The sequence below is a fragment of the Lysinibacillus sp. FSL M8-0216 genome, assembly GCF_038595555.1.
Lineage (GTDB): Bacteria > Bacillota > Bacilli > Bacillales_A > Planococcaceae > Lysinibacillus > Lysinibacillus fusiformis.
Genome location: NZ_CP152007.1, coordinates 1,441,271 through 1,556,613 on the forward strand (window position 1 = coordinate 1,441,271; position 115,343 = coordinate 1,556,613).

At 37.2% G+C, this 115,343-nt stretch carries 113 protein-coding genes (2 of these 113 running past the window's edge); 76 read left to right on the top strand and 37 right to left on the bottom strand.

All coding sequences use genetic code 11. From position 1 onward, the window contains the following. The 22 genes from MKX57_RS06770 to MKX57_RS06875 all read right to left on the bottom strand — a co-directional run. Window positions 1–306 carry the 5' end (the start) of a LamG domain-containing protein gene (locus tag MKX57_RS06770; RefSeq protein WP_342550862.1) on the bottom strand. It extends 2,040 nt beyond the left edge of the window, so 306 of the gene's 2,346 nt are visible here — the first part of the coding sequence; it begins with the start codon at window positions 304–306; its stop codon lies beyond the left edge, outside the window. A 44-nt stretch (window positions 307–350) separates the two neighbouring features. After that, window positions 351–1,277: a LamG-like jellyroll fold domain-containing protein gene (locus MKX57_RS06775; RefSeq protein ID WP_342550863.1), complete on the bottom strand. Its 927-nt coding sequence runs from the start codon at window positions 1,275–1,277 to the stop codon at window positions 351–353. Window position 1,278: 1 nt separating this feature from the next. Then, on the bottom strand, window positions 1,279–2,502 hold the full coding sequence (locus MKX57_RS06780) for a discoidin domain-containing protein (RefSeq protein ID WP_342551114.1): 1,224 nt from the start codon (window positions 2,500–2,502) through the stop codon (window positions 1,279–1,281). 32 nt (window positions 2,503–2,534) lie between these two features. Next, window positions 2,535–3,998, bottom strand: coding sequence for a discoidin domain-containing protein (locus tag MKX57_RS06785; protein ID WP_342550864.1), 1,464 nt, complete (start codon window positions 3,996–3,998; stop codon window positions 2,535–2,537). After that, the gene (locus tag MKX57_RS06790) at window positions 3,999–5,153 is read right to left on the bottom strand and encodes a discoidin domain-containing protein (protein WP_342550865.1); all 1,155 of its coding nucleotides are present in this window, start codon (window positions 5,151–5,153) and stop codon (window positions 3,999–4,001) included. It abuts the gene before it with no gap. Beyond that, window positions 5,154–6,221 carry a hypothetical protein gene (locus tag MKX57_RS06795; protein WP_342550866.1) on the bottom strand — a complete coding sequence of 356 codons (1,068 nt, stop codon included), beginning with the start codon at window positions 6,219–6,221 and terminating at the stop codon, window positions 5,154–5,156. It abuts the gene before it with no gap. Window positions 6,222–6,238: 17 nt separating this feature from the next. Then, window positions 6,239–6,574, bottom strand: coding sequence for a hypothetical protein (locus tag MKX57_RS06800; protein WP_342550867.1), 336 nt, complete (start codon window positions 6,572–6,574; stop codon window positions 6,239–6,241). A gap of 21 nt (window positions 6,575–6,595) precedes the next feature. After that, window positions 6,596–7,195, bottom strand: a complete 600-nt coding sequence (locus tag MKX57_RS06805; RefSeq protein WP_342550868.1) for a hypothetical protein — start codon at window positions 7,193–7,195, stop codon at window positions 6,596–6,598. A gap of 126 nt (window positions 7,196–7,321) precedes the next feature. Then, window positions 7,322–8,065 carry a hypothetical protein gene (locus MKX57_RS06810; RefSeq protein ID WP_342550869.1) on the bottom strand — a complete coding sequence of 248 codons (744 nt, stop codon included), beginning with the start codon at window positions 8,063–8,065 and terminating at the stop codon, window positions 7,322–7,324. A gap of 65 nt (window positions 8,066–8,130) precedes the next feature. Further along, window positions 8,131–9,279 carry a hypothetical protein gene (locus MKX57_RS06815; RefSeq protein ID WP_171365205.1) on the bottom strand — a complete coding sequence of 383 codons (1,149 nt, stop codon included), beginning with the start codon at window positions 9,277–9,279 and terminating at the stop codon, window positions 8,131–8,133. A 27-nt stretch (window positions 9,280–9,306) separates the two neighbouring features. After that, window positions 9,307–9,792: a PAAR domain-containing protein gene (locus tag MKX57_RS06820; protein ID WP_216604595.1), complete on the bottom strand. Its 486-nt coding sequence runs from the start codon at window positions 9,790–9,792 to the stop codon at window positions 9,307–9,309. An 11-nt stretch (window positions 9,793–9,803) separates the two neighbouring features. After that, window positions 9,804–13,616: a phage tail spike protein gene (locus tag MKX57_RS06825; protein ID WP_342532381.1), complete on the bottom strand. Its 3,813-nt coding sequence runs from the start codon at window positions 13,614–13,616 to the stop codon at window positions 9,804–9,806. A gap of 11 nt (window positions 13,617–13,627) precedes the next feature. Continuing rightward, window positions 13,628–14,266: a hypothetical protein gene (locus tag MKX57_RS06830; protein ID WP_171365203.1), complete on the bottom strand. Its 639-nt coding sequence runs from the start codon at window positions 14,264–14,266 to the stop codon at window positions 13,628–13,630. A gap of 11 nt (window positions 14,267–14,277) precedes the next feature. Next, entirely contained in the window at window positions 14,278–14,934 is a 657-nt protein-coding gene (locus MKX57_RS06835; protein WP_171365202.1) for a hypothetical protein, read from the bottom strand. Then, window positions 14,935–15,531 carry a distal tail protein Dit gene (locus MKX57_RS06840; protein WP_036147638.1) on the bottom strand — a complete coding sequence of 199 codons (597 nt, stop codon included), beginning with the start codon at window positions 15,529–15,531 and terminating at the stop codon, window positions 14,935–14,937. After that, window positions 15,531–21,827, bottom strand: a complete 6,297-nt coding sequence (locus MKX57_RS06845; protein ID WP_342550870.1) for a peptidoglycan DD-metalloendopeptidase family protein — start codon at window positions 21,825–21,827, stop codon at window positions 15,531–15,533. Before MKX57_RS06845 ends, MKX57_RS06840 begins: the two co-directional genes overlap by 1 nt. Before the next feature lie 154 nt (window positions 21,828–21,981). Next, complete coding sequence (locus MKX57_RS06850; protein WP_089986619.1) at window positions 21,982–22,488, bottom strand: hypothetical protein; 507 nt, start codon at window positions 22,486–22,488, stop codon at window positions 21,982–21,984. Window positions 22,489–22,556: 68 nt separating this feature from the next. Then, on the bottom strand, window positions 22,557–23,555 hold the full coding sequence (locus tag MKX57_RS06855; protein WP_089986618.1) for a hypothetical protein: 999 nt from the start codon (window positions 23,553–23,555) through the stop codon (window positions 22,557–22,559). Window positions 23,556–23,589: 34 nt separating this feature from the next. Then, complete coding sequence (locus tag MKX57_RS06860; protein WP_342532383.1) at window positions 23,590–24,345, bottom strand: hypothetical protein; 756 nt, start codon at window positions 24,343–24,345, stop codon at window positions 23,590–23,592. Further along, complete coding sequence (locus MKX57_RS06865) at window positions 24,342–24,884, bottom strand: hypothetical protein (RefSeq protein WP_089986616.1); 543 nt, start codon at window positions 24,882–24,884, stop codon at window positions 24,342–24,344. Before MKX57_RS06865 ends, MKX57_RS06860 begins: the two co-directional genes overlap by 4 nt. 263 nt (window positions 24,885–25,147) lie before the next feature. After that, window positions 25,148–25,627: a hypothetical protein gene (locus MKX57_RS06870; protein WP_089986615.1), complete on the bottom strand. Its 480-nt coding sequence runs from the start codon at window positions 25,625–25,627 to the stop codon at window positions 25,148–25,150. A gap of 76 nt (window positions 25,628–25,703) precedes the next feature. Beyond that, window positions 25,704–26,207 (bottom strand): sigma-70 family RNA polymerase sigma factor, encoded by a 504-nt coding sequence (locus tag MKX57_RS06875; protein ID WP_089986614.1) that lies wholly within the window; start codon window positions 26,205–26,207, stop codon window positions 25,704–25,706. Window positions 26,208–26,434: 227 nt separating this feature from the next. Between MKX57_RS06875 and MKX57_RS06880 the strand changes: the two genes are divergently transcribed. From MKX57_RS06880 to MKX57_RS06915, 8 genes are all read left to right on the top strand, one after another. Beyond that, on the top strand, window positions 26,435–27,751 hold the full coding sequence (locus MKX57_RS06880; protein ID WP_342532384.1) for a hypothetical protein: 1,317 nt from the start codon (window positions 26,435–26,437) through the stop codon (window positions 27,749–27,751). A 10-nt stretch (window positions 27,752–27,761) separates the two neighbouring features. Then, window positions 27,762–28,748, top strand: a complete 987-nt coding sequence (locus tag MKX57_RS06885) for a hypothetical protein (protein ID WP_089986612.1) — start codon at window positions 27,762–27,764, stop codon at window positions 28,746–28,748. A 149-nt stretch (window positions 28,749–28,897) separates the two neighbouring features. Then, a complete protein-coding gene (locus MKX57_RS06890) occupies window positions 28,898–29,362 on the top strand; it encodes a hypothetical protein (RefSeq protein ID WP_089986611.1) in 465 nt (154 codons plus the stop codon). Window positions 29,363–29,423: 61 nt separating this feature from the next. After that, on the top strand, window positions 29,424–29,597 hold the full coding sequence (locus MKX57_RS06895) for a hypothetical protein (protein WP_170844153.1): 174 nt from the start codon (window positions 29,424–29,426) through the stop codon (window positions 29,595–29,597). Between the two features lie 34 nt (window positions 29,598–29,631). Then, window positions 29,632–29,877: a hypothetical protein gene (locus MKX57_RS06900; protein ID WP_089986610.1), complete on the top strand. Its 246-nt coding sequence runs from the start codon at window positions 29,632–29,634 to the stop codon at window positions 29,875–29,877. Window positions 29,878–29,928: 51 nt separating this feature from the next. Then, entirely contained in the window at window positions 29,929–30,108 is a 180-nt protein-coding gene (locus MKX57_RS06905) for a hypothetical protein (RefSeq protein WP_089986609.1), read from the top strand. A gap of 206 nt (window positions 30,109–30,314) precedes the next feature. Beyond that, entirely contained in the window at window positions 30,315–30,845 is a 531-nt protein-coding gene (locus tag MKX57_RS06910) for a hypothetical protein (protein ID WP_089986608.1), read from the top strand. 15 nt (window positions 30,846–30,860) lie between these two features. Further along, window positions 30,861–32,420, top strand: coding sequence for a flotillin family protein (locus MKX57_RS06915; protein WP_008174299.1), 1,560 nt, complete (start codon window positions 30,861–30,863; stop codon window positions 32,418–32,420). 39 nt (window positions 32,421–32,459) lie between these two features. On the opposite strand, the gene MKX57_RS06920 is transcribed toward MKX57_RS06915, so the two are convergent. Both MKX57_RS06920 and MKX57_RS06925 read right to left on the bottom strand, forming a co-directional pair. Next, window positions 32,460–33,005: a GNAT family protein gene (locus tag MKX57_RS06920; protein ID WP_090001278.1), complete on the bottom strand. Its 546-nt coding sequence runs from the start codon at window positions 33,003–33,005 to the stop codon at window positions 32,460–32,462. 15 nt (window positions 33,006–33,020) lie between these two features. Continuing rightward, window positions 33,021–33,845: a methyl-accepting chemotaxis protein gene (locus tag MKX57_RS06925; RefSeq protein ID WP_342550871.1), complete on the bottom strand. Its 825-nt coding sequence runs from the start codon at window positions 33,843–33,845 to the stop codon at window positions 33,021–33,023. A 293-nt stretch (window positions 33,846–34,138) separates the two neighbouring features. Between MKX57_RS06925 and MKX57_RS06930 the strand changes: the two genes are divergently transcribed. From MKX57_RS06930 to MKX57_RS06940, 3 genes are all read left to right on the top strand, one after another. Then, a complete protein-coding gene (locus tag MKX57_RS06930) occupies window positions 34,139–35,341 on the top strand; it encodes an MFS transporter (RefSeq protein ID WP_043989735.1) in 1,203 nt (400 codons plus the stop codon). Between the two features lie 20 nt (window positions 35,342–35,361). Next, complete coding sequence (locus MKX57_RS06935; RefSeq protein ID WP_175445515.1) at window positions 35,362–36,087, top strand: sulfite exporter TauE/SafE family protein; 726 nt, start codon at window positions 35,362–35,364, stop codon at window positions 36,085–36,087. A 303-nt stretch (window positions 36,088–36,390) separates the two neighbouring features. Continuing rightward, window positions 36,391–36,555, top strand: coding sequence for a hypothetical protein (locus MKX57_RS06940; RefSeq protein WP_164908686.1), 165 nt, complete (start codon window positions 36,391–36,393; stop codon window positions 36,553–36,555). Window positions 36,556–36,717: 162 nt separating this feature from the next. Here MKX57_RS06940 and MKX57_RS06945 read toward each other — a convergent pair whose 3' ends face one another. The 3 genes from MKX57_RS06945 to MKX57_RS06955 all read right to left on the bottom strand — a co-directional run bounded on the left by MKX57_RS06945 (window position 36,718) and on the right by MKX57_RS06955 (window position 38,635). Continuing rightward, window positions 36,718–37,500: an SDR family oxidoreductase gene (locus tag MKX57_RS06945; RefSeq protein WP_008174288.1), complete on the bottom strand. Its 783-nt coding sequence runs from the start codon at window positions 37,498–37,500 to the stop codon at window positions 36,718–36,720. A gap of 147 nt (window positions 37,501–37,647) precedes the next feature. Next, window positions 37,648–38,250 carry a hypothetical protein gene (locus tag MKX57_RS06950; RefSeq protein WP_342550872.1) on the bottom strand — a complete coding sequence of 201 codons (603 nt, stop codon included), beginning with the start codon at window positions 38,248–38,250 and terminating at the stop codon, window positions 37,648–37,650. 136 nt (window positions 38,251–38,386) lie between these two features. Then, on the bottom strand, window positions 38,387–38,635 hold the full coding sequence (locus MKX57_RS06955; RefSeq protein ID WP_004232564.1) for a ferredoxin: 249 nt from the start codon (window positions 38,633–38,635) through the stop codon (window positions 38,387–38,389). 106 nt (window positions 38,636–38,741) lie between these two features. On the opposite strand from MKX57_RS06955, the gene MKX57_RS06960 reads away from it, so the two are divergent. The 7 genes from MKX57_RS06960 to MKX57_RS06990 all read left to right on the top strand — a co-directional run bounded on the left by MKX57_RS06960 (window position 38,742) and on the right by MKX57_RS06990 (window position 46,155). Next, window positions 38,742–39,770 (top strand): helix-turn-helix domain-containing protein, encoded by a 1,029-nt coding sequence (locus MKX57_RS06960; protein WP_342550873.1) that lies wholly within the window; start codon window positions 38,742–38,744, stop codon window positions 39,768–39,770. Continuing rightward, window positions 39,771–41,213, top strand: a complete 1,443-nt coding sequence (locus MKX57_RS06965) for an ATP-dependent DNA helicase RecQ (RefSeq protein ID WP_342532386.1) — start codon at window positions 39,771–39,773, stop codon at window positions 41,211–41,213. An 86-nt stretch (window positions 41,214–41,299) separates the two neighbouring features. Next, on the top strand, window positions 41,300–42,010 hold the full coding sequence (locus MKX57_RS06970) for a LysM peptidoglycan-binding domain-containing protein (RefSeq protein WP_008180442.1): 711 nt from the start codon (window positions 41,300–41,302) through the stop codon (window positions 42,008–42,010). 146 nt (window positions 42,011–42,156) lie between these two features. Continuing rightward, the gene (locus MKX57_RS06975; RefSeq protein WP_342532387.1) at window positions 42,157–42,912 is read left to right on the top strand and encodes a metallophosphoesterase; all 756 of its coding nucleotides are present in this window, start codon (window positions 42,157–42,159) and stop codon (window positions 42,910–42,912) included. Between the two features lie 113 nt (window positions 42,913–43,025). Further along, window positions 43,026–43,991 carry a YpdA family putative bacillithiol disulfide reductase gene (locus MKX57_RS06980; RefSeq protein ID WP_036124550.1) on the top strand — a complete coding sequence of 322 codons (966 nt, stop codon included), beginning with the start codon at window positions 43,026–43,028 and terminating at the stop codon, window positions 43,989–43,991. A 57-nt stretch (window positions 43,992–44,048) separates the two neighbouring features. Further along, window positions 44,049–44,609 (top strand): glycerol-3-phosphate acyltransferase, encoded by a 561-nt coding sequence (locus tag MKX57_RS06985; protein ID WP_090001282.1) that lies wholly within the window; start codon window positions 44,049–44,051, stop codon window positions 44,607–44,609. Window positions 44,610–44,613: 4 nt separating this feature from the next. Further along, window positions 44,614–46,155, top strand: coding sequence for an aminotransferase class V-fold PLP-dependent enzyme (locus MKX57_RS06990; RefSeq protein ID WP_090001284.1), 1,542 nt, complete (start codon window positions 44,614–44,616; stop codon window positions 46,153–46,155). Between the two features lie 28 nt (window positions 46,156–46,183). On the opposite strand, the gene MKX57_RS06995 is transcribed toward MKX57_RS06990, so the two are convergent. Next, a complete protein-coding gene (locus MKX57_RS06995; RefSeq protein ID WP_089986600.1) occupies window positions 46,184–47,152 on the bottom strand; it encodes an asparaginase in 969 nt (322 codons plus the stop codon). A gap of 84 nt (window positions 47,153–47,236) precedes the next feature. Between MKX57_RS06995 and prsW the strand changes: the two genes are divergently transcribed. The 38 genes from prsW to MKX57_RS07185 all read left to right on the top strand — a co-directional run bounded on the left by prsW (window position 47,237) and on the right by MKX57_RS07185 (window position 83,027). Then, the gene (prsW, locus tag MKX57_RS07000) at window positions 47,237–47,911 is read left to right on the top strand and encodes a glutamic-type intramembrane protease PrsW (RefSeq protein ID WP_043990729.1); all 675 of its coding nucleotides are present in this window, start codon (window positions 47,237–47,239) and stop codon (window positions 47,909–47,911) included. 96 nt (window positions 47,912–48,007) lie between these two features. After that, window positions 48,008–48,841: a spore cortex-lytic enzyme gene (sleB, locus tag MKX57_RS07005; protein ID WP_008180429.1), complete on the top strand. Its 834-nt coding sequence runs from the start codon at window positions 48,008–48,010 to the stop codon at window positions 48,839–48,841. 15 nt (window positions 48,842–48,856) lie between these two features. Beyond that, window positions 48,857–50,140 carry a PepSY1/2 domain-containing protein gene (locus MKX57_RS07010; RefSeq protein WP_008180427.1) on the top strand — a complete coding sequence of 428 codons (1,284 nt, stop codon included), beginning with the start codon at window positions 48,857–48,859 and terminating at the stop codon, window positions 50,138–50,140. Window positions 50,141–50,226: 86 nt separating this feature from the next. Beyond that, window positions 50,227–50,886, top strand: a complete 660-nt coding sequence (locus tag MKX57_RS07015; protein WP_008180425.1) for a flagellar brake domain-containing protein — start codon at window positions 50,227–50,229, stop codon at window positions 50,884–50,886. Between the two features lie 96 nt (window positions 50,887–50,982). Then, the gene (cmk, locus tag MKX57_RS07020) at window positions 50,983–51,657 is read left to right on the top strand and encodes a (d)CMP kinase (protein WP_008180423.1); all 675 of its coding nucleotides are present in this window, start codon (window positions 50,983–50,985) and stop codon (window positions 51,655–51,657) included. 102 nt (window positions 51,658–51,759) lie between these two features. Beyond that, complete coding sequence (gene rpsA, locus MKX57_RS07025) at window positions 51,760–52,896, top strand: 30S ribosomal protein S1 (RefSeq protein WP_008180421.1); 1,137 nt, start codon at window positions 51,760–51,762, stop codon at window positions 52,894–52,896. A 586-nt stretch (window positions 52,897–53,482) separates the two neighbouring features. Further along, window positions 53,483–54,793: a ribosome biogenesis GTPase Der gene (gene der / locus MKX57_RS07030; RefSeq protein ID WP_008180419.1), complete on the top strand. Its 1,311-nt coding sequence runs from the start codon at window positions 53,483–53,485 to the stop codon at window positions 54,791–54,793. A 111-nt stretch (window positions 54,794–54,904) separates the two neighbouring features. Continuing rightward, window positions 54,905–55,921, top strand: a complete 1,017-nt coding sequence (locus MKX57_RS07035) for an NAD(P)H-dependent glycerol-3-phosphate dehydrogenase (RefSeq protein ID WP_089986599.1) — start codon at window positions 54,905–54,907, stop codon at window positions 55,919–55,921. Between the two features lie 223 nt (window positions 55,922–56,144). After that, window positions 56,145–56,357, top strand: coding sequence for a DUF2768 domain-containing protein (locus MKX57_RS07040; protein ID WP_008180416.1), 213 nt, complete (start codon window positions 56,145–56,147; stop codon window positions 56,355–56,357). A 22-nt stretch (window positions 56,358–56,379) separates the two neighbouring features. Next, window positions 56,380–57,162, top strand: a complete 783-nt coding sequence (locus MKX57_RS07045; protein ID WP_008180415.1) for a hypothetical protein — start codon at window positions 56,380–56,382, stop codon at window positions 57,160–57,162. Between the two features lie 92 nt (window positions 57,163–57,254). Beyond that, window positions 57,255–58,733 (top strand): stage IV sporulation protein A, encoded by a 1,479-nt coding sequence (gene spoIVA, locus MKX57_RS07050; RefSeq protein WP_008180413.1) that lies wholly within the window; start codon window positions 57,255–57,257, stop codon window positions 58,731–58,733. 198 nt (window positions 58,734–58,931) lie between these two features. Next, on the top strand, window positions 58,932–59,204 hold the full coding sequence (locus MKX57_RS07055) for an HU family DNA-binding protein (RefSeq protein ID WP_004232618.1): 273 nt from the start codon (window positions 58,932–58,934) through the stop codon (window positions 59,202–59,204). 220 nt (window positions 59,205–59,424) lie between these two features. After that, on the top strand, window positions 59,425–59,994 hold the full coding sequence (gene folE, locus MKX57_RS07060) for a GTP cyclohydrolase I FolE (RefSeq protein ID WP_008180410.1): 570 nt from the start codon (window positions 59,425–59,427) through the stop codon (window positions 59,992–59,994). Between the two features lie 62 nt (window positions 59,995–60,056). Continuing rightward, on the top strand, window positions 60,057–60,275 hold the full coding sequence (gene mtrB, locus MKX57_RS07065) for a trp RNA-binding attenuation protein MtrB (RefSeq protein ID WP_008180408.1): 219 nt from the start codon (window positions 60,057–60,059) through the stop codon (window positions 60,273–60,275). 253 nt (window positions 60,276–60,528) lie between these two features. Beyond that, complete coding sequence (locus tag MKX57_RS07070) at window positions 60,529–61,296, top strand: heptaprenyl diphosphate synthase component 1 (protein WP_008180406.1); 768 nt, start codon at window positions 60,529–60,531, stop codon at window positions 61,294–61,296. Between the two features lie 15 nt (window positions 61,297–61,311). Next, entirely contained in the window at window positions 61,312–62,016 is a 705-nt protein-coding gene (locus tag MKX57_RS07075) for a demethylmenaquinone methyltransferase (RefSeq protein ID WP_008180404.1), read from the top strand. Window positions 62,017–62,035: 19 nt separating this feature from the next. Then, on the top strand, window positions 62,036–63,010 hold the full coding sequence (gene hepT / locus MKX57_RS07080; RefSeq protein ID WP_089986596.1) for a heptaprenyl diphosphate synthase component II: 975 nt from the start codon (window positions 62,036–62,038) through the stop codon (window positions 63,008–63,010). 86 nt (window positions 63,011–63,096) lie between these two features. Further along, complete coding sequence (gene ndk / locus MKX57_RS07085; protein ID WP_089986595.1) at window positions 63,097–63,513, top strand: nucleoside-diphosphate kinase; 417 nt, start codon at window positions 63,097–63,099, stop codon at window positions 63,511–63,513. A 668-nt stretch (window positions 63,514–64,181) separates the two neighbouring features. Next, complete coding sequence (locus MKX57_RS07090; RefSeq protein WP_089986594.1) at window positions 64,182–64,910, top strand: zinc ribbon domain-containing protein; 729 nt, start codon at window positions 64,182–64,184, stop codon at window positions 64,908–64,910. 502 nt (window positions 64,911–65,412) lie between these two features. Beyond that, on the top strand, window positions 65,413–66,561 hold the full coding sequence (locus tag MKX57_RS07095) for a thiolase family protein (protein WP_089986593.1): 1,149 nt from the start codon (window positions 65,413–65,415) through the stop codon (window positions 66,559–66,561). A gap of 15 nt (window positions 66,562–66,576) precedes the next feature. Beyond that, on the top strand, window positions 66,577–67,344 hold the full coding sequence (locus MKX57_RS07100) for a 3-hydroxyacyl-CoA dehydrogenase (RefSeq protein WP_089986592.1): 768 nt from the start codon (window positions 66,577–66,579) through the stop codon (window positions 67,342–67,344). 69 nt (window positions 67,345–67,413) lie between these two features. Continuing rightward, the gene (locus MKX57_RS07105) at window positions 67,414–69,039 is read left to right on the top strand and encodes a long-chain fatty acid--CoA ligase (protein WP_008180399.1); all 1,626 of its coding nucleotides are present in this window, start codon (window positions 67,414–67,416) and stop codon (window positions 69,037–69,039) included. 125 nt (window positions 69,040–69,164) lie between these two features. Next, window positions 69,165–69,395 (top strand): hypothetical protein, encoded by a 231-nt coding sequence (locus MKX57_RS07110; protein WP_008180398.1) that lies wholly within the window; start codon window positions 69,165–69,167, stop codon window positions 69,393–69,395. Window positions 69,396–69,479: 84 nt separating this feature from the next. Continuing rightward, a complete protein-coding gene (locus MKX57_RS07115; protein WP_008180397.1) occupies window positions 69,480–70,253 on the top strand; it encodes a protein-glutamate O-methyltransferase CheR in 774 nt (257 codons plus the stop codon). 304 nt (window positions 70,254–70,557) lie between these two features. Further along, the gene (aroC, locus tag MKX57_RS07120) at window positions 70,558–71,739 is read left to right on the top strand and encodes a chorismate synthase (RefSeq protein ID WP_342532391.1); all 1,182 of its coding nucleotides are present in this window, start codon (window positions 70,558–70,560) and stop codon (window positions 71,737–71,739) included. Between the two features lie 3 nt (window positions 71,740–71,742). Further along, window positions 71,743–72,834, top strand: a complete 1,092-nt coding sequence (gene aroB, locus MKX57_RS07125; protein ID WP_090001296.1) for a 3-dehydroquinate synthase — start codon at window positions 71,743–71,745, stop codon at window positions 72,832–72,834. Then, window positions 72,831–73,199 carry a chorismate mutase gene (aroH, locus tag MKX57_RS07130; RefSeq protein ID WP_008180391.1) on the top strand — a complete coding sequence of 123 codons (369 nt, stop codon included), beginning with the start codon at window positions 72,831–72,833 and terminating at the stop codon, window positions 73,197–73,199. The genes aroB and aroH overlap by 4 nt, the downstream gene beginning before the upstream one ends. Window positions 73,200–73,217: 18 nt before the next feature. After that, window positions 73,218–74,318 carry a histidinol-phosphate transaminase gene (gene hisC / locus MKX57_RS07135; RefSeq protein ID WP_089986590.1) on the top strand — a complete coding sequence of 367 codons (1,101 nt, stop codon included), beginning with the start codon at window positions 73,218–73,220 and terminating at the stop codon, window positions 74,316–74,318. Next, entirely contained in the window at window positions 74,315–75,412 is a 1,098-nt protein-coding gene (locus tag MKX57_RS07140) for a prephenate dehydrogenase (protein WP_089986589.1), read from the top strand. The genes hisC and MKX57_RS07140 overlap by 4 nt, the downstream gene beginning before the upstream one ends. Window positions 75,413–75,469: 57 nt before the next feature. Then, entirely contained in the window at window positions 75,470–76,756 is a 1,287-nt protein-coding gene (gene aroA, locus MKX57_RS07145) for a 3-phosphoshikimate 1-carboxyvinyltransferase (protein ID WP_008180386.1), read from the top strand. Between the two features lie 96 nt (window positions 76,757–76,852). After that, complete coding sequence (locus MKX57_RS07150) at window positions 76,853–78,121, top strand: tetratricopeptide repeat protein (protein ID WP_107921770.1); 1,269 nt, start codon at window positions 76,853–76,855, stop codon at window positions 78,119–78,121. Window positions 78,122–78,135: 14 nt separating this feature from the next. Continuing rightward, window positions 78,136–78,693: a ReoY family proteolytic degradation factor gene (locus MKX57_RS07155; protein ID WP_008181956.1), complete on the top strand. Its 558-nt coding sequence runs from the start codon at window positions 78,136–78,138 to the stop codon at window positions 78,691–78,693. Window positions 78,694–78,839: 146 nt separating this feature from the next. Beyond that, entirely contained in the window at window positions 78,840–79,289 is a 450-nt protein-coding gene (locus MKX57_RS07160) for a DUF2487 family protein (protein ID WP_008181955.1), read from the top strand. Between the two features lie 154 nt (window positions 79,290–79,443). Then, window positions 79,444–79,950, top strand: coding sequence for a ubiquinol-cytochrome c reductase iron-sulfur subunit (locus tag MKX57_RS07165; RefSeq protein WP_025114703.1), 507 nt, complete (start codon window positions 79,444–79,446; stop codon window positions 79,948–79,950). A 19-nt stretch (window positions 79,951–79,969) separates the two neighbouring features. Beyond that, a complete protein-coding gene (locus MKX57_RS07170) occupies window positions 79,970–80,644 on the top strand; it encodes a cytochrome b6 (protein WP_008181573.1) in 675 nt (224 codons plus the stop codon). A 41-nt stretch (window positions 80,645–80,685) separates the two neighbouring features. Then, window positions 80,686–81,453, top strand: a complete 768-nt coding sequence (locus tag MKX57_RS07175) for a menaquinol-cytochrome c reductase cytochrome b/c subunit (protein ID WP_004232669.1) — start codon at window positions 80,686–80,688, stop codon at window positions 81,451–81,453. 242 nt (window positions 81,454–81,695) lie between these two features. Further along, window positions 81,696–82,292 carry a DUF1405 domain-containing protein gene (locus MKX57_RS07180; protein ID WP_008181568.1) on the top strand — a complete coding sequence of 199 codons (597 nt, stop codon included), beginning with the start codon at window positions 81,696–81,698 and terminating at the stop codon, window positions 82,290–82,292. Window positions 82,293–82,352: 60 nt separating this feature from the next. Next, the gene (locus MKX57_RS07185) at window positions 82,353–83,027 is read left to right on the top strand and encodes a zinc metallopeptidase (RefSeq protein WP_008181566.1); all 675 of its coding nucleotides are present in this window, start codon (window positions 82,353–82,355) and stop codon (window positions 83,025–83,027) included. A gap of 56 nt (window positions 83,028–83,083) precedes the next feature. Here the strand turns inward: MKX57_RS07185 and MKX57_RS07190 are convergent, their stop codons facing one another. Continuing rightward, complete coding sequence (locus MKX57_RS07190; protein ID WP_008181565.1) at window positions 83,084–83,953, bottom strand: YitT family protein; 870 nt, start codon at window positions 83,951–83,953, stop codon at window positions 83,084–83,086. Window positions 83,954–84,068: 115 nt separating this feature from the next. On the opposite strand from MKX57_RS07190, the gene MKX57_RS07195 reads away from it, so the two are divergent. The 6 genes from MKX57_RS07195 to MKX57_RS07220 all read left to right on the top strand — a co-directional run bounded on the left by MKX57_RS07195 (window position 84,069) and on the right by MKX57_RS07220 (window position 89,096). After that, window positions 84,069–84,404, top strand: coding sequence for a nucleotide pyrophosphohydrolase (locus MKX57_RS07195; protein ID WP_008181563.1), 336 nt, complete (start codon window positions 84,069–84,071; stop codon window positions 84,402–84,404). After that, a complete protein-coding gene (gene dapB / locus MKX57_RS07200; RefSeq protein WP_043990815.1) occupies window positions 84,404–85,201 on the top strand; it encodes a 4-hydroxy-tetrahydrodipicolinate reductase in 798 nt (265 codons plus the stop codon). Before MKX57_RS07195 ends, dapB begins: the two co-directional genes overlap by 1 nt. Before the next feature lie 19 nt (window positions 85,202–85,220). Then, on the top strand, window positions 85,221–85,625 hold the full coding sequence (mgsA, locus tag MKX57_RS07205) for a methylglyoxal synthase (RefSeq protein ID WP_008181558.1): 405 nt from the start codon (window positions 85,221–85,223) through the stop codon (window positions 85,623–85,625). Window positions 85,626–85,658: 33 nt separating this feature from the next. Further along, window positions 85,659–86,804 (top strand): N-acetyl-alpha-D-glucosaminyl L-malate synthase BshA, encoded by a 1,146-nt coding sequence (gene bshA, locus MKX57_RS07210; protein WP_008181556.1) that lies wholly within the window; start codon window positions 85,659–85,661, stop codon window positions 86,802–86,804. Beyond that, window positions 86,791–87,969 carry a CCA tRNA nucleotidyltransferase gene (locus MKX57_RS07215; protein ID WP_342532393.1) on the top strand — a complete coding sequence of 393 codons (1,179 nt, stop codon included), beginning with the start codon at window positions 86,791–86,793 and terminating at the stop codon, window positions 87,967–87,969. The genes bshA and MKX57_RS07215 overlap by 14 nt, the downstream gene beginning before the upstream one ends. A gap of 143 nt (window positions 87,970–88,112) precedes the next feature. After that, window positions 88,113–89,096: a biotin--[acetyl-CoA-carboxylase] ligase gene (locus tag MKX57_RS07220; RefSeq protein ID WP_008181552.1), complete on the top strand. Its 984-nt coding sequence runs from the start codon at window positions 88,113–88,115 to the stop codon at window positions 89,094–89,096. A gap of 56 nt (window positions 89,097–89,152) precedes the next feature. Here MKX57_RS07220 and MKX57_RS07225 read toward each other — a convergent pair whose 3' ends face one another. The 3 genes from MKX57_RS07225 to MKX57_RS07235 are packed head-to-tail and all read right to left on the bottom strand — an operon-like array spanning window position 89,153 to window position 90,905. Beyond that, on the bottom strand, window positions 89,153–89,989 hold the full coding sequence (locus MKX57_RS07225) for a DUF4097 family beta strand repeat-containing protein (RefSeq protein ID WP_089986586.1): 837 nt from the start codon (window positions 89,987–89,989) through the stop codon (window positions 89,153–89,155). Beyond that, the gene (locus MKX57_RS07230) at window positions 89,990–90,592 is read right to left on the bottom strand and encodes a DUF1700 domain-containing protein (protein ID WP_089986585.1); all 603 of its coding nucleotides are present in this window, start codon (window positions 90,590–90,592) and stop codon (window positions 89,990–89,992) included. Beyond that, entirely contained in the window at window positions 90,585–90,905 is a 321-nt protein-coding gene (locus MKX57_RS07235) for a PadR family transcriptional regulator (protein ID WP_008181900.1), read from the bottom strand. The genes MKX57_RS07230 and MKX57_RS07235 overlap by 8 nt, the downstream gene beginning before the upstream one ends. Window positions 90,906–91,324: 419 nt before the next feature. Between MKX57_RS07235 and panB the strand changes: the two genes are divergently transcribed. The 5 genes from panB (at window position 91,325) to dinG (ending at window position 98,783) form a co-directional block, all read left to right on the top strand. Next, window positions 91,325–92,164 carry a 3-methyl-2-oxobutanoate hydroxymethyltransferase gene (panB, locus tag MKX57_RS07240; protein ID WP_008181899.1) on the top strand — a complete coding sequence of 280 codons (840 nt, stop codon included), beginning with the start codon at window positions 91,325–91,327 and terminating at the stop codon, window positions 92,162–92,164. Next, entirely contained in the window at window positions 92,161–93,015 is an 855-nt protein-coding gene (gene panC / locus MKX57_RS07245; RefSeq protein WP_342532394.1) for a pantoate--beta-alanine ligase, read from the top strand. Before panB ends, panC begins: the two co-directional genes overlap by 4 nt. Window positions 93,016–93,017: 2 nt before the next feature. Then, complete coding sequence (panD, locus tag MKX57_RS07250; RefSeq protein ID WP_090001314.1) at window positions 93,018–93,401, top strand: aspartate 1-decarboxylase; 384 nt, start codon at window positions 93,018–93,020, stop codon at window positions 93,399–93,401. Between the two features lie 272 nt (window positions 93,402–93,673). Beyond that, a complete protein-coding gene (locus MKX57_RS07255; RefSeq protein ID WP_096363960.1) occupies window positions 93,674–95,797 on the top strand; it encodes a 5'-nucleotidase C-terminal domain-containing protein in 2,124 nt (707 codons plus the stop codon). 214 nt (window positions 95,798–96,011) lie between these two features. Further along, window positions 96,012–98,783: an ATP-dependent DNA helicase DinG gene (gene dinG / locus MKX57_RS07260; protein ID WP_096363962.1), complete on the top strand. Its 2,772-nt coding sequence runs from the start codon at window positions 96,012–96,014 to the stop codon at window positions 98,781–98,783. Window positions 98,784–98,858: 75 nt separating this feature from the next. Here the strand turns inward: dinG and MKX57_RS07265 are convergent, their stop codons facing one another. Further along, a complete protein-coding gene (locus MKX57_RS07265; protein ID WP_342532395.1) occupies window positions 98,859–99,566 on the bottom strand; it encodes a TetR/AcrR family transcriptional regulator in 708 nt (235 codons plus the stop codon). A 255-nt stretch (window positions 99,567–99,821) separates the two neighbouring features. On the opposite strand from MKX57_RS07265, the gene MKX57_RS07270 reads away from it, so the two are divergent. Both MKX57_RS07270 and MKX57_RS07275 read left to right on the top strand, forming a co-directional pair. Next, complete coding sequence (locus MKX57_RS07270; protein WP_342532396.1) at window positions 99,822–101,855, top strand: CocE/NonD family hydrolase; 2,034 nt, start codon at window positions 99,822–99,824, stop codon at window positions 101,853–101,855. Window positions 101,856–101,877: 22 nt separating this feature from the next. Beyond that, window positions 101,878–103,176, top strand: a complete 1,299-nt coding sequence (locus MKX57_RS07275) for an MFS transporter (RefSeq protein ID WP_008176621.1) — start codon at window positions 101,878–101,880, stop codon at window positions 103,174–103,176. Between the two features lie 91 nt (window positions 103,177–103,267). Here the strand turns inward: MKX57_RS07275 and MKX57_RS07280 are convergent, their stop codons facing one another. After that, the gene (locus tag MKX57_RS07280) at window positions 103,268–105,088 is read right to left on the bottom strand and encodes a diguanylate cyclase (RefSeq protein WP_342551115.1); all 1,821 of its coding nucleotides are present in this window, start codon (window positions 105,086–105,088) and stop codon (window positions 103,268–103,270) included. A gap of 195 nt (window positions 105,089–105,283) precedes the next feature. On the opposite strand from MKX57_RS07280, the gene MKX57_RS07285 reads away from it, so the two are divergent. From MKX57_RS07285 to MKX57_RS07305, 5 genes are all read left to right on the top strand, one after another. Beyond that, window positions 105,284–106,051, top strand: coding sequence for an isocitrate lyase/phosphoenolpyruvate mutase family protein (locus MKX57_RS07285; RefSeq protein ID WP_089986578.1), 768 nt, complete (start codon window positions 105,284–105,286; stop codon window positions 106,049–106,051). A 25-nt stretch (window positions 106,052–106,076) separates the two neighbouring features. After that, complete coding sequence (locus MKX57_RS07290; protein WP_089986577.1) at window positions 106,077–106,634, top strand: Ada metal-binding domain-containing protein; 558 nt, start codon at window positions 106,077–106,079, stop codon at window positions 106,632–106,634. A gap of 13 nt (window positions 106,635–106,647) precedes the next feature. Then, window positions 106,648–107,562 (top strand): DNA-3-methyladenine glycosylase, encoded by a 915-nt coding sequence (locus MKX57_RS07295; protein ID WP_089986576.1) that lies wholly within the window; start codon window positions 106,648–106,650, stop codon window positions 107,560–107,562. Beyond that, entirely contained in the window at window positions 107,549–108,046 is a 498-nt protein-coding gene (locus MKX57_RS07300; protein ID WP_089986575.1) for a methylated-DNA--[protein]-cysteine S-methyltransferase, read from the top strand. Before MKX57_RS07295 ends, MKX57_RS07300 begins: the two co-directional genes overlap by 14 nt. Before the next feature lie 172 nt (window positions 108,047–108,218). Further along, window positions 108,219–108,551 (top strand): DUF378 domain-containing protein, encoded by a 333-nt coding sequence (locus tag MKX57_RS07305; RefSeq protein WP_008176610.1) that lies wholly within the window; start codon window positions 108,219–108,221, stop codon window positions 108,549–108,551. Window positions 108,552–108,648: 97 nt separating this feature from the next. Here the strand turns inward: MKX57_RS07305 and MKX57_RS07310 are convergent, their stop codons facing one another. The 3 genes from MKX57_RS07310 to MKX57_RS07320 form a co-directional block, all read right to left on the bottom strand. Then, window positions 108,649–110,169 carry a CoA-acylating methylmalonate-semialdehyde dehydrogenase gene (locus MKX57_RS07310; RefSeq protein ID WP_342550874.1) on the bottom strand — a complete coding sequence of 507 codons (1,521 nt, stop codon included), beginning with the start codon at window positions 110,167–110,169 and terminating at the stop codon, window positions 108,649–108,651. A 12-nt stretch (window positions 110,170–110,181) separates the two neighbouring features. Further along, on the bottom strand, window positions 110,182–111,543 hold the full coding sequence (locus tag MKX57_RS07315; RefSeq protein WP_089986573.1) for an aspartate aminotransferase family protein: 1,362 nt from the start codon (window positions 111,541–111,543) through the stop codon (window positions 110,182–110,184). A 173-nt stretch (window positions 111,544–111,716) separates the two neighbouring features. Then, the gene (locus MKX57_RS07320) at window positions 111,717–112,883 is read right to left on the bottom strand and encodes a PucR family transcriptional regulator (protein WP_089986572.1); all 1,167 of its coding nucleotides are present in this window, start codon (window positions 112,881–112,883) and stop codon (window positions 111,717–111,719) included. 140 nt (window positions 112,884–113,023) lie between these two features. Here MKX57_RS07320 and MKX57_RS07325 point away from each other — a divergent pair, with 140 nt between their 5' ends. Both MKX57_RS07325 and hydA read left to right on the top strand, forming a co-directional pair. Beyond that, window positions 113,024–114,268 carry a Zn-dependent hydrolase gene (locus MKX57_RS07325; RefSeq protein WP_089986571.1) on the top strand — a complete coding sequence of 415 codons (1,245 nt, stop codon included), beginning with the start codon at window positions 113,024–113,026 and terminating at the stop codon, window positions 114,266–114,268. 44 nt (window positions 114,269–114,312) lie between these two features. Further along, window positions 114,313–115,343, top strand: the 5' portion of a protein-coding gene (gene hydA, locus MKX57_RS07330) for a dihydropyrimidinase (protein WP_043990169.1). The gene runs 373 nt beyond the window's last position; only the first 1,031 of its 1,404 coding nucleotides appear in the window; it begins with the start codon at window positions 114,313–114,315; the stop codon falls past the right edge of the window.

The window sequence follows — 115,343 nt, forward strand, 5'->3', positions numbered from 1 at the left end:
AGGTTCTCCTAATGTATTTATTATGTTTTGCGACACTCCACTTGCAGGATAGCCACCTGTTATTTTTAGTTTTAGCCTTATACTTTTAGCTCCAATAGGAATAACTTTGCTATTAAACTGTACATATTGATTAGTGCCATTAAAGCTCATAGCAGAACCTTTTCCATTCCAACCTGTTACTCTAGGTGGTGTGTTGGTTAAAGTACCTGTATAGCCACCGATAGAATCCATAGCATTACCACTAGGATCATCAAAGCTAATAAAGGCTTTACCATATTTACTTAAATTATCTTTTGTATTAGCCATTGTATTGACCTCCAATATTTTTCCATATTAAAAGGACAACCAAATTAATAGTTGTCCTCAATCATTGCTGTTTTAAAATCAGTACCAATAGGAATTGTAAACATTCCACCTTTTCCTAATGGTGTTCTGTTATTAGTTACAAGCTCATATTCAGTTGTAGGCTTAGTAAAATCAATTGGTGGTCTATCGACTGCTGAGTCAATCTCTCTAACTACACCACCTTGAGCTAACATCATATATTCTGCTGTGTTGGGAATCTCTTTTACACGAGCTGAGGTAGGAGATAAAACAAGGTTTTTATTGTCTGTTGTTTTAACGACTAAGCGTTTTTGTTCAAAATCAGAAGGAGAGAGAGCTTTGTTGTAGATTTGTAAATCGTCTACATTTCCCTTTAAAAATCTATTGGCAGTAGAAATGTACATAGTGGGAGATAGTAATTGCAAGGTAGACGAATGTTGAAAGTTTCCGATGCTATTAACTTTTTTAACTATTAGTTTACCATCTATATATAAAGAAAAGAACGATGCATCTTTAGCTACTAGAATATCGTGCCATTTCCCATCTGTATAACCACTGGTTTCAAGAGGTAGCTGTGATGCATTGTATGCATAGTATGCTATGCCGAACTCTCCTGTTGGTCTAATATACATATTTAACCCTGTTTGACCTGTAGTAAAGCTTGCTAAAGTACACAGGGGATGGCTGTTTTCTGTATTAACTTGCATTAACATTTTTAATTTAATGGTAAAGTCACCTGTAGGAATGATAGTACTAGAGAATAAAACTCTATGCCCCATAGCACTTGATGTTATAGCATTACCTTCACCATTCCAACCACCAACTCTTGTTGCACCTGTAACTGTGCCAACATAATTATTTAATCCTAGCTTATCATGAATATTTCCGCTAGCTTCATCAAAATCAAACCATGCGACACCATATTGTGCCATTAATTGCTGTGTTGTTGCCATATTAGTTCACCTCTCTTTTATATCCATACTTTACTTCAGTCCAAGAAATATATTGTCCACCATTATTAGATTTATGAGTTATTCTGAAATATCTACCTTCACTCAAAGATAAGTCTAGTTTTTTTGACGTTAATGGTTGCCAATCTGTTATATCGAAGTTACCTACAACATTCCATACAGCACCATCTGTTGAACTTTCTATCTTAAATTCCTTTGCCGCCTGTGTAATCCATGTTTCGTTTCTAGGTGTCAACTGCACAGTGTTGACCTTTCTTAATTCGCCAAAGTCTAGCATTAACCAAGAGTCTACAAAAGCATCTCTGTCTGTAGCCCAACAAGAGGTGTTTGTTGTCGATATATCAGAAATATTTCCGTCAAATGCTCTAAAAGGGAAGTAGGTGTATGGAGCTGTGGAAACATAAAAGCTACTGGCTGTAGCTTTTAGTGGACTAGGAAGCACATCAGAGATCATTTTAGTCTCATACCAAGTAAAGATAGGCTCAAAAATCTTGTTCTTTGCAAACTCTTTGATACTCAAAGTTTTAATTACCCCTACATCATGTGTAAACACTCCCACTGTACCAGCAACAGGTGTGTCATTAAAGTATCTGTGCTTAGTGAAAGGTACATCTAATTGAATAAACTTGCCTTGTTCAATACCATACTCAACAATGCTTTCATTTGTGCTGTCAGGAAGGTGAATGAGGGTTCTGTCTGATAGAGAGTATTGTTGATTTGTTGTTGGGTCTTGTAGTACAACTCCCTTCTCTGGTAAAGGTTCAAACATTTCCATTTTAGAAATATAGGTATATTCTGTGTTGCTACCCTTAGAGATATTTATTCTATATTTCTTATAAAAGTTCTCATTATTAAAATCGTATAGTTGCTTTACATTAATAACAAAAGATACTTGTGTTCTAGTGTCAAGAACAATCCACGCTCCCGATGCTTCATCGTACCCTTCAAAAGTCCAATTTAATGGAGCATATGCTACACCACTTTCCATCAATATAGAATACCTAATAATGCGTTTTGCTTGAGGGAATTCATATGACAACCAACTAGGACTCTCTTTATATTTACTACTCCAATATGCATTTTTAGCTGTTTGACCAAATACAATCCATGCTTGATAAGATGTGCTAAATTCACTGCTTGCAGAAACTACCCCAAAAGGAGCGGTATTGGAAGTCATTATAGGAATTGCACTAACATCTTTTATCACTACCAATTAAATCATTCCTTTCTCACTCAGCACTAATTAAAACTAATGCTGAGTGGTTTTTTGTTTACTTGTTTTGTCCAAAGACCTTGTTCATTTTTGGAAACACTATCATCTTGTAAGATGTAAAGTTCAGTAGGAATTGGTCTAGTTAAATTTGTTAAATTAACTTTTCCATAATTAATAATATTATCTGTTGATAATACAGGAACTTCAAAAAGAGTTAGTTTTTCATAGGAGAACAGAATTTCTCCTATTGCTACATAAGAATAACCATTATTATCTAATACTTGTATTCTATAATATCTGTATGGTTTATCGTTTTCAAAATCGAATCTTCTAGTTTCTACTTGCGCCCAATCAATTTGATTTCTAATTTGTGCAAGTGTATCAAAATTAACGCTGTCATTAGAACCAAGAATATTAAAATCTTTAACGTTATCAGTAAGAACACTAGAGTTTCGACCAGTCAACTCTAAAACATTTGCAATCTTTGGAGAAGAAGCACCATAGTCAATTTGAATCCATCCAACAATTGTGTTCCTTGAGCTAATCCAAGTGTCACTTGCATTTATAGCTGTACCATTAAATGCCTTATAAGGCTCATATCCTGAGCCATAGTGACCACTTGCACTAGCAACAAATGGTGTTGGCACAGTAATATTGGTCATTTTAGTTTCGTGGGTTACTTTAATTGATTCTAGCGAAAAAGTCTTACCATTTGCCCTAAGTAGAGTTGAACTTAAACCCCAAGAATAAGCCCAAGAATAAGAGCCTGCATAGACACCAATACCTAAATCTAGTTCACCATAGTTTGTAATGTGGTAACTTGAGTCAAATGTAACCCTGCTATATGTATTTTTTCTAGTTCCTTCATTATAAAATGTGAAATTAGTGACACAGTTTTCGATAGTAAATCCTTGACCTGAGTAACTTCCAACAAAATTCGCCTTAACATCAAATACGCAATTAGTGAACTTTGTAGTAGAAGTTCCATTATTTGAATAGGTAAAGTTTGGAATTAGGCTATCAATTTTAAATAAGCAATTTACAAGTTCTCCTTTTACAGCTCCTCCACCAAAACCACAAATAGAGTTTTGATAGTTGTTACCATTTCTATTACCTATTTTAAAGTCAAAAGTAATATTGTATGCTTTTGTTTCTGAATTTTGAAACATAATGCAATGTGTGTCTCTGCCACTATGTTTTGTGCCATCACATAAAAAGATGGTTTTTTCTTTTTGCCCAAAAAAATAAATCTCTTTATTTCCATCCCAAAGACCACCTGAGTCAAAATCTCCTGCAATTCTAGTAACATCATAAGTGCCTGCTTTTGCAAAAATAGCGTCACCTTTTAATGAACACTTAGATATGGCATGGCTGACTGTTAGAAAAGGAGAGTTATTACTACCATTGTTTGAGTCTGAGCCATTTAAGGAATCTACATAATAGATATTGTTGAATGTAAATTCTGTTTGGTTATTTCTAATAATTGGCATTTATTTCACCTCAGTTCTTATGCTTCTAATATCAAAATATTTCTTTAAATCTATAGTATTGCTGAACACTTTGCCAACTTCTCCAATATCTAATATGTCATTCTTTTGAGTCATTGCAGTAGGTTCTAATGTTGTAACTATTCTGTCAAGTAGGGGAGATAGGTTGTCCATACTTTTATCAAGGAAATCTGAGGAAGAGGGATTGATGTTTGGGAATGATTCCCAATAATAAGGTGCGTCAGGAGTAGCCATTTCATACATTTCAAATGAACTAACTAATGTACTGTAATTATAGTGGCTTAATCCAAATTGAAGCTTATAAAATAAATATTCATTATTATTGTTGAAACGATAAGTTTCTTTAGTGCTTCTGTTTGGGTGGTTGTTAACAGATAGAAGACTATCATAGTTTAAACCATCATTACTACCTAATAAGGTAAATTCTTTTATTCCATATGCACTTCCTGTAATTATAAGAGAATCTAATGCAATCTTATTTATCACTTTTGGAGAGTCAAACTCATATTGAAGCCATGATGGATTACTTGCACTAGAACCGTTATCATACCAATATGTTGAACTATTCCTATCAAATGCTTGCCATGCAGGATTATAAGCACCCCTAGCAGTTACTTTACCTGTTGGAGCAGTATTGCTAGTCATATTAGGTACTGCATTAATAGTTGTGTCTTTACCTAGTATCTTTGGATGGAATTTCTTGTACTCACCATTATGGTAAATCATAGATTTATCAGGAACAAGATATGTTTTTAAATAAACTTCACTTATAATGGTTGGGTAAGTTCCTCCACCTGATTCGTTGTTCTTTCCTTTTATTATTAACCTATCATTTTTTCTTATTGTTAACATTGGTAGTGGGTAGTCTACATTGTCATTAAAAGCTCCTATGAGTTTGTCATTTAGATATATCTCTCTATTAATGAAACCATAGCTACTTCTAACAACTTTTATGCCATCTATGAATAATTTTCCACCCTCTAAACCACTGAAAATAATGTCTATATTAATTTGAGCGTTATTTCCATAGGATAGATAGGTATTTTCATTTCCATCAAACACTTCTGAGTTTCCACTTAGTATGTTTCTTCTGTTACCATTTCCACCCCAATTATCATAGCTTGTAACAATGTCCATTTACAACACCTCTAATCTATCTATTCTTTGCCATTGGCTACGGGTGACTTTCTTTCTGTGTAAACTCCCTGTGTCTGACCAAGTTGAATCTACTTGTTTATCAAAAGTGTAGTCACGTTTAAGGCTTAATGAAGTTGTTTCATCTTCGTAGAAATCTAGTTCTCCAACACCTGCATAATCACCGCCATTTATCTCAGAAAACTTAATTCTGTAGGCAATATAGTTAGCCCTTTTTGAGGTTGGTACTTCATATATTTTATCAGTGTACCCTGTAGTCCAAACCTGATTAGTTTGTTTATCTAAGTCAACCCAAGTTCCATTAGTGCCATTTGTTGTGTCAATTGAGCCTTGAAGAACCCATGATTTAACCATTGTTGACAAAGCATTGCAACTTCTAATTTTGTATTTAGAAACTACTACGCCCCTTTTAATAAAATAAAAACCTAAGAATCCTGTTTTAACTCCTTTAGCAGAACAATATCCTTCACTCCTATCTGCTTTATCAAATGCGTACCATGAGTCATAATTAACGCTATATACGGTTTCAGCAAATGCAAAACCTTCTGTTGATGAAGTGTTTGATGTTAATTTAGGAACAACATTCCCACCTATTTTTACTGTCTTTTTTTCAAGAAACTCGTTGATATTAAAATCATTTTTAGCTACGAGAAAAACATCAGTTACAAACCCTGCAAACAAGTCGATTCGCACCTGAATGTACTGTTTTGTATCAGATTGAATAGTTCCATCTTCCGCAATAGCAACCCAATCTGACCAATCATAATTGTTTGATGAAACTCTAGTTAACACAGCGAATGAGCTTGCACCATTAACTGTGCTGTTTGTAAACACTTTCTCGAAGTCTTGAAATATATCTCCTAAATCAATCACATCAGAAGTCCAAGAGCCTTGCTCAACATAAATAGGATTTCCTTGACCATCTACATCAATATCTACTAATTCTAAATAGCCTGTGTTCTTATTGATTTTCGTTCTATCATGAGTTCCTGAAACACCGATAGATAAACCTATCTCTTTGCGCTCTAAATTTCCACCTATAATAGTCATATGAACATGCTCCTTTTTTAAATATTAATTATGTTACCATCTTGCCTATCTCCTGTATCAATAGATTCAATTCCACCAATAAAAGTAACAAAACTACCATTTACATTTGTAAATGAATTGTCTAATAATAGAACAATCAGCTTTGAGTTTTTGGGAGATTTTTTAATCTCTCCAATTTTGGCGTTTAACCCCTTGTTAACAAGATTTTCTACTAGCTTTTCAAGTGAGTATTTTCCTACTTCTATTGTGTAGGCTTTCTCAGTTGAAGACTCAAATAAAGATAATTTGTTGTTTGAAGTTGTTATTTCTAAGGAATCAGTTTTATCAAGAAGACGCAACCAAAATCTTTTCATTAGGTGTTTCCTCGCTTTCTATTATTTGATAGTCCAATTTAATTGACCTGCTTTATTAACCTCTAATGGGGCAGGGAAACGCTCTATCTCAACACCTCTTGATTTGAATACTAAGTGACCATTCATTGTTTTATTGGAAGTTAGCTTTACCTCAATAAATGGGTTTTCATCTTCTAAAGGAAGTGAAACAATAGGCTGTAAGAAGAACTGGACTCCGTCTTTTTTGAAGATTGTTTTATAGCCAAAATTAATTGACTTAATATTGGATTGCTGAATACCTTGTACATTATTGTAATCAGCGTAAGCTTCTTTATATGTGATAAGGTCTTTGTCTGCAAAGTTTGTTGTTAAATTGTAGGACTCTGATTGTTCATCAATGTACTCAATTTCAATTCTTCTACCATTTAAGTTGAAAGAACCATCGGACATTTCAAAAAAGAGCTTCATTCCTTGACCAAACAAACCAAAACGAATGACCTGATTTTTCTGAATCAAATAAAAATCATTTTTCTTATGCGTAAGTGGGTCATACTCGGCATAGTTTTTACCGTTTGCATAGTCAGCGTTCCAATTGAAAGGAATACCATATGCATGATTATTTCCTGATCTTGCGAATAACATTTTTATCAATCTCCTTCATTGCATTGAAGTATTTTCTTTTATAAGTTACATAAAAAATAGGGTAGGGGAAAAATCCCCTTACCCTGTATAATCACTATTTTATTTATTAAATACCATTTGTTACTTTTACACGTAACGGTAAGAAACACGTTGTACTAATAGGTTTTTGCCTGCTGACGCAGTGATAGGTACATCTGCGTAAACAGAAATCTTAACGAAGTTACCACCTGCTAGGTGAGCGTTAGTTCCGTTAACATCAGTTTTGTTTGCGTAACCTAAGATTTCTTTTGATGCAGGCGTTTGTAAAATTTTGATTGCTACAAACTCTGCTGAACCATCGAATACAGGATTTCCTTCAACTTTCACCCATGTTGGCTCATTTCCATCTGTAGTACCTGCTTTAGTCACTTTGTAAATGAAGCCGTTTGCTGTTGTTGGTTGAACATAAGTATCTAGTGTTAATAGCTTATTACCTGCCCAAACTTGAGCAGTAGAAGCGTTCACATTTGTTGTAGAGCCTGTAGTTCCTAATTCTTTCATACCACTAGGATTTTTTGTACCTACGCCACCTTTACCGACAGGAAGGAATGACTCCTCGTTTAAGCTGTCAACACGAACCCAAAACCAGTTGTCTTTAACAGCTTCTACGACAGGTGAATCACCCAAACCACCGTTACGGTCACGAGTTGTGAATACTACTTCTTCCATTTTAGAGCAATCATCAAGCGTATCTCTGTTATTCCAAATATAGAAAACCTTTGTAGCTGATTGAGAGTCAGCGTCAACAGTACCGTAGTTTACTGTGCTTTTAACCTCTGTTGCTTTTGTGTTTGTACCTTCATACCATGATACTACAGGTGCTTTTGTCATAAATAAATTCCTTCTTTCTAATAAATTGTTAGTGTAAATTGATTGTATTGAAACTTTAAATAGGATCATTTCAATGCTACTTTTACATTGACAGATAAATTTTGTGCATCAACAGAAAAAGAAGGGATGTATAGTCTAAACACATCTCCCTTCCTCACCAAACTGTCTCTTAATGTATATACTTGATTATTTAAATAACGATCTTCATCAATGATTACTGGGTTGACTGTAATATCCAACCAATCAATGAAGTTCGATGATTTTTGTATTTGAATAGGGGTAGGCATTGAACCTAAAATAGAAATCGATGCTTGAATATCAACAATTTCACCGTCCCAATCAAATATGATATGTGGGTCTTGAACGCCTTGCAAAATATCTTTTGGAATAATGAATACAATTGTTTTCTCATTTACAAATTCAGTTATATTTTGAAGCTTTACGAATTGTTCTTTACTCATTAATCCATTTATTACTTCGTTGGCTAAAGGTACATTTCCACCTAAGGCATCGATAGGAATCCAGGCCTTTCCATTCCAACGATAACGTATGCCTGTATCAAAAACCTGTGTTGTCCATCCAACTTCAGGATGGGGGAATTTTTTAGCAATGTCATCATATGTATGAATAAATGGTTGATAAATTAAAACTGTTGTTTCGTATGCATCTCTTACTAGTTCAGTTGCTTCATTAGCATTGTGAGTGGCAATTAAAGCCTGGTCAGTGGCATGATTGGATTCATTAATAGCAATGACCAGTTTTTTTAAGTATTCTTCATAGTTATCTGTTCGATCAATTAGATCTTGAACTTGTATTTTACTTCTTTCAATGATTTCGTGAAGTGTTTCGGTAGAATTGGTACCATCATAATGGACAATTCGTGTAGAGGGGTAAAGGATTAATCCTCTTCCTTTGTACACCATTGACATTGTTTCTGCTTCCTTCACTGCATGGAAATAAACAAAACCATTAGTATAGTCTACATAAAATTCATTTTTTTCTAAGTTGTGCTTGATGAATTTTTCATAATTAATTTCAAACATACCTGAAATTCTAACCTTATACATTTCATCAGGAATTTCTAATAAAAAAACACGTTGATTGACAACACGAGCGATATCTAGTCGATCGATGTAAGGGTCGTTGGGTGTTCCTTTTCGCCAAACGATATGAATAGGATTATTAAATTCTAAATAATTAGTAGGTAGTGACAATTTTCTCACCTCCTTTCCAAGTGAATTTTAATTGGCAAACACATTATTAGATCCTTCTTGTATAGAAGCACTGGAGCTTGCATGTGTTCTTACAGAATCACCTTTTCTAGCAAGCTGTTTACCACTAACAAATACCTTGGAACTACCTGAGCTTACAGAACCATTGGCACTAGAATGTCCACCGCTGACATAAGACCAGCCACTTGGAACAGTATATGAATCTTGTTCCTGTGTTTTGGCACCTGAAAATGCAACTTCCTTACCATTCACAAAAACAGTAGGTGCTCCATCATCAATGGTCCCTTCCACAGTTGCGTCGATATCTAGCTCATCATAGGGCGAGCTAGGTGGGATTTCGATACCAAAACAAACATCTCCCACCCAATAGCCTCCATAATATTGACCATCTATATATTCTGGAACACACTGGGGCTTATTAGGTTTCCTTACTTTAACGTGCTTACTAGCAATAGAGCTACTTATTTTATTACCTCTTACTGATACTTCAGGCATGCTAACACTCCTTAGTTTAGATCAATACGAGTACCATTTAATTTAATGCCTGTTGCAGACATAGTCATCGTATTACTTCCAAATTTTAATTCTAAAAGTGAGTTATTCATTGTGATACTACCGCTCCCACCTTTAATAGATACCGTCCTAGGTGAATTAATCTCTATAGATTTTGTGCTTTCAGTGTTTAAATTAATAGAGTGTTTTTCACCAGTTTCATCTATATACTCAGTAAAGAAACCTTGAGAGGTTTTATATTGCTTAGCTTTATTATTGTTAGTATTATTACCTGAACCACTACCCCAAATAGCAATAGGGTAGGCTTGTGATCCTGAACCCTCAAAATACATTTCATATTTAACATTTTCCGATGAACCATTTTTGGTAATAAATCTTAAAAATTTTTGTTTAATATGGACATAATTATCAGGGTCCTTAGGGTCATAAGTTCTGAGTCTAGTAACCGTCAAATCAGAGATAAAGCTATCATCGTCAGCTAATTCTTCAAGAATCGACTCATCTAGCTCACCATTCATAATGAAAAGCTTTCGTGCATACAAGTGTCCATCTTTACTGACCCAAAATCTAGGCTCATGTTTGACATCAATTGCAATACCCTCATTAGCATTTAGCCGAATTTCCTCACCGCTATTCCCATTAATAGTGATACCATCATTTTGGTCAAAGATGATCTTTTCACCTAAGAAACCATCAACTATTTTAAGGTTGTGCGTAGTTATGTCTTTTGCATAAAGTCTTCCATCTGTCCCTACGTAAAATTTCTTCTGACCATCGACATAAATGGAGATAGCTTCATTAGCATTTAATCTGATTTTTTCACCATTTTTCCCATTAATGGTAATACCTTCGTCCCAATCTAGAGTAATGGCATCACCTAAGTCACCATCTACAATTCGAAGATTTTTTGTTACCAATCCTTCGGCGTATAGTGTTCCGTCTTCCCATTTAGAGTCACCTAAAGTGGCAAATAGTTTACTAACCCATTTCCCATTTTCCCATTTCTGCAGCGCAAGTCCATTAGTGGCATTTAGATAAGCTCGATACTTACCATCATTCCGAACAGCGATAAAGCCAAAATCATTCATCATGAGATTGTTGTGATATCTACCCATTGTGAGACCTGAATAGAATAAGGAATCCTCAATTTCTTGTCTTAATCTAGTCGCTTCATCATAGTAATTTTTAAATTTCTGCACAAAAATACCACGATTCTCAATGGGACTCGTGGATTCTGTCAGTGGATCAGTCATATCAATATTTAAGAAGGATGATTCAAGGTAACCAGTATTTATGATTTTGATATAATTGGACATGTAAGTTGTTAACTCTACATATGCATTTTTTATTGCACTCGTCGAATACCTGTCTGTAGTAGAGTAAACGGTAGGGAAGGTTTGAGTTGCAGTATTAAAAGCACCGTCAATATCTGAAACATTATCTCTCTCACTCCGTATGTATTTTTGTGCCTGTTGAAGAAGCAGCTTGTAGTCTGAATGGATTTTATATAATTCTTTAATGAGCTCTAATTTTTCAAGCGTCGTTAATTTGCCATCAGCTACAATTTTGTCAAATAAACCAATATTAAAATAGTTATTTTCAGCATCTAAGATCACTTCATCAAGATTATTGACAATCTTAATATTCTCAGCAATCATGTTTCTAGAGTAGAGAGTACCATCTGTATTAGCCCATAACACCTTTTTCCATTCTTCATTATCTTTCTGACTCACAGAAAACCCTTCGCAAGTAGTTAATGCAACCCTTGTTACATCATTCCACGATATAAGTCCGAAGCATTCATGGTCCTGTGGAATTAAGTTTCCTTGTTCATCTTTTTTATTATTAGAAACTAACCCTAAATACATGGTTTCTTCACCATGTCGATTATAAATGGTAGTTCTTGAGCCCTGTGTTATCCATATACCAGATTCATCTTCAATCATCAAATTAACACCAGATATGATCTTCCCAAAAATACGCTCACCAAAAATTCCATCCTTTGAAATTGCGTGTTTCCATGACTCGCCATTATCGTTGGTGATAGCAAGAAATCCATTTTGTATAACAAGCCAGCTTAATGGATCTTCTAAATCTTTTACAATAATGCCACGTTCGCTTATTTCTATCTTCTGGTTATAACCAGCCATGACAGCATTTTTTAATGCATCCCATTTATTATTGATGATATCGTTAATGGCCCCGTTGTTCTGCTCGGACAAATTCCACTTCCATTTATCCATCTGAACAATTGTAGATGTATTGCCTGCTTTATTAAGCTGTTCTAACCAATTATTGTCTTCATCAAATTCATTTTCGATAACAAGAGAAATACTTTCATTTTCAAAGTCATGAGTAATTTCCGTAATTTTGGCTTTTATATCCACTTGTAATCTATCATATCTAACCCTAATAATATCTCCTAAACCTAACTTGTCCCAATCATTTTGGCATTCAACGATGGATAGAAAATCAATTAAGTTCATATCTAATCTGATTTTTGGCTCTAAATATTGTCTGAATACTTCCTTACCGTCTTCCATTAAGTCCTCATCATCAACAATTGAATCATTAGTATATTCTTTTTCTATTTCAAAATCGGATAGCTCGGCTAACTGCCCAACTGTAAAGTTATTTTCTCTAGTTAATTTTTCCTGTAACGCAAGTAATTCATTTACGTAATCAGAAAGCTGATAGTTTAAATCTCTAATAAAGGCTTCTTGAGTGGAGATCTCTAATCGTTTGGCCTCTAAACGTTGAATGATGTCTTGATGCTTTGGAGTTGAGGAGTGAAAATTTGCATTTGATAAATCTAATTCATCTTCAATAAGGACTCTTTGGGAATTCAGGGTACTTAGTTTTTGTTCCTCTGTTTGGATAATGGAATTTTGTGTAGTGACCATTGTAGTTAAATTAGTAAACTTCTCTGATAAGGATTCAACCAACGCCTGATAGTCTTCTAATGCAATGCATAAACCATCTGTTAAATATTTAGAATGACTGACAACAATCCCGTTTTCACGTTTGAAAGGGTAGAGGTAGTATCTGTAATCTTCGAGATAGGATTGACCGGTAGGATTTAATCGATGTATAGATAAGCCATCTTGTCCATACACTTTTAAGCGAGTGATTGTATCAATTGTGTTTGTCGCTAAATTGAATGACTCTAAATATTTTCCATCACGGAGGTGGAAGCCTTTATCTTTACCAATATTTTCGGGTTTATAGAAATTGATTTCATATTTTATTGAATCCCATACAATTAAAGCATTCCAAACTTTTGCTAAATCATAAATAATTTCTAAAATATTATTTGATGAAACCTCATAGCTTCGATAAACCTCCTCGAAGGAACTGTCAACATAGCCTAATTTCCATTTTGTATTTACGGAAGATAAAATATCAGTAATAATATGAGACAATGTTTTACTGACTACTTCAAATTGTCGTATATTTTTATCACTTAATTGGACGCCGAGTGACAAAGCAGTATAACTAATATACTCATCATCACTATAGGATTTACTGGATTCGTTCATTAAAAAGTATTCAGTGATTTGCCCATATTTCAATTTGAAAAGATACCTGTTTCTTATTTTATCAATATTTTTATTTTCAAAAGGAATCCCATCTTCCATTAGGACAGTAGGTATTTTAAATGAAATTTCATTTAGGACCGAAACCTTAGTACTATAATTGATATCATATGCCTCACTAATTCTGGCAATTGTTTTTTTATCTGGACTACATAAAAATATTCTTGCATCATCTGGTTTTAAACGGTAATCTATTACACCTAATTTCAATGATTTTCACCTCACTCCTGTAAAAAGACATACTGATGTCTAACATCCATATCGAAATCCCCTTTTCCTTTTAGGAGATTAGTTCCGATTATTAATGCTAGGAATTCATCATTATGATCATCATACCGATAAACACCTAAATGCTGCCTGTCAGAAACAATATCTTCTTTTTGACAATCAATAAATACTTCTTCATTATCGATAAGATTATCTACAACTAATGTTTGATTTGTCATGATATTGGTTAGTTCTATACTGCCTTTTCCATTCTTTTTCTTAATCCATAGTTTTGGCTTAACAATAAAATCGCCCAGATTTTCTAAGGATTCGCAAGGATCGAAGGTGATAGAGAAAGATTGTATATAAGGTTTTTCGTTATCCTTTTTTGCATGAAGAACAATCTTATATCTAAAAATCAAACCATCTAAATTAAAGCCATCTAACAAATTGTTATCACTGAAATTTATTGTTTTCCAATTAGTCCAATTCTTGTAGTCGTAAGAGAGGGAATAGAGAAACTCTATTTGTTGATGATGTATATTTATCATATTAGCGAGGATGGTTGTTAAATATTTTGAAGAAGCATTCGTAATTTCATAATATTTAGATACATAAGAGCCTGTTGAATTTATTAAGGAACCCCATTTCATTCTAAATACTCCTATTCTATTTTTCCAAAAGGTCTAAACTCACTATTTGTGCCAACCTTTTTCCAAATGATATTTTTTGCTTTTCTCCAGACAACTGAACTATCAATAAATGCTGTATCGTTTTGAACAGAAGACCATTCAGGTTCAGTAGGGGAGGAGTAGCCTGCTGTCTCACAAAGATAATAATATGTCTTACTTCCATTAGTAGGGAATACCAAGTCACCTACCTCATAATTGAATTCTTTGCGCCAAATTTTTCCTGATACCTCGGGAAATTCTTGTTGTAAGGAAGTAATAAAAGTTGGAGGGGTAGTGGAACTTTTCCCATCGACCACGCATTCATAAAGGCCACCATTATCTACAGGCGGCTTTACTAAATTGCCAATACTGTAATTTTTATTTGGCAACCATTTTTTTGCTTGAATACCTTCTCTTGTGACAACCCAGCCGATATATGAACCTGAGGCAGGGACCTTATTCCACATAATATGACCAATTGGATAATATTTATTATCACCTAGATCTTCAATAGATTGAGTTGAATCTTTTAAGTATTTTTCTAATTTACTAAAATTATTGCCATATTCAACAATGGTATTTTTTATATCATCATCTTCAAAAGAGGATTCAGTAGTAATATTTAATTTAAGTCCATCTGTTGTTTCCATTTAAAATTCACTCCATTTTTTGATATTGGCATATTGTGCTCCCCAAGAATTATCAACTTTATCAATTGTTAAACCATTAGAGGTAACCTTCGAATTAAAAAAACTCCCTTGTTCAAAGCTTTTCATGTCGTCGATAATTTGATAACCAGTATTAGCATTTCTAAATGCCATATTATTAAAAATAAGTTCATGAGAGTAAGTATAAGGAGAATCACATCTAATAGTTAGTTCTACATAACCTTGCTTTAAACCATTATGTAATAATGCAGAATTTCCTTCTACCAGGGCGTATAATACTCTATTTGGATTATTGTCAAAAATTAAGGGTTTGTAATATGGCTGAAATAACCAACGAGCAATTTTTCTTAGATCGTGGTCATCAAGCCAATCTTCAAGATAAAAGGACAAGTTAAAGGAGAGGGGTTCATGTTCAACCTTTTGAAAATACGGTTTTTCATTATTAGCAATTTTTTTCTCAATAATTCTCCTTCTAGGAAGAAAGTTTTCTTCAAATAAACCTCCTCTTGTTGAAGCAATTTGAATACCCATATCTTTTGATGAAATGTTGTCATACATAAAATGAATAGATTCCAACATTACTTTCTCATTCCTTTCCTACGCAATAAATCATCATCAATCATTTTACTAAATCGATGTAAGTCGTTTTTGTCACCGTTCATTTTATCGATGTGGAAGTTTATCTTAATGTCACCATACGTATCGCCTGTACTAACAGAGGATGATTTTTGGAATGGGGTAAACTTTAGTAAGAAAGGGGATAGATTATTCATGATACTATCCATAATATTGATTGAATTAAACAAACTTTGTGTATCAGCTTTATTCAACATAATTTCTTGAGGGTGAGCAATAATAGCTTTGCCTCCTTTACCATCAATCCCAATTCCAGTCCAGTTCATGAAACCGCCACTGTCAAGTGAGGCAATTTTTTTCTTCATTAATTCACGTGTTGTAAGATTTTCAATCAAATCTAATTTGTAATTAAAGAATGTTTTTAACTGTTGTATTTGTTCAGATGAGTACTTATTTTTTACAGAATCAAATGTTACGTTTTCGGAGATTTGGGAATCTTCATTTCTGCCTTCTGAAGCGAGATTATCAGCTTTGTTTTTTAGAGCCATTTTAGTATTTGCATTTAAAGATGGTTCAGGTACTAGTTTCTCGTAAATAAATTTGCCTAACATTACTTTCATGTCCGCATCAGATAGTTTACTTTCATTTACTTGTGTATTTCCTGAATTCTCATTGAAAAACTGCTCAAAAAAGCTATTATATTTCCCGCCAAGCAAGTTTTTATTACTATTTAAATACTCAGATAATGAATCCATTTCTGCTTGTGTAAGAACCCTTGTGGACTCATTAAAATTAGCACCATTTTCAGTAAATCGGGAATCAGCCTTATCGCGGCCCTTTGCTGCAAAATTTTTTGCCATTTCACTAACGGCACTCTGATCCTGGCCTGAAACATTCGGCAAAACTCGGTCATATAAGAACTTACCTAATAGAACTTGCAAGTCCGCGTTAGATAATTTGCCTTTAGATGTTTGTGGATTGGAAAGATTCGATTCAAATGAACCATTATCCTTTGATTCTTGACTGTCATTAAATTTTTTTATTAAATCTAGAGCTTCTTCTAGTTCGAGAATAACATTGTCTCGGATAGAAAAACCTATAGCTTTCATAGTATCGTCTAATGTACCGCTAATTTCGGGTAGTGAGGCTTTTAATTTATCTCGGTACTGATTGAAGTCTGCCTCCACATTAGTTAAATGACCGTTGATGATATCTTCTCTCATTTTAGCGAATTGGCGTTCATTATTTAGTAAATCGCTATAGTACGACTCCCAATGTTCTTTTTCAAGATTAATTTTATTGACTAAATTTTCATGCTCTGACTCTTGTAGCTCTATTTTTTCATTTATTTCTTCCTCTTTGGATTCTAATGCATCATTTAAAGACTCTTTACGTAAATCAATTTCCCGGTTATGTCGTTTTTCCGCAATTGTTTTATCAATTTCATCTAACTGTTCTTGTAGACTTTTCCTCTTTGCTTTCGCTTCATAAGAATTATCTAACGCTAAAATATTTAGCTTACTCTGTACATCATTCCGTTCACTTTCTAAATCGGAAATCTCCATATCATAGCTTCTTTGAGCTTCTTCTCGGTCAATGAGCCTTAGCTTATCTTCAACACTTTTTCTAAATAAGTCCATTTCTTCTTGCAGATTTTTCATGATTGTTTCATGTTTTTTATTTTCGCGCTCAATTTCTTCATCAAGTTGCTTGATTTGCTCATCTCGAAGTTCTTGATGATAATCTTTATACGCACTAATAACTTTATCTGCAATTTTATCAAGTTGGGCTTTTTTTGCATCGTCCTTTTGCTTTGTATAGTCTTTAATAGCTAACGTGGCATTTAAATAGCCATTATACTCTTCATTTATTAATTTTGTGATTTCTTTGATACGTTCAGCAGTGATATCACGCTGTTTTAATTCCTCTAGCAAATTATCTCTAGTTTCTAAATGCTGTTGAGCAATTCTTTCTTGGGCATTAATCATAATGTTTGTATATTTCTCATAATCTGCCGAACCCTCATCAAACATTTTACGAATCAATTCAGCTCGATTTATTTCGGATTCTATATTATTTATTTTCTCATCCGATTGGGTTTTGATATTGATTAAAATATCATAGTCACTATCTTGAATATCAACCTGTAACTCTTTCATACCGATCGTTAACTCTTCAATGCGTTTTTTCGCAGATTGTAAACCATCGCCATACCCTTTATTTCCATTTACTAGGCTTTTTAATTGAGTTAGTTCATAAAGATTGGCATTCTGCTTTTCCTTCATCGCATTATTAATATTTACAAGTGATTTTACATACCTAGCAGAGGAAGTATCTAATTCTCCAAGTTTTGCTTTTTCATAGGCGAGAACATTATCCTGAATTTGACGTTGTTCTTCATACTTTGACATGTAGGATTCAACTTTTTTTGAGCCTACATCCCAAATGGCAAAATCTATCTCACTATTGACATTGTTCAGTTCATGAAGACGTTGCGTATACTCATCAATGACCTTTTTTGAGGCAGTACCACTCTTAATAACGCCTTCCAGATAAGCAATTTCATTTTGGTTAATTTTCTTTTTATCATTTAAAGCAGCTGTTTGTCTGTCTAGTTCTTTACGATAGGATTCTGATGTGACAGTGAGTTTCCTTAACCTGTTATCACTAGTTTCTAATAAGTTATCAATCGTTGTCTTTTTGTTTTCAAAAGAGGAAAGATAACTATCAATTATGCCGCGCTCAAGGTCTTCTACTAAATCTTTTTGATTTAAAATCTGTTGCTGTAAACTTACTAATTCAGATTTTGTTTGATCAATAGCTTGTTGTGCCGTGTCAACTGCATATGATGGAGAAGATGTGGCTCCATTTTTTGCAGCAGTATAGTAACTTGTTGGATCTAAGCGTTGTCCGTTAGCATTCTTCACTTCGTAATGTAAATGTGGACCTGTCACTCTACCAGAAGCACCAATATTACCTATTTGCGTTCCCACATCAACATAATCACCCATTTTAGCGATAGCTTTATCTAGATGAGCATAAAGATGTTTGAAATTATTTGCATCTTGTACGACAACAATATTTCCATAAGAGCCGTCATAGCCATTTTTAATAGCATCACCGCTAGCTATTATTTTGCCTGCAACATTCGCATCTAAGCGAGTTCCTTTAGACCCGGAAATATCCATGCCTAGATGATTATCCGATTTTCCAGTAATCGGGTCTTTACGGCCTCCGTATGCGCTAGTGATTTTGCCAGACCAACCGTTTAGATTAGTAGTTGTGGAAGAAGTGGGGGACTTACTTGTTATATTACCCGTTTGCTGAATTTTCCCTGAAGCAATTTGATTTTTTAAAGAAGCCTCTTGCTGTTGCATCACTCGAAGTTTTTCTTTTTCAAATTGAATTTGAGTTTCTAAAGCTCTTCGATACTCACTAGAATGTTCAGGTAGCTTAGACAGCAATCTTTGTTGTTTTTCAATTCCGAGATTTAACTCTTCAAGTTTTTGTTTGTATTTATCGGTTATGTATACTGTATTTTTTGTTGCTGATATATTTTGATTAGTCGTTTTTGTGGTCTTACCTAAAGAAGTGTCAAAGCTATCAATAGTACTAATATTGGTGTCTAATGATTTCTGTAATTCATTTAATTCAGAGGTGTAATCATTAATTTGACTTTGAGTTTGACCTAATAATGTACCGGAACGATAGGCACCGTAACCGTAAGTATAACTATTAGGATCTTCGTTCTTCATATTATTAACTTGCTCATTATAAACTTCTTGTAATTTTGCTTGAAGTATATTTAAAGCTTGAATATTTTTCTTTATATTTTCAATAGTGGCTTTTGTGAAACTTGCCTCATCGACAACATTCTGTTGTTGAATGCTTAATTTCCCTTGTCTTGCAAGTTGATAAGCTTTTAATAATGTTTCATTTGCATGATTTTCTGCTTGAATCGCCTTAATTTTATCTGCACTTAATGATATTGCTTTACCATCTTGATCAATAAGAGACGGGTAAAGGGTGTTTAAATTATTCATCACTAGATCACGAGAATTCAATACATCAACAAGCCGTTGTTCCTCGGCAGTTAAACTACTTTTTTGACTAAGATTACGAATCTCTTCTTCGGTATGATCTTTTAATTGGTTAGTTAACAACTGATATTCCAATAATAGGTCAGAGGTATCATTTACTCTTTTTTGTGAGACTCCTGCTAGCTTTTCGTGAGTAGTCGTAAGATTCTTAACTTCAGCTTTATAGCCTTCTACTTTTGCTTTTGCTTCAGCAAATGTTAAATTGTTAACCTTCATTTCAACAGATAATTCTTTTTGTTTTTGAGTAGTATCCTCGAAATGTTGATTTAAAGATCCCATAATGCTACTTACTTCTTTTTTACTTAAACCAAGCTTGGATAAATCGGTAGAAATACTCTCCATATTTTCTTTAGTTTTATTTGCCATGGATTCAAAAGTTTCAGAAGTGGAATTATCCATATTTTGGAATGAACCTACTATTTCATTTATAATCGAACTGGCGTTTTCGTTTGAAAATAGTGAGGTTAAAGAATTTTGTAAAGTATCTAGGTCATCCATATTAGCAGAAGCAATTAGTTGAGCTGCAAAGGCTTCAGAATTGTTTTTAACACTATCGGTCAATTTATTATTTTCATTGATAACATCTGCAATATTAGCTATATAATCATTTTTTTGCGATAATATTTCTTGTTTTAGTTCGTTATCAGATTGAACAATAATATCTTTTTGGCTTTTTGCGATAGTACTTAATTCCTTATAATAATTAGCAAGAACTGTATCACCACTTTTTTCAGCTTTTGATTGCAGATTACCTAATTCTTTTAATTTTTTTTCAAAATCCTCAGCAGTTTTAAGAAGAGGCTTAAAATTATTATCATAAAATTTAACATCACCTACAAAGGAGGAACTATTAGCATGAGTGCTAAGAACTCTAGCTGCTGAATCTATGTTTGAATTGAGTGAGTCCTCTAGGTCAGAGATTGACCTCTTCCGAATATCAATATCATCATTTCGCTTATCTTGGATTGCCTGATTAGCAATTTCTGCTTCTATAGCTTGCTGTTCCTTAAGCAGTCCAATTTTTACTTTCAAAGCTTCTGCTGAGCCAATAATTTTGTTACCAAATTCATCCTCTTGTGTAACAAGGTTAGGTAGAATCTCGCCAAGTCTATTAGAAATTTCTTGATATTCACTAATAACAGAAGGGTCTGTATTTCCCAATTCTATAGCATTTTCTAATTGATAATATTTTTCAAACTGAGTATCTATTTCACTAGCATTCGAAGTATATGCTTTTAATATTTCTTGTTCCTCAGTTTTTAGCTCTTCAATCTGTTTCTTTCTTTCTTCAAGTATTTTACCTATAATCAACCCACCAGCACTTATTGCGATTCCAATTGCATTGAGTCCAAATAATGCTCTACCAGCAAATGCAGTACCTGTGCCTAAAATATCTTCGCCAAGTGTTTTAAATGTAGAGGCGAGGCCAATGCCATCCATAATGGCAGAGGCAAATGCTGTGGAACTTAGACCCGCTTCAGCCGTATTTTTCCCAAATGCCACTATACTCTGACTCATCTTGTCAATTTGGTTTGAAATATCAGAAATGCCTGCTATGTTTAAACCTTCACCAAGCTGGATGTTGGTCAGTTGGGTATTTAAATCGGTGATTTGTGATGCTAATTGGTCAAAATCAGTAGTATTCGCATAGGCTTTTTGGAGTTCGTAGATATTATATAAATTAGATTCTAAAGCCTGCAAATTTTGCTGCGCTTCTTGGATTCCATAGAGTTTAAATTGATTTGTAGAGATTGTTTCCATTTCTACTTTCAATTGTGACGCTAAATTTTGTAGAGATTGAAGATCGCCAGTCGGAATTTTGGCCAGCTGTTTAGAAATTTCTTTCACATTTATATGTACATCATCAAACATTTCATTAAGAGTATCGAGAGATTTTAAAGAATTAGTAATTCCTTGCTTGAAATCTTCGAAAATGGTAAGGGGAGCGGATGATTCAGTTCCCACATTTTGCAGCTTTAAATGAAATGCTTCTAATTGCTGTTCTAAAGCTTTAATTTGCTTTCCATACTCATTAAATATTTGAGTATTTGATCCTGTAACGTCTAAATTGATCGATAGATTGGGGATGTTCTTTAATTTTTTTAAGTATGTAGAAATATTTTGTTTCGAGATCCTGTCGTTAATTTTTAGAGCCACTAGAAACTCTGTGGGTTTTTTTTGTTCACCACCAGTACTCAATCAATATTCCCTCCTCATTAAATCAAATGAAAAATCAGCTACTATGTTATTTAAGATGGTAGCTGTTTTTAATTTGCATATTTTTTTAGATGACAATAATTGCTCTAAAATATTCAAATACCCACCCAATTAGGTAGGGGAGTAGTTCAAAATTCTAATTATCTTTATCATTAAGAATTGAATCAACAGTTTGTCCTTCTCGACTGAGCTCTTCTTCTAGTGCTAAATATTTAAAACTTACATTTAGTCGCTTTTTAATTTCATCTAAAACACTAGAAATTTCTTGCATAGGGAACATTTTCAGCAGGAACATTTCGTACCAACCGATGTCAACTAGTTCATTCATAGTAGCAAAATGAAGTTCAACGGATTTATCTTTTAATTCAGTTTGTAAGTCAGTAAAATGTTTAATAATTAAAAATAGAATATAATTATTTAATTCATCATCATTGTTGAAAAAATCTAGCTTATGCTGCTCTACATAGGCCAACGTATCGGATAAATCTTTGATTAAAATAGTTATTTTACGCTTACTAAATTTAGGGTAGTAATAAATAAATTTTCCTTGATCTTTATCAATGAAAAATTTTTGCTTTTTATTTAATTCTTTTGCATTTTTATGTATATCTGTCAATGTTAATTTCGTCTCACGTTTTGTCATAGTACACTCCTTTACTGATTAAAAAGTAAAAAGGGTAGAATAATTCTACCCTTTTTAAATTAATTCACTTATACGATATCTACAATAATTTTTTCGCTATAAGTACCATCTGTTACCTCAATAATTGTTTGATCATTGACTTTTGAAGAAGATCCTAAAGTAACGACTCCATCTGCATTTACAGTTGCGACAGACGGAGATTTAGATGTCCAAGTTAAATCTTTGTTTTGTAGCAATACATTGCTATAGCCTGCCCCACGAATACCTAACACTGAAATTAGTTGTTTGTCTCCAGCGACTGTAGAATCTAGAACTACATGAGATGGGTTGGCAGCAAGTGCAGTAAACTGTACTTTATTCTCAGATAAATTACGCAATTTAATATAAGCGTAATTTCCTTTTTTATCGGCAAGTGAGCTACCAGCTAGTGAAGAAGAAGCAACACCCTCATGTGTCATTGAAATTTCTACAGCACCATTCGGTTTGAAGTTTGGTACTTCAATAATAACTTCCCCAGTTTTTCCATTGTTAGATCGAATATCTACGTTTAATTCCATACGAACTGCTTTAGGGAATGAGTCAGCTGAAATTTCAATTGTATCCATCATTTCCTGAACAGCGTAGATAACCTGGATTTCTTTACCAGCTAATGTAGGGACACTAATTTCCTTACCAGTTGGCATAAATTGTGTGAATGTACCGTTTAGTTGCTCCACATGTACCTTACCTAGAGGAGTTTCAGCTAATGTACCTTTACCAGTAGCATCAAGTAAAATAATTTCATCTGTATAATATTCAGCTAATCGATGATTGATTTCAGTACCATTTTGTAAAGCAATATAGGCAGTATCAAAAGCAGCATCTTCAATAGAGAACGTTAATTCTTTCTGATAGTTTAATTCGTACACCTTTTTAGAGCCTTTACCAGCATGAATGGCCTGTGTTTGAATAGCTTGAGTCATAGATGAGTTAAGTAATGTTTTACCATTTAAAATTAATTCATCTGTTAAACGATCAAATAAACGAACATTTGCTACTGAAGTTAAAAATTGATTTTGTTGTGACATATAAATTACCATCCTTTTAGTTTTAATTTTTTATTTAACTAGGTTCAAGCCCTAGTTTTTTCATTTGTTGATCAAATGCCGATTTTGTAATAATGACATCTTCGTTTTTCTTCGGTTCTTCAATAAAGCCTAACCAATGGGGGAGATCTTGGTCATTTTTAAATTCAATCATCCCAGAGTAGCGTGCGTTAAGAATGGCATCGCTACTTACCATATAGTCCATGCGTGATAATCCTTTATGGAATTGGTATAAAGTTAACTGTTCAATTTCATGATAGGGTAAACCAGATTTACAATGGTAGGCAATGATTTGTTGCTCTAAATCTGCTTGTCTTGTTTTTCTTTTCGCCATAAATGCACGTGCTTCTTGTATGGCTTTTTTTGTACCAGGATCAATAAAATCATCATCTAAGTCAATAAGATTTTGTTCACTAATAATGGTCTTGATTTTATCGAAATCTCGCTCATACAGAGTAATACCATCGATTTCCATAAAGACCATGCCTTTTTCATTCATCGCAATATGAATATTCTCGGTATTAAAAACTAAACGATATAATGAAATTAATTTCTCTACAATTTCATGCCCACCATCGTTTTGTGACACAGAAATTAAAAAGAGCAAGTAGGACATTCTAATTATTTCTGGTTGCTGAAAATCATTCTTAGGTAAAAGTAAACATTGCACGGCATCATAAAATTCATCTACATCCTTCATTTTTACAGGATAAATATTTAAACCTTTATAATTAAGAGGTTTCCCAAAAGCCCGTTTAGTGGTGATGTTCATGATCTATACCCTGTAGGTTGTTGTCCTGAGGGCATAATGTAACTCCAGCGATAACCAACGAAACCTTTTGGTAAATTGGTGATGGGCAGTCCACTATGGAATCTTAAATCCCCAAATTCTTCAATATCCTCTTGAAACAGCACTTCATTTAGCACTTCACCAAGCCAATCAATACGAAAATCAATATTATTGACAGAATCAGGTGTATAAATATCAAAAATATATTGCTGGGTGCTTGAGTAGGGATTATCCGTAAATTGATTGATGTTTTTTAGATAATTTTTTTGAGGCAACCGAGGTCCTGTATATAAACAAATTCTGCAAAAGTTTGTTTCTAGCGATAAATCATTAGATTTATCACCAATAACGATTAAATTATTAAGTATTTGTTCTTTCTCGGGTAATTGAGAGACATCCAATTTTGATTCGTCAAGTGGATCATCGAATGGATCTTTAGGTATGTAGTACAGCAAACGAAGAAGTTTTTCATTATTGATTAATGAGTGATAAAATTCAGTTATGTTTTTTACAATTTTCATTCTCCTTTATCCTCAGCCTCCTAAAGAAGAGTGTCACTTTGAAGGTTTCTTCATTAAAAATTTGTTAGATCCATTTATACAACCAATAGGCATCACCTTCTTTCATTTAATGATAAGGATTCATACTAATCTAGTGAAACTGCATCTCAAAATTAAAAGTTACACTATTATGAAGATGAAACCTTCATGATAGGTCTGTAAAAGGGAGCCATACAGACCTATTAGAAAATTTCATTTTTAATATGTATTTTAAATTAATTCACTCATTGGGTGGATTCTTCGTCTAATTCCTCAATGCCGAGTGTAAGAGCTTCAAAATAGGAGGTATTTGAAAATGTATTATGTCTGTGAGAGCCTTTTTTTATTTCTTTCTGTTTATAGTGGGAGAGTACATAATTATCTTGTAATTGATGTGGTGTACTTTGATTTTTAAGTAATTTTGCTAATTCTCTCCGTCTTTTATTTCGCCTTTTAGCTTCCTTAATATACTTTAAGCTTTCTTCTTCTAATAATAGCTCTTCCCTAGTAAAATATCCCTTGGTCATATAATACCCAAGCATATCTAATAATACGATTGTATGATGAGCTTGCGAGGTAATATGTAAATAGATCTCTAAAGATATTTCTTCACCACCATAAACAATTCTCTCATTTTCTAAAATGGATTGTATGTATAACACTCGTTCTTCTATCGGAAGCTCTAAATTTAATTCAATTATCGTATGTGGTAATTGTATTTTCATATTAATTCTCCTTCTACTTATTATGGTGACTGGTGTAGGGGATAATCCAATTTTTTCGCCCAAACATCTAATGCCTTTACTTTTTACATTTTTTACATTGGGAATGGAATAAATCTTTACTGCTATTATTCAAACTAAAAAATTCATCTGTAGCAGGAAGAAACTCACGACATTTACTACATATTTTTGTTTTTAATCTTAATTTATTTATATAAGTTACTTTTCGCCATTGTCTATCATTCTCTTGCTTAATTTTTAGACAGATTGTGTTAAATCTACTTCCAATAGTTTTGACAGGAATTCCTAAAATTTTTGCGATAGTATAATTGGAATAATCTTTAGTAATATAGGAAAGTAGTTTAATTTGCTCTTCATTCAATGATTTTTTAATTAATTCATCTAAATCTGCAAATAGACTGATAACATCTGTGTTCATTTTTAAAGAATTTGTTGCACAAGCACCTTGATTAAAATTTGTATCATCAATCGATCCTCTAAAAGTTAATAACTCTTTTATAACTGTTATATCAGATAATACTAACTGATTATATTTCGTATCCTTACTAGTTTGAAAAGCCATGCCAAATCCATCTCCTTTTATTTTTCCATATTTATGCTTTTATATTATAATCTTATTAATAAATAAATCAATATTTTAAATTAATTAATTTATTAAAAGGGGTTTAACAGGTTCTTGGTAATGATAATATAATTGGATTAATTAATTTAAAAATATTATAATTGAAATTATTATGTGTTACTATTAAAGTAAATTTATATAATTGGAAAAAAGAGGAGGAAAGAGGATTGAAGGTTGGGAAAACTAAAGAGTTATTAATAGATGAGATTAAAACTAAAATTCCTTTGTTGGTTCAAAGCAATTTAAAATTAGATGAAATTTCCGCACAACTACATAAACATCAAATAAGTATTGGTAATATTCTTGAATTAATTAATGATGAGAGTAGGCTATATGAAGCAAATTTGCAAGAACTTTTATTACTGGGAGAACAGCTTTATATAAAATTTAATGATGCTGATGATGATTGGATAAAGGAATGGCTTAATGCATCAGAGATTAAAGAGTTGAGGTTGTACATAAAGGAATCACCATATGAAGAAGTAATTACATTGCCATATACTTTTGAGAATGCTGTTAAAACCGGTCACAATGAGTATGTCGCAGTAATTCCTAATGCAATTATTGGTAAGCTTTGGATGAGTGGTATTACGATGTATAATCCAAATATTCAAAGGCAGGCAAAAAAGAAAAAGATAAAAAATGGAATTATAGAGGTTATGAACCTAAATCCAAAGTCTTTGCGAGATATTGAAAAACAAGCATTAGAAGGAGATTTAATAACCTCTACTTTGCGCTATAATGCTAAAGTTGGCTCTGGTGAAAATGGAATTGAATTTATTTATGACGATCGTGAGAAATCCCTTACCTTATTGGAGGGATCGTCATTAGATGTTTTAGATGGAGCACATCGAACATTTTCTATTTATAATGCTTATATGAAGAAAGTCAATTTAGAAGGTGCTATGATTGTTATTTTTTCAAATATGACGGAAGCTCAATGTAAACGAGTTCAGGTAGATATGGCCAAAGCAAATCCTATACCAAAACCACGTCTACAAGAATTAGCTAAAGATAAATTATCCGATGAAGTAGTCATTGAATTAAAAGCTGAGGGAGAGTTAAAGGGGAGAATTACATCGAACTCCAACGTAAAATATTCTTATGGTGAAGTAGTCACTTTTTCTGAATTATCAAATGCGATTGATAATAGTTTTTCGATAGAAAATCGCTTAGAAGTTATTAATATAGCCAAAATCATTAATGAATATATGATGTACCTCTTTGCGCACCATAAGGCAAACTTAATGGATAAACATTCATTAATGTTTAAAAGTAGAATGTTTATAGGACACATTGAATTGGCTGCTAAAATGTATGAGTATAGTATTCCATTTGAAAATTTAAAAATGAACTTAGACAAAATAGATTTCTCCATTACTAATACTTTGTGGGAAGAAGTTGGAATTCTTAAATATGGTAATATCAGCTCTCGTAATAGAATGAAAATCCAAAAAATATTTCAGCAAATAATTTTAGAATGAGGTGTAAAAGGTGCTTAAAGAAAACGTATTAAATAAAGATATTAAGGAATGGTATCTAAAGTCGTTAGATATACAAGATAACAGTCTTACAACTTATTTATCACTATTTAATAAGGCAACAATACTTGAAAATCAAAAAAATAAAGATATCTTTGATATGAATAAAGTAGAGTTGGAAGAGCTGTTTTATAGTTTGAAGTCGCCTAGCCCGCAGTCTATTAGTGCATCTATCGGTTTTCTTGGAAGATATATAGATTGGGCGATCATGAACGGCTATACAAATAACCGATCGCAGAGACTACCAAGTATTATTGATATGGAGTACTGTAGTAGGTTTGTTTATAAAGCATCTATTGTACGTTATACAAGAGAACAATTATTAACATATATGCAGTTATTTGAAGATCAAAGACATGCAGTATTTTTACTATGTTTATTTGAAGGAATAAAAGGTGAAGGCTATAGCGAGATCTTGAATTTAAAGATGGAAGATTTAAAAGATGACAACGGTGTCTTTCTGGCTAAATTGACGAATAGCAAGGGATATAATCGACTTATTGAAATATCCGAGGAATTATATTGGCGGTTAGACAGGTTAGATAAAATATCTTCAACAAGTTTACAGCCAAAGCAAGGCCAAAAATATTTTTCAGATAGTACGTATATTTTTAAAAAGGCGAATGCAAAAGGAGAAGATATTCAGCTTAGGGCATCCTTTGGAAATAGAGCATTAGATTTAGCAAAATCAATCTTTGACAATAGCAATTTAATCGCTAGTACCATTCAAGTATCAGGGATGATGTGGTATATATGGGAATTGCTTAAGCATCAAGAAGAGAAGATACTAAATAAAGAAATTTTAGAGAAAGTTGCAAGTAAATATGATACTGGATATGTAAATAAAGATAGTAATTATGTTAGTTATTCTATCCTACAGCATAAACTGGATTTTGATTTTATTAAAACTAACTATGGTTTGATCAATATAGGATTATAGAACTGGTGTATACCAGTTTTTTTATTTGCCGAAAAATACTAATAGATTTAAATTTGTAAATATTCTCTAGTAAATCGCTTGAAAACGAACGTCTGTTCGTGTTAATATAAAAACAATATAATTGGTTTAATCTATAAGGAGCGATTTACATGAATGATAAGGAGACAACAGCAGTATTGGAGCTTGTTATTTATAAAGATAGTGATATTTCTTTAGAGTTAATGAATAATTTCTATGGCAGTATTTCCAATGTAATTTTAAACGACGAAGGGGGAAATACATTGATTTGTGAATGTATGGATAGCTCGCTTTCTAGTTTAATTCTAATGGATAAATGGAATGATGATGAGGAAGAGCTCATAAAGGCAATGGGTGATACTAAATTTATTTATAAAAAATCCAAGGCTATAGATATCCATTATGATAGTTTAGTCCAGTTGGATGATCATAAAGATAATATTTTTTCTGTTGTTGAGTTCCAAAATATTGTTTATTTATATAATGGGTACCAAAGAAAATCCATTATCGATAACAATATTACATGTCTAAATAGTCTTAAAGAATATTTAAATACTAACTATCCAAAACATAAAATTTTAGAAAGAATGAATTAAGTTGGGTCATTGTTAGTTATTCATAAATAGATTAATTAATGTGAAAAAATGAGGTGTTTTAATGGAGAAGTTTTTAGTTAAAGAGTTCGCATCCGAAATAGTTGAACAATCGAAAGGCAGAATAAGTACGATAGATGCAGAAGCATTGGCGATTGTTTATATAGCAAAAATGAAATCTATCCATCCACCCTATAGCTTAAGAAAAATCCTTCAAAAAGGGGTACACAACCTTTAGTACATATTTATATCTCATAAAAGGAGGCCTACATATGAATGCAATTAATAAAGATGAAACAGAAGGTACACTAGATACTAATTTTATAGAAGTTCTGTATATGCTTAATCAAGGCAGGGGGATTGAAGATGAACAAAATTTTAGGGAATGTTTGAATAAATGTATAAAACTTCAAGTAGGTTTATTAAATTCTATTAAACTTGTTGAACGGACATATTTTGAATTACATAATAAAAATGAGCTTACTCATTTAGCATTAAATGCAGAGTCCAACACTTAATTGCTGTTACAACTAGTGAATTGTATTCATTTAATGAAGGGAATGAGTTAAATGAACATAGTAAAAAACGATAGAACAATTGCTTTAAAGGTTGATAGCTATGCAATGGCATTAGGTTATCAAGAAATGGGCGAACTAAATCTACTTATTTCAATGGAGATGGATCATTTAGAGTGGGAGGCGCATAAAATTATAGAAGGTTTATTAAAAAGGGTAAATGAATACATATAGGAAAGCTAGAGGAATAAAATTGGCGTTTTCAATAACTCTGAAAAACCAATCGTTACTTAACATACAATACAACTTGATTTTTACATAATGTGTTGGAGCATAGTCCATGTATGCTCCTTTTTTAATTGAAAAATTAAGAAAATTTTTGAAACTTTTCCTGAGTGACATCCGTATAGTAGGTAATATGATGAAAAGGGGTGAGCAACTTGACGCTATTTGGCTATTCACTCGAGCAAATCTTTTTGGTGGTTTTGATTTTTGCTGGTCTTGCCACAATACTAGTTATGTTTTTTGGTGATGCAGTCGAAGGTATTGGGGAAGGACTGCCCATTTTTAATCCGAGTGTCATTCTTTCTTTCATTACGTTGATGTCTGCAGCAGGATTTATTTTAGAAAAACTAGCCTGGTTGTCTAGCGTTTGGAACATTATTGCTGCATGTATCATCGGTGCTATTTTAAGTACTTTATTTTATTTATTTATTCTCGTTCCACTACGGTCAGCGGATGTTTCATTGGCTTATACGGAAGAATCACTAGGTGGGCAATTGGGCAAAGTCATTGTACCAATTCCTGTAGATGGGTTTGGAGAAGTTGTTATCGAAACAACAAGTGGTATGATTTCGAAACGGGCAACAGGTTACGATAATGAAGCCATTGACTATGATGAAACAGTCCTTATCGTGGACGTGAAGGAAGGTACACTTTTTGTTAGAGCATATGAGAAAAAATTTGTCTAAAGGAGAGATATGTCTATGTCTTTGTCAATCGATATTCTAATTGTTTTAGGAATTGTAGCATTTGTATTAATTGCACTAGTAGGTTTATATGTAACAAAATATAAAACAGCAGGTCCGGATGAAGCACTGATTGTGACGGGTAGCTATCTCGGCTCTAAAAATGTACATAAAGATGAGTCGGGCAATCGCATAAAAATTATTCGCGGTGGCGGTACATTTGTATTCCCTATTTTCCAGCAAGCAAAGCCATTAAGTTTACTATCTAGCAAATTAGAAGTAACAACGCCTGAAGTGTATACGGAGCAAGGTGTTCCTGTCATGGCTGATGGTACAGCCATTATTAAAATTGGTGGTTCTATTTCAGAAGTTGCGACTGCAGCAGAGCAGTTTTTAGGAAAGCAAAAGGCAGAGCGTGAAGGGGAAGCACGTGAAGTGTTAGAAGGTCATTTACGTTCAATTTTAGGCTCCATGACGGTTGAGGAAATTTATAAAAACCGTGATAAATTCTCACAGGAGGTTCAACGTGTTGCTTCACAGGATTTAGCTAAAATGGGTCTTATCATTGTTTCCTTTACGATCAAGGATGTACGTGATAAAAATGGTTATTTAGATTCACTCGGTAAACCGAGAATTGCACAGGTAAAACGAGATGCTGATATTGCAACAGCGGATGCGGAAAAAGAAACACGTATTAAACGTGCAGAAGCATCGAAGGAAGCGCAAAAGGCAGAGCTAGAGCGTGCGACAGAAATTGCGGAAGCGGAAAAAGAAAATCAATTAAAGGTTGCTGAATTCCGCCGTGAGCAAGATATTGCCAAAGCGCGTGCTGACCAAGCCTATGAGCTCGAAACAGCTCGAGCTAAACAGGAAGTGACGGAGCAAGAAATGCAAATTCGCATTATTGAGCGTCAAAAGCAAATTGAATTAGAAGAGAAAGAGATTTTACGTCGTGAGAAGCAATATGATTCTGAGGTGAAGAAAAAGGCTGACGCTGATCGTTATGCGGTGGAACAAAATGCCGCAGCTGAAAAAATGCGAGAGCTTGCTCAAGCAGATGCAGAAAAATACCGTATCGAATCTTTAGCTAAAGCGGAAGCAGAAAAAATCAGATTAGATGGTCTTGCTAAAGCGGACGCAGAACGAGCACAAGGGGAGACAGAGGCAGATATTATTCGCCTTCGTGGTCTTGCGGAAGCTGAAGCTAAACGTAAAATTGCTGAAGCCTTTGAATATTATGGTCAAGCAGCTGTACTGGATATGGTTGTGCGTATGATGCCAGAATATGCAAAAGAGCTAGCGAGCCCACTTGGTAATATCGATAAGATTACTGTCGTTGATACTGGTGGTGGAGAAGGTAGTGGCGCCAATAAAGTAACGTCTTATGCTACTAATTTAATGTCTACACTACAAGAAACGTTAAAAGAAACTTCTGGTATTGATGTGAAGGAACTGATTGAAAGTTATGCTGGTAAGCATACATTGCGTCCGGAATTAGAGCAAATTGCTCTAGGGCTTGAAAAAAAACAAACAGCGGTTGAAGCTGAGGAAACGAAAGAAACAGTGGAACAACCATAAGTAAAAGCGACCTGATGATTCATGCATCAGGTCGCTTTGTTATTTTTGTTGCTGCCACTCACTTAGAAGCATGCCATATACAACATGATCTACATAATGATCATACAGCCATTCTGCTGCTCGGAGGGTGCCCTCTTTTATGAAGCCGAGGCGCTCAGGGATAGCGTTGCTTTTTTCATTGCCAACAGCCACTCGAATTTCTACTTTGTGAAGGTGTAATGTTTCAAAGGCATATTGTAAAAGAGCTTTTACAGTTTTGGTCATAATGCCATGCCCCTGTGCACCTTCACTAAGCCAGTAGCCAATCGTACCGATTTTATTAGTAGGATGAATAGTATTGAAGCCAGCGATGCCGACAATTTCATTTTTAAAGAGAATGACAAGAGAAAGGCTATTATTAGCTTCATGCCCCTTGATACAGCCTTCAATATAGGCGATTGTATCTGCTACTTCCTTTGTATAATCCAACCATGGTAGCCATTCCTTTAAATGCTTTCTTGAAGCATCGGTTAATGCAAAAACTGCCTCTGCATCCTCTAAGGTAATTGTACGTAAAGATAAATCATCGTTAATGTAAATTTCCATCTCATCACCTCATTATTATTTTAGGGCATCATGCATGAAGCCTTTCATCTCTCGGCTTAGCACTGTCAGCTCTTCGATAATTTCGCTAAAATCCTGTACGAGCTGTGCTTGCTCATTCGTTGCATCATTGATTTGACCCATATTTTGTTTTAAATTTTCAAGATTTCTATTAATATTTCGTAAGGAAGCTTCGATATTTTCGGTTGCGCTAGACGTCTCAAAGGACAATTTTCGAACCTCCTGTGCCACGATATTAAAGCCAGCACCATGTTGCCCAGCTCGAGCCGCCTCAATGGAAGCATTTAATCCAAGTAAATTGGTTTGGCGAGAAATACTTTTAATTAGATCAGTTACGTCATTTGTTTTTTCCGAATCCTCTAATGCATTTTGTGCCTGCTTATTAATTTCCTCACTCGTAGCCGCTAATTCCTCTGAATGTGAAGCGATTGTATGTACTTTATCTTGAAGATTGTTAACGATATTGTCCATTGTACTCATATAATCTTCGAGTTTTAGTTCATTATCAATAGGTAGTCCGAAAGCCAATGCTCCTACGACTTGACCGTTTTCACGAATGGGGAAAGAAAAAGCATTGATGGCTACACCGTATACATCCTTAGGAATGACCACATCTGCATTTTGTCCAGTAAAGGCAATGTAAACATTTTGATCATTGGCATTTACTTTTTGTCCATCCTGGTAGCCTGAATCCACACGTTTACCTGCTAAATATTTGATGACTGTTTCACTTTCCTTTTCAATGACAGCAACAATAGCTTCTTGTTTTAATGCTAGATGAATATAAGGTGCTGAAAGGGCTAAAGCTTCAATAATTTTCATAAAATTTCCTCCAAGTCTAGTCAATGAAAAATGGTTGGCTCATCTGTTTTCAATATGACAATGGTGCTAGATGATTACTTTTAATGTAGCACAATATTTGCCAAGTCAAAATAGCAAATTCTATTTTTATTTTTGTTGAAACTAGAAAATGTCTCTTTTTTTACTGTCAATGTAAATTAGTCATTTAGTGCCAAAAGATAGGGGAAGTTTGTCCATTTTTTGACGAAGAGGTGTGTTTTTTATGGAATATTGTATTAGAATAATAGATGTGTAGTAATGAAGGAGAGATTTTCATGGAATATATACAAAAGGGGACGAAGTCGTTTCATAAAGCTAATTGGGCTTTGTTTTTAGCAGGCTTTATTACGTTTGCAAATTTATATAGTACGCAACCATTATTGCCAACCTTCGCGGAAGTGTTCAAAGTATCACCAGCCGTTGCTAGTTTATCTCTTTCAGTAACGACCTTAGCTTTAGCGGTGAGTTTAGTCATTGTTGGATCATTATCAGAGGCATGGGGAAGGAAATCGTTAATGACCATTTCGATTTTTGCTGCTTCTATCTTTACACTTGCGCTAGCATTTTCTCCTAATTTTGAAACAATAATTGTGCTACGAGTATTGCAGGGTATTGTTTTTGCAGGATTACCTGCCATCGCTATGGCCTATTTGGGAGAGGAAATGGAGCCAGCAAGTTTAGGGGTTGCCATGGGCTTATATATTAGTGGAAATTCAGTAGGCGGTCTTAGTGGCCGAATAATTATCGGCACATTAACGGACCACTATAATTGGCATATCGGGATGTTTATACTAGGGGGAATTAGTTTACTTGTGAGTGTGGTGTTCGTCTGGATATTACCAGGCTCCAAACATTTCAGCCCCCGTCCCTTACAAATAAGGGCATTATCCAAAACTCTTTTTCAGCATTTGAAGGACCCTTCGATGCTTTGTCTATATGGAATTAGCTTTGTTTTAATGGGGAGCTTTGTCACTCTTTATAACTATATAGGCTTTAAATTAATGGCACCCCCCTATAATCTAAGCGCCACAATTGTTGGCTGGATATTTGTTATATACTTAGTCGGCACATTCAGCTCAGCGTGGTTTGGCAGTTTAGCTGACCGTTATGGGCGACAGCGCATGCTATTACTAGCGATTGCCATCATGTTTGCAGGCGCCATCATGACGCTTCATAGTTTTCTATCTTTAAAAATAATCGGGATCACCGTTTTTACCTTTGGCTTTTTTGCAGCTCATTCAATTGCTAGTGGCTGGGTAAGTAAACGGGCATCACATGATAAAGCACAAGCGTCCTCCCTCTATTTATTTTTTTATTACTTTGGCTCTAGTGTTGGAGGAACTGTAGGTGGGCTATTTTGGATGAAATACGGTTGGGTAGGTGTCATAGCAATGATTGCCTTATTTTTAATAATTGCTTGTGGCCTATCATTTTTATTAAAAACTATTATTACTAGACAAAGAATTACAACCACTTAATGATGTGAGGTGTTGTTTTGCTGGAATTAACGTTTTATTTTTTTATTATTTTTACCGCAGCCATTTTGCAAACAAGCACGGGATTCGGCTTCTCTATTATGGCTACACCATTTTTACTGTTGCTTTTCTCACCACCACAGGCGATGCAATTGAATATTATTTTATCCCTTGTTATTTCATTTTCGTTGCTATGGAAGGTTAAAAAAGATATTGAGTTCGCGTTGCTAAAAAAGATTATGATTGGGAGTATTGTAGGCGCACCTGTTGGTAGTCTTTTATTTGCCATCGTGGATGTCACTACATTCAAGCTGCTCATAGCAATTCTTTTAATTGGGTTAACAATTTTGCTGATAAAGAACCTTTCCATTCAACAAACAAATGGAAGAGATTATGGTGTTGGCTTTATATCAGGGATGTTTACAACAAGTATTGGGATGGCTGGACCGCCACTGCTCCTCTATTTTGCAAGCACACATAAAAAGAAAGAAACGATTAGGGCAACGTCATTAGCTTATTATATTTTTATTTATTTGATTAGCTTACTATCACAATTAACAATCGAAGGTACAAGTAAAACCGTTTGGCTCTATAGTTTATATGCCTTGCCGATTGTTTTGATTGGTCTGATAGTAGGACAACTATTATTTCGCAAGCTCAATCAGAAGCTATTTTTAACATTTATTTATGTACTATTAGTTGCCTCTGGTATTATGCTATTTATACAATCCATTTGGGCGATGCTATAAACGATAAAAAGGATGGAGAGGCTTAGTCTTCCATCCTTTCACACTGTAGACAAACTCTCACTGAATTTTGAGATTGCCTACAGTCTTTTTTCTTTTACCATGAAACGAAGTAAAGCTGCTGATTTCCACTACGGGCGGACACTTTCCGCGGGCGGAGTTGAGCTGCTTCCCTCGCTCTGCTCAGTCCAGGATCTCAACTTCCCGCTTTTCCCGCAGGAGTCGCCGCCTTTCGTTCCAATCAATTTTTTACATAAAGAACTCCCTTTCATATGTTATTAAAGTGTACTTTTGAGGTGATCAACCATGACAAAAAATCAAATCCATGAGCGTCAACAATTAGAAATGTTAACGATTGATCAATTTCAAAGTTTATTTAGCGAAAAAGCTAGAGGCTGTTATGTAATATTGGAAAACTATATGTGGAAGAGACCGAACATTAACGCCATTCTTAGCACTCCTATGAAATAAATCAAATCTATGTAAAGCTGAGCTTTTGCAGCCATGAATTTAATGAAATTGCCTTAAGAAAGATACTCCGTTCGAAGAGTGTTTTACACAAAGTTTCAAACATGAAAGTAGGAAGATAAATGAAAAAAGGATGGAAGAGACCTAGTCTTCCATCCTGCTTTATTAACCCATAATATTGTAGCCTGCGTCGATGTAAATAGTTTCTCCAGTGACACCACGTGATAGGTGAGAGAGCATAACAATTGTCATATCGGCTACTTCATCTTGTTGAACATTTCGTTTTAAAGGAGCTGTTTCCTCGATTTTGTGTAAAATTGTATTAAAGGAAGGGACACCTTTTGCAGCAAGCGTACGAATAGCACCGGCTGAAATAGCATTTACGCGAATATTGTTTTGACCAATATCAGCAGCAAGATAGCGCATAGAAGCTTCTAATGCAGCCTTTGCTACACCCATCACATTATAGCCATCAAGCACTCGTTCCGCACCTAAGTAACTCATTGTAACGATAGAGCCACCCTCTGTCATATACGGATGAGCTGCTTTGGCTGTTGAAATTAGAGAGTAGGCACTTGTATCTTGTGCAAAAGCATAGCCTTCACGTGTTGTTTCTAAGAAGCGGTTGTGTAAATCTTCAGCATGAGCAAATGCTACTGAGTGGACAATACCGTGAATAACGCCAACCTTTGAGCCAATTTCATCAAATGCTGCTTTTGTACTTTCATCACTATTAACGTCACATTGAACAACAAGGGAATCAGTTTGACCAATATTGTCTAATTGTTTTTGTAATTTTTTCAATGAGCGTTCTTGACGATAAGTGAAAATAACGTTTGCACCTACATCAAATAAACGTTTTGCAATGCCCCATGCGATACTACGATCATTCGCTACACCCATGACAACAATATTTTTATCTTTTAATTGTAATAAATTATCCATCATTATGAAGAACTCCTTTGTGAGATAATATCTGTTATTAGTACCAACTACTAAAATCTTATCATACATAAAAAACTGTTGCAATAGAGTAGCCGATTATCGGGCAAAAAAATTCATCTCTTCTATGTGAGAGACGAATTAAAAAGCAACCTAAAGAGCTATATAATCTTCATACATATCTACTGCTTGATAAACAGCACTATTGATAGTGATTCTAAAGCAATTTTGGCTACGAATGGTTTGGGCAAGAATTTTGATGGCTCTTGTTTGGTCTCTATGGAAAGGAGTGTTGTCCGTTTGAAACCCATCATCTAAATATGCAAGAAAATAAGGTTTATCTTCCTGCGAATTTAATAAATCTGCCTCAGTACTCTTTCCAACGGTCTTATAAACCCATAAATCAATGGCATTTCCTAATTGGAATGCAGCAAAATATTGTAAATCATCATTATTACAATGAGTTATTTTTTGAATTATTTGAATTTTTTTGAGCTCTTCCAGCAAAAATGTATTGATAGAGTAGTATATGGCCTTAGAGGGATTGAGTATCAGTTCATCGGTATGCTGAGATTTTAAAAATACCCAATTATTTAAAACTATGGCCCATGAATCGAGTGTATTTAAACATTTAGCATAAACCTGTGGAAAAATCATTTGCCATTTTGCCGCAAGATTTTTAAATTGATCAATATGGTCTTGATCGATATGAAATAAACTATGCTCTACTTGTAACTGCTCAAACATCATCATCATTCCTCCAATAGATTGGTCCGTATAGAAAAGAGCTATATGATGGATTATCATGTTGCAAAAGGTAGCAAAATATTTCATTCAAAAGAAAAGGCACCCATTGAAGGATGCCTTTTGGGTATACATACAAATTAAAGGACTATTCGAATTTTAATGAGTCACCATCAAAAGTTTCATCTGCTACTTTGATAGAGTCAGTTGGACACCCTTCAAATGCGTCTTGCATATCCTCTAATAGATCTTCTGGCACTTCAGCAGTTCCCATGTTATCATCTAAAATAACGAAGGCAATACCTTCATCATCATAATCATAAATGTCTGGCGCTGCGGCTCCACATGCGCCACAAGCGATGCATGTATCTTTATCAACTATTGTGTATTTAGCCATTTTTTTCTCTCCTTTAACGATGTTCCTACAAAGCTTCATACTCATTTTAAAGATGTTTATCTTACATTTCAACTTAAATACTATTAAATTGGAGGAATTTGCGTCAATGTTTCATCAAATTCTATTGCAAATCTTTCAAAAACTCAATACGGAACGGACGATTTCGGCTGCCTACCATGTCCTGAGAGGAAAGCGTTCAGGTCAGACCATTCAAGACATTGGCCTTTTTCAATTGCATCAATATTTTGGCTTATTACCTAAACTACCACGGACTACCTTTGATGAGGCTGTAACGTTATTTATGCAATATAGTTGGTTAAAAGTGCAGGATTCTGGTCATTTTCACATGGAAAAGCTAGGTTTACAGAGAGCACAACAAACGCCAACATTTTTCTTTGATGGATGGCATTATCGAGGAAATGAGCATGTGTTTTTTGCACGTCTTTCATTAATTGTGCAAAGTTTGTCACATCAAACTGCAGATGTTCGTTCTTTTTCGCCCATCAGTAGAGATCCTGCGATTCAAACTTGGGTGCGATCCTTTTTGCAGGATCATCATTACCTACAAGGTCATTTACAACAACAATTATTAGACGAATGTACCAGTGCGCTAAAGAATCTTCCAGTTTCAGATGGTAGCAAACAGCTTGTCCTTTACCGTTTAAGTGGATATCGCTTACCTGGATGGACATGGCAACAGCTTGCCGATAAACGGAAGGAAACTGTGCTGGATAGTCAATTAGCTTTTATTGAAACACTACATATATTATTAAACGAAGTGCAACAAAGCAATGATTATCCAATGCTTAAACAAGTGGCACAAGGACTAAGAGTGAAAATATTGCTAACCGATTCTGCACAGCAAACAGCACAATTATATGAACAAGGATATTCAATTGAACAAATAGTGAAAATAAGAAAGCTGAAACAAAGTACTATTGAGGACCATTTTGTGGAATTAGCGATGTATGAACCGAACTTTTCTATTGGTCCATTCGTCTCATATAAGGAAGCTGAAAAAGTTTGGCAGGCATCGAAGCATTTTCAAACGAAAAAATTGAAAATCTTATATGAGGCTTTAAAGGAATTGAGTTATTTTCAATTAAGGCTTGTCCTTGCGAAGGGAGAAGTATAAATGGAACTAGAAGAACTATTGCATAAACATTTTGGTTACTCATCATTTCGACCAGGGCAAAGGGAAGTCATTGAAGCAATACTTCAAGAGAAAGATGTAATGGCCTTATTGCCCACAGGAATGGGAAAATCATTGTGCTATCAGCTCCCGGCCTACATTTTAGATAAACCTGTGCTTATCGTTTCTCCATTGCTTTCTTTAATGCAAGATCAGGTAGAGGAATTGAAACGTTTTGGAGAAAAGAGGGTTGTCGCCTTAAATTCCTTTTTATCTCTCACTGAAAAACGGTATGTATTACATTATTTAGAACAATATCGTTTTATTTTTACCTCTCCAGAGATGCTACTTCAACAGCAGGTGCAAGACAAATTAGCGCAAGTGAAATTAGGTTTAATCGTAGTGGACGAGGCTCATTGTATATCACAATGGGGTTATGATTTTCGACCAGATTATTTACGGATAGGTGAGTGGCTATCAAGGCACAATCGACCTCCACTGCTAGCACTATCCGCGACTGCAACAAGTAAGGTCATGCAAGATATTCGGGAAACATTATCGTTAAAGGAACCATTTGAATTTATGTATAATGTGGATCGGCCAAATATTCATTTAGGACGCATTGTTCTAGAGGATAAGGCAGATAAAGCGAGCTGGCTTATGCGACATGTCAAAGAAACTGCTGGCCCAGGAATACTGTATGTTTCCTCACGCAAACGAGCGCAACAATATAGTGAGGCATTTTTACAAGCGGGTATTCGTACTGCAGCCTATCATGCAGGCTATGGGGCGGAGGATCGCCAATTTATTCAGCAGCAGTTTATTGATGGCGAATTGGACTGGATAGTGGCAACAAACGCTTTTGGTATGGGGATTAATAAACAAGATATTCGTCAGGTCATTCATGAATCAATGCCTGCTAATATTGCAAATTATATGCAGGAAATTGGTCGAGCAGGTCGAGATGGTGAGTCTGCGCTTGCCATTTTACTCTATAGTGATGGTGATGAAGAGCTAGCGAAGTTCGTTGTTACGGGTGATCTTCCGAGTCCACAGTATGTTGATCGCTATGAGGAACTCATTTCCCAGCAGGTACTGCCAGCACAGATGTTAAAAAATGGGGAACTAGGTGAGACGGCATTTCGTGTGTTAGACTATTGGATGCAACAAGAAACGAAGGAGCAAGTAAAGGCTCGACTAAATCATTTAGCCCTAGAAAAATACCATGCAGTCGATGAAATGTTGAAGATTATACAGACAAAAGACTGTATTCGTGAACATCTTGTCGGGTATTTCGGGCAAAAATTGCAAAAAAAACCGGAAAACTGTTGTGAAAACTGTGGAATCCATTATGATGAAATCAAGAAAGAACGCTTAACAGCCGAGAAAAAAATAGAAATGATTTCGTGGGAACGTCGATTGCAGCAACTTTTACTGGGTAATTAGACTAAATCTGACGGTCATTTACTTTTTTCGTAAAATTCGTCATAATAGAATGACAGAAAGCGTAGTAAGGTTTGGGGGAAAGACGAATGAGTAAAGAAGATTATCGCGATAAAATAGAAGAACATCGACAATCATTTGAAGATGAGCAAAACGAACAGCAAACATTGTCGAGAGTTTCCAGAATGAATAAAAATGGAGATAAAAACAAAAAGCCAAAAAATCCGAAACGAAGAACACCGTTAATGACTATACTTTTTGTGATATTTATCCTTATCCCATTAACTATTCTTGTTTATTTTTGGAAGTTCTACGAACCAGGGAAATCAATAGAGCAAGCTGAGAAGGACTCAGCTGAACAGGTCGTCGAAATGGATTCTTCAGAGGCTTCCGCATCTGACAAAGACAAAAATAAAGACAAAGGCGATCAAGCTGATCAAAAATCAAACGAGCCATCTAAAGAAGATGCTGATAAAGTAACGGCAGATCAAAAAGAAGCTGAGGCAGCGAAAAAAGCACAAGAGGCAAAAAATGCTGAAGAAGCACGTAAAGCTGAAGAAGCAAGAATAGCTCAGCAACAGGCAGAGGCAGCGAAAAAGGCTGAAGAGGCTAAAAAGGCAGAAGAAGCGAAACAAAATGCTAAAGCAAGTACACACACTGTCAAAGCAAATGAGAACTTATTCCGTATTGCATTAAATCATTATGGTGATGGTAGTGAAGCGACTTTAGCTAAAATTCGTGCTGCTAATGGTATGTCTTCAAATACCGTTATGGTTGGGCAAGTAATTAAACTTCCTTAAATAAAAGCCATATAATGGTCATATAGTTTAGCAAGTATAAAATAAAGGACAAACGTTCACACCAAAACGTACGTCTGATTTAGCAAAAAGACGATTCTTCATAAGAAACGAATCGTCTTTTTGCTGTCGTAAGGAGAAGTGAGAGAATGCTTTATATAGGGCTATTGCTTATCATAGTGGTCATCTTTTTGCTTTATATGTGGAAGGTGGCGCATGAGAACAATGTTTTACATCACCAGCTATTATTAAAGGGAGAGCCGGAAAAGGTACGTTTATTTTTTATTTCAGATGTTCATTTGCGTAAAATTAATAAAAGAATGATTGCACAGCTAACAGAACACTTTGATGCGGTCATTATTGGTGGAGATTTAGCAGATAATCGCACACCCATTTCACGTATTCATGACAATTTACAATTATTAACCTCCATTGGACCAACTTATTTTGTATGGGGAAATAATGATAGAGAAGTGGGAGAAGATCGGCTGAAGAGTATTTTGCAGAAATATCATATTCAAATTATTGTCAATGATGCGGTGCTGTTACCTATGAAAAACCGCTTCTGGCTTAGTGCAATTGAGGATACAACGATTAAAGAATATAGCTTTGAAAAAGCCTTTAAAAAAGTTGGAGAGCGTGATCTAGTTGTTTTTATTGCGCATAATCCAGAGGTTTTTGCAAAAGTCCGGGCTAAGTACCGTGCTGATTTAATGATGGGAGGACATTTACATGGAGGGCAGATTCGATTTGGTCCATATGGTGTCCATCCTAATGGTTCTTATCGAGAGCGAGATGGTGTCATGACTTTAGTAAGCAATGGTTATGGTACTACATTATTGCCGATGAGACTTGGTGCCAAACCACAATGTCATATAATCGACATCGATATTTCAAGTAAATAAACAAACAAAACTTGCTAGAAGGCGTATAATATAAAGGAATCGTCTATTTTCATAATGGATGTAAGCAAGGAACAGCCACTAAAGCTGTCCAAATTCGATTGGAGTGTCAAGAAATGCAGCAAGCAGATGCCATTATTGTTGGAGGAGGCCCATGTGGTTTAGCAGCAGCAATAGCTTTGCAAAATATTGGATTAAACCCCATTGTCATTGAAAAGGGTAATATCGTCAATGCGATTTATCATTATCCTACACATCAAACTTTTTTTAGTACAAGTGAACGATTAGGAATTGGCGATGTACCATTTATTATTGAAGGACGTAAGCCCAAGCGGAATCAAGCGCTTGTATATTATCGAGAAGTTGTTCGATTAAAAAATATTCAAGTTAACCGCTTTGAAAAAGTGCAAAGTGTCGTGAAAAATAATGGTATGTTTACTGTTACTTCAGACAAGGATAAATATGAAACACCTCATGTCATTATTGCGACAGGCTATTATGATCATCCTAATTTTTTAAATATCACTGGTGAACAATTACCTAAAGTTTTCCATTACTTTAAAGAGGGGCATGAATTTTTTGATACGGATGTTCTTGTTATAGGAGGCAAAAATTCAGCTGTAGATGCAGCATTGGAATTAAATAAGGCAGGTGCTCGCGTAACGGTTGCCTATCGTGGAAGTGAATACTCTCCAAGTATTAAGCCATGGGTATTACCTGAATTTGAGGGGGTAGTCAAAACGGGAGAAGTTGACATGCATTTTAATACGAATGTGTTAGAGATTCGTGAGCATGAAGTGGTTTTAGAAATAGATGGCCAAGAAAAGGTGTTGCACAATGATTTTGTCTTTGCCATGACTGGCTATCATCCTGATCATTCCTTTATTAAAGCCATGGGTGTTGATATTGACGAAGAAACGGGCCGCCCTTATTTTACACCGGAAACGATGGAAACAAATGTCGAAGGTTTGTTTATCGCAGGCGTAATTGCTGCGGGGAATAATGCCAACGAAATTTTTATTGAAAACGGACGTTTCCATGGGGATTGTATCGCTCAAACTATTGCTCAAAGAAAAGGATAATGGTGAGGCTGTATAGGCGTGTAGCTTATACAGCCTTTTTAGTAAGGAGGAATAGGATTGATTGGTTTGTACTGGCTCTTCAGTTATTTAATAGGAAACTTCATGACAGCATTTTTCGTTGGAAAGATATATGGTGTCAATTTGCAGGAAGAACGCAGTAAAAATTTAGGTGCGCGCAATGCAGGAAGCGTCCTTGGCAAGAGGGCCTTTCTTCTGACATTTCTTGGCGATGCCTTGAAGGGTGTGCTCGTGGTAGGCTTAGGCCGTTTATGGTATTTAGAAGAATGGGTTATTGTTAGTGGTGCAGCCTGTGTGATTGCAGGTCATTTATATCCTTTCTGGCTAAAATATAAGGGAGGAAAGGGAGTAGCAACTTTTATTGGAGTTGGTCTCGCTTTATCACCAGGCTTGTTTTTATGGATGATTGCAGGTACTGGGGCCGTACTGATGTTAACAAGGAGCTTAACATTAGGCATGGTTGGTGGTTTTATTTTTTATGTTGGCGCCATCATTCAGGCTGGCCTATTAGTGCCCTACGCACTTTTGATGATGGCAATCGTGTGTATGCTCATAAGACATATGTCTAATATTAAGGAGTCATGGAAAAGAGGGAAGTAAAGAGATGTATTGGTGTAAAATAGCTCAAACAAATGAAGAGTATGAGGCGATTGCGCGATTGAATTATGAGACATTTGTGGAGGAAATACCACAGCATGAACCAAATACGCAAAGACTAAAGGTTGACCGATTCCATGAGCAAAATACATATATAGTGGTGTATAAAAAAACAGAATTAATTGGAATGGTAGCATTTAGAGATCAAAGACCCTTTTCAATTGATGAAAAAATTGGGAAGGTGGAGCAATTTTTACCGCAAGAGGTTTGTGACAAGATTTGTGAAATACGCTTACTTGCTGTGAAAAAAAATTATCGAACTGGGCGAGTCCTATTGAAGCTCACTCAAGCTTTAAATACATTTGCCTATGAAAAGGGCTATACGGCAGCCGTAATTTCGGGAACAACGCGTGAAGAAAAGCTCTATAAGCAAATGGGTTTTCAACAATTTGCTCCAGCTGTTGGAGTAACGGATGCCCAGTTTTTACCTATGGTGCTTACTAGAGATGTATTTGAACATGACCTACAACGTAGGCTTGCAAAAGATAACTATACTTTTTATCCTGGACCAGTTAAGCAATTAGAGACTATAGGATATACCAATTTATCGCATCGTTCGCTAAGTTTTAAGGCAATCTATGAACGAGTACAGCAAAAGTTACTACAATTAGCGAATACCAAGCATGTTGGAATAATCGTTGGAACTGGAACATTGGCCAATGAGGTGATGCTTGCTCAATTACAGGCACAGCAATTAGGGAAAGGTCTTATTCTAACAAATGGGGAATTTGGTGAGCGGTTGAGAAAACAAGCAGTCCGTTGGTCATTAGATTTTGATGTCGTTGAACAAGAATGGGGAACACTATTTGATTGCGAGAAAATAGCGTTATTATTAGAAACTAGAGCATATGAGTGGGTGTTGGTCGTGCATGGGGAAACCTCGACGGGGACTTGTAATAATTTAGATGGTCTTAGTCAATTGGCAAAGTGTTATAATGTGAAGCTATGTGTAGATAGCATCAGTACGTTCGGTGCTATGCCATTTTCGTTACAGGATTGTTATTTGGCTACTGCAGTGAGTGGGAAAGCAATTGGGGCAGTAAGTGGGCTCGCATTTGTATTTTCACAATACTTAGCACAATCCGCCACTACATTGCCTGCATACTTGGACTTAGCAAATTACCAGCAAGGTGCCATACCTTTTACGCTTCCAGCCGTATTGCTTGGTAATTTAGATGAGTCTTTACAAGCCTATCCTGTCCGCTATGAGCAGCTACAGCAACGTTTTGAGGCACTACTGCAGCTGCCCTATATGCACTTTCAATTACCAACAACTCGGTACCCAATGCTTATAACCATTCAACTGCCAAAGACACTTTCAAACCTACACATCGATTTAGCCTTAAATGGACTATTAGTTCATGGTGATAGCCCATATTTACGTCAAAGAGGATTTCTTCAGTTTGCTGTCATTCAGCCAGATTTCGACGATGCTCTTGTACGTCTTAATGAAATGCTGCACTACTATGAACAAATAATCGAGGCATAAGCTAGTGCTCAATATGAATACATTGACTTTACAGGAAAAAATCCTTTAAATTTAAAGGCTCTCCAGTTGTGTTAAGTCCAATTAATAATTTTAATCGTGCCTTTTGACCATTTATTCCCGTGGCAAATATCGCACCTAAGTCTTCCAGCATTTTACCGCCACCAATATATCCATAGACACCTTCTGCTATTCCATTAAAGCAGCGGGAAACGAGGACTACAGGAATATTTCGTTGGATCAGACTCTCAATGCCTTTAACAACAGAAGGTGGGACATTTCCTTGACCTAACCCTTCAAGCACAACCCCCTCATATTTACATGCGAGCACAACATCTAGTAAATCTTCTTCCATACCAGCATAAACTTTTAGCATGGCTACGCGTTTAGATAAATTATTAATGTCTACGTATTGACGACGAATTGGTGCATGATGGAACAAAATACGTGATTTTGTAATCAGCCCAATTGGTCCATATTGTGGGGATTGGAAGGTATTGACCGAACTTGTGCTCGTTTTCGTTGTATTGACGGCAAGATGTACCTCATCGTTCATCACAACGAGAACGCCTTTGTCGCGAGCTTCATCATCGACCGCTACCCGGATTGCCTCCATTAAATTATAAATACCATCTGCTCCAAGCTCATTGGATGAGCGCATCGCCCCTGTCAATACAATGGGAATGGCTAAATTTGTAGTCAGTTCTAAGAAATAGGCAGTTTCTTCTAATGTATCTGTACCATGTGTAATGACAACACCATCGATTTGCGTTGCTGTAGTTTGCTCCATAATCAAGTTGCGTAATTGAAGCATTTCTTTTGGCGTGATATGTGGAGAAGGTAGGTTAAAAGCTTCTATTTCAATAATGGTTGCTAATGAATTAAGTTTATTGCTCTCTTTCATGAGCGGATTTTCTTTATTGGGCATAACTGCTCCTTCAGCACTCATCGCCATGGAGATTGTGCCGCCAGTATGAATTAATAAAATTGTTTTTTTCATAAAAAATAAAATCTCCTTTTAAAAAGTTTTTTTGTCATTACATGGTATAATAATAGCAGTCTATTGTTGAAAGGAGCCGGCATCATGATCATTTTATTATCTGCTGCCATTGCTCCCGGTCTAGCGCTTTTTAGTTATTTCTATTTGCGCAATCAAATGGCTACGGAGCCAAGAAGAACTTTATTACAAACATTTTTATACGGTGCATTTTTAACGTTCCCGATTCTGTTTTTACAATATGTACTAACAGAGGAAGGGGTTTTTCGATATTTTTACCTTCAAGACGTTCTTTTCTCTAGTGTTGTTGAAGAATTTTTTAAATGGTTTGTGCTATTAATTGCCATCTACAATCATGTTGAATTTGATGATCCATATGACGGTATATTGTATGGGGCAAGTATATCACTTGGTTTTGCCACAATCGAGAACGTACTTTATTTATTATCCTTTGGCTTGGATACCGCATTTATGCGCGCCTTATTGCCTGTATCAAGTCATGCATTATTTGGCGTAGTCATGGGCTACTATTATGGACGTGCTAAGTTTTCAAAGTTTGCCAAGACGAAAGAAATGATTGCTATGGCGCTTTGTGCACCAGTGGTACTTCACATTCTATACAATACAATATTATCATTTAAAGGTCACTGGATTTATTTAATGATTCCTTTTATGCTGTTTTTATGGTGGTTTGGCCTACGAAAGGTGAAACTAGCGCATTATCATCTAGTGCAACATTTGCATATGCATAAAAAAATTTAAAGCGTAGAAATCGTCAAGATTTCTACGCTTTATTCTTTTTTATCATGTATAAATTGCCTCTTTTGTTTCAAGCTATAAAAAAAAGGAGTGATAAAAGTGCGTTTAGTAAGCATACTTTTTGCTTTGATATTAGGAATTAGTATAATTGCGATTCCTCAAAATGAAGTGATTGCCTTTAGTGACCAGCAAATTACTCGTGGTGCCTATGGAGATGATGTCATTGAATTGCAAGCAAGGCTACAATACTTAGGTTTTTATAAGAGTAAAATTGATGGGAAATTTGGCTATAACACATACTGGGCATTACGTAATTTCCAAGAGAAATATGGTTTACCAGTAGATGGTATCGCTGGAGCGAAGACCAAAAAAACGATAGCTGGCTATTCTGATTACGATGAAAAATGGGTGAAAGCGCAATTAAATGCCGGTAATCAATTTACCTACTATGGTGGCGTTCCTCTTGATCAGCAAGTGAATAAAGGGACTAGTACAGGTAGTGGTGCCGGTAGTGGTGGAGGAAATAGTAGTGGCACTACTAATAACAATGGAACACAAACTCAAGTTCCTCCTAAATATACAGAGCGTGATTTACAGCTAATGGCGAATGCTGTGTATGGAGAAGCTAGGGGAGAGCCATATGAGGGACAAGTAGCCGTAGCGGCAGTTATTTTAAACCGTTTAGAAAGTCCCGATTTCCCGAATACGATTTCTGGTATTATATTCCAACCTTTAGCGTTTACAGCTGTAGCAGATGGACAAATTTGGTTAGAGCCTAATGATAGAGCAAAAGAAGCTGTTATTGATGCAATGAATGGCTGGGATCCATCTGAAAATGCTTTGTATTACTTCAATCCGAAAACGGCAACAAGTAAATGGATTTGGTCTCGTCCACAAATTAAACAAATTGGAGAGCATATTTTCTGTTCATAGAAAGGAGGAACATAGATGAAAACTTGGCTCGTGGTCTTAACGATAGCTGTTATCGGGTTAGGGGCATATAGTATAGATTTACATGGTGATAAAGAAGATTTACAACGTACTGTTCTAGCGCAGTATACCGATAAGCTAACAGATGCATCTGAAAAACTATCTCATCTACAGCGATCAGTCTCACAATCCCTACTGTTTCAAGATGAGCAAGCCATTCACAGTGAATTAGATTCTGTTTGGCGTTTGAGCTCAGAAGTTCGTTCTTCCATTGCTAATATTCCGATAGGGCAAGAACTATCCAATGAATGGATGAATTATTTAGGACGACTTGGCGATGAAGCGAAGAGAACTGCAAAAACAGGCGATTATGAAGCTTGGCGTGAAAAAATGCCACAGGTCTCTACGAATTTACAAGCTCTTTCTGATGATTGGACAGCTGCAACCGTTGATTTTTATAAACATAATGGAAAAATGGATGTTTGGCTGCAGCAAGTCGATAATAAAAATCCAAACACGAACTTTGATAAAGTGAAAGACACGTTAAAAGGTTATGGAGAAAAAGATTTCCCGCTGACATTATCTGAGTCAGATTGGCAGAAAAAAATTGCATTAAAAGCTTTACAGGATGCTGAAATTACAGAAAAAGAAGCGTTGGAAAAAGTGAAGCATTTATTCCCAGTTATTAAAGATGCAACATTTACAGTCACAAAAAGTAGTGACACCGCACCATATCCTTTCTATCACATACAATTCCATCAAGGGATTCGTTTAGGGTATGCGGATTTAACGGTAAAAGGAGGACATTTACTGTCCTATTTAGTAGAACGCCCTGTTGACGAAGCGAAGCAGTCACAAGAGGAAATTCTCAAAAAAGCCGAAGATTATGTCAAGAAATTAGGCATGAACGATTTAGCTTATGTGGAATCGCGTGAAAACCATCAGGCATGGCATGTAACGTTTGCCCGTGTACATCCAGGGGATAACGCATTAATTTATGCTGATGGTGTTCAACTTAAATTAGCAAAAGATACAGGTGAGTTGTTAGGGGCAAACGCGATGGAATACATTCAAGAAGAAAATATTAAAAAGCAAACAGCAAAACCAATCGATTGGAAAACATTCTTCCAGGATGATATTCAAGTGCAAGAAGTAAAAAATATTTATACAGATAATGGTGAATTTGAACAACGTCTATGCTATGAGGTCATTGCCTTGCGTGATGGTAAAACACAAGAAACATTTAGAATCGTCATTGATGCAGAAAATCATAATGTTTTAAAAGTGGAATATTTAACTTAATAATAAGAAAATACTACCAATTTTTATAGCCAAAATTAATATCTCATGAGATAATTAAACCATATTTATTGTACGGGGAGATGCTCATGGAGATTAAAATTGGCACACAATTACAACTTGAACCGACTTATACAGAGCGTGTGGAGAAATTCCGCTGTAAAGTTGTAGAGCAACAAGACCATATTCTTTATATTGATTATCCAATTAATATGGCGACAAAGAAAACAGCATTTTTGATAGATGGCTCAGAATTTAGAGCAACCTTTCGCACTGAGGACAAACAATCATTTGCCTTTAATACGGAGGTAATAGGCCGTAAAGCGGGCCATATACCTATGATTATGTTGCATTGCCCAAAGCCAGAGGAATTTATTAAAATTCAACGACGAGAATATGTACGAGTTGAAACACCCGTGGATGTGGCCGTTCAGTTCAAGGATCACAAATATCAGTTAGTTGCTTCGGATATTAGTGCAGGAGGCTTGGCCCTCATTTTGAAAGGTGAAGTGGCTTTCAATGATGGGGATGAGGTGAAATTAACGGTTGCCTTACCATTTGCCAATGGGGATGTGAAATACGTGATAACAGAGGCAATTGTCGTGCGTATTTTTGAAAAAGATTCTAAACGAATTGCAACAATCCAGCTAACGGATTCAGATGATGTTGACCAACAACATATCGTGCGCTTTTGCTTTGAGCGTCAATTAGGCAATCGTCGTAAAGAATTGAATCCCTTTAATGCTTAATATTTTGCATAGTAATTTTTTAAAAGCCCTCTCCTAGCAGAGGGCTTTTTATAGGTTATATGATACAATATGAGGTGACAGAAAGTAGGGAAGAATATGAAGAAAAACATTCAAATTGCGATAGACGGGCCTGCTGGTGCCGGTAAAAGTACTATTGCAAAAATTGTTGCTGAGGCACTTGATTTTACTTACATCGATACAGGTGCAATGTATCGAGCAGTTACGTATAAAGCGATGCAACAAAACATACATTTAGATGATGAAGCAAAATTAGCTGAAATGTTAGCAGCAAGTACCATTGATTTAAAGCCATCTCCACAGGGACAGCTTGTCTTTTTAGATGGTCACAATGTATCAGCTGATATTCGATCAAATGAAGTCACTTCATCAGTTTCTCAAGTAGCTGCCCATGCAAAGGTTCGTGAGTTATTAGTAGCTCAACAACAAAAGCTGGCAGCAAACGGTGGCGTCGTTATGGATGGCCGCGATATTGCTACACATGTATTGAAAGATGCAGAACTAAAGATTTTTATGTCTGCAACGGTAGAGGAACGCGCAAGAAGACGATTTATAGATAATCAAAAAAGAGGAATCGACTCTTCACTTGAAAAACTTCAGGAAGAAATTGCATTACGTGATAAAAAAGATAGTGAGCGTGAAGCATCACCACTTATCCAAGCAGAAGATGCCGTATTTTTAGATACGACAGCGTTGTCTATCGAAGATGCAGCACAAGCTATTTTAAAATTAGCAGAAGAAAAAATGCTATAAATCCTAAAATTTCAGACATTTTTCAAATTTAAAGGATTTATTTTTGTCTTTGTCTTCAATATCGAATAAAATAGTAAGGGAAGATGCGAAGGAGGGTTACATATGTCTGAAGAAATGAACTATGCAGAACAAACGTTTAACGAGGGTGATATCGTCAAAGGTATTGCAGAGCAAGTTGATGAAAAAGCAGTATCTGTATCAATTCCAGGTGCACCATTTGATGGTATTGTCCCAATCAGTGAATTATCAAGCTTGCACATTGAGAAAGCTTCTGATGTCATCTCTGTTGGGGATGAGTTAGATTTGATGATTACAAAGGTTGAGGAAGAAAATTTTGTCCTATCAAAACGTAAAGTGGATGCTTTAAAAGCATGGGATACACTTGAGCAACAATTTACCGCAGGAGAAATTTTCGAAGCGGAAGTGAAGGATATTGTTAAAGGTGGTCTTGTCGTAGATTTAGGTGTACGTGGCTTTGTACCAGCATCGCTTGTAGAAGACTACTTTGTCGATGATTTTGAGGGCTATAAAGGCAAAACATTAAGCTTTAAAATTGTTGAACTTGATAAAGAAAAGAATCGCTTAATTTTATCTCATCGCGCAGTAGTGGAATCAGAAAAAGCTTCACAAAAGCAAAATGTTATTAATCAAATTAAGGCTGGCGATGTTTTAGATGGTAAAGTACAGCGTTTAGCATCGTTTGGAGCATTTATTGACCTTGGTGGTATCGATGGGCTTGTCCACATTTCACAAGTGTCTCATGAGCATGTAAGCGATGTGAGTGAGGTTTTATCAGAAGGACAAGGTGTAACTGTAAAAGTTCTATCTGTTGATCCAGCAAATGAACGCATTTCATTATCAATCAAAGAAACGATCCCTGGACCTTGGTCTAATATCGAAGAACGTGCAGCAAAAGGTGCTATTTTAGACGGGAAAGTGAAACGTCTTACATCTTTCGGCGCATTTGTGGAAGTTTTCCCAGGTGTTGAAGGATTAGTGCACATTTCGCAAATCGCTCACAAACATATCAATACACCACATGAAGCATTAAAAGAAGGACAAGAAGTACAAGTAAAAGTCCTTGATGTCAATGCTGAAGACGGCCGATTAGCGCTAAGCATTAAAGAATTACTCGAAAATCCAGAAGCAGAAGAAGTGATTGACTACGAATTACCAGAAGAAAACACAGGCTTCTCATTCGGAGACGTTATTGGCGATCAATTAAAAAACTTTAAATAAGAAGAACGCGAGGATACAAGATTGTATCCTCGCTTTTTGTTGGAGTGATGAGATAGGATTTGCAAAGTGATAGATAGAATCATTGAAATGGGAGAAAACCTATAAAGGATAGGAGTCAAAAAGTGGCGGATAGAACTGGCAAAATGGCGGATACATCTTACAAGATGACGGTGAGGCAGCGAAGTGGGATAAACCTCTAAAAGTGATAGTTAAAAGCATCGAAGACGGAAATCCATAAAGTGACGGATAAACCTTGCAAAATGACGGATAGAATCCCAAAAGTGACGGATAGACCTCACAAAGTGATGGATAGGAAGTTCGAAATGACGGATACAACTCTCGAAGTGACGGATACAGCCCGCAATATAACGAAAAAGCCTTCCAATTAATAGAAACCAAAAAGCGACGGATTTACCCTCAAAAAATCCTCCACCTACGTACTCAAAATACATCATAAAACCGCGAAAATAAATCGTTTGGATTGGTAAAGCCATACATAGCGTTCTACTTTATGGATATGATATGATATAATGGCATTTTTCGTGTATAATAGCGAAAGACAAGAAGTTGGAAGGATGAAGTACAGATGACGAAACCAGTAGTAGCCATCGTAGGTCGTCCGAACGTAGGTAAGTCGACGATTTTTAACCGTATCGTTGGAGAGCGTGTGTCTATTGTGGAAGATATCCCAGGCGTAACACGTGATCGTATTTATAGTTCGGCAGAGTGGTTAACACACGATTTTAATATTATTGATACAGGTGGGATTGAAATTGGGGACGAGCCGTTTTTAGAGCAAATTCGTCAACAAGCTGAAATCGCCATTGAAGAAGCGGACGTTATTATTTTTATGACAAATGGTCGTGAAGGAGTAACGGCAGCCGATGAGCAAGTAGCTAAAATTTTATACAAAACTAAGAAACCCGTTGTACTAGCAGTCAATAAAATCGATAATCCTGATATGCGTGAAATGATTTATGATTTTTATGCATTGGGCTTCGGTGAGCCTTGGCCAATTTCTGGCTCTCACGGCTTAGGTTTAGGGGATTTATTAGACGAATGTGCGAAACATTTCCCGAAAGAAGATGAAGAGCAGTACGGAGATGATGTAATTAAATTCTCATTAATCGGTCGTCCGAATGTGGGGAAATCATCTTTAGTGAATGCTTTCTTAGGTCAAGATCGAGTAATTGTTAGTGATATTGCGGGTACGACACGCGATGCAATTGACACACCTTATGCGTATGATGATCAGGAATATGTCATTATTGATACTGCCGGTATGCGTAAAAAAGGGAAAATTTATGAGACGACCGAGAAATATTCTGTTTTGCGTGCGTTACGTGCGATTGAACGTTCAGACGTTGTGTTAGTGGTTATGAATGCGGAAGAAGGTATTCAGGAGCAAGATAAGAAAATTGCTGGGTATGCACATGAGGCCGGAAAAGCAGTTGTGATCGTTGTAAATAAATGGGATGCTATCGAGAAAGACGAAAAAACGATGAATGTTTTTACGCAGCAAATTCGTGAGCATTTCCTATTTTTAGACTATGCACCGATAATTTTCGTTTCGGCTAATACGAAACAGCGTGTTCATCAAATTTTACCGATTATCCAACGTGTTAGTGAGAATCATGCGATGCGTATTCAATCTTCTATTTTAAATGAAGTCATAGAAGATTCTGTAGCACGTAATCCTGCGCCAACCGATAAAGGTCGCCGTTTACGTATTTACTACGCTACACAGGTTGCAATTAAACCACCAACGTTTGTGGTATTTGTGAATGAACCTGAGCTTATGCACTTCTCTTATGAACGTTTCTTAGAAAATCGTATTCGTGAAACATTCGACTTTGAAGGAACGCCGATTCGTTTAATTACACGTGCTCGTGCTTAAAGTTATCGTCATACACATACAATACGCCAACCCGACACAATTGTTGGGTGGCGTCTTTTTACAAGAAAATAAAGTAGTGTAGACAACCCACAATAAGGGAGGATTTTTTTTATGGAAAAAGTTTGTGTGTTAGGGGCAGGCTCTTGGGGGTCTGCGCTGGCAATGGTACTGGCGGAAAATGGCCATGATACGCTTGTATGGACACATCGAGCTGAACAGGCAGAAGAAATCAACCGTATGCATACCAATAAAAAATATTTACCTGAAACGGTCTTGCCAACAAATTTACATGCTACGAGTGATATTGCAAAGGCAGCAACACATGCTGAAACAATCGTTGTAGCTGTGCCGACAAAAGCAATTCGTGAGGTTTGTGAAAAATTGACGGCTGAATTAACTAAAAAAGTTTTATTTGTACATGTTTCAAAAGGAATTGAGCCTGACTCTTTAAAGCGAATTTCTGAAATATTAGCAGAGAGCTTACCTGCTGAAAAAGTGGATGAAATTGTAGTGCTTTCAGGGCCAAGTCATGCTGAGGAAGTAGTCCTTCATCATCCTACAACGGTTACAGCTGCATGTGCGGACATAGATGCTGCTGAAAAAGTACAGGATTTATTTATGAATCAATTTTTCCGTGTTTATACAAATGACGATGTAATTGGTGTAGAAATTGGTGGGGCACTGAAAAATGTTATCGCTTTAGCTGCAGGCATTACCGATGGCTTGAATTACGGGGATAACGCGAAAGCCGCATTAATTACGCGAGGACTTGCGGAGATTACTCGTTTAGGTGTAAAAATGGGTGGTAACCCATTTACGTTCTCAGGGCTTACAGGCATGGGTGATTTGATTGTAACGTGTACAAGCGTTCACTCAAGAAACTGGCGAGCAGGTAATATGTTAGGGCAGGGCATGAAGTTACAAGAGGTTCTCGATCAAATGGGGATGGTTGTAGAGGGTGTACGTACTACAAAGGCTGCCTTTCAATTAGCAGAAAAGTATGGTGTGGCAATGCCCATTTCTACAGAGCTTTATAGTGTACTCTTTAATGAAGTAGCACCGAAAGTGGCAGTAGACGCACTTATGATGCGCATGAAGAAACGTGAAATTGACGAGATGAAGCATTAATATTATTTTTATGATTAAATTTGTCATGAAACGGACATAAATAAGGTGTCTCGGTGAATCTACTGAGACACCTTATTATGTGCTAGTAATTGAATAGTTAAAGCATTTTAAAAGGTTGTCCATTTCTTGATAGTTATGGGACAACTATTTCTTTTTAACAAAGGCACATAGTATAATATACTTTGATTGTGTCTTGACATAGAAAGAAAGGTGGTTATTTGAAATGGGCCCGTTAGCTCATATGCCTGCTTTGGATGTAATGTGGGTATCGTTTTATTGTATAGGCTTTATGATTATATCAGTCGGCTTAATTTATTTAGCTCGTAACAAGATTTCGAATGTATTTTTACGAACAATCGTAAATTTATGTGCATACATACTGTTTGGACTTGGCACATTTTTAATGGTACTTATAGTTGCCACATGGCCAGCATAATAAATAACGAGGTGTCAGTAACATGAAAAAACTAAGTGCTTTTCTGTTGGTAATTGCAACCGCCATATTGTTAGTAGGGTGTGCGTACCCAGAAGACGAGAAAAGGGCGAAGGTAACGCCTGATGTGGACCAACTTGCAGCTGTACAGCGTGCTGTTAATGAATACCGTGAAGCAACTGGTGGGCTAGTACCCATTAAAAATAGCGAATTAGATACAGATTTATATATCAAGTATTTAATTGATTTTGAAAAGCTTATGCCGAAGTATTTGTCGACGATCCCTGGAAACGCCTATGAAAAAGGCGGTATATATCAGTATATTATTTGGGATCCTGAGCATGAAGCGACCGTTAAACTAGTAGATTTAAATGCTGCAGAGCGCATTCGCGAAATAGGAATTCGGAAACTATCTACACAATATTTACCAATAACAGGTTCATCATCTGATAATGTGTACCAAATTAATTATAAGGATTTGGGCTATAAAACAGAGGTTACTGTGAAAAGCCCCTATTCTGGCGTCGAATTACCGCTCTTTATGACTGGTGACGGTGAATTGCATGTAGATTATTCCATTGATTTAGGACAACTTCTAAAAGAAGACAAGCCGGATGTCAAACCGGGCGATGATATTCGCCAATTACTTGTCGATAAATTTCCTGTAGTACCTGCCTACTCTGTTCCGTATACAGTGGACGAGAAGGGTGAGCCAGTTTATGATATGGACACTTATAAGGCAGATGTCAAGAAGGCTCAAGAACGACAAAAACAAGAGGCAGAAGCCGCCAAGAAAAAAGAAGAATAATCAACAAGCTCCTTACATTTGTGAGGGGCTTTTTCATATTTGTCTACAAGCTCGCATATAGTGAAAAAGCGTAGATAAAGGAGGCAGAAACCTTGAGTGAAGCAGTATTTAGAGAAATTGCAGAGCGAACAAATGGCGATGTTTATATTGGTGTTGTCGGTCCAGTACGTGTAGGTAAATCAACATTTGTAAAAAAGGTAATGGAATCCGTCGTGTTACCAAACATTGTGGATGAAACAGAAAGAATGCGAGCACAGGATGAGTTGCCACAAAGTTCTCCGGGGCCAGTCATTATGACTGCTGAGCCGAAGTTTGTGCCTGCCCAAGCAACCCGTATTGTGGTCGGTGACGATGAAATGCCATTTCAAATTCGATTAGCAGATTGTGTAGGTTACATTATCGAAGGAACAAAAGGCTATGAAGATGAAAATGGTCCAAAATTTGTTCATACTCCTTGGCATACAGAGCCTATTCCGTTCCAAGAAGCAGCGAAAATAGGTACGGATAAAGTAATTCGCGATCATGCGAATATTGGAATTGTAGTGACAACTGATGGAACGGTTAACGGTATTAGTCGTCGAGCTGCTGAGAGGGCAGAAGAAGAGATTGTTGAGCAACTAAAGGAAATTGGCAAGCCTTTTGTCATTCTACTTAATTGCCAAATGCCAGCTAGAGAAGAAACTGTTCAACTGCGCAATGAGTTGTTTGAACGTTATAATGTTCCCGTTATCGCCATTGCAATTGATCAAATGAGAGAAACTGATATTCAGTATATTTTACAAGAGGCATTATTTGAATTCCCAATCCGTACGATAGAGGTGGAGAAGCCAGATTGGTTAGATGTGTTAGATGCCTCACATCCATTAAATGTTGCATTGATTGATTCGATGGAAGAAGTACTTTCTTCTGTTATGAAAATTAGAGATGTGCAACAAGCATCCGATGCTTTTAAAGCTATTGATTTTATTGATCAAAGTGAAGTAGTCCATGTAGATGCTGGTATTGGCACAGCTGTAATTCGTGTGTCCTTACAGGGTGAACTATATAAATCGGTTTGTAATGAGTGGTTAGAAGAACCAATTGAAACGAAAAAAGATTGGCTACTGTTTATTAAAGAAGCAGCAGAGGCAAAAGAAGCTCAAAAGCGCTTTAAAAGTGCCATTCATGATGCGGATACAACAGGCTATGGTGTTACATTACCAATGATGCAGGAATTTGAGCCAACAGCGCCAGAATTAATTAAGCAAAATAATTTCTTTGGTGTACGAATGAAAGCGAAGGCGCCATCTTATCACATTATTCGTGTCGATATGGATTCAGAATTTGCCCCGCTAATCGGCTCTGAGTTCCATAGTCAGCAACTTTTAAAAGATTTGAACCATGCTTATTTACATGATCGTGATGCTCTATGGAATACACAACTTTTTGGAACACCATTACATGAAGTATTAAAAGAAGGTATTCGATATAAAATGGATGCAGTTCCAAATACAGCCAAAAAACGTATGCGTCAAACGATCGAACGTATGGTAAACGAAGGTGATCGTGGGTTAGTCACATTTATTTTATAGTGATAAAAAATAATAAGAAGTGTAAAAAATAGGAAAAGGGCTTTTCGTTTTTATGCGAAAAGTCCTTTTTTTTGATTTTTTGGGTGAAAAACTGATTTTTTGGTTATAATCATGAATGAATACAGTTGCGTAGCGGTTTTCTATGTGTTACTCTTTTTACAGAATTGGTTCATGACCCTTTGAGAGGAGGTGAATGGTGTGAATAAAACAGAATTAGTAAACTCTGTTGCTGAAGCTGCAGGTCTTTCTAAAAAAGACGCTTCTAAAGCAGTTGAAGCTGTATTTGATACAATTCAAGATGCTCTTGCAAAGGGTGACAAAGTACAATTAATTGGTTTTGGTAACTTCGAAGTACGTGAACGTGCGGCTCGTAAAGGTCGTAACCCACAAACTGGTAAAGAAATCGAAATCGCTGCTAGCAAGGTACCTGCTTTCAAACCAGGTAAAGCGCTTAAAGACGCAGTAAAATAATACTCGTCTAGTAGTTACATAGAGCAGTCTTCATGTGAACAACATGAAGACTGCTCTTTTTAACTTCAAGTTGACTATACATAATGATAATAAAAGCTAGATTTGCTAACTTGCAGCAATTTTTTTGTGAAACAAGTAAGTCATTTTGCGCTTACCTTTTGGATGTGCTACGATGCATAGGGAAATGTGTAATGTTTTGATACGCAGGAGGTTTTTTCGAATGTCGAATATAGATTTATTGAAAATAGAAGAAGCAGTAAAAATGATTTTAGAGGCGGTAGGTGAAGACGTAAATCGAGAAGGTTTATTAGATACACCAAAACGTGTCGCAAAAATGTATGCTGAGATGTTTAGTGGCTTACATGAAGATGCCAAAGACTATTTTAGAACAGTGTTCCACGAGGATCATGAAGAATTGGTTCTTGTTAAAGATATTCCTTTTTATTCGATGTGTGAGCATCATCTAGTTCCGTTCTATGGAAAAGCACATGTCGCCTACATACCAAATGACGGCATTGTTGCAGGACTAAGCAAATTAGGGCGTGCAGTAGAAACCATTGCTCGTCGACCACAGTTGCAAGAACGTATTACATCTTCAGTCGCTGATACCATTATGGAAATGCTCGCACCAAAAGGAGTTTATGTGGTGATTGAGGCTGAGCATATGTGTATGACTATGCGAGGGCTGAAAAAACCAGGCTCTAAGACAGTAACATCTGTAGCACGTGGTGTTTATGAGCAAGATGAAGTGAAGCGTAGAGAAGTTCTATCATTTATTCAAATGTCTTAAATTGCTTGTCTAATTATGTTATGATGAACTAAGAATTTGTCGGATTTAAGGAGTGTACAAGAATGTCACAAGATTATATTGTTATTCAAGCTGAAGAAGATGGTGTACATGTCATTGGTTTAACGCGTGGAACAGATACAAAGTTCCATCATTCTGAAAAATTAGATGCCGGCGAAGTTATGATTGCTCAATTTACAGAACACACTTCTGCGATGAAGATTCGAGGGAAAGCACAGATTCATACAGCACATGGTGTGATTCATAGCGAAGCAAAAAAATAATAAATAGACAAGATATGGTTTCATAATAGTTTTTAGCCCGTGCCATTTAGGCACATATAAAAGAGTGAGATGTGAAAAACTAATTATATGGGCAGTAGCAGTCCCTTTTTATGGGATAGCTCTACTGCCTATCCTCTTGAAGAAAGCAAAATTTTTTTATTCCGCATCGTTGCGTATGCTATAATGACTCAGTAAGCAAACGTTAAGCCTTCAATAGGATTAACGTATTTGAAAGTGAAATGGAGTAAGGTCTATGAATGCAACATACATTCAAAATTCAATTGCCCAGTTAAAAACAGAGATTTTCATGGATGTTCGTCATAGAACTTTGCAAAAATACACAGGAATGCCTGTGGTAGATGAAAATCAATTGTTTTATTTGTTAGTCCCGTTTTTGAATGGTGAAGAGTGGCAACAAGAGCAACAAGAGGCTGCCATTACTGTTGGCATTGTGTATGCGGCATTAGCGGCACACGATCACATAAAAGAATTAGATGCTACTTCTAAAGAACAGCAGCTTACAGTATTAGCTGGGGATTTTTATAGTGGTCGTTATTATGAAATATTAGCGATGTCTGGAAATGTCGCATTGATACGAAATTTGTCACAAGGAATTGTGACACGATGTGAAAACCAGATAAAGGTGTATGAGACCGAACAAAGAACAATCGAGCAATGGTATGCTTCGATGTGCAATATTGAATCAGGATTAATTGCTCAGTTTTTCGAGCTTTATTCCTTTAGTGAATATATACCGTTGATGGAAAAAAGTTTATTGATCTTACGTTTAGAAAAAGAAATGGTAGCCTATCAACGTGGACAAACGTCCTTAATAGGTAAGGCACTTGAAGAAAGTGTTCAACGTCATGGTACTACTTTTAATAGCGTCATCAAGGAAAAAATAGTGCATTTAAAAATAGAGCTGTCGAAGATGGTGGAGAGTGCATCATTTTTACAAAGTGATGTGAAACAAGCTTTACATGCACATGTAGAGGCTTCTATTGCTTCTACTAACGGATAAGAGAGGTTTTTCAAAATGGCTAAAACGAAAGCAGAGCACGTTCATGAAGTGTTTGAGAGTATCTCGGATAATTATGACAAAATGAACGGTGTTATTAGTTTCCAAATGCATATTGGTTGGCGTAATGATACGATGAAACACATGGCTGTCAAACCTGGATCAAAGGCATTGGATGTTTGCTGTGGTACGGCAGATTGGACGATCGCATTGGCTGAGGCAGTTGGAGAAAAAGGAGAAGTAAAAGGACTCGACTTTAGTCAAAACATGCTTAAAGTTGGCGAACAAAAAGTGCAATCATATCCACAAATTGAACTGATTCATGGAAATGCTATGGAATTACCTTTCCCAGATGATACGTTTGATTATGTGACAATTGGCTTTGGTCTACGCAATGTACCAGATTATTTGCAAGTCTTAAAGGAAATGCACCGTGTCGTAAAACCAGGTGGTATGGTTGTTTGTTTAGAAACATCTCAATCTGAAATTCCTGGTTACCGTCAATTATTCCGTTTTTATTTTAAATTTATAATGCCGATATTTGGTAAAATATTTGCGAAAAGTTATAAGGAGTATTCTTGGCTTCAAGAATCTGCGAATGATTTCCCAGGTATGAAAAAGTTAGCGGCATTGTTTGAGCAGGCAGGATTAGAAAAAGTATCGTACAAAGCATACAGTGGCGGGGCTGCGGCAATGCATATAGGCTTTAAAAAGATACGTTAATGGGGGAAGGTTTTCACACGTGGAAAAGATGAAGTTAAAACTACTCTATTCCGATTTGAAATCAGATATCGATATCATTGAACGAGAGTTAGAAAATGCGGTGGACTCATCTTCATATTTGATCAACGATGCTTCTCTCCATTTATTACAAGCTGGTGGCAAACGTATACGACCAATTTTTGTATTACTAGGTGCAAAATTTGGTGAATATGACATTGAGAAGATGAAGGATGTTGCAGTCCCTTTAGAGCTCATTCATATGGCATCACTTGTCCATGATGATGTTATTGATGATTCCAATATGCGAAGAGGACGCCCAACTGTCAAAGCGCAATGGAATAACCGAGTAGCAATGTACACGGGCGATTTTATTTTTGCACGTGCTCTCGAATATATTACAAAAATAGAAGACCCACTAGTTCATCAGATTTTAGCACGTACCATGGTTGAGATTTGTAACGGTGAAGTTATTCAAATTGAAGATAAATTTAGACTCGATCAAGGTTTAAAGGATTATTTTAGAAGAATCAAACGCAAAACAGCTCTACTTATTTCCTCTAGTTGTGAGCTAGGGGCTGTTGCGGCAGGCGTCGATGCTAAAACTGTAGGTCATTTAAAACGCTTCGGCTACTTTGTGGGCATGAGCTTCCAAATTATCGACGATGTGTTAGATATTATGGCAACAGATAAGGAGCTAGGAAAGCCAGCAGGTAGTGATTTATTACAAGGCAATATTACCTTACCGATTCTCTTGTTAAAGGATGATCCGGAGATGCAACCATTCTTGGTAAAAGTATTTGCGGGTACATTAACAGAAGCCGAACGTCAAAATATGTTGCAGTATGTGCGTAAATCTCATGCAATTGAGCAAGCTAATCGTATGAGTGATAAATATTTGAAAAAGGCTTTACAAGAAATAGATGCTTTGCCAAAACATCCCGTAAAGAAAAAGCTACGTGATGTCGCATTGTTTATGGGTAAGCGCAAATTCTAGCTTTTTGTTGTACAAAGCCTCATTTTTTGTTAATATTTATCGGTAGGTGTAAAACCTGTTAGAAGAATTTAAGGAGTGTTTTAAACATGGCAATTGAACAAACTTTTTTAATGGTTAAGCCAGATGGCGTTGAGCGTCAAGTAGTTGGAGACATCGTTGATCGTTTCGAGCGTCGCGGTTTTGTAATGAAAGGTGCTAAATTAATGGTAATTTCAAAAGATTTAGCAGAAAAACACTATGCTGAACATGCTGAGCGTCCATTCTTTGGTGAACTAGTTGATTTCATCACTTCTGGTCCTGTATTCGCTATGGTATGGGAAGGCGAAAACGTAATTAAACTTGCACGTACAATGATGGGTGCAACAAAACCTGAGGAATCTAACCCAGGTACAATCCGTGGTGACTATGCAACAACTGTTTCTCACAACATCATCCACGGTTCTGACTCTCTTGCTTCTGCAGAGCGCGAAATCAGCTTATTCTTCGGTGAAGATTTAGTTTAATTTCGAATAGAAGAAGCGTAGCGAAAATAACTACGAATAGAACTTAATAAAAAAATCATCTATTTTTCCGATGTAACTTTTACCTTCTAACAAAAAATGTTAGGGGGTTTTTTATTTGTCAAAATCATTTAATAAAGTTAACACAACCATTGATTTAAGCTTATCGATGGATATAAGTCAAGTCTTAAGACACATAATAGTTTAGTTTTTGTTTTGCGGCAACCACCATTTATGGAGTGTTCCACATCCCAAGTAGCAGTCACAGTGAAAAGAGTCTATGACAGACTATTATGGGATGTAGAGCGAGAAATCCATGGAGGTTGCACAACAAAAATGTAAAGGGGCAAATTATTTCAGGGAATCGACCGCACGGATAATCGGAATTTCTTTATCACGCAGAATGTCTGATAAATGAATACAAGTAAATCATCAAACCGGGCAATATCGAAAACAATTGAACAAATATGCCAAGAGTTTTGAAACAGAGAATATAATGTATTTGCTGTTAGAAGAGCAAGTATTGCAATAATTTCTAAAGCACTAGGACATTTTAACTTGGTCGTAAAAACGTAGTATTTGGCTATGTTGGTAGAAGAATGTAAAAAAATGAACTGTAAGAAAGTCTGCTATGGTATTATATTAGTACTATTATATTATGAGGTGATTAAGTGTTTTGTAATCAATGTGGACGTGATAATCCCGAGGATAGTAAGTTTTGTTCGGGGTGTGGAGGTTCTTTAATTACTGATACTGGAACAAAGGAAGATGAAAGAAATATTTCTGAAAAAAAAGGTTCAAAAAAGAAATTAATTATTAGCATTATTATAGGATTATTATTAGTAATAGGTGGCATAGGAGCCTTTATTGTTTATCAGAAAAAGCAAGAAGAAAAAAAAGTTCAAGAGTATGTTGAAGAAATGGCGATTAACTCTTTTAACATGTATTTAGAAGTCTTAGAGAATGCGATTGTTATCTCTATGTACTCAGAAACATGGAGTGATGCGATTGATGATAGAAAAGATTTTAATGTTGAATTAACCAATTTACAAGATGCGTATAAAGAAAAAGGAATATTGCAAGAATTAACAGATACTCAAACTGAAATCCAACATAGCATGAAGTATTTACAAGACGTTCCAGAAGGTTATGAAGAGGTTTACGGAGTTTTGAAAGAAATGTATGGAGTATATGTTGAATTTGCTGACCAAGCTCAGTCACCAACAGGTTCACTATTATCTTTTAACAACAAAACAAATGATTTATATTCTAAATTTAATAGTCTATTTGAAGAATATTTAATCACTATGCCAGCAGATGTAAAAGAAGAATATGAAACATACGTTGATAAAAATAAGAACAAAGAAGAAACAGAAGTTACAGAAGATACAGAAATCTAGCGCTGACCTGTTGCCTTAAGATGACCATTTAATGGAGTTGCAGAGCGCTTTCTCAATTAAAAGAGGCAGGGATTTTGAAGCAAAAAGAAAAAATATTAAATAAATTGAAGATAAGACGCGATTTATCATTTAAATATTTGCGGAAGTTGTATATATTTTGGACCTAAGAAGGTAAAAAAATAGTACCTCTTGCTTCTGCAGAGCGCGAAATCGCTTTATTCTTCGGTGAAGATTTAGTTTAATTTGCGAATAGATTAGGCAATCTCAATATAATTGAGGTTGCTTTTTTTTTGCTTAAAAATGGAGATGGTTAGTAGGATAGTGGTTATTTAGATGGGCCAGTCATCTTAGTGAATCATCTATTTCTATAACCATATAGAATTGTTAAAAACTTCTTGTTCATGTACAATAAATGCTATAATATTCTGATAATTAAGTGAGGAATATATTAATAGTCTTGTCAATAAACTGTGAAGGATGACGAGGAAAAGGGGCAATGGAGATGAGAGAAGTGGTGATTGTTGCGGCTGTGCGAACGGCTGTTGGGCGAAGTAAGGGAGTATTAAGTCATGTTCGAGCGGATGATATGGCAGCCGATGTGTTGCAGGAGGCTGTACAACGGGCAGGCATAAATAAGGAACAAGTGGATGATGTCATTTTAGGCTGTGTGACGCAGACTGCAGAGCAGGGAGGAAATATTGCGCGGACAGCCCTGTTAATGGCTGGATTTCCTGATAGTGTGCCGGGTGTGACCATTGATCGTCAATGTGGTTCAAGTCAGCAAGCTGTGCATTTCGCTGCACAAGCTATATTAGCGGGGGATATGGATATAGTAATTGCTGGCGGTGTGGAAAGTATGTCTAGGGTGCCTATGGGAACTAACATGAAAAATGCTCATTTAGGTAATCGCTTACAGGAAAATTATAATATTATACATCAAGGACTATCAGCAGAGAAAATAGCCGAAAAATGGTCCTTATCAAAAGAGCAGCTTAATAGTTATGCCTACGAGAGTCATCAACGAGCACTAGCAGCCATTGAAGCAGGGTCTTTCAAAGATGAAATTCTACCTATTGAAGTCATTCAAGAAGATGGCACTGTCGCAACGGTTGCTAAGGATGAGGGACCTCGTGCTGAAACTACGGTTGACATTTTAAATGGTTTAAAAACTGTTTTTCAAGAGGATGGCGTCATTACGGCTGGTAATGCTAGTCAGATGAGTGATGGGGCATCAGCAGTAGTGGTGATGGCATTGGATAAGGCACAGGAACTTGGTATTCAGCCACTCGCTAAAATTATCACAAGAGTTGTTGTAGGTTCTGACCCGACATTGATGTTAACGGGACCAATCGAAGCAACTCGAAAGGCGTTAGAACGATCTGGCTTGAACATAGAGGATATCGATACGTATGAGGTTAATGAAGCCTTTGCACCTGTGCCACTTGTGTGGTTGCAGGAAATTGGTGGGGACCCAAAGAAGCTCAATCCAGATGGCGGAGCAATTGCACTAGGACATCCATTAGGTGCTACCGGAACAAAATTGTTAACGACTTTGCTCTATCGCATGGAACGAGAAAATTACCGGTACGGCTTACTAGCTATTTGTGAAGGTATGGGGATGGCTAATGCTACGATTATTGAAAAAATGTAAAGGGGGGTATGGGCAATGAGGAAGCATGAAGTAGTTGCAGTTGTAACAGGTGGGGCATCCGGTTTAGGAGAGGCGACTGTTCGTCACATCGTCGAACAAGGTGGTAAATCCATCATCTTTGATGTGAATGATGAACGTGGACAAGCTCTAGTAGAGGAATTAGGGGAAAATGTAATCTATGTACGAGTAGATGTTACGAAGGAGGAAGATGTAGCAACAGGTCTTGAGCAAGCCATAGATGCATTTGGCCATATAAATGTAGCGGTGAACTGTGCAGGAATTGCAGATGCGAGCAAAGTAATTTCCAAGCGGGGAATTCATGCACTTAGTTTATTTGAAAAAATAATAACGGTTAATTTAATCGGTACATTCAATGTCATCCGTCTAGTAGCTGAGAAAATGCAGCGTAATGAGCCAAACGAGGATGGACAGCGCGGCGTTATTATTAATACGGCGTCCGTAGCAGCATTTGACGGACAAATTGGACAGGCTGCCTATAGTGCGTCAAAGGGTGGCGTAGCAGCCATGACATTACCAATTGCACGTGAGCTTGCGGAGTTTGGTGTGCGTGTGATGACTATTGCACCCGGTTTAGTTGAAACACCTATGTTTGCATCTTTACCAGAGCCTGCAAAGACGGCTCTTGCACAAATGACGCCATTCCCTAAACGACTTGGCAAGCCATCCGAATATGCACTTCTGGTAGAAAGCATTATCCAAAATGGTTTGTTAAATGGTGAGGTCATTCGTTTGGATGGAGCCATTCGGATGCAGCCGAAGTAAATCTTTTTAATTGTAGCAGCAGTCAGCCTTGGTTGTTTCGAAAATTTGTCAGCAAAGGGGAGCGGTAACATGCATATGATGGATACGCCTTTAATATTAACAAGTTTTTTGAATCGGGCAGAACGATTTTTTCAGTCAAAGAAAATATATTCGCGAACAAGCGCTACAACTATTCATGAATTTACGTATAAAGAGTATGTCAAACGAACTCGTCAATTAGCGGATGCTCTTACAAAATTAGGTATGCAGCAGGGCACGAAGGTTGGGACATTTGCTTGGAATCATCATCGTCATTTGGAGGCCTATTTTGCTGTACCATGTGCAGGAGCAGTCCTGCATATGATTAATATTCGACTTGCACCAGAGCATATTGTCTATGTTATTAATCATGCGGAGGATGAAATATTATTAATTGACGACAATTTAGTGCCCCTTATCGCACCATTTGTTTCACAGTTAAAAACGGTTAAACACATTATTATTATGGGAGATGCTGTGGCACTAGAATCTATACCCATTCCAAATGCTTTGTCCTATGAAGCACTAATTGCAGATGCCAATGAGCATTTCACATTTCCAGATGATTTAGATGAAAATACACCTGCTGGCATGTGTTATACGAGTGCAACGACTGGTATGCCGAAGGGAGTAGTTTATACACATCGCAGTATCGTCCTTCACAGTTTAACTGCTGGGCTTGCAGATAGTATTGCCATTTGTGAGTCGGATGTTGTGCTACCTGTTGTACCCATGTTTCATGCCAATGCGTGGGGCTTCCCCTTTGCTAGTGTAGCCTTTGGTGCCACTCAGGTATTACCAGGGCCTATGTTTACGCCTCAGCTTTTACTTGAGCTTTTTGACGTGTACAAAGTAACCTTGACGGCAGGTGTACCTACTATTTGGCTCGGTGTTTTACAGGAGCAACGTCTACACCCTCGTGACCTATCGTCAATGCGATTAATTGTTTGTGGCGGATCTGCCTCACCTATTGGTCTTGTAAGGGGCTTCGAGGAGGAGCTGAAGATTCCTTATATGACTGGGTATGGGATGACGGAGACCTCTCCACTTGTAAGCTTATCAACGTATTTAACCCATATGCAGGACTACACGGCTGATGAAAAAATGCATGTTCGCATTACCCAAGGGATGACCATGCCCCTTCTTGAAACTCGTGTTGTGAATGAAAATGGCGAGGTCCCATGGGATGGCGAAACAATGGGAGAGCTAACGATACGAGGTCCATGGATCGCAAATGAGTACTATCAAGATGAGCGTACAGATGAAGCCTTTAAGGATGGTTGGCTTTATACAGGGGATATTGCAGTAATGACGCCGGATGGCTATATAAAAATTACCGATCGTACAAAAGATTTAATTAAGAGCGGTGGTGAATGGATTTCGTCAGTTGAGTTAGAAAATGCCTTAATGTCTCATCCAAAAGTCTTTGAAGCTGCTGTGATTGCTATCCCACATGAAAAATGGCTGGAACGTCCTTTGGCATGTGTAGTGCCAAAGCCAGAATATAAGGATTCCATTTCTAAAGAGGAGCTCATCGAAAATTTACAAGCGCAATTCCATAAAACATGGATTCCAGATGATATTGTTTTCATTCAGGAAGTACCAAAAACATCTGTAGGTAAATTTTTGAAGGCGAAATTACGAGAAGATTTAAAAGATTACCGTGTACAAGTTTAGTCAATTAGCTAGAATGAAGGTAGTGAAAAGCTACCTTCTTTTTTTAATTGAAATAAATTCCTGAAAAGTGAAACTATTTTTTTCATTTTGCCGTATAATTTGAATAACGAAAGGAAGTGGTCGTATTGTCAATTGCCATTGTAGCGATTATTGGTGGGGTTATTATTTCTTTAGCTGGGATTTTTACAGATTCCCGTACGAGACAGCAAAAAATTAAATTAAAGGCTATCGAAAAAGAAGTGGAATTAGAAAAACTTCGATTAGAAACCTATACGATTGAAACGGAAAAAATGCGCCTTGAATTAGAACAGTCGAAGGTGCTACTATTAGAGGAAAAACAAAACTCAAGCAAGTAGATGGGTATACATGAGAAAGACTATTTCAGGATTGTCTCTTTTCCGCTATAATGGAACTACGACGCTAGAGGGGAAGATGACCATATGTCTGATTATGAACAGTTTATAGAAGGTATCAAGCGCAAAACAGGAATAGATTTAGCGTTATATAAAGAAGCGCAAATGAAAAGACGATTAACCTCACTTTATGAAAAAAAAGGTTATCGAAATTTTGTTGACTTTCTAAAGGTACTTGAACAAGATCGTGATTTAATGAATGAGTTTTTAGATCGTATGACGATTAATGTTTCTGAATTTTATCGTAATGGAAAGCGTTGGGACGTATTGCAAAAGAAAATATTACCTAAGCTATTACAAACAAATAAGCGTTTAAAAATTTGGAGTGCTGCTTGTTCAACAGGAGAAGAGCCGTATTCATTAGTAATGGTCTTATCTCAATTAGTGCCTTTATCTCAAATTCAAATTATTGCTACTGATTTAGATGAAAATGTCATTCAAAAAGCGAAATTAGGTGTCTATCCAGAACGCTCATTAGCAGAAGTGCCAAATGACATTAAAGCTAAATATTTTGAACAAGAGGGCTCCTTCTACCGCGTGAAGGATGAGATTAAGCGTTGTGTGACCTTTAAAAAACAAAATTTGCTTAATGATACCTATGATAGCAATTATGATTTAATAGTTTGCCGCAATGTAATGATCTATTTCACGGAAGAAGCCAAGGATCAAATTTATAACGATTTTAGTAAAGCCTTACGCAAGGATGGCATACTATTTGTAGGATCGACAGAGCAAATTTTTAATCCATCTCGTTACGAATTTGAAGTAGAGGATACATTCTTCTATCGAAAAAACAGTTAATAATATGAATGAAAAGCTTTGTACAAATGACTGGTTTCATCATGTACATATAGTAACTAAAGCATTAACACATAGATAATTCGTACGCTTTTCGCTTATCCTAAGCAAAGGCGTATTTTTTATAAATTTTAGCACTTCACTTCAGTAGTGTAGTAAGGTTTTATGCAAGTCGTTCAGAATATTCGCATTTAGGTTATGTAAATAGAATGAACTTAAAAGACATTTGCAAAAGGACTGTTTTTTTAAAGAATATATGTTATAGTGAAAAATACATACTTTAGCGAGTTGAAGGGAGAAAGCGTTTATGCGTTACTTAACAGCGGGTGAGTCACACGGCCCCCAACTAACAACTATTATTGAAGGTTTACCGTCACTCTTACCCATTACAGCAGAAAAAATTAATCACGATTTAAAACGACGTCAAGGAGGTCATGGACGTGGACGACGCATGCAAATCGAAACAGATACAGTAGAGATTGTCGCAGGCGTTCGTCATGGACAAACACTTGGATCACCTGTCGCATTAGTTGTAACCAATGATGATTGGAAGCATTGGACAAAAATTATGGGTGCTGAGCCATTAGCAGAAGATGTGAATCCTGAGGATATCAAACGTCAAATTTCACGACCTCGTCCAGGCCATGCGGATTTAGTTGGTGGCATGAAATACGGACATCGTGATTTACGAAATGTATTAGAGCGTTCTTCAGCTCGTGAAACAACTGTACGTGTAGCGGTCGGCTCAGTGGCGAAGGCTTTATTAAATGAATTAGGTATTTCCATTGTCGCACATGTTACGGAGATTGTTGGAATTAAGGCTGATACATCTTTAGTGGAAGGGAAAACAGTCGATGAAATTCGTGCCATCGTAGAAGTGGATCCTTGCTATTGTGTAGATCCTGTCGCTTCTGCCAAGATGGTAGAAGCGATTGACGAAGCAAAAAAAGCTGGCGATTCTATCGGCGGTGTTGTTGAAGTCATTGTGGAAGGTATGCCAGCAGGTGTAGGGTCATATGTACACTATGATCGTAAGCTCGATGCTAAGTTGGCTGCAGCGATGCTATCTATCAATGCATTTAAAGGTGTTGAGTTTGGGCTTGGTTTCGAGATGGCACGTCGTAAAGGCTCAGAAGTTCATGATGAAATTATTTGGACTGAAGAAGAAGGCTATACACGTGCGACTAATCGACTTGGTGGCTTAGAGGGTGGTATGTCTACTGGTATGCCAATTGTTGTACGCGGTGTAATGAAGCCAATCCCTACATTATATAAACCATTACAAAGTGTGGATATCGAAACAAAAGAGCCATTTAAAGCAAGCGTTGAGCGTTCTGACAGCTGTGCGGTACCAGCGGCATCAGTAGTAGCTGAGCATGTTATTGCCTGGGAAATAGCGAATGTTATTTTGGAGCAATTCCATAGTGATCAATTACCACAACTAAAAGCTCAAATTGATGAACATCGTCAATATACGAAGGGGTTCTAATTTATGCGTGTTCCAGTTGCAACAAAATCACATCATTATGAGGTTGTACTTGGCCATCGATTTCTTACTAAAGCTATTCAAACATTTGCGGATCAGCTAAAAAAAGCAGATAAACTGTTTGTCTTTACAGATGCTCATGTATGGGAGGCACAGGGAGACTATTTCAAGGCAAATTTCCCATATGATTTTGAAGTGTTTATTTTGCCTGGTGGCGAAGCATGCAAAACCTTTGAGCAATATTATGCAGCTCAAACTTTTTTACTAGAGCAAAAATGCTCGCGGAAATCATTTATTTTTGCTTTTGGTGGCGGGGCTGTTGGAGATTTAACGGGGTTTGTTGCAGCAACCTATATGCGTGGAGTTCCATTTATTCAAATTCCAACAACTATTTTGGCGCATGATTCAGCAGTAGGCGGGAAGACCGCTATTAACCATCCATTAGGAAAGAATATGATTGGTGCATTTTATCAGCCAGAAGGTGTTATTTACGATACAGTTTTCTCTGAAACCTTACCTGTACGCGAGATCCGTTCAGGAACAGCTGAGTTAATCAAACATGCGATGATTTCTGATCCAGCATGGTTAGAGGAATTAATGGCAGTAGATTCCGTTATACATTTTAATCGGCAGGAATTAGCGAGTCAGTTAAAAAAAGGGATTGAGGTTAAAGCAAAAATTGTAGCCGAGGATGAAACAGAGCAATCTGTTCGAAAGTTTTTAAACTTGGGCCATACATATGGACATGCGATTGAAGCAGCTGCAGGCTACGGAAAAGTAGCTCATGGTGAGGCAGTCATGATTGGTCTTGTGTATTGCTTATTATTGAGTGAACGTTATGGGGAGCTAGATCGTTCGTTTAGCAAAGCGTTTTTACAATTTGCAGTTAAAAATGGCTATCCTTTTGAGGCTGTTAATGACTATACATTTGAACAATTAACAAGCTATTTAATGAAAGATAAAAAAACGGAATATGGCATTTTACAATTTGTTTTATTGGAAAAAATTGGTAAACCATTTGTGCGGGCAATTGATTTAGAAGAATGCCAAGAAGTAGATGCCGAATATAGACAGTTATTAGCGGAGGTGCTTGTATGATTCGTGGACTTAGAGGGGCAATTACAATTGAATCTGACAAGCCAGAGCTTGTATGGGATGAGACAGCAAGATTAGTGCGTGAGGTTGTGGCAGCAAATAATGTAGAAATAGATGATATTGCATCCATTTTAATTTCTACTACGCCGGATATTACCTCAGCATTTCCTGCTCGTGCAGTACGCTTGATGGAAGGGTGGCAATATGTTCCAGTAATGTGTACACATGAAATGGATGTGCCGAATGCACTACCATTATGTATTCGAGTATTAATTCATGCAAATGTAGAGGTAGCACAAAAAGACGTGAAGCACTTGTATCTCAATGATGCAGTGAAATTAAGACCAGATTTAGCACAAGCTAAATAAGTAGAGGAGATGTTTTAGATGAAGTGGAAACAACAATTGGACGGTATGCAAGCGTATAAACCAGGAAAACCAATTGAAGAAGTGCAACGTGAATATGGCTTAAAAGAAGTGATTAAATTGGCATCAAATGAAAATCCATTTGGATGCTCACCTAAGGTGACAGCATATTTACAAAATAATGCAGTGAATCATGCCCTTTATCCAGATGGCTATGCACAAAATTTACGTACAGCTGTTGCAAATCATCTAGGCGTTCAAGAGACACAGCTTCTGTTTGGTAACGGCTCTGACGATATCATTGCTATTATTACTCGTGCATTGTTGTATCCAGGGGTAAATACCATTATGGCTGATCTATCATTCTCCCAATACTGGCATAATGCTGAAATTGAAGGTGCTGAAATACGTAAAATTGCTTGTGTAGAGGGTGCACATGATCTAGATGCAATGGCGGCTGCAATTGATGATCGAACAGCTGTCGTATGGGTATGTAGTCCGAATAATCCTACTGGTGTTGTAATTCCAGATACGGCTTTACGTGCCTTCCTTGCCAAGGTACCAAATGATGTACTTGTCGTATTAGATGAAGCGTACATTGAATACGTGACACATCCTGAACATAAGGATACTCTACCAATCATCGATCAATATCCAAATGTTCTTTTATTACGTACATTCTCTAAAGCATATGGTTTGGCATCGTTCCGAGTTGGCTATGCGATTGGACAGCCAACTGTCATTGAAAAGCTTGATCCGGTCAGAGGTCCGTTTAATAATACGAGTTTAAGCCAAGCTGTAGCTGCTATTGCACTAAGCGATCAGGAATATATAGAAGCATGTCGTGAAGCAAATGAAAATGGTAAAAAGCAATATGTTGAATTCTGTGAAAAACATAATCTAAAATACTTCCCATCTGATACGAACTTTATTTTCTTTGATACAAAGGCTGATAGTGATGTCATTTTCCAAGAGCTTATGAAAAAGGGCTTTATTGTGCGCAGTGGTAATGCTTTAGGATTACCAGGATTTATCCGTGTTACAATCGGTACTGAAGCCCAAAATGCAGCATTGCTAGTTCAACTTGACAATGTATTAAAAGAGCAAGGAGTATTTGCATGACACGCAATGTGCTCGTTATTGGGCTAGGATTAATCGGTGGTTCCATCGCCCTTGCTTTACAGAAGGCACCAGACACAAGGATTATTGGCTATGACATGGATGCTCAAACGCGTGAGCATGCGCAAGCATTAAATATTGTACATGACACTGTAACGGATCCACAGGCAATTGCAGGTGATGTCGATATCATTATTTTCGGTACACCAGTTAATGCAACGCTTGAATGGATGGAGCAATTAAAATCATGGCCATTAAAAAATAAAGTCATCGTAACAGATACAGGAAGTACAAAAAAATTAATTATGCAAAAAGCTGGCGAATTACGTGAACTTGGCATTACGTTTATTGGTGGACATCCAATGGCAGGTTCACATAAAAGTGGCGTATTAGCTGCAAAGGCGCATCTTTTTGAAAATGCATACTATATGCTTACACCGCTTGCTGGTGAAGAAATTGTTCATATGGCACAGCTGGAAAGCCTCTTAAAATTCACGCATGCAAAAGTGGTTAGTGTTTCTGCAAATGAGCATGACCATATGACAGCTGTGGTAAGTCATTTCCCACATATCATTGCAGCTTCCCTTGTGCATCAATTAGGAGAGGAGAATGGGGAATACCCTATGACTCGCTCCCTTGCCGCGGGTGGTTTCCGTGATGTCACGCGTATAGCTTCTTCCAACCCGGTTTTATGGCGAGATATCACTTTACAAAATCGTGATGAGCTACTGACTCAGCTAGAAGGCTGGGAAAAAGAAATGGGCCGTATTAAGGAATTGCTGACGAATGGTACTTCTCGGGATATTGAAGACTATTTTTCTATTGCCAAAGAACTGAGAGATGAATTACCAATTAGCGCAGGAGCTATGTATACAGCGTTCGACTTATACGTAGATGTTCCAGACTATCCAGGTGTCATTTCCGAGGTAACAGGTTTGCTGGCTGATGAGGCAATAAGTATTACGAATTTAAGGATTGTCGAGTCAAGAGAGGATGTTTTCGGTATTTTGGTCATTAGTTTCCAAAGCGAAAATGACCGTGAACGTGCCGCAGCATGTATTCAAAAACGTGCCAATTTTGAAACGTATATTTCATAGAAAAAGAAAGCGTCGGCTTTACGGCGCTTTCTGTCTTCATATTGGAGGGAAAAATTAATGAGTGAAAAAGTTTTACAATACAATAAGCCATCTTTACAGGGATCACTAACTGTTCCAGGCGATAAATCGGTCTCTCACCGTTCTGTGATGTTCGGTTCCATTGCTACTGGGACAACAACAGTAGAAGGTTTTTTACTTGGGGAAGATTGTTTAAGTACCATTGATTGCTTCCAGAAGCTTGGTGTGCATATTGAGGTGGAAGGAACGAATGTAACGATAGAAAGTCCAGGGATGAATAGCTGGCAGGAGCCTACTGACGTGTTATATACAGGTAACTCTGGTACAACTACACGTTTAATGCTTGGAATTTTAGCAGGCTCTACAGTTCATTCAGTCATGACAGGGGATGCATCAATCGGCAAGCGACCAATGCGACGCGTCATTGATCCACTGCGTCAAATGGGAGCCCATATTACGGGACGTGCAGACGGTCAATATACACCATTAGCCATTCAAGGTACAAAACTACAGGCCATTGATTACAAAATGCCAGTAGCAAGTGCTCAAGTTAAATCTGCTATATTACTTGCAGGCTTGCGTGCTGAGGGTACAACGATTGTTAGAGAAACAGAAGTGTCAAGAGATCATACTGAACGAATGCTGCGTCAATTTGGTGCCGATGTCGAAGTGAAGGATGGAGTCGTTTCATTAGAGGGTGGACAAACATTAAGTGGGACCCATGTTTCTGTACCAGGGGACATCTCGTCAGCAGCCTTTTTCTTAGTGGCAGGGGCAATTTGCAATACTAGTCAATTAACTCTTGAAAATGTTGGCGTTAATCCAACGCGTGATGGAATTATCGAGGTTCTTTCAAAAATGGGCGCAACGATGACAGTGATCCCAAATGATGATCGTCAAGCTGAACCGACAGCGACCATTCAAATTCAAACATCTACTTTATCTGGTACAACAATCGAGGGAGAATTGATTCCTCGTTTAATTGATGAAATACCAATCCTTGCTTTACTTGCTACACAGGCACACGGTCAAACGATTATTAAAGATGCCGAAGAGTTAAAAGTAAAGGAAACAGATCGTATTACAGCGGTTGTAACTGAATTAAAAAAGCTGGGTGCTAACATCGAAGCAACAAATGATGGTATGATTATTGAAGGGCCAACACCATTGAAAGGTGCAAGTCTCAAAACATATGGCGATCATCGAATTGGCATGATGGGTGCTGTGGCTGCTTTAATTACCGAAGGCTCAGTCACTTTAGATGATGCACAGTGTATTGCTGTATCGTATCCATCATTCTTTGAACATATTGAGGCAGTAAGGTAACAATTGAAGATTGACTCTCCAAGTTTTTGGGGAGTTTTTTCTTGTTTCGGTGGTAAATGTTTTGTAGCATAAAGGTATCAAAGAAAGAATAGGTGAATGACTGTGAACAATGCGATGACTGAAATGATGCAAGCACTTGAACAGGGAGACTTAGCATTAATAGATCAGCTACTTGAAACATTTTTAGTGAAGGAGCTACCCGAGGAAATTTACGCACTTGCAGAAATTTTTATGCAATATGGGTACATGAAAGAAGCTGACCGCGTTCTGGAGCATTTACAATTTTTATTCCCAGAAGAGGCACAGTTAAAAATAGATCGTGCAAATGTTTTAATGGAGCTTGGTGATGAAGATGAAGCATTAAATTTATTGCTTGAAATTGAAGAAGCATCACCAGAATATCCTCAAGCATTATTAGTTTTAGCTGATTATTATCAGATGCAGGGGTTATTTGAAGTAGCTGAGATACGTATAAATGAAGCACTAGCAATTTTACCAGACGAGCCATTACTGCATTTTGCCAAAGCTGAGCTGTTATTTGAAACAGGTCGTTTTTTAGAAGCTGCAAGATTGTATGAAGAATTATATGAACAACAAGCTGAATTTGCTGGTATTCATCTTGTGGAGCGATTGGCGGAGGTTTATCGTGCCGGGGCTGCCTACGAAACGGCATTGGATTACTATTTAAAGGCGCTTGACGATGAGGTAAAACCGGATATTTTATTTGGTGCTGCGTATTCAGCCTTCCAATCCCAAAAATACGAGATGGCTATTAAACAATTAGAGGAATTGAAAGAGTTAGATCCTGATTACTTCTCAGCTTACTTATTGCTGGCAGAAAGCTATGCGATGACAGAGGAAAATCCAAAAGCCTATGCGGCAATCCAAGAGGGATTAAAGCGCGATGAATATGATAAAACACTCTATTTATTTGCTGGGAAAATGGCATTGAAAAATAGTTTGCCAGTAGATGCAGAGCAATATTTACGAGAAGCAATAGCGTTAGATCCTGAATATATGGAAGCCGTATTAGCACTTATTTCTGTGTTAGGTCAACAAGAACGGAATGAAGATGTTATCGAATTATTTGAGACTCTACAGCAAAATGATTTTGAATGGAGCACGTTATACCCATTTGCAGCGGAGGCATATGAAAATTTAGAATTGTACGACCGTGCATACGAATTTTACCGTTTGGCATATAATGATTTTAAGGAAGACGCAACATTTTTAGAAAAATATGTGTACTTTTTATTAGAGGAAGGAAAACGTTCAGAGGCGAAAGTGGTTCTTGAACAATTAATGAACATTCAACCAGGTGAACCAGAATGGCAAGAGAAGTTAGAAGCCTTAGAATTTGAGTAAAGGAGGGAGTGGGTATGACTGCTTCTGTATCAGTTGTTGATAAAAAAGCATTTGTTCGATGGTTTTTAAAAAATTATCAATTGAAACGTCGTGAGTGTGTTTGGATTTTAAATTACTTACTTAGCAATGATGACTTATTAAAACGAATCCGATTCGTGGAAGAAGCTCACTATTGTCCGAGAGCAATGGTGATGTCAACAGTTGATTCAACAGGTGTTCCTTTTCGTTTCTATAAAGGCAATGTAATGACAGCAGACGCCGAAAAGTCTTTCCATGATTTACGCTTACACGAGCAAGAAGATATGTATATACAGTTGAATTTTCCAAATATACCACCAAGTGCACAATACTTAGCAGTTCTAGAAGAAAACCCTTATATGCCAGAGACACTGTTAGTTAGTGAAAAAGATCGTTTACTGGCAGAAGAACTGCTTTCCAATAGCTTACTCGTATTCCAAGAAGAAAAATTACTTGCACAAATTGATGAAGCCCTCGATCAGGGAGATGAAGAACGTTTTTATGAATTGTCTAATTTGTTACAAGCATTAAAGGAAACGGCTAATTTACCTTAGTTATAGGTAAAAATTGAATGTCCTTTACCCACTTCAATATGGTAACATTACTAGTGAATGAATGATTGTTTTCACTTTTAATTGGGTATCCTATTTGAAGAGTGGAAAAGGGCATTTTTTATTATGCGACAAAGGAGGTTTGTTGAATGTACTTTAATGCAAACGATGTGACATCGTTTTTGGGACAGAAGGATTTCATCGATACTGCGATAGTTCCGCTCATATCCATCGATTTGGCTCCTGAGAAAATGAAACAAAGTGGTGCTGAGGTAGATTTTCTAATGTCTTTAACTTCTTTCATAGAACAACAGTTTAAAGGCCGTTTACTAGTCATGCCACCTTTTTCTTATATGGCTTCTTTAAAAAACGAAGAATTACCGAAGCAATTTGAAACACAATTACATAATGCTGGCTTTAAGCATGTGTTCTTCATTACTTGTGACCACTCTTGGACAAATATTGGAGATATAGTAAATATTATTTGGTTACCAGCAATTCCGTTAGAAAGTATGGATGCAGGTGTGAAAAAATCCATTCTCGAAGATCAATTACGACAAGTGGTTCCGATGCTTTCGACCAAATGGGCACAGATTTAACAATTAGTTTCAATAAATGTTCACATTCTCCAGCTTTCCACAGAATGCTATATTGACCAAGCTATGGACTTGATATATCATATATATGTCCTAGTATTACTATTTGTAAAAGTATGTCCGTTGGACTGACCTTTAAGTTAGAGGGGGGAAAATAATGAGTAATAATCGAGTTTCACGTCGTCAATTTCTAAGTTATACTCTTACTGGTGTAGGTGGATTTATGGCGGCAGGTATGCTAATGCCAATGCTTCGCTTTGCAATTGATCCTGTGCTACAAAAGCATGAGGGTGGAGATTTTGTAAAAACAGAGCATAAAATCGCTGACTTGACTGAAGAGCCTGTAAAAGTTGACTTTTCATATGAACAAGTGGATGCATGGTACAAATCACAGGTTACAGATGTAGCTTGGGTTTATAAAAGTGGCGATCAAATCATTGCCCTTTCACCTGTTTGTAAGCATTTAGGATGTATGGTTGACTGGAATGGAGATTCTGCACACCCAGGTCAATTCTTCTGTCCATGTCACGCAGGACGTTATGAGAAAAACGGGAAAAACATTGCAGGTACACCGCCTCTAGGTCCGTTGGATGAATTTGAAGTACAAGAACAAGATGGCTATTTAATGATTGGTCCAGCTAAAGCAAATACTCTAGTTAAATAAGTAAGGGGGTACGACAACAGTGCTAAATAAAATTTATGATTGGGTCGATGAACGCCTAGATATTACACCTATTTGGCGTGATATTGCCGACCACGAAGTGCCAGAGCACGTTAACCCTGCACATCATTTTTCAGCATTCGTTTACTGCTTCGGTGGATTAACATTCTTCATCACAGTAATTCAAATTCTATCTGGTATGTTCCTAACAATGTATTATGTACCAGACGTTGTGAATGCCTGGAAATCAGTTTATTATTTACAAAACGAAGTAGCGTTTGGTGAAATCGTGCGCGGTATGCACCACTGGGGAGCTTCATTAGTTATCGTAATGATGTTCTTACATACACTTCGTGTATTCTTCACAGGTTCTTATAAGAAACCTCGTGAGTTAAACTGGATGGTTGGTGTAGGTATTTTTGGTGTAATGATGGGTCTTGGCTTTACAGGATACCTATTACCATGGGATATGAAAGCATTATTCGCTACTAAAGTAGGTATCGAAATTGCAGCATCTGTACCGTTTATCGGTTCGATGATTAAAGTATTATTAGCGGGTGACACTACAATTCTTGGTGCTCAAACGTTAACTCGATTCTTTGCGATTCATGTATTCTTCTTGCCTGCAGTATTGTTTGGGTTACTTGCAGCACACTTTATCATGATTCGTCGTCAAGGAATTTCAGGGCCGTTGTGATTGTCTTGACGGTTCGATGATCTTTAAAAGGAGGGGACACTATGCATCGCGGAAAAGGAATGAAATTTGTCGGCGATTCTCGTATTAAAGCGAATCACAGAATGCCGAACGTTCCAAAGGATTATTCCGAATATCCAGGTAAGACGGAAGCTTTCTGGCCGAACTTCTTACTGAAGGAATGGATGGTAGGTGCTGTATTTTTAATTGGATACTTATTATTAACTGTCGCTCACCCGTCACCACTTGAAGGGCCGGCAGATCCAACTAGAGCATATACACCGCTACCGGACTGGTACTTCTTATTCATGTATCAACTTTTAAAATACTCATTTGCTTCTGGTCCATACAATGTAATTGGAGCAATTGTAATTCCAGGTCTTGCATTTGGAGCGCTATTATTAATGCCATTTTTAGACAAGGGTCCAGAACGTCGTCCATCTAAACGTCCATTACCGACAGCGTTTATGTTATTAACTCTAGCTGCTATGTTCTACCTAACTTGGGAGTCAGTTGTTAACCACGACTGGGAAGCTCAAAAAGCTATGGGTGCAATCGTAGAAACAGTTGAATTCGATAAAGAATCAGAAGGTTATAAACTATACGCTGGTTCAGCATGTATTACATGTCACGGTGAAGGCTTAGAAGGTGGAGCAGGTGCACCATCTCTAATGAACACTGGATTAACAGCTGATGAAATTAAGGACATTGCTCATAATGGTCGTGGTAACATGCCACCAGGATTATGGACAGGTTCAGATGAAGATCTTCAGAAACTTGCTGAATTTATCGAAAGTTTAAAAGCTGAGTAATAGTAAAAGAGTCAGGAAACTGGCTCTTTTTTTTCGACCTTGTTATAATATTGGGACTGAAAGCTAGCCGAAAAGGTTCCCTTGTCCTCAGTAATTTAGCGAAAAATGTCGAAAAATAGATAAAAGCGAATGAATTCAATCCATTAGCACATATTGAAGTTGTGGAAATAATTTCACCTGGAAATAAGAATCTTCCCTATACATAACAAAGAATTATTAGTAAAGCGCAAGGAGTTGAATTTATGCAAATAACACGTGCAAATCTTTGGTATCTTCTAAACCATAAGTCATTCTTAATTGCGCTACTTATTATTAATCTATTAGGCACAATTTATGGCTATTATTGGTATGGATGGCAGCTTGCCATGACTAAGCCTATTTTTTATATTTTTGTTCCTGATAGCCCGACAGCTAGCTTATTCTTTTGCTTTGTGTTAATGGCTTGGATTATGGGAAAAAGATGGCCGCTAATGGAAGTATTAGCGCTTGTAACATTAGTGAAATACGGTCTGTGGGCTGATGTCATGAATATTTGGACATTAGTTGAAACAGGATCGATCGGTTGGCAAGGTTGGATGCTAGTTGGCTCACATTTTGCAATGGCCGTTCAAGCTATATTATATATGAAGAAATATGTATTCACTTATTGGCATGTAGTGATAGCAGCTGTCTGGACGCTCCATAATGATGTCATTGACTATGTGTTTGGACAAATGCCTATGTATGGGGATTTAGTCAAGTACACAAGCTATATTGGCTACTTTACATTTTGGTTATCAATTGCATGTATTCTCCTTGCGATTTTCTCAATTAGGTGGCGCAAATATTTGCCGAATTAGGGTATAAATTATAGAATTATAGTATCGAGGTAGAAAGGGGTTAGAATATTGTCAACAAGCATGTATATTGTTTATTTTATTATTATTATGCTGCTGCCACTTTATGCACAAATGAAAGTAAAAGGCACGTATAATAAATTTGCGAAACAACGTACAATGAAGGGCCAAACAGGTGCAGAGGTAGCGCGTGCGATTTTAGATGCGAACGGCTTATATGATGTACGAGTTGTGCCAACACAAGGTGTGTTGTCTGACCATTACAATCCGGCAACCAAAACAGTTGCTTTATCAGAAAGTAACTTTTATGAAGCGAGTGTTGCAGGTGCTGCGGTAGCTGCCCATGAGGTAGGTCACGCCATCCAACATAAAGAAGCTTATTCTATGCTTACATTACGTAGTAAGCTAGTCCCAGTGGCAAATATTTCTTCTAATGCGTCTTGGATTTTTGTAATGATTGGTATTTTTGCAAGTAGTACGAATTTCTTGCTTTTAGGTATCATATTATTAGCAGCAGGTGTTGTTTTCCAATTAGTGACACTTCCAGTGGAGTTTGATGCTTCAAAGCGAGCATTAGTTCAAATGAATTCGCTTGGCATTATTACAAATGAAGAAGAACGACCAGCACGAAAAGTATTGAGTGCTGCAGCATTAACATATGTAGCAGCGGCAGCGGTAGCTGTACTAGAGTTATTACGTTTAATTTTAATTTTTACGAATATGCGTAGCGATGACTAAGAAAAAAACTTGTTATGGTGGTACACCACTATAACAAGTTTTTTATCTTCAAACACTTAATGAAGCGGTTGTTTTTGATCATCAAGAGTGAAGCCTTCTCCTGCCACATCACGTACTTCTATAATAGAAACGAAAGCGTGCGGATCCACTTCATGAACAATGGATTTTAGGCGTACAACTTCGTTGCGACCGATCACACAATAAATAACTTCCTTAGGCTGTTTAGTAAAGTGTCCATGACCTTCTAATATAGTGATCCCGCGCTCCATTCGTAGGGCAATTGTTTCCGCAATAACACCTGACTTCTCGGATATAATGAGAGCACCACGCGCTGCATAGGCACCTTCCTGTACAAAGTCAATAACACGAGCGCCAACAAATACAGCGACTAATGTGTACATCATGGAACGCGCATCTAAGAATGTAAGCCATGAAAGGATGATGACGATGGCGTCGAAGACAAACATCGTTTTACCCATACTCCAGCCAAAATATTTATGCCCAAGTCGTGCCAATATATCGACGCCACCGGTAGTGCCACCAAAGCGGAAGACAATTCCTAGGCCAAGACCGACGAATATACCCGCGAACAGAGCAACGAGTAACATGTCATCTTCTAAATGAATGGTAAACTGATATTTCTGGAAAATCTTTAGAAAAAGAGAAACAGATAAAGTGCCAACAAGCGTATAGACAAAAGATTTCTTTCCGAGTAATCGATAACCAATTATAAACATGGGAATATTTAATAATAGGTTCATTAAGGCGGGGTCCCATCCTAATGTAAAGTATAGTATGAGTGTAATTCCACTTAGTCCACCTTCACCTAGCTGATTTTGAATGTTGAAGTGAACAAAGCCGAAGCTAAAAATGGCTGCTCCGAGCATTATTGCGATAATATTACGTATTTTAATCTGTTTTAACATTTGACCTCCTGTAGTTCCAAACAAATGAAGTAGTGATATCTATTATCTGACATTTTATTGGTTTTGACAACAACGGTGTAAATTATATAGGATGGTAAATAGGAGTGTGATTTAAATGACCGATCAACTAACTATGCAAGCATTACAACAGCGTGTTGATAATTATATAGGACAATTTAAAGAAGGATATTTCCCACCTTTCGAACTGCTAGCTCGTTTAACAGAGGAATTAGGAGAGCTATCTCGCGAGGTTCAGGATGTATATGGACAAAAAAAGAAAAAGAATACAGAGGAAATAAACAGTATTGAAGAAGAGCTTGGTGACTTTTTCTTTGTTTTAGTATGCTTTGCCAATGCTCAGGGCATTAAATTAGATGAAGCTCTATTAAGAGTCATACATAAATTTGAAACAAGGGATAAGGATCGTTGGACGAGAAAGGATGAAGAATGATGTCGATTCGTGTAGCTATTGCAGGAGCAAGAGGAAAAATGGGGGCTGAGGCTGTACATACGGTCATGAAACATGACAAAATGGAATTAGTAGCTGTACTAGATTATAAGGAAGTAGGAAGAACATTAGCTGATTTAGACATGTTCCCAGCGAGCTATACAGTACCTTTATTTACGGAAATGCATGATCTTGTAGAAGCAACTTCTCCAGACGTATTAGTGGATTTAACGAACCCACATGCTGTATATAATCATACTAAAGAAGCATTGAATTTAAATGTACGACCTGTAATTGGTACAACAGGATTTACTGACGCACAACTAGAAGAATTATCAACCATTGCTAAAGAAAAAGAGTTGGGCTGCATTATTGCACCAAACTTTGCGATTGGCGCTATCCTGATGATGAAATTTGCGAAAGAAGCGGCCAAATACTTACCAGATGTAGAAATTATTGAAATGCATCATGATCAAAAACTGGATGCACCATCTGGAACAGCAGTGAAAACTGCTCAACTAATTCAAGAGGTACGTACGCAAAAGACTCAGGGGCATCCAGAAGAAAAAGAAACCATTGAAGGTGCAAGAGGTGGAGATTTTGAAGGCATGCGCATTCACTCTGTTCGCTTACCTGGTTTAGTGGCACACCAGCAAGTATTATTTGGTGGAGATGGGCAGCTTTTAACGATTCGCCATGATTCATTGAATCGAAATTCTTTTATGTCAGGCATTGCCTTTTGCGTAGAAGAGGTTATGAAAATGGATCAGCTTGTTTATGGTTTAGAAAACATCATCTAAAGATTGGGATGGAAGCTATATGAAAATCGCATTAATTGCACATGATCGTAAAAAAGATAATTTAGTACAGTTTGCTATTGCTTACAAAGAAATTTTGCTTGAACATTCACTTTATGCTACCGGTACAACAGGACAGCGTGTCATTGAAGCCACTGGTTTAGAGGTAACACGTTTTCGTTCAGGTCCACTTGGTGGCGACCAACAAATTGGCGCAATGATTGCCAACAATGATATGGATATGGTTATTTTTTTCCGTGATCCATTAACAGCACAACCACATGAGCCAGATGTTTCTGCACTTATCCGTCTTTGTGATGTTTACCAAGTGCCACTGGCGACAAATATGGGGACAGCAGAAATATTATTAAAAGGCCTACAAGAAGGCTTTGTGGATTGGAGACTGATACAAGAAAGACGTAACTAATAAAAGACGTGATTTAGAAAGGATGATCATCGAATGAAAAAGCTAAAAATCGGCATTACCTGTTATCCAACAGTTGGAGGCTCTGGTGTAATAGCAACAGAATTAGGCAAAATGCTTGCAGAAAGAGGACATGAAATTCATTTCATTACCTCAAGCGTACCATTTCGATTGAATAAAATTTATCCAACCGTCTTTTTCCATGAAGTCGAAGTTAATAATTATTCAGTGTTTCAATATTCACCATACGATATTGCATTAGCGAGTAAAATGGCAGACGTCATCAAGGATGAAGAGTTGGATGTGTTGCATGTGCATTACGCAATTCCACATGCAGTATGTGCTGTGCTAGCACGTGAAATGAGTGGGCGAGATATTGGCATCGTTACAACACTTCATGGCACAGATATATCGGTGCTTGGGCAGGATTCTACGCTTTCACAGGCCATTAAGTATGGGATTGATAAATCTGATATTGTGACGACCGTGTCACATGCATTAAAAGAACAAACTTATGAATTAATTGATACAGTTAAGCCCATTGAAACAATTTATAACTTTGTGGATGAACGGGAGTACTTCCCTCGTAATTCAGGAAACCTAAAAGAGCAATTTGGTATACAAGAAGATGAAAAAGTCCTCATCCATGTCTCTAACTTCCGTAAAATTAAGAATCTTCCGCATATCATTGACGCCTTTATGAAAATACGTACTAATGTGAAGGCGAAACTCTTATTAGTCGGTGATGGGCCAGAAAAACATCGTGTAATGGACCAAGTAAAGGAAAGTCCATATATGAAGGATGTTCTATTTTTAGGGAAGCAAGAAAATTTAGCTGAACTATATGCAATTAGTGACCTAAAGCTGTTACTATCTCAGCAGGAATCGTTTGGATTGGTTTTATTAGAGGCAATGGCTTGTGGAGTGCCTTGTATTGGAACAAATGTAGGAGGTATCCCGGAAGTCATTGAACATGGCGTGGACGGCTTTATTGTGGAATTAGGAGATACGGAAGCCGTCGCTGAATATGCTGTTCAGTTATTGCAAGATGAGGAAAAATTACTGCGTTTCAGAGAAGCGGCCATTCATGCAGTCAGTGACAAATTCCACTCGTCCAAAATTGTAGAACAATACGAAAATCTGTACGAGAAGGTTGCGGAAAGAAATCATGCAAAACAATAAAGAATGGCAAACAGCCTATTCAGTAATAGAACAATTAGAACAAGCAGGCTTTGAGGCGGTTATTGTAGGTGGAGCTGTTAGAGATGCTTTACTGAATCGTCCTGCACATGATGTCGATGTAGCGACAAATGCGTTGCCTGAAGAGGTAAAAACAGTTTTTCAACGAACAGTTGATATTGGAATTCAGCATGGGACGGTACTTGTTATCGTACCTGCTGGGCCAGTTGAAGTAACTACTTATCGTACAGATGGGGAATATACAGACCATCGAAGACCAGATAAAGTGCAATTCGTTCGCTCTCTACAAGATGATTTACAACGCCGTGATTTCACAATGAATGCCATCGCTATGCGACGTGATGGCTCTTTTGTTGATTATTATGGTGGTCGTCAAGATATTGATCTTCGTATTATTCGAGCTGTTGGAGATGCTCAAAAACGCTTTGCTGAGGACGCCTTGCGCATGTTACGAGCAATCCGTTTTTCAGCGCAGCTTGATTTCACAATAGCGGAAGATACATTGATGGCGATACAACATAGAGCGGCCGATATCGCTTTTATTGCGAAAGAGCGAATCAAGGCAGAGCTAGATAAGCTATGGCTAGGAACGACTGTTTTTAGTGGCCTACAAAAATTAGAGGAAAGTGGCTTGGCAGCGTATTTACAAGGGAGTTTTCAGGCTGATCGCTGGTATGAATTTCAGACTGAGGACAAGCATGTGGGCTGGGCATATTTTGCGCTACTTCAAGGAGCAAACTGGCGCGAGATTTTGCAGGATTATCGATTGTCCAATAAAGAAATGGCGTTTGTTAAATCTGTTTTGACAGCATATGAAGCGTTAAAAAGTGGCTGGACAAACTCCCATTATTTTACCTATAAAGAACAGGAGCTGGAAGCAGCGATATATTTTGCAAAACTGCTCCAAGCGGACGTTTGTTTACCAAGTGAGCCTATTCGTATATTGCAGGACAAGCTGCCGATTCGACAAAAGCAAGAAATTGCGGTGAATGGGGCGGATTTACTTAAATGGTCTGGCAAAAAAGGAGGCCCTTGGGTAAAAGAAGCATTAGAGGACATACTCGAAGCGATTATTCATAATGAGCTTGCAAATGATCAGCAGCAGATAAAAAAATGGCTGAAGCATAACTATTTCCATGAAACATGAGTATATATACCTTACAACAAGCCGTCTCAGGAAAGTGTGGGACGGCTTGTTTTTTATATCACTGATGGTCATTTCAGTTGATTTACAGTATGATTAAATTTAGTTATATAAAAAGCAGAGTTTACAAAAGGATTGATGTGAACATGACAATGTCCATGAAAGATGAAATTTTAAAAAGAATACTAGCTGCCAATGGAGAAGCTGTTTCAGGTCAAGAATTAGCGGATTCTCTTGGAGTCTCAAGGACCGCTGTCTGGAAACATATGCAGACGTTACAAGAAGAGGGCTACACATTTGAAACAATAAAGAAAAAAGGCTATGTATTAACGGGTGTACCAAATAGTTTAAGTCCCACACAAATTGAACTTTTTTTAAAAACAGAGCATTTCGGAAGAGAAATTCATTATTTCGATGTCGTAGATTCAACACAAACGATTGCCCATAAGCTGGCACAGGAAGGCGCACCACATGGCACAGTCATTATTGGTGAAGAGCAAACAGCAGGACGCGGTCGGATGGCTCGTCCATGGGAATCAGTTCATGGTAGTGGTATTTGGATGACCGTTATCGTTCGACCTGATGTCACACCTCAACAGGCATCCTCTTTTACGCTTGTCGTAGCAGTCGCTGTCACAATGGCCATTAAAACACTATATAGCGATATTGAGCCAACTATTAAATGGCCAAATGATCTATTAATTAATGGTAAAAAATGTACAGGTATTTTGACGGAGATGCAGGCAGAGGCAGATTTGGTTCAGGCATTGCTAGTTGGCATTGGAATAAATGTTAACCAGGAGGCGGCTGATTTTTCACCGGATATTGCGGATATTGCTACTTCACTACGATTAGAAGCAGGAGAAGAAATTAATCGTGCGGCACTTGTAGCCTTAATTTTACAGTATCTAGAGCAATTTACAGAGTTATATATCGAAGAAGGCTTTGCCAGTATTAAAACCCTATGGGAGCAGCTGTCTTGTACAATTGGTCAACGTATTGAGGTGACGACTATACGAGAGCGCTTTGAAGGAATTGCTAGTGGAATTACAGATGATGGGGTGCTACAGCTTACACAAGATGATGGATTGGTCCGAACCATTTATGCAGGAGATATCAAAATACTATAAAAAAGAAGCTGCAAGGTGCGTACCTGCAGCTTTTTTGATGACTTCAATTGTTATTATTATTTGAGTGAAACATTGACATCACCGTGAGATAAAGAAACGTTCAGCTGGTCATCGCCTTTATAAAGCTGAGTGATTGAGCCATTTTCTTCTGTACCATTAACCGTTATATCGCCAAAACTTGTTTTTACTTCATAACCAAGATCGCTTTGTTTATTTTGTAAGTGAAGTGTTGCATCTCCAAAGCTAGATGTAATGGTTGATGTCCCATTTAAAGTTCCAGCAATATGAATATCACCATGTTCACTTTCGATGTTTACACCATTACTAGAATATTGCTTGAAAGTTAAATCACCAAAGTCTTGTGTAATCTCTGTGTTCTCTCCAGTTATGTTGTTAAAGGTAATATCTCCATAATTTTGCATCAGATTCAGCTGTTGATAATGCAAACCACGAAGTGTTGTATCGCCAAAATCACTATCTATTACAATCGACTTGAGGTTAGTATTTGCTGGAACATAGATTTTGATAGAGGGAGAAGAAAAGCTTGAGAAACCAAATTCAAACCCGTTTTTTTTCTTAGCCTTTGTTTCAATCTGTAAAGTTCCATTTTCAATACGATATGAGACGTCTTGTTGTTCGAGTACATTCGTTTCTAGTTTATATTGGTCTTCAGTGGCGACAACGGTAATATCCCCATAATCATTCGCTATATTTATACTAGTAAACTTATCTAAGTTATACGATTCACTAACTAGTTTATTGCTTCCTGGCACGTGAATGCCATCCTCATCTTTGATAATGAACCATCGACCGCCTGAAAAATAGCCGACCAATGCTAGTAAAACACCTAACGCAATGATGGTCATCGCAATAAGGGAATTTTTAGAAGCCATTTACAAGCCCCCTTTCCTTGTTTTCGTTATTTTGTGGAACAATCTGCCCAATGTTTCTACAGAGAGAAGGACGGTTTTCTTAATAAAACGGGCAACGAATGGAAAGAGTAAGACACTCAACCCTGTAATGATTAAGCCAATACCCATAAATAATAAGGCGGTTGGCCAATGCTCTGTTAAAATAAAGAGGCCTGAAATAAGGGCTGCAATTCCCCCAATAAAAATACTTAAAATACCTGCTCCAATCGCAAAAATCAAACTAATAATGACAGCACCAAATGATAATATAAGGGCGATAGCTGTTGCAAGAAGTGGTAAAGAAAGTGGTGCAGAAAGTATAGCAAGAATAATAAGCCATAAAGCTGTCATATTCTTTTTAGTCGATTTCTCCGAAGTGTTTTCTAAATCTTTTAAGGCAAAATCAGCCAATATTTGTGAGGCAACATGAGAAGGGGAGCCTAGTTCTGAAATAACCTGCTGCTCATTATTCTCTCCTGCTTCATCAAAGTATTCTTCATAATAGGCAAGAGCAGCCTCTAGCTCTTGCGCAGGAAGGCGCCGTAATTTCCCTCGTAGCTTTTTCAAATAACTAGCTCTATCCATCTATATTCCCTCCTAAAAGTACACAATCAACCTTTTCCTTATAGACACGCCATTCTTTTAAAAGCTCTAATAAGCGTATACGGCCATGCTCGGTAATTTGATAATAGCGTCTATTTCTACCTTGATAGGGCTGATCGTAGGTAGTTAAGTAATCTGCTTTTTGTAAGCGACGTAATACGGGGTACAATGTAGACTCTGAAATATCCATGACTGATTGTACTTGCTGCGTTAAGGAATAGCCATAAGCATCCTCTTTGTCAACAATGGCCAATACACAAGCATCCAGTAAAGCTGAGCCAAGCTGAAATGTCATCTTTCCACCTCACATTCATTACTTATACTTCATTTTATATTATATGCCATATAGTATGTGGATAGTATATGACGTATAGCATTGATTGTCAAATTTTATAAATAAATGTTTTTACTATTAGAAAATAATATTTGAAGATTACAAGTTTTATTGTTATAGTATGTGCTGAAGGGCAGTATCCATTGTGAACGGCACCTTCAAAACGTAAGATCTCATACTAACAAATATCTGCCTTGATCTATATGACAGGGACGGAAGAAAACAATGCGTTCAAAAAGTAGCTTACTTTCTAAGTGAAGCTAGTACCTCTTGCTGAGTTATGCAGAGGCTTTTTGCTAACGAATGAAACACAACCCTTCTGTCCATTTTGGAACCGAGGGTTTTTTCTGTTTTCTTCCCTTAAAAAGGAGGACTACAAAATGAGAACGACAACAGATTTTTTAAAGATGAAAGTGGCAGGCGAGAAAATTGTGATGGTGACTGCCTATGATTATCCAGCCGCTAAATTTGCAGAGGCTGCTAATGTAGACATGATTCTTGTAGGGGATTCACTTGGAATGGTTGTCCTTGGCTATGATTCAACAATGCCAGTGACTGTAGCAGATATGATCCATCATGCGAAAGCAACGCGACGTGGGGCAAAGGACACTTTTGTTGTAGTGGATATGCCATTTGGTTCCTATCATGGTGATGTCAATGAAACATTGAAAACAGCCATTTATATGATGCAAGAAACAGGTGCTGACGCTTTAAAAGTGGAAGGGGCTGGTGATGTCATTCCGGTCATTCGAAAGCTAACAGCTGCAGGAATTCCAGTGGTTGCTCATTTAGGCTTGTTGCCACAATCAGCGGGAGTAATTGGTGGCTATAAGGTACAGGGGAAAACGGCAGAACAGGCAACGCAGCTGATTGAGGATGCCAAGCAGTGTGAAAAGGCTGGTGCATGTGCGGTCGTTTTAGAATGTATCCCACATCAGTTAACAGAAATGGTGTCTGCTAGTCTAGTAATACCAACTATTGGTATAGGAGCGGGTGTCGAAGCAGATGGCCAAGTGTTAGTTTATCATGACATGTTAAGCTATGGCTCACACCATGTGCCAAAGTTCGTTCAACAATTTGCGGATATGGGGAAAGAGGCAAGTGAAGGAATGGTTCGCTATGTGGAAGCAGTCAAAGAGGGTGCTTTCCCAGCTCAAAAGCATTTCTTCACAATGAAAGAGGATGCGCTAGACCAGCTATATGGGGGCATCAAATCATGAAAGTCATCACAACGATACAAGCATTAACAGCTGAAATTCAGGCAGCAAAACAAGCCCATAAAACTATTGGCCTTGTTCCAACTATGGGATATTTACATGAAGGCCATTTAACATTGGCTCAAACAGCACGTGCAGAAAATGATTTAGTTGTTATGAGTATATTCGTTAACCCCACACAATTTGGGCCAAATGAAGATTTTGAAAGTTACCCACGGGATTTGCCAAGAGATATTGCGTTGGCAGAGTCTGTCGGTGTTGATCTTATCTTCGCTCCAAGTGTAGAAGAAATGTATCCGCAGGATGGCGGAATTCGTATCCATGCTGGTGAACAGGCCATGATTCTTTGTGGCGCGAGTCGTCAAGGTCATTTTGATGGTGTGTTACAGGTTGTAGCCAAACTATTCCACCTTACACTTCCAACAAGAGCCTATTTCGGTCAAAAAGATGCCCAGCAAGTGGCCATTATTACAACAATGGTACGTGATTTTAATTTTCCGTTAGAAATGCGTGTTGTACCTATCGTTCGTGAGGAAGATGGGCTAGCGAAGTCTTCTCGCAACATTTATCTAAGCGAATCGGAAAGAGAAGAGGCTCCTGCCATACAAGAAGCACTACAATTGGCTCAGGATAGCTTTTTAGCGACTGGAGAGGTTGGGTACGCATTAGCAAAGGCCAAAGCCCATATTCAGGCACGAACTCATGGCCGAATTGACTATATTGAATTATTAGCCTACCCAGATTTGATACCAGTGACTGAAACGACACAACAAGTATTGCTGGCAGCTGCTGTGTATATTGGGCAGACTCGCTTAATTGATAATAGTATCTTTACTTTGAAAGAGGGACTATAAATATGTTACGAATGATGATGAATAGTAAAATCCACCGTGCAACAGTGACTCAGGCGGATTTAAATTATGTGGGGTCCATAACAATTGATGAGGATATTTTAGATGCAGTCGGTATGCTGCCAAACGAAAAGGTACATGTTGTTAATAATAATAATGGCGCTCGTTTTGAAACGTATATTATTGCAGGTGAGCGTGGTTCAGGTGTAATCTGTGTGAATGGAGCGGCAGCAAGACTCGTACAGCGTGGCGATATTGTCATCATTATTTCCTATGCGTATGTGGATAATGATGAGGCAAAGAATCATAAACCGACTGTGGCCATTATGGGAGAAAGCAATACGATTAAAGAAATGATTTCCTATGAGCCTGAAGCAACGGTGATGTAAGACAAGAGAATTGTCCAGAATCAACAATGAGGAAAGTTGCTGGAAATTGAATTAAATAGGAGGATGACAAGGCTCAATTAGTGTAGCCGAATAGCCATCCTCCTTTTTTATGTGATTAAAACTACTACAAAAGTACTGGTAAAATTTTGTTTTTCTAACTATTAAACTAGTTTGTGAAATTAAAATTTTACAAATGTTCTAGTATTTTATGAGATATTTATGTAGAATTTAGTTGTTAGTACATCATTTTACTAGTGGAGGTATCATTTGTAATGGAAAATAAACGTAATAAATTTTTAACAGCTACTGCAGCAGCATTGGCTATCACAGCGGTAGCAGCGGCACCAGCATCAGCAGCTAGTCCATTTTCGGATGTAAAGGAAAGTCATGCGGATTATAAGGGCATTTCGACACTTTATGCGGCAGGTATTATTAGTGGATTCCCAGATGGTACATTCAAACCTGATACAAATGTCACACGTGGACAAGCTGCAAAAATGATTGCAGGCGCATTAAAGCTAGACACGAAAGAAGTTGTGAATCCAAACTTTAAGGATATTGATACAGCTAATACGTATTACGGTCCAATCGCTGCATTAGTAGGATTAAAAGTTGTTTCAGGCTATGGAGACAACACATTCCGTCCAAACCAAACGATTACACATGGTGATTTGGCAAAAATCTTATCATCTATTCCTAACTTACCAGAATTAGAAGGTGCTAAAAATCACGAAGCTAGTAAAAGCGTAACACGTGGACAACTAGCAACATTGATTGCAGAAGCTCTCACAAAATTAAACACAGAAACGCCTGAAAAACCGGAAGATGCATTTACATTATCAGTTCTACATGTGAATGATACACATGCACGCGCAAATGAATTACCGAAACTAGCAACTGCTGTAAAAGAGCAACGTGAAACAAAGAAAAATGTTTTAACATTACATGCTGGCGATGCATTTAGTGGTACTTTATACTTCAACGAATTCCATGGTCAAGCAGATTTAGCGCTATTAAATGAAATTGGCTTTGATGCTATGGTATTTGGTAACCATGAATTTGATTTAGGTTCATCACCTGAAGGACATCAAGCACTTGCAGACTTTGTTAAAGGTGCTAAATTCCCATTTGTGGGTGCCAATACAGATTTCTCAGCGGATGATAAATTTAAAGGTTTATTTACAGATTTAGTTTCAAGTGAGCCTGAAAACGGTAAAATCTATTCAGGTATTGTAAAAGAAATTGATGGAGAAAAAGTCGGTATCTTCGGTTTAACAACAGAAGAAACTTTGGATATTGCTTCTCCAGGTAAAGTGAAATTTACTAACTATATTGAAGAAGCGAAAAAGGCAGTAGCTGCATTTGAGGGTATGGGCGTTAATAAAATTATCGCTTTAACGCATATTGGTTACAATGATAATCCAAATGTAGATAATGATATTTTACTAGCTAAAAACGTACCAGGAATCGATATAATTGTTGGTGGACATGACCATACAAAATTAGACGAGCCATTTGTTGTAGATACGAACACTGTAGGCGAAGCAAAAGATGCAACATTAATCGTACAAGCTAATGAGTATGTAAAATATTTAGGAACACTGGATGTAACATTTGATGGCAAAGGTGTTGTCACTAAGTACGGTGGCGAATTAATCGACCTAGGTAAAGTTGCTGAAGATGCAGCATTAGTAAAATTACTAGCGCCATATAAAGCAAAAATTGATGAAGTCAACAACAAGGAAATTGGTGTGAAAATTACTGAGGAGTTAGCAAATCCACGTGCAACTGAAACAAACTTAGAAAGTGTACGTAGCAATGAAACAGCTCTAGGTAATATCATTACAGATGGTATGTTGGCAAAAGCACAAAAATATACGGATAAAACAGTTGTCATGGCACTACAAAATGGTGGTGGTATTCGTGCAGCGATCCCAGCCGGCAATATAACTGTTGGACAAGTGATTACAGTATTACCATTCGGTAACACATTAGCATTAATGGATGCTACAGGAGCTGAGCTTAAAGCAGCATTTGAAATTTCCTTGAAAAATGCACCTAAAGAAAATGGTGGTTTCCTACACATTGGTGGAGCAAAATTACAATATGATTCATCAAAAGAAGCAGGCTCACGTGTTATTTCAATCGAATATTTAGATAAAGCAACTGGCAAGTATGTTGCACTAGAAGATGGTAAAACATATACTGTGGCAACAAATGCCTTCACAGCTAAAGGTGGAGACGGCTTTGATATGTTTGCTAAAGCATATGAAGAAGGTCGTGTAACAGATTTAGGCTTATCTGATTGGGAAAATCTACAAGAGCAATTACTATCATTAAAAGAAGTGAAAACAACAGCAGAAGGTCGTATTGTTGATGTTGCTAAAAAGCAATAATCCCTTCGAAAGAATAGCTTACAAACGACATTCGCTTTAAATTATGTCACATCGCTATTTCCGCAACCTTATGGATAACCCTGAGGTTGCGGTTTTTTATTGTACGGCAGTATAAGGGATTGAATATTAGACGGCATATAGGGGAGAAAGGATGCCGCTGAACTAAATATATGATAAAATTCTTCTTATCTAATGTGACTGTGAGTTGAGATGTATGATGGAAAGTCAAAAATATGCCATTGTGGATTTGGAGACAACGGGTCATTCACCAGCAAATGGGGACCGGATGATTCAAATTGCCATTGTTATTATGAAGGATTGGGAAATTGAGCGTACCTATACGAAATTTATTAACCCGGGAAAAGCCATTCCATCGTTCATTCAAGATTTAACGCATATAACGAATGAGGATGTTAAGGATTCATACCCTTTTGAGGAACATGCGGATTACATATATGAGCTACTGGCTGATTGTGTGTTTGTAGCCCATAATGCCGATTTTGACTTATCATTTTTACAGGCGGAATTTAAACGGGCTGGCCTTCCAAAGTGGCAAGGTAAAAAAATGGATACAGTAGAGCTGGCAAAAATTTTGTTTCCGATGTCACTCGGCTTTAAGCTAGGAGACTTGGCGGCAGATTTAAATATAGAGTTGGCCAATGCGCATCGAGCAGACGACGATGCCCGTGCTACTGCTGAGCTGTTCAAATGTTGTTGGAAAGAGCTTTTAAATCTTCCTCAATTAACCTTAGAACAAATGCATAAGCGTTCATTTCGCTTAAAATCGAATATTTCTCAGCTTTTTTTCGAGGCATTGCAAATAAAACGTCAACATAAAACAAGCGATGAGAATGTGCATTATTACCGGAATTTTGCGATTTGTAATGGTCGTAATAAACATGACCATGCATCAGAGACGATTGATTATCCGCAAACAGTGGCTGATAAAACGGCATTAATGACAAAGGCCCTCCCCAATTTTGAGGAACGTCCAGCTCAATTTAAGATGATGGATACGATTTGGCAAGCTCTACATGAACAAAAGGAATGTGTAATTGAAGCCTCTACGGGTATTGGCAAAACGGCGGGATATTTACTGCCAGCCATCGTATATGCTCGTACTGTCCATAAAAAAATCGCCATTAGTACCTATACATCCTATCTGCAAGAACAGCTTGTAGAGGAAGAGCTACCAAAGATAGAAAAAATCTTGGGAACAAAAGTAAATATTTGTGTACTCAAGGGGATGCAGCATTATATTGATCTAGATCGTTTTGAACAATCCATGGCATATGCGGACGAATCCTATGATGATACGTTTTCTATTTTACAGATTCTCGTTTGGCTGACGAAAACAGAGACCGGTGTGTTAAGTGAGCTGAATGTTTCAGGTGGGGGACAACTGTTTTTAGAGAAAATCCGCAAAATACCAAATGACAAACCATCTAAAGGGTTTGATTTCTATGAACAAGCGTTAAAGAACAGCGCATTTGCTGACTGTATAGTGACAAATCATGCTATGGTGTTAAGTGATTTAGTTCGTCAAACGCCGATATTTACACAAATAGATGGCTGGGTCATTGATGAGGCACATCAATTTATACAGGCTGCGATGCAACAGGATGAAATTGTCTTCTCCTATACGCAATGGAAATATATTTTTGGTCAAATTGGCACAATGGAAGACACAGGACTTTATCAACTTTTTTGTGAAGCGGCGAAGAAGAAACAACGTGTGTCCATGCAAAGTTTACAGCGACTGGATGCTCAATTTATACGGTTACAACGTGCATTTGATGAGACTATTCAACGAGCGGCACAAAGCATGCAACAACAGATGAAAGGCAAGCGAGCTAGTAGTAAGTGTACCTTATTTATAGAGGATGTAACGCTTGCCAAAGAGTCATTTTTACAAGTAAGCAAATTAACGCAGCAATGGCTTGATCTTGCGACTGAAGCAGCTCAAGGATTTGAAAATAATATTGAGCAATTAGATAAAAATGATAGGTATATTTTATCCGAATGGCATTATTGGATTCGAGAAGTGAAAATTAAAATTGCAGAGTGGGAAGACATTTTCCTGTCATCGCACGATGGAAGTTCGGTTTGGCTAGAATTCGATGTTCGAAGTGTTCCTGGCAGTTTACATGTTTTTAAGAAGCCAGCCAATGTCACACCGATTATTGAACAAGTGCTAGCACCTCTTCGCAAGCAAGCGAGCATTGTATGGACATCAGGTACATTAATGGTACCAGGCAATGAGCGTTTTGTTACACGACAATTAGGAATTTCTGATAGCGTTGAAGTTATAAAACTACAGGCACCGCCAGCCTATTACGCAGGTGCAAAAGCATTTATTGTCACGGATATGCCAGATATTCAGCATGTCAGCCAAGAAGAATACATTGAGGCAGTTGCTCATGCGATTACGAGGACTGTTAGAATGACGGAAGGTCGTTGCTTTGTGCTCTTTACAGCTCAGGATATGCTGCGGAAAACAGTCGAGCTCATTCAAGATAGTGAACTTTTAGATGATTATATGCTTTTTGCGCAAGGTGTTACAGGTGGTAGCCGTATGCGCATTCTAAAATCATTTCAAAAATTTAGCCATGCTGTTCTTTTTGGAACAAACAGTTTCTGGGAGGGTGTCGATGTTCCTGGAGATGCTCTTGCCTCTGTTATCGTTGTACGGCTGCCATTCTCTTCACCAGAAGAGCCTGTCTTTAAGGCGAGAGCGAAGCATCTTACAGCGCAAGGACGCAATTCCTTCACAGAGTTGTCATTGCCCGAGGCTATTATGCGCTTTAAGCAGGGCTTTGGTCGCTTAATTCGTTCCTCTCAGGATAAAGGAGCATTTATCGTCCTAGACCGTCGAATAACTAGCAAATCCTATGGGAAAGAATTTATTAAAGCACTACCGCCAATCGATGTAAAGAAATTGCAGCTACCCGAATTATTAAAAGAACTGAATCATTGGCAAAAATAAAAATTACCCCTTTTAGCATGAGCTAGAAGGGGTTTTTTTAAGTGGTTGCCTATACATTTATGATGAGGGTTATGACTATTTGTTGTTATGTTCCTCATCAAAAAGATTGGCATTTCGAACAATCTTAGTAATATAGCTCATAACGATTTCTGTTGCTTGTTGGGCATCATAGCTTTTTCGATTATTTAAAAGATTAGTAAACATACCTTGCCAAATTAAGAGTGTGATTTCATTAATGGCATCTACATTACCCTCGGTTAAATAGCCTTCTTTTAAAGCGATCTCTAACATAGAACGTCCCCGTTTTGTCAGACTGTGCTGAAACAGTATAGTCTTTAAATCTTCAGGAATATTAATTAAATCATTGGGGTAAAAGTTATAATAATTTTCCAATAGTTTTTCAGGTGTTTCCCCTAAATCCATAATAAAGACGGCATGAAAAATTTGTGGCTGTTTGAAGGAGTATTGGCAAAAACATTCCCAGGCTAATAAATATTTATCAATAGGGTCCTTGCCTCTTTCTATGTAACGAGCAACTTCGTTTGTATAGTCTTGCATGCATCTCATCGATGCAAAAAAGAGGAGATGAGAGATTTCTGAAAAATAATTGTAAATGGTTGCACTGTTATAACCAGCCCTATCGGCAACCTTTCTAATCGTGACATTTTCCACTCCTTCTTCTTCAATAATTTCCGCTGTGGCGTCTACAAAGTATTTCCACATACGACTCCTTTGTATTTCCTTTTTTTTCAAAGTAATATCCCCCCGACGTACAATGGTCATGTAAAATTATTAGTTTAATTCATATATTTACCATTTAAAAGCTAGTTTAACCTTATTATAGCATAACAATTTTTATTTCCATCTCCCATTATAGCATTAGCTTTTAGCATTTTCAGTGTTGTACATTGGATTTTCAGATGATATACTAATCACAATTATTTTATAATCATGATTACTAAATAATTAAGATTCGGAATAATTAGACGAAGTGGATGCAAGAATAAAAAGTTCAAACACAAGGGGAGGATTTATTTAATGAGTAAAAAAATTGTGACACAATTTGAGTGTACATATGAAACGATTGAAAACACATGGATTGAAATAGCAGACGGCACAAAGCTTTCTAGCCGAATTTGGTTACCGACCGTGGCGGCAGGACAAAAAGTACCGGCTATCCTGGAGTATATTCCTTATCGCAAAACAGATGGAACGAGAGCGAGAGATGAGCCTATGCATGGGTATTTTGCAGGACATGGCTATGCTGTTGTACGAGTAGATATGCGAGGTTCTGGTGAGTCAGATGGCTTATTAAAAGATGAGTATTTAAAGCAAGAGCAGGATGATGCGCTTGAAGTAATTGAATGGATCGCTAATCAAAGCTGGTGTGATGGCAATATCGGGATGATGGGGAAATCATGGGGCGGATTTAACTCTCTGCAAGTAGCTGCTCGTAGACCAAAGGCATTAAAGGCGATTATTACAGTAGGCTTCACGGATGATCGCTATAATAATGACATTCACTATAAGGGTGGTTGTTTATTAAATGATAATTTCTGGTGGGGCTCTATTATGTTAGCGTATCAACTCCGTCCGATTGATCCTCACATTGTTGGCGATAGCTGGCGTGAGAAATGGATGGAGCGCTTAGAAAATATGCCCTTATGGATGGCGCAGTGGATGGAGCATCAAACAAGAGATGACTACTGGAAGCATGGTTCAGTTTGTGAGAATTACGATGACATCGAAATCCCTGTTTTTGCACTAGATGGTTGGGAAGATTCCTATACGAACACAGTCTTAAGTTTAATGGAAGGGCTTTCTGTTCCTAGAAAAGGCATTATTGGCCCATGGGCACATGTTTACCCACATGATGGAGTTCCTGGTCCAGCAATGGGCTTTTTACAAGAGGCCGTGAAATGGTGGGATCATTGGTTAAAAGGGATTGACAATGGTGTAATGGATGGACCAATGGTGAATGTTTGGGTTGAAGAAAGCATGGAACCTTCTGTTAAGAAACCAGTCAGCCATGGCTATTGGATTGGACTAGAATCATGGCCAACAGCGGAAGAGGTACAAACGAAAGCGTATCAACTGACACACGGGAAATTAGTAGAGCATCGTAGTGATCAACAAGAACAGGTGCAATTAAAAACACCACAAAACCACGGACTATTATCGGGAGAATGGATGGGTGCTGGAGTACTAGGTGAAAGTCCAGCAGATCAACGAATTGATGATGGAATGGCTATGGTTTTTGAAACGGACATGCTAGAGAATCCACTAGAGATTGTAGGTTATCCGAAGTTTGAAGTGGAATTAATGAGTGATAAACCACATGCGATGTTATTTACGCAGTTGTCAGATGTAGCACCAAATGGAGCTGTTACTCGTGTATCCTATGGGGTGATGAATTTAACACATTTGAATGGTCATGACCATGTAGAACTGTTAACTCCTGGTGAAAAAGTAAAAGCCTTTGTGCAATTAGATTGCTGTGGACATCAATTTAAAGCAGGTCACCGTTTACGCTTATCATTAGCAACAACATTTTGGCCTATGTTTTGGCCGATGCCAGAAGATGCTACATTGACATTAAATCTTGAAACAGCTACTTTCACATTACCAACCTTCCATGGACATCAAATAGCTGGACCAAATATGAATCCTGAGAGTGCACCATTAACACCTATAACAACTCTCCAAGAAGGAAGAGTGGATCGTTCTATTTCATACGATATTTTAACAGATACATGGACATGTATTACAGATGGGGTTGGAGGCGTTTTTGGTGAAGGGATATATCGCTTTGATGACATTGATGTCACGGTAGAACATAATTTGAAGCGGGAATTAACCTTAACGAATGCTGATCCATTGTCAGCTCAGTATACAATCTATCAAAAAATGAAAATAGGTCGTGAGGGTTGGTGGATTGATGCTGATATTACGGTTACTAAAACATCTACTCTAGAAAACTTCCAAATTGCTGGGGAAATGGCGATCAAAGAAAATGACAAACAGGTCTTCCATAAGGAATGGGATCAAAAAATTAAACGTCATGGCTTGTAAATAACATATAAGGGGTAAACATATGGAAGCTAAGTTAAAAAAGAATACAGCTACTTTAGTTATTTTAGCTGTTTCAGGTGCATTAATTTATGCATTACCGTATTTTAGAAATTACTATTATGATGTCTTTCTCGATGCATTTCATTTGACGAATACTCAGATGGGGACACTTGGTAGTGCATATGGTGTTTGTTGTTTAATTTCCTATATTTTTGGAGGATTTTGTGCAGATCGTTGGAAAACGAAATATTTATTAACTATTTCTCTAGTGGCCACAGGGTTATTAGGTTTTACATTATTACTGTATCCACCATATCCAGTGCTTCTCCTCATCCATGCTGCTTGGGGAATCACGTCCATTATGACATTTTGGGGAGCACTAGTAAAAGCAGTACGTTCTTTAGGTTCTGAAAATGAACAAGGAAAAGCTTTTGGATTTTTTGAAGGTGGCCGTGGCGTAACCAATATTATTCAATCTGCTGTGATTTTAGGGATATTTGCTTTTTTTGCGAAGCATATGAGTGATAAAATGGCACTCTCAGCGGTTATTACGGTGTATTCTGTCATTTGTCTTTTGTTAGGGTTCATGATTATGATGCTTTATAAAGACCCCGATCAAGGGACTGTAGCTAGTGAGGATAAAGATGGTAGTAAATCATTTGATTGGGCCGTCCTTTGGAAAGTGTTAAAGATGCCAACAACTTGGCTTGCAACTATTCTTATTTTTACGTCTTATGCGATGATCATTAGCTATTATTACATCACACCTTATGCAACAGCCGCATTTGGTGCATCTACGTTAATTGCTGCTGCTTTAGGCTACTTTTCTCAGTATTGTCGACCAATCGGCAGTTTTAGTGCAGGCATTATTGGTGACCGGATAGGTGTGTCTAATATGGTGTTAATCGGCTATATATTATTAGCACTAGGCTTAGTGGGACTTATCTTATTACCAGGCAAAGCTTCCTTTATCCTGATGCTTTTAATATTTATCGGGATTATTTATACATCAATGTATGCTTTGCAGGCGATGCATTTTGCTATTTTAGTAGAAGGGGATTATCCTGTTGAATCAACAGGAACAGTATCCATGCCGCTAATGATTATTGGCTATAGTGGGGAAATCTTTATGCCAATCATTGCAGGCGCTTGTTTAGATTATTGGGGTGGCACAGCAGGCTATAAAGTATTCTTCGGTATATTATTAGGTTTAGCTATAATTGGATTCGTTACAGTAGTCATTTGGCAACGTGTAACGAAAGAAAAACGCAAGGAGATTGCATTGCAAAGAAAGCTTGCGAAGGAACAGGTGCTTACTTAATTTAGCATCAAAAAAAATTCATAGAATGTCTTCCACTGAAATAAAAGATGACTTTGGTATAAGCCGAAGTCATCTTTTTCGTCAAAAGATATCACAGGGTGGACGCCTCTTGATTAGTCTCTGAATTTATATCATTCTGTAAAAATTCCACGCGGTTTCTACCATATTCCTTTGCCTGATATAAAGCTTTATCACATCTTGATAATAAGGAATGAATCGTATCGCCAAGGACAAAACTTGTCACACCAAAGCTACTCGTTTTTTGATGAACAACTGGAAATGAATGTTGTTCAAGCTGCTGTCGTAGATTTTCAGACCGTTGCACAGCATCCTTTAAGCGAGTGTTTGGACAAACAACTAAAAATTCCTCGCCGCCCCATCTACCAACAATGTCTTCTACTCGTACATGATTTTTTAAAATGTCTGCTGCATGACGTAACACAAGATCACCCACTTGATGTCCAAATTCATCATTCACAGCTTTAAAATGATCAATATCCAACAAGATAATCGATAGGGGTGTGCCGTTTCCTGTAGCTTGCTTAAATTCTTTTTCTAATACGTCATCTAAGCGTACACGATTTGGTATTTGAGTGAGTCGGTCTGTGTTTGCTAATGCTTCAAGCTCAAGCTTGGCTGCTTCAAGCTCTTTTGTCCGTTCTTGAACTTTATATTCTAATGTTTCATTTAGTGTGTCTTGCATGAGTTGATGTTCTTTTTTTATAATGTTGATTTTATCGCCCAATGCTAAAGATAAAAAAATGGATTCAAAAATAGCACCAATGGCTGGTACTTCCTCAAAAACTCGTGGATGGAATGGAATAATACTTAAAAAGGCCAGCGCTTGAACAATGATGGAGCTTAGTAAAACTGTCCAGCCAATGATATAGTATCGAGCCATCTTTTGCCCTTTTTTGAAAACGAAAATGCCAGACAGCCATAGAAAGATAAAGACTACTACCGCAAAGGTAGTTGTGAAATTATTAATAAATGCAACATCAGGGAGTATAAAAGATGCCATTAAAGAACAGATGGTGATCCATAAGAGTAGTTTTCCGATTGTATGGAATGACGGTAGAAATTTTTTTAACTCCAAAAACTGAAGACAAAATAGGAGCATAAATAAAAGCAGTAGATTGCCGCTAATTGTTAATGATTTAATAAAAAATTCTTGCGACAACCAATTGCCCAATAATTCTATGTCTAGTGAATTTAACGTTGCTTGATAAAAAATAAAACTTAACATATATAAAACATAGAAAAAGTAAGCTTTATCCTTCAGTGAAAAAAATAAAAATAAGTTATAAATTAAAAGAGCTGATAAAAAACCATAGAAAATGCCAGTTAAAAATTTATATTCACTCATCTTATTTGTAAAACTTATTTCCGTATATAAAAAGGAGGTAATACTTAGTGGTAATGTCCCATCTAATTTAATAAAAATTTCTTGAATAGAAGGGTCTTGGATGTGAAATAAATTAGAACGAGATGGAAGAGATTGTTCCCCTAGATTAGCAATGCCTCTTCGTTGCACATCATAGGAGCCATCCGCTTTTACCGAGAACAACTCAATGCTATCTAATTTATCTGTCACCTCTAGCCAATAAGGTTCCTCTTTATCTAATAAAATCTTGTCCATAGGTAAGCGTAACCAAATGGTATCTTGAGTATGCCAAAAGAATGGATAGGGTTGATTGCTGGCCACAAAGAGATGGTCATAAGTGCCGTTCAATATATCTTCAATAGGGACCTTTTTTGATGGATCTCGAAAAATTTCATAATGCTCTCCTACTATAATAGGGTCTACTAGCTCATCTGTTGGGCTCATAGCACTTACAGGTGGTATAAGGATGATAAAAGAAAGGGTAAAACAAATCAATAACAGTGTTTTTCTGATCCTTTTGTTTTTCATCAAAAATTCATTGCTCCCATTCTACCATTACTAGGTGAAGTTGAATAGCTACAACATTTGTTTAATTTTCTCTTTTTAGAAATTTAAGTTAATTGATACCTCCTTATTATAGACTATAACAGCAAGATTGAGGACGAAATAAATGGAAACTTCCTGATAATATGAGGTCTAGTAAATGATAGGGAGGCTTTCAATATGTCAAACATTCAGAAATTCAATGATTTACATGAATCGCAGGAGCTTTTATTTTTAGGGAATGCTTGGGATGTGTTATCAGCGCTCATATTAGAAAAAGCAGGTTTTCAGGCGATTGGTACAACTAGCTGGGGGATTGCGAATTCACTGGGCTATGCAGACGGGGAACTGATTGATTTTCAGCGTCATTTGGCCATTATTCAAGCTATAACAGAGCAAGTAAATATCCCCGTATCAGCGGATATTGAAGCGGGATATGGTCATGATGAACAAAGCATTATTGACAATGTGTTAAGGACGGCTGATGTTGGAGTAGCAGGAATTAATATTGAAGATTCATTCAAACATCAAGTAGGCTTAAGAAGTCTTACAGAACACTGTCATTTGCTTACAAATATGAGGTCTATGTTAGATAATCGTGGTTATCAAAATTTTTTTATTAATGCTAGAACAGATACGTATTTTCAAGTTGAACAGCCATATCAAGAAACGATGACTAGAGCAATGGTTTATGTCGAGAGCGGAGCAAGTGGTGTTTTTATCCCAGGCTTAACAAATGTGGATGAAATAAGAGCTATCACAAGCAATGTGGATGCACCGATCAATCTCCTTTCTTTACCAGGTTTAACAAATTGCCAAACATTAAAAGAATTAGGGGTAAGACGCATGAGTTTTGGCAATGCACTTTCGGATAAAATCATTGCCTATTTGACAGCGCATACTGCACAATTAGTAAAAGACCAAGATACTTCTTCTTTATATGTGTAATCTATGAAAATGAGGTGAGCCATTCGTGGACAATGCAATCCATTTATCCTTTGAGGAGAAGTGGGAAAAGATTATAGCCTGTGATCAAACCTATGATGGCCTATTTTATACGGCGGTTAAAACGACTAAAATTTATTGCCGTCCTTCCTGTAAATCAAGAAAGCCAAAAAAGATGAATGTTGATTTTTATGAATCTATTCAAGAAGTCGAGACAGCGGGCTATCGTGCATGTAAACGATGTCAGCCTGAAATCGAATGTTCACCGCATACACAATTGATTCAACAGGTAACAGCTTTTATCATTAGTGCGTATAAACAAAAGGTAACCTTGCAGGATATGGCAGAGCATGTTGGTATTAGTCCATTCCATCTTGAGCGACTATTTAAACAAGTGACAGCGGAGACGCCTCGAGCCTATCTTGAAAAAATAAGAATTGATAAGGCCGCTCACCTTTTAAAACATACAGACTATACAAATTTGGAAATTTGCTATGAAGTTGGGTTTCAAAGTCCGTCTAACTTCTATAAAGTGTTTCGACGATTAAAAAATTGCTCGCCCACACAATATCGAAATCTTTCATAGGAAGGGGAAGGCTATGAACTGGATGAATCACGCTCATTTTGTAGAAATCGAACCTCCAGCGGAATTTGATTTTACAGAGTGTTGGATGTTTTTAAAACGATCCAATCAAGAAATTCTCCACCAAATAAAAGAGGATGTTCTCTTTAAATTACTAAAAATAAAGGATCAGCTAATTTTATGTAGAATAAGTGAGCAAGCTTATAAAATGAAAGTAGAATTTCCGATGAATCAGCCATCACTCCATGACAGAGAAGGAATTGTACGCTATCTTATAGAATGGTTTGATTTAGAAACGGATTTAGCTTGTTTTTATCAGATGGCTAACAAGGATAATATTTTACAGCCATTGGCAGAAAAATATAGAGGATTACGTTTATTGGGAATACCTGACTTATTCGAGGCTCTCGTGTGGGCTATTATTGGACAGCAAATTCATTTAACGTTTGCCTATACACTTAAAAAGCGCTTCGTTGAACAATTTGGACACAGTGTTACCTTTGAAGGGGAAAGCCACTGGTTATTTCCAACACCCGAAAAAATAGCTACTATTCAAGTGGAGGATTTAAGGAACCTTCAGTTTACGCAAAAAAAGGCAGAGTACATCATTGATATTGCGAAAAGTATAGCAAACGGTCAATTGACCAAAGAAATGCTACGCCAAAAAAAGGATTACGAGGACATGAAAAAAAGTTTAATGGCTATTCGGGGCATTGGGGCATGGACGGCTGACTATGTGTTAATGAAATCTTACCAAGAGCTATCTGCGTTTCCCATTGCAGATGTGGGTCTACATAATGCTCTAAAAAGGCAATTAGGGTTAGAACGAAAACCTACGATTGAGGAAATTACCCACTATTCGCAACATTGGCAAGGATGGCAGGCTTATGCAACTTTTTACTTATGGAGGTCACTATATGAAACAGTTTAAATTAGATTATAAATCACCGATTGGCATGATTGAAATCGAAGGAAATGAAGAAGCAATTGATGGCATTAATTTTGCAGAACGACAAGAGCTCATCCATGTTCCTCAACAAGACACACCTGCAGTGCTACTAGAATGTGCTAAGCAAATACATGAATATTTTATTGGTGAACGACATGAGTTTTCTTTTCCCTATGTTTTTAAAGGAACAGACTTTCAACAAGCCGTTTGGCATGCTTTACCTAGCGTAGGCTACGGTGAAACAGCTTCCTATAAAGATATTGCTGTGGCTATTCACAATGAAAAGGCAGTGAGAGCAGTTGGTAGTGCCAATGGTAAAAATAATATTAGTATCGTCGTTCCTTGTCATCGAATTATTGGTTCTAATGGATCTTTGACTGGATATGGTGGTGGAATGTGGCGTAAAGAATGGCTTCTTCAACATGAACAATCTCATCAATTAAAGGGCAATGCCAAAAAAGGCTAATTACACCTAGTCCATCTGGCCACCTCGACCTGTATAAAAAAGTGGTTATTGCAAAAAATAAGACCGTCAATATGGCGGTTTTAATGATTAGTCTTTATCATTTTATCGCTTCTTATGACACCTCTCTGCTAAAAAATTAGCTAGGAGTAAAAATGATAAAGGAGGTGTACTCATGAGCGTGCTCTATAGAATCGCATTAGTGTTAGTCATTATAGGGGCAATCAACTGGGGACTCATTGGATTCTTTAGGTTTGATTTAGTGGCTTATTTATTTGGCGGGCAAACAGCGGTTTTATCGCGATGGATTTACGCACTAGTCGGAATCGCTGGTTTAATTACTTTACCAATTTTGGTGAAGCGATTTGAAGACGAGGAAGACATAGATACTTATACGCGTATCGATCGAAATCCTAGCTATGGCATGGAGGCTGGGGAAGAAGCGGATTTCACTGAAGTAAAGAAGACAACTGAAGTGAAAAAAGTGGACAAGAAAGACAATATGTAAGCTTATGATAAAAACTGGTGGCCATATTTGGTTCGTCAGTTTTTTTCAAATAGGTGAAAAACTTGCGTAGTCCATTTAATGACTACGCAAGTTATCTTTATGCTTGATTGCTTGGGAAGGCAAAGGATGATGTAGTGTCATGATCTTGTGTGATCCATTTTTCTGAAATGGTCTTTGTTTTTGTAAAGAAGCGTACTTGATCTGGTCCAAACATATGTCCCTCACCAAATCTTGAGCGTTTCCAGCCACCAAAATTATGATAGCCTACTGGAATGGGGATAGGTACGTTCACGCCAACCATCCCTACTTCAATTTCAGTGGTGAATTTACGAGCAGCTGCACCATCATTCGTAAAAATTGTCACGCCATTACCCAGTTCATGTGCATTGATTAAGGCAATCGCTTCATCCAATGAATCCACACGAACCATATTGCGGGCTGGTCCAAAAACCTCCTGCTCATAAATTTCCATACCTGGTTTAACATGATCGAGGAGAGTAGGACCTAGATAAAACCCTTTTGATTGTTTGGCAATTTCCGGATGTCGTCCATCACAAACAATGGTTGCGCCTTCCTGTAGGCTACGATCAATATAGCCAATAATCGTTTCCTTCGAATGCTCTGTAATAACTGGACCGAAATCAACGTCGGGGTCTGTATAAGGTCCCACTTTTAATTTGGCAATTTTATCAGCTAGGATCGTGACTAATTTATTTGCCGTATCCTCCCCTATAGGGATAATGGTAGAGATTGCCATACACCGTTGAGAAGCTGCCCCATAGGCTGCACCTAAAAAGGCATTTGCGACCTGCTCTAAATCAGCGTCTTGCATGACAACCATATTATTTTTCCCACCGCCAAGCGCAGTCACACGTTTCCCATGTTTAGAAGCCGTGACGTAAATAGCTTCTGCAACAGGAGTGGACCCTACAAAGGAAACTGCTTCAATTAGTGGGTTGGATAGAAGCTCATTGACAGCATCTTTATCACCGTTAATGACCGTCCATACGCCTTCTGGTAAGCCTGCCTTTGTCCATAGCTCTGATATATATAGCGCAGAACAAGGGACACGCTCGGATGGCTTTAAAATTACACAGTTTCCAACAGCGACAGCCATGCTTGTAATGGCTAGTGGGACCATAACAGGAAAGTTAAACGGTGAAATGGCAGCCACTATGCCTAATGGTGCTTTTGTGGAATAAGCATTAATTTGACCACCCACATTAACGGAATACTCACCTTTTAGTAAGTGTGGGGCATTGATGGCTAAATCAACCGATTCTAAACCACGTGTAATCTCGCCCTTCGCATCTTCTTTGGTTTTGCCGCTTTCCTTACAAATCATATCGATGAGTTCATCCATATTGTCTGTCAGTAATTGTCGAAACTTGAGCATTATTTCTGCTCGTTTCCCAACGGATAATGCGCGCCATGCAGGGAATGCTTTTTGGGCAGCATTGATCGCTTCTTTTACCTCTTCTTGTGTTGCTAGGGGAACTCGCGCAATGACAGAACCCGTGCTTGGATTGTATACATCAGAAAAATGTCCACTTTTTCCTAAAACAGTTTGTCCATTAATGAAATGGCCTAATTCTTGAATATCCGTATTCGTTATCATTGAGCTGTCCTCCTACAATTTTATAGCATGTAAGGCTTGTGTGAATTTTTCCACAAGGAAGTTAATCTCCTCAGAGGAGACGATTAGTGGAGGAGATAGCGTTAAAACATTATTGTAGCCTGCAACAGTTACACCGTTCTTGCCAATAATTAGCCCCTGCTCCTTACATTGCGCAATAACCTTATTAACGAGTGTGACATCTAGTGGGGCTTTGCTCTTTTTGTCTTGTACAAGCTCTATACCGATCAAAAGCCCTTTTCCACGAATATCCCCGACATATGGATGTTCCTTTAATTGCTCTTGTAAAGTTTTAAGGAGCGTTTCTCCTAACGTAGCGGAATAGTTAAATAAATTTTCCTCTTCCATTATTTCAATATTTTTTAATGCTACGGCACAAGCAGCTGGCGAGCCACCAAAGGTGTTAACATGGCGGAAGAAATCATAATCGTCATTCCCTGCAAAAGCCTCATAAATTTCACGTCGAACAGCAGTAGCAGATAGTGGCATATAAGCGCTTGTTAAGCCTTTAGCCATTGTCACAATATCAGGTTGTATGCCGTAGTTTTGGAAACCAAAAGCTTTGCCTGTACGCCCAAAGCCACAAATCACTTCATCCACAATTAATAATGCACCATGTTTTTCACAAACTGCTTTAACCCCTTGTAAGTAATTCTCATGGGGCATGATCACACCGCCGCCAGTAATGATTGGCTCCATAATGACAGCAGCAATAGAATCAGACATTTCCCAGGTCATGACATGGTCGATCGCTTGCACAGATGGCAATGCACATGGATCTTTACTTTTAATATGGTCTTCATTGGCACGATACGAATCAGGTGGCGTGACATGGATAAAACCAGGTGCCAATGGCTCATATTTGTATTTTCGCTGAGCTTGTCCAGTTGCCGCTAAAGCCCCCATTGAGCTCCCGTGATAAGCACGATAACGAGAAATAATCTTCGTTCTATTGACATGTCCTTTTTGTTGATGATACTGTCGAGCGATTTTGAAGGCAGCTTCATTCGCTTCAGAACCACTGTTCGAGTAAAAGACGACATAATCATCTCCTAATAGTTCACTAATCTTTTCACTTAATTGAATGGCAGGGATATGTCCAACAGATAACGGTGTATACGTATTTTCTAGTAATTGATCATAGGCAACTTTAGCAATTGCCTCTCGACCATAACCAACATTTACACACCATAAGCCTGCCATAGCATCTAAATAGCGTTTTCCTTCAGTGTCGGTAATCCAGGCACCCTTAGAAGATTGGACAATCATCGTTGCTTTTGGGTTGTATGGCTTCATGGAGTGCCATACAAATTGTTCATCTTTGACTTGCCAATTTGGTCTTGTTACATTGGTCACTACATTCACTCCTTAAACAAGTAATGGCTGAACATGCATACGTCTTAAGTCAGATGTGGACAATAAAAATGCAAAGTCGTCCCCATTTGTACTTTATATGTATGCCTTACCAGTTTTAGAAGGAATATTTTGTGATAGAAAATTCTGATAATTAAATGACTACATAGCCATTATTAATGTGTTAAAACATCCTCTATTAAAAAGGCAATATACAAATTTGTCTTAGTAAAGGGATTACTCAAGTCCATATCTAAAAGCATTTCAATTTTTTTTATTTTATAAAGAACCGTGTTGCGATGAATAAACTGACGCTCACTAATCCTACTTGTACTGCCGTTTTCCTCAAGAAAAATGCGTAAAAATGGTACATAATCTGTGTTGTGCACATCATCATAGTGGTAGAGATGACCAAGAATATCCTGGCTGAAGGATTTCATGAGTGCTTGATTTTGCACAGCCATAATAATTTTATAGGCACCTATTTCTTTATATTTATATAAAAAACGATTGTTGTGGAGCTGCGCTAAATGAATGACCGTTAATGATTCATCATAGCTTTTTCGGACATTTTCAAGCTCTTTATGATAGTTGCCTTTTCCAATAATCATATCCAAGCAACCATTTTTTAACGTAATTTTTTCATAGATTTCTTCAACGATTTTTGAGAAGGGTATATTTGGTGTATTGATCTGTGTTTTATCAATTAAAAAGATGAGGTAGTTTTTATGTTTTAATTTTAAGAAGCGTTGATAGCGATTTTGAAAAGCGAACTGCACCAATACCTCATATCGATCAATGGAGGCTTGAGTGCCGACTGTTGTGCAAGTAATGATGGCTAATTCTCTTCCTTGAGGAAAACCAAGCTGTGCTAGTTGATCCTTCATGCTGTTAGCGTTTTGTTTGTAATGGAATAATAAATTGAACAGAACTTTTTCTTCCATGGATAGCTCCTGATGGTGGTTGGCGATAAACTGAAAGGTCGTTTTTAATAGATCGGCAATTCGATAATTCCATGGCATTTGAAAAATAGGGAAATCATATTGATTGGCAAATGAGATGACGGCCTCTGGAATATTAGGAATGAATGGACCTGTATTAATAATAAAACCAGCTACTTTTTTGGCGTAGGCTTGTTTCACAAGTTGTTCTAATGAATTTACATCTGCATTTAAATGAATACCAGTTGTGACGACTAATTCATTGGGTCTACAAAACATGATTAAATCATTGCTTTCAACAACATTAATACCAGTAACTCTTCGATACGTACCACTATGTCCAGCGACTAATGTGAGCATTGGGAATTGAACTCCCTCCACGATTTTACGAATCGTACCCATATTCCCCCCCCTTAATTATGAACATAACTTACCATATATGATGTGCAGTTGCACATATTTTTTTAGTTTTCTATCCATATCTCTCAAATTTTATCTATTTTAGAATGTTTAATAACTACTGTGAAAGAGAGGACTTGCATATGTATAAATGTAATAGTAGACGATTGCGAGAGTTAATTGAACAATTTAGTCAATTTGGGGCTACTGAAAATGGTGGCGTCACACGTTTGTCTCTTTCGGATGAGGATGTATTAGCACGAAACTATTTTTGTGAGTGTTGTGAAGCTTTAGGTATGGATATTCATGTGGATGATATGGGCAATATTTATGCGACTCTTGCTGGGAAAAAGGATGTGCCACCAATCGTTATGGGTTCCCATTTAGATTCGGTGGAAAAGGGTGGAAGATTCGATGGTGTATTAGGCATATTAACTGCTATCGAGGCAATACGAACGATTAAAGAAAATGAAATTGAAGTGGATATTCCGCTCATGATTGTCAATTTTACGAATGAAGAAGGGGCTCGTTTTGACCCAGCAATGATGAGTTCGGGGGTTATCACCTCGAAATTTGACAAAGAAAAGATGCTACAATCCACAGATAAAAATGGTGTTCGTTTCCACGAAGCGTTACAAGCAAGTGGGTATGAGGGAGAGCAAGCCAATCGTCTGAAGGAAGCACTTGCTTATATCGAATTGCATATTGAGCAAGGGCCAGTGTTAGAAGCGAAACAACATGAAATTGGGGTTGTAGAAGGTGTGCTTGGCATGGTTTGCTACGAAATTACAATTACAGGGCAATCGAATCATGCTGGTACGACTCCCATGACAATGCGGAAAGACCCAATGATTGTTGCCTCAACGATCATAACTGAGTTACATGAGCAATTAGGAAAGATTGATGAGCAATTAGTGTTTACATTTGGCCGTCTGAATGTTTCGCCAAATATTCACACAGTCATCCCTAATCAGGTGACATTTACGATTGATTCTCGTCATCAAAATCCTGAGGTGATGGAACAAGTTGAGGATATTCTTCTTGCGCTACCCGAAACTGCAGGAGGATGTAATATCCACCCAGTAAAGTTATGGGGTAGGGAAACCGTGTATTTTGATACAGCTATTTGTAATGAGGTAGAAAGAGCCTGTCAGAGCTTCGGTTATACTGTACATCGCATGTTTAGTGGAGCAGGACACGATGCCCAGTATATGGCGAGTATGGTTCCATCGGCAATGATTTTTGTTCCAAGTATTCAAGGGAAGAGTCATTGTGAGGAAGAGAAAACAACCTTTGAGGATTGTGCAAAGGGAGCAGATATTTTGCTAGAAACGGTTCTAACGCTACAAACAAAATTTAGTATGGGCGAAACTTATACATTGCATTAAACATGAAGTATTCTCTAATTTTGTGATGAAGGGTGAGGGGCACAGTGAAAAAAATGATTAAAGGTGGAAGAGTAGCAACTGCTGCGGATGCATATGAGGCAGATATTTTAATAGATAATGGCAAGATTGTGCAAATCGGGCAAAATTTAAGTGAGGATGGCGCTGAAATCATTGATGCAACTGGGAAATATGTGTTGCCAGGGGGGATTGATCCTCATACGCATTTAGATATGCCATTCAATAATACAGTGACAGATGATGATTGGAAGTCAGGAACGATTGCGGCGGCTTTTGGTGGGACAACCACTATTTTAGATTTTTGTTTAACAGCTGGTGAAGAAAAATTGTCAGCGGCCGTAGAAAGATGGCATGACAAAGCCAAAGGAAAGTCTGCTATTGATTATGGTTTCCATTTAATGATTGGTGATTTAACGCCTGAAACCGAAGCCGAATTACCTCAAATTTTAGAGCAAGAGGGAATTACCTCTGTCAAAGTCTTTATGGCATATGCTAAAGAGTTCCAGGCTTCAGATCGAACACTTTTTAAGGCGTTTAAAATTGCCAAAGATCTTGGAGCATTGGTGATGGTCCATTGTGAAAATGGCTCTGTGATTGATGAACTTGTCGAGGAAGCAAGACGTGCAGGCCATAAGGAGCCGATTTATCATGCATTAACACGTCCGGCTGAATTAGAGGGAGAGGCAACAAAACGTGCCATCGAATTAGCGCATATTGCTGGAGCAAAGCTATATGTAGTGCATGTAACATGTAAAGAAGCGGTGGATGAAATTATTGCTGCTCGTGAAAAGGGCTATGACGTCTATGGTGAAACATGTCCACCCTATTTAACACTTGATCAATCAGCTCTTGCCCAGCCAGGCTTTGAAGGAGCCAAGTATGTTTGGTCACCTCCTCTTCGCCCGAAATATCATCAAGAACATTTATGGAATGCCCTAAAGGCGAAACAGCTTCAGACAATTGGCTCTGACCAATGCTCCTTTAGCTTTAAGGGTAAAAAACAGTTAGGCCTAAATGATTTCTCAAAAATTCCAAATGGAGGGCCTTTCATTGAGGA

Coding starts and splice junctions, on each gene's coding strand:
- MKX57_RS06900 (WP_089986610.1), top strand. CDS start 29,632: ATGAATGCAATTAATAAAGATGAAACAGAAGGTACACTAGATACTAAT.
- MKX57_RS06810 (WP_342550869.1), bottom strand. CDS start 8,065: ATGACAAAAGCACCTGTAGTATCATGGTATGAAGGTACAAACACAAAA.
- MKX57_RS07045 (WP_008180415.1), top strand. CDS start 56,380: ATGAAAAAACTAAGTGCTTTTCTGTTGGTAATTGCAACCGCCATATTG.
- MKX57_RS06840 (WP_036147638.1), bottom strand. CDS start 15,531: ATGTTGGAATCTATTCATTTTATGTATGACAACATTTCATCAAAAGAT.
- dinG (WP_096363962.1), top strand. CDS start 96,012: ATGATGGAAAGTCAAAAATATGCCATTGTGGATTTGGAGACAACGGGT.
- panB (WP_008181899.1), top strand. CDS start 91,325: ATGAGAACGACAACAGATTTTTTAAAGATGAAAGTGGCAGGCGAGAAA.
- MKX57_RS07105 (WP_008180399.1), top strand. CDS start 67,414: ATGCATATGATGGATACGCCTTTAATATTAACAAGTTTTTTGAATCGG.
- rpsA (WP_008180421.1), top strand. CDS start 51,760: ATGTCTGAAGAAATGAACTATGCAGAACAAACGTTTAACGAGGGTGAT.
- MKX57_RS06870 (WP_089986615.1), bottom strand. CDS start 25,627: ATGAAAATACAATTACCACATACGATAATTGAATTAAATTTAGAGCTT.
- MKX57_RS06855 (WP_089986618.1), bottom strand. CDS start 23,555: ATGTCACAACAAAATCAATTTTTAACTTCAGTAGCAAATGTTCGTTTA.
- MKX57_RS06890 (WP_089986611.1), top strand. CDS start 28,898: ATGAATGATAAGGAGACAACAGCAGTATTGGAGCTTGTTATTTATAAA.
- MKX57_RS06920 (WP_090001278.1), bottom strand. CDS start 33,005: ATGGAAATTTACATTAACGATGATTTATCTTTACGTACAATTACCTTA.
- MKX57_RS07185 (WP_008181566.1), top strand. CDS start 82,353: ATGTATATTGTTTATTTTATTATTATTATGCTGCTGCCACTTTATGCA.
- MKX57_RS06775 (WP_342550863.1), bottom strand. CDS start 1,277: ATGGCAACAACACAGCAATTAATGGCACAATATGGTGTCGCATGGTTT.
- MKX57_RS07270 (WP_342532396.1), top strand. CDS start 99,822: ATGAGTAAAAAAATTGTGACACAATTTGAGTGTACATATGAAACGATT.
- aroC (WP_342532391.1), top strand. CDS start 70,558: ATGCGTTACTTAACAGCGGGTGAGTCACACGGCCCCCAACTAACAACT.
- MKX57_RS07155 (WP_008181956.1), top strand. CDS start 78,136: ATGACTGCTTCTGTATCAGTTGTTGATAAAAAAGCATTTGTTCGATGG.
- MKX57_RS07165 (WP_025114703.1), top strand. CDS start 79,444: ATGAGTAATAATCGAGTTTCACGTCGTCAATTTCTAAGTTATACTCTT.
- MKX57_RS07175 (WP_004232669.1), top strand. CDS start 80,686: ATGCATCGCGGAAAAGGAATGAAATTTGTCGGCGATTCTCGTATTAAA.
- MKX57_RS06820 (WP_216604595.1), bottom strand. CDS start 9,792: ATGCCTGAAGTATCAGTAAGAGGTAATAAAATAAGTAGCTCTATTGCT.
- cmk (WP_008180423.1), top strand. CDS start 50,983: ATGAAGAAAAACATTCAAATTGCGATAGACGGGCCTGCTGGTGCCGGT.
- MKX57_RS06955 (WP_004232564.1), bottom strand. CDS start 38,635: ATGGCTAAATACACAATAGTTGATAAAGATACATGCATCGCTTGTGGC.
- MKX57_RS07285 (WP_089986578.1), top strand. CDS start 105,284: ATGTCAAACATTCAGAAATTCAATGATTTACATGAATCGCAGGAGCTT.
- MKX57_RS06790 (WP_342550865.1), bottom strand. CDS start 5,153: ATGGACATTGTTACAAGCTATGATAATTGGGGTGGAAATGGTAACAGA.
- MKX57_RS07195 (WP_008181563.1), top strand. CDS start 84,069: ATGACCGATCAACTAACTATGCAAGCATTACAACAGCGTGTTGATAAT.
- aroA (WP_008180386.1), top strand. CDS start 75,470: ATGAGTGAAAAAGTTTTACAATACAATAAGCCATCTTTACAGGGATCA.
- MKX57_RS07280 (WP_342551115.1), bottom strand. CDS start 105,088: ATGAAAAACAAAAGGATCAGAAAAACACTGTTATTGATTTGTTTTACC.
- MKX57_RS07150 (WP_107921770.1), top strand. CDS start 76,853: ATGACTGTGAACAATGCGATGACTGAAATGATGCAAGCACTTGAACAG.
- MKX57_RS06925 (WP_342550871.1), bottom strand. CDS start 33,845: ATGAAAATTATTGAAGCTTTAGCCCTTTCAGCACCTTATATTCATCTA.
- MKX57_RS06995 (WP_089986600.1), bottom strand. CDS start 47,152: ATGAAAAAAACAATTTTATTAATTCATACTGGCGGCACAATCTCCATG.
- MKX57_RS07115 (WP_008180397.1), top strand. CDS start 69,480: ATGTCTGATTATGAACAGTTTATAGAAGGTATCAAGCGCAAAACAGGA.
- MKX57_RS06795 (WP_342550866.1), bottom strand. CDS start 6,221: ATGACTATTATAGGTGGAAATTTAGAGCGCAAAGAGATAGGTTTATCT.
- MKX57_RS07320 (WP_089986572.1), bottom strand. CDS start 112,883: ATGGGTACGATTCGTAAAATCGTGGAGGGAGTTCAATTCCCAATGCTC.
- MKX57_RS06865 (WP_089986616.1), bottom strand. CDS start 24,884: ATGAAAATTGTAAAAAACATAACTGAATTTTATCACTCATTAATCAAT.
- MKX57_RS07100 (WP_089986592.1), top strand. CDS start 66,577: ATGAGGAAGCATGAAGTAGTTGCAGTTGTAACAGGTGGGGCATCCGGT.
- MKX57_RS07180 (WP_008181568.1), top strand. CDS start 81,696: ATGCAAATAACACGTGCAAATCTTTGGTATCTTCTAAACCATAAGTCA.
- MKX57_RS06830 (WP_171365203.1), bottom strand. CDS start 14,266: ATGAAATGGGGTTCCTTAATAAATTCAACAGGCTCTTATGTATCTAAA.
- MKX57_RS07275 (WP_008176621.1), top strand. CDS start 101,878: ATGGAAGCTAAGTTAAAAAAGAATACAGCTACTTTAGTTATTTTAGCT.
- panC (WP_342532394.1), top strand. CDS start 92,161: ATGAAAGTCATCACAACGATACAAGCATTAACAGCTGAAATTCAGGCA.
- aroH (WP_008180391.1), top strand. CDS start 72,831: ATGATTCGTGGACTTAGAGGGGCAATTACAATTGAATCTGACAAGCCA.
- MKX57_RS06905 (WP_089986609.1), top strand. CDS start 29,929: ATGAACATAGTAAAAAACGATAGAACAATTGCTTTAAAGGTTGATAGC.
- mtrB (WP_008180408.1), top strand. CDS start 60,057: ATGTCACAAGATTATATTGTTATTCAAGCTGAAGAAGATGGTGTACAT.
- MKX57_RS07075 (WP_008180404.1), top strand. CDS start 61,312: ATGGCTAAAACGAAAGCAGAGCACGTTCATGAAGTGTTTGAGAGTATC.
- mgsA (WP_008181558.1), top strand. CDS start 85,221: ATGAAAATCGCATTAATTGCACATGATCGTAAAAAAGATAATTTAGTA.
- MKX57_RS06940 (WP_164908686.1), top strand. CDS start 36,391: ATGACAAAAAATCAAATCCATGAGCGTCAACAATTAGAAATGTTAACG.
- MKX57_RS06860 (WP_342532383.1), bottom strand. CDS start 24,345: ATGAACATCACCACTAAACGGGCTTTTGGGAAACCTCTTAATTATAAA.
- MKX57_RS06965 (WP_342532386.1), top strand. CDS start 39,771: ATGGAACTAGAAGAACTATTGCATAAACATTTTGGTTACTCATCATTT.
- MKX57_RS06850 (WP_089986619.1), bottom strand. CDS start 22,488: ATGACAAAACGTGAGACGAAATTAACATTGACAGATATACATAAAAAT.
- MKX57_RS07265 (WP_342532395.1), bottom strand. CDS start 99,566: ATGACCATTGTACGTCGGGGGGATATTACTTTGAAAAAAAAGGAAATA.
- MKX57_RS06970 (WP_008180442.1), top strand. CDS start 41,300: ATGAGTAAAGAAGATTATCGCGATAAAATAGAAGAACATCGACAATCA.
- MKX57_RS07015 (WP_008180425.1), top strand. CDS start 50,227: ATGGAGATTAAAATTGGCACACAATTACAACTTGAACCGACTTATACA.
- MKX57_RS06785 (WP_342550864.1), bottom strand. CDS start 3,998: ATGCCAATTATTAGAAATAACCAAACAGAATTTACATTCAACAATATC.
- MKX57_RS06800 (WP_342550867.1), bottom strand. CDS start 6,574: ATGAAAAGATTTTGGTTGCGTCTTCTTGATAAAACTGATTCCTTAGAA.
- bshA (WP_008181556.1), top strand. CDS start 85,659: ATGAAAAAGCTAAAAATCGGCATTACCTGTTATCCAACAGTTGGAGGC.
- MKX57_RS06835 (WP_171365202.1), bottom strand. CDS start 14,934: ATGGAAACAACAGATGGACTTAAATTAAATATTACTACTGAATCCTCT.
- panD (WP_090001314.1), top strand. CDS start 93,018: ATGTTACGAATGATGATGAATAGTAAAATCCACCGTGCAACAGTGACT.
- MKX57_RS06805 (WP_342550868.1), bottom strand. CDS start 7,195: ATGTTATTCGCAAGATCAGGAAATAATCATGCATATGGTATTCCTTTC.
- MKX57_RS06960 (WP_342550873.1), top strand. CDS start 38,742: ATGTTTCATCAAATTCTATTGCAAATCTTTCAAAAACTCAATACGGAA.
- MKX57_RS07255 (WP_096363960.1), top strand. CDS start 93,674: ATGGAAAATAAACGTAATAAATTTTTAACAGCTACTGCAGCAGCATTG.
- MKX57_RS07310 (WP_342550874.1), bottom strand. CDS start 110,169: ATGATAACGAATACGGATATTCAAGAATTAGGCCATTTCATTAATGGA.
- MKX57_RS06930 (WP_043989735.1), top strand. CDS start 34,139: ATGGAATATATACAAAAGGGGACGAAGTCGTTTCATAAAGCTAATTGG.
- MKX57_RS06875 (WP_089986614.1), bottom strand. CDS start 26,207: ATGGCTTTTCAAACTAGTAAGGATACGAAATATAATCAGTTAGTATTA.
- MKX57_RS07230 (WP_089986585.1), bottom strand. CDS start 90,592: ATGGATAGAGCTAGTTATTTGAAAAAGCTACGAGGGAAATTACGGCGC.
- MKX57_RS07300 (WP_089986575.1), top strand. CDS start 107,549: ATGAAACAGTTTAAATTAGATTATAAATCACCGATTGGCATGATTGAA.
- MKX57_RS07190 (WP_008181565.1), bottom strand. CDS start 83,953: ATGTTAAAACAGATTAAAATACGTAATATTATCGCAATAATGCTCGGA.
- MKX57_RS07010 (WP_008180427.1), top strand. CDS start 48,857: ATGAAAACTTGGCTCGTGGTCTTAACGATAGCTGTTATCGGGTTAGGG.
- dapB (WP_043990815.1), top strand. CDS start 84,404: ATGTCGATTCGTGTAGCTATTGCAGGAGCAAGAGGAAAAATGGGGGCT.
- hisC (WP_089986590.1), top strand. CDS start 73,218: ATGAAGTGGAAACAACAATTGGACGGTATGCAAGCGTATAAACCAGGA.
- MKX57_RS06990 (WP_090001284.1), top strand. CDS start 44,614: ATGTATTGGTGTAAAATAGCTCAAACAAATGAAGAGTATGAGGCGATT.
- MKX57_RS07140 (WP_089986589.1), top strand. CDS start 74,315: ATGACACGCAATGTGCTCGTTATTGGGCTAGGATTAATCGGTGGTTCC.
- ndk (WP_089986595.1), top strand. CDS start 63,097: ATGGCAATTGAACAAACTTTTTTAATGGTTAAGCCAGATGGCGTTGAG.
- MKX57_RS07325 (WP_089986571.1), top strand. CDS start 113,024: ATGTATAAATGTAATAGTAGACGATTGCGAGAGTTAATTGAACAATTT.
- MKX57_RS06980 (WP_036124550.1), top strand. CDS start 43,026: ATGCAGCAAGCAGATGCCATTATTGTTGGAGGAGGCCCATGTGGTTTA.
- MKX57_RS07215 (WP_342532393.1), top strand. CDS start 86,791: ATGCAAAACAATAAAGAATGGCAAACAGCCTATTCAGTAATAGAACAA.
- MKX57_RS06895 (WP_170844153.1), top strand. CDS start 29,424: ATGGAGAAGTTTTTAGTTAAAGAGTTCGCATCCGAAATAGTTGAACAA.
- der (WP_008180419.1), top strand. CDS start 53,483: ATGACGAAACCAGTAGTAGCCATCGTAGGTCGTCCGAACGTAGGTAAG.
- folE (WP_008180410.1), top strand. CDS start 59,425: ATGTCGAATATAGATTTATTGAAAATAGAAGAAGCAGTAAAAATGATT.
- MKX57_RS07040 (WP_008180416.1), top strand. CDS start 56,145: ATGGGCCCGTTAGCTCATATGCCTGCTTTGGATGTAATGTGGGTATCG.
- MKX57_RS07095 (WP_089986593.1), top strand. CDS start 65,413: ATGAGAGAAGTGGTGATTGTTGCGGCTGTGCGAACGGCTGTTGGGCGA.
- prsW (WP_043990729.1), top strand. CDS start 47,237: ATGATCATTTTATTATCTGCTGCCATTGCTCCCGGTCTAGCGCTTTTT.
- MKX57_RS07295 (WP_089986576.1), top strand. CDS start 106,648: ATGAACTGGATGAATCACGCTCATTTTGTAGAAATCGAACCTCCAGCG.
- MKX57_RS07305 (WP_008176610.1), top strand. CDS start 108,219: ATGAGCGTGCTCTATAGAATCGCATTAGTGTTAGTCATTATAGGGGCA.
- MKX57_RS07160 (WP_008181955.1), top strand. CDS start 78,840: ATGTACTTTAATGCAAACGATGTGACATCGTTTTTGGGACAGAAGGAT.
- MKX57_RS06915 (WP_008174299.1), top strand. CDS start 30,861: ATGTCTTTGTCAATCGATATTCTAATTGTTTTAGGAATTGTAGCATTT.
- MKX57_RS07235 (WP_008181900.1), bottom strand. CDS start 90,905: ATGACATTTCAGCTTGGCTCAGCTTTACTGGATGCTTGTGTATTGGCC.
- MKX57_RS06950 (WP_342550872.1), bottom strand. CDS start 38,250: ATGATGATGATGTTTGAGCAGTTACAAGTAGAGCATAGTTTATTTCAT.
- aroB (WP_090001296.1), top strand. CDS start 71,743: ATGCGTGTTCCAGTTGCAACAAAATCACATCATTATGAGGTTGTACTT.
- MKX57_RS07220 (WP_008181552.1), top strand. CDS start 88,113: ATGACAATGTCCATGAAAGATGAAATTTTAAAAAGAATACTAGCTGCC.
- MKX57_RS06975 (WP_342532387.1), top strand. CDS start 42,157: ATGCTTTATATAGGGCTATTGCTTATCATAGTGGTCATCTTTTTGCTT.
- MKX57_RS07070 (WP_008180406.1), top strand. CDS start 60,529: ATGAATGCAACATACATTCAAAATTCAATTGCCCAGTTAAAAACAGAG.
- MKX57_RS06945 (WP_008174288.1), bottom strand. CDS start 37,500: ATGATGGATAATTTATTACAATTAAAAGATAAAAATATTGTTGTCATG.
- MKX57_RS07225 (WP_089986586.1), bottom strand. CDS start 89,989: ATGGCTTCTAAAAATTCCCTTATTGCGATGACCATCATTGCGTTAGGT.
- MKX57_RS07035 (WP_089986599.1), top strand. CDS start 54,905: ATGGAAAAAGTTTGTGTGTTAGGGGCAGGCTCTTGGGGGTCTGCGCTG.